The sequence below is a fragment of the Pseudoduganella sp. jia 9 genome, assembly GCF_055502615.1.
This window is the reverse complement of sequence record NZ_JBUPWE010000004.1, coordinates 286,269-371,348: the sequence shown is the minus strand read 5'-3', so window position 1 is coordinate 371,348 and position 85,080 is coordinate 286,269. Positions and strand designations below refer to the sequence as shown.

The window sequence follows — 85,080 nt, the reverse complement described above, 5'->3', positions numbered from 1 at the left end:
GACCGAATTTGGAGTCGAGGCACGGCGCGGCCTGACAATCCTGGCGATCGTCGCGGCCGTACCGTCGCACGCGCAAACCGTTACGTCGTACAGTGAGCAGAACAAGCTGATTCGCGCGCCGAACGCCGTCATCAGGCTCGGTGACGACCTGTTCGGCGACAAGGTCAATCTTTATACGGGGACGCTCGAGTTCTCCCAGACTGACGTCAGCCTCCCCGGAAACAGCACGATTCCGGTGTCCGTCGGACGTCGCTTGGTGGCAGGGCAGGAAGCGAAGACGGGCACCTTGTTTGGCGGTTGGGATCTCGAAATTCCGCATCTGCACGGCATATTTTCATCGGCAAAAGGCTGGACCAATCCCCACGGGACCGGCGCTCGCTGCTCGAGTTTCGGCGTTCCGCCAACGATTTCCACGCCCGCAAGCGGCGGCACCGCTTCCTGGATTGGCACCGAATACTGGCACGGCAGTTTCCTCTACATCCCCGGCCAGGGCGACCAGGAAATGCTGGTGCGTACGGCGTCCTACATTGCCGCACCCGCCGGTAATCCCACCGCCGCATATCCGCTCGTGACACGCAATAACTGGCAGATCCGCTGCCTGCCCTCGCTGGCCGCCAGCAATGGCGCCACGGGAGAGGGTTTCGTTGCCGTCTCCCCCGACGGCACGCAGTACCAGTTCGACTGGCTGGCGACGCGCTCGCTGCCCGCGATGCAGAAATCGTCACTGGCGCCGAGTATGGGCATGGCACCCGGCCCGCAAGGCGATGCCAGTGCCGGAATCGATACCAACCTGCCACAAGAAATAGTCGCAAGCCCGCAACTGAACCGCGTGGAAGTCTGGATCCTGCCAACGGTCATCACGGATCGTTTCGGCAACAAGGTCAGCTATACCTATGACACGGCGAACAAATGGCAGCTCAAGTCCATTGTGGGAACCGATGCAGCGGGCAGCCCAAGGACGCTGACATTGACGTACGTCAGTCCTGGCTCGACCAATCCTGCCGTGAAAAGCGTGTCCGACGGTACGCGAACCTGGACCTACAGCTACAGCGGCTCCGGCCTCGCAGCCCGGCTCAATACCGTTACGTTACCGGACGGCTCGGCATGGCAGCTTGCCGGAGCAAGCCCGCTCGCCGTCGGGCTTGCGTACCAGGGAGACGGCAACTGTGACGGCCCCGGGATCGTTTATGACACCGCCGCAAGCGGATCCATGCGGCACCCTTCCGGGGCAACCGGCACATTTACATTGACCCCGACCCGCCACGGCCGTGCCGGCGTACAAAACAATTGCCGATTCGATGTGATGGCGCAAACGTACACGGCCACGTACCCACGCTTGTTCGACACCTATGCGCTGACGAGCAAGCAACTGGGCGGACCCGGTCTCGATACGCTGACATGGACCACGCAGTATCCGGAGGCGAAGTCGAGCTGGGCACCATGCAGCGCCTGCCTAGCCGAGAAAACCGTCCGCGTCACCAACCCCGGCGGAGACATTACCGAGCACACGTTCGGCACCCTGTCCCGCGAAACCGAAGGCCAGCTGCAAAAAAAGGAAGTGGCCAGCGGTTCCGGCGACGTTCTCCGCTCGATCACGATGCACTATCGCGCCGCAGTCGCCCCTTTCGGGGTGAGCCTGCAGCCGCGCGGCGATGGCTACCTGTCGGCCCAGGTCATGGAGGTGGACCGGCGGGTCACCTCGCAGCAAGGCGAGGAGTTCACCTGGGAGGCGAGCACCTTCGATGCATTCGCTCATCCGACCGAAGTGACCAGATCGAGCAGCCTGGGTTTCTCGCGCAAGGAAAAGACCACCTACGACAACAACCTGTCGAAGTGGGTGATCGGGCAGGTCGGGGAGGTGACGGTGGAGGGCAAGCCGATGACCAGGCATACCTACGATCCCGCCACGGCCGCGCTCTCCAGCGTCAGCAGCTTCGGCAGCCTGCAACGGTCGATGACCTATCATGCCGACGGCACATTGCAAACGCTGTCGGATGGCGCCCGGCAGACAACCACGTTCAGCAACTACAAGCGCGGCATCGCCCAGAACATCGGCTATGCGGACGGCAGGAGCGAGAGTGCCGTGGTGAACAACCTGGGCCGGATAACGTCGCTGACCAACGAGGCCGGATCGACGACGGCCTTTGGCTACGATGCGATGGGGCGTATCGCATCGATTACCTATCCTGCGGGCGATACGGTAGCCTGGGCCGCCACGGGCATCTCGTTCACCCGCGCCACCAGCAGCCAGAACGGCTTGCCGGCCGGCCATTGGCAGCAGCTGGTCTCGACCGGCAACGGACATGCCAGGACCTACTTCGACGCACTATGGCGCCCTGTGTTCGTCGAGCGCTGGGACAGCGGCGACAAGGCAAATACCTTCCGCATCACGCGCCAGCGCCACGACCACGCGGGCCGCACCACGTTCGAATCGTATCCGCAGCGCAGCCATGAAACGCTGGGCGGCGGGATATCGACTTCCTACGATGGCCTGGGCCGCATTACCGGCACGACAGCCGACAGCGAGCTTGGCAGCCTGTACACCAGCAATTCCTACGATGCCGGTTTCAGGACCACGAAGATCGATGCCCGCGGCAACCAGACTACCCATGAATACCAGGCCTTCGACGATCCCGACGACGGCGCCCTGGCCAGGCTTGCCATGCCGGAGAACGTGACGGTCGCCATCGCGCGCGATCTGTTCGGCAAGGCGAAGACCATCGTTCGCAGCGGCGCCAATTCGAGCGTCACGCGCAGCTATGTGTACGACGCCAATGAGCGCCTGTGCAAGACCATCGAGCCGGAAGCCGGCGCAACGGTGCAGGCCTACGATGCCGCGAACAACATCGAGTGGCGCGTGACCGGCGCGGCCCTGGCTTCGGCGGGCAGTTGTGACACGGCCACGGCGAAAGCCATGACCGCATCGCGCACCACCTTCGGCTATGACAAGCGCAACCGCATGACGGCATCGACGTTCGGCGACGGCAGCCCGCCGGTCACGCGGACCTGGACGGCCGACGGCCTGCCGGAAACGATCACGTCGAACGGCGCGAAATGGACCTATACCTACAACAAGCGCCGCCTGCTCGAACGGGAGAGCCTGGCCTATGGCGCGCGCGTGTACGACATCGACCGCGGATACGACGCCAACGGCTCGGCCGCGAAACTGGCGTATCCCGCCAACAGCCTCACCATCGATACGCGCCCAATGCGCTCGGCGAACCGACCAGGGTGGGGAGCTACGCTACCAACGTCACGTATCACCCGAGCGGGGCGATCGCCGGTTTCGTCTACGGTAACAATATCGTCCGCAGGCTCACGCAAAACACGCGCGGCCTGCCGCTCGCGGCAAGCGATGGCGCGGTGTTGAAGGACACCTATTCATATGACGGGAACGGCAATGTCAGCGGCATTGCCGATGGGGCGGGAGCAAATACCAGCCGCACCATGCAGTATGACGGCCTGGACCGGCTGAAAAGCGTGACCGCGTCCAGCCTGTGGGGAACCGCCACCTACCGCTATGACGCGCAGGACAACCTGACCGCCGTATCGGTGTCGGCCGGCGCCAATGCGCGCAATACGCTGCTGGCCATCGATGCCGGCACCAACCGGCTCAAAGCCGTCAGCGGTGGGCCGGCGAAATTCACTTTCGCCTATGGCTACGATGCCCGCGGCAACATCACCGCGCGTGGCGCGCAGGTCTACACGTTCGACCTCGCCAACCGCATGACGGCTGCGAAGAATCTCGCCACGTACCAGTACGACGGCCTGGGACGACGCGTCAGCATTGTCGGCACGGACGGCCATAACCGCGTGCAGGTCTACAGCCAGGCCGGTCAATTGCTGTATTCGACGGTTGGCACGCAATCGGCCACCCGCTACGTCTATCTGCACAACCACGCGATCGCGGAGGTGAAATGATGCGCGCGCCCCAATCCCGCCGCGCCGACGCCGGCGCGGGCCACTCGACGTGGCTCGAATTCGTGCTTGGCCTGCTGATGGCACTCATGCTGTGCGTGGCGGTAGGGGGCGGCGCCACTGCCCAGGCGCAAACGCTGCCTGCGCCGAACGTGCAGGCGCCGCCGGGCGAAGGCGACGATCCCTACGACGATGCGGCGGTGACCAGTTACTCGGTCCCATCCAGCATGGAGGCCGGAAAGTGGTATGACGTGTCGGTCACGATGAAAAACACCGGCAACACGAGCTGGCGCCAGGCCGCCGTCCAGCCCTACCGGCTCGGCTACCTTGCTGCCGGCAACCAGTTCGGTGTCGGCCGGATCGACCTGGGCGGCCGCACGATCGCGCCGGGGGCCAGTTTCACCTTCGCCTTCAGCGTCAAGGCTCCCGCCACCCCCGGCAATTACGATTTCGTCTACCAGATGCTGGTGGAGCACGTACGCTGGTTTGGCCAGACGTTTCGACGAACCGTTGCCGTCGTGGTACCGGCCCCCATCCACAATGCGCAGATCACGGCGCTTTCCGTGCCCACCTCGATGGTGGCCGGGAAGAGCTACGGCACATCGGTCACGCTGAAGAATACCGGGAACATCACCTGGGTCAAGGCCGATGGCTACCGGCTGGGCACGTCGAGTCCCATCGACAACACCATCTGGGGTATGGGGCGGATCGAAATGGGCGCTGCCACGGTGGCTCCCGGCGCCAGCACCACCGTCAGCTTCAACGTCACCGCGCCGGCCACCACCGGTACCCATGCATACGACTGGGGCATGCTGTGGGAGCGTCACCTGCGCTTCGGGGCGACGACGAAGACGATGGTCACGGTCACCGCCCCGGCAGCGACACCGAAACCGAAACCGACGATTTCGGTGTCGCTGCCGGCAATGACCGCTGGCCAGGCGGTGACCCTGGCATGGTCGACGTCCAACGCGACATCGCTGTCGCGCGTGTGCACGGCGTCCGGCACCGGTTATGCGGTGAACGAAACGGTGGCGGTTAATGGCTCACGCACGGTGACGCCGCAGGCCGCCTGGGTCAATTACCCGTCGAACTGCACCTGGAAGGCGACAGGCGCCAGCGGCACGACGACCTACACCCACACGATGACGACGGCGGCGGCACCGACGCCGCCAACGACGCCAACGACACCGCTTCCCACCATCAGCGTTACCCGGCCGGCGCTCGTCGTCGGCCAGGCCGTGACCATGAAATGGTCCACGACCAATGCCACGTCGCTGTCACGCGTGTGCACGGCATCGGGGACCGGTTACCAGGTCAACGAAACGATGGCGCTCAGCGGCTCGCGCTCGATAACGCCGCTGGCGGCCTGGGTAGGCTATCCGTCGAACTGCACCTGGACGGCAAGCGGTGCCGGCGGGAAGACGGCCCATGCCGATCCCATGACGACCGCCGCGAATGTCAACGTCACGTATATCCACACCGATGCGCTGGGCAGTCCGGTGGCCCGGACGGACGGCACGGGCAATCTCATCAGCCGGACTGCCTACGAACCCTACGGCTATACCGCTGCGGGCGTGGTGCCGACGCTGGGGTTCACGGGGCATGTGAACGACTGGGACAGCGGGCTGGTTTACATGCAGCAGCGGTACTATGATCCGGTGGCGGGGAGGTTTTTGAGTATTGATCCGGTGGTGACGGATGCGAGTACTGGGGGCGGCTTCAATCGCTATGTCTATGCGAACAACAGCCCGTACAAATACATTGATGCTGATGGTCGAAATCCTACAATGGCAGCCTGTGCCGCAGGACCGGCTGGATGCGCTGTTGGCCTTGCTTTAACTGCCGCGACAGCATGGTATGGTACTAAGGCTATCAACAATACGCGCCGTGCTTTCCAGAGCCGCTCGGCTCCCTTGAAGAATGAGGGTGCCGACGCGGAAAAGTCTGGTGGGCAGAGTGGTACAAACAACGGAGACGCCAAGCCTGCGGACCCTGGAGACAAGGACCCAAGCACGCCTACAGGTCAGCGCGGTAGTCCGATTGATGTCACACCGGGAACGAACAAGCCAACAAAAATTGGTGATCGAGAATATACCGGACACGCATTAGACCAGGGCCAGGGGCGAGGTGTTCCTCCTTCTGCGATTGAGGATGCCATTCGGAACGGAAAAACGTCCCCAGGAAATCGGCCAGGCACCACTGTGCATATTGGCGATAACGGTGTGAAAGTCGTAACTGGTGAGCGTGGGCAGGTCATTACTGTTATTCCAAAATGAGGCTAGTGGTATGGACGAACTAATTCGCCGGCAGTTTTTAGTAATGCGGCAATCTATTGATGACTATAGAGCAGGCCACTTGAGCCTAAACTCGCTGATTCAGCGAATCGAGGGCGCTGGTGGCGTGATAGATAGTGATCGATGGGAAGATGCTGTTTCCATGGTTCTGCTGGAAATGGAACAGATAAACGCTGATGTGCTGAACGCGGGAACGAAGCTGTCAGAGAAGGATAAATCTGACTTGGAAAAGTTCTTGCTTGATATCGAAGAACTGATTGCTCGTTTCGAGAGGGAGTTACCAACAGGCGACGAGGTCTGACATTCGAGCGGCGACGGGGCCAGGTCTGACATTCGGACACGACCTCGTCTGTAGCGGCGGACAACCTGCCCCGTCACTGTGCGGTTCCGCCGTAATTTGTATCCTGTTCGTATCCCATCGGCTTATGCGCCGATCAATTCGTCATGGATGGCTATGGTTATTCAGTCTTGGATCAACCTTGTCATGATGAAAAATATGAACTTGCATCGTTTTGCGAAATTTTCCTTGATCCGGGGACTCAATGCCCGACGGGATCCGACCAAGGCTTCGCAGTGAAAGGTCGCCACTCCAACCGCTCCAACGATGCGCAACAGGAGCGCGATTCGTCACGTGGCGAAAAGACGCAACGGTCGAAGACTGACTTCATTGGCAGCAGCTCAGGCGATGCGCAACAGGAGGACCGTCGCTACTGGTTAAGCGCGGATGAATGTGGAAAGGCGATTCAATGATGACAGTATTGCTGGAGCACATACCTGAGCACTGAAAGGAAAAGCGTGCAGATCTCAACAGTCGAAGCAAATTCTCAAGGGCGCGTCGGCAGAAGCGGAATTCATGACGCGATTCTTAAGGAAACTGTGATCTGCTCCGGGATCGAACAAGCGCGGCCGGCAGCAGGTCGACGCCCGGTGCCCACGCCTGCGCTCAGGGCATGCCCCGCGGAGGTCTCCGGCAGCGCCTTCTGTTTCCACCAAAACTCCGGGATAATCCACCTTTTCCCACTGCATACTGCACAGCGCGCCATGACCATCCGCCTGATCGTCGGCCTCGGCAACCCCGGCCCCGAGTACGAGCAAACCCGCCACAATGCCGGCTTCTGGCTGGTCGACAACCTTGCCAACGGCCGCCTGCAGCGCGAAAGCCGCTTCAATGCGCTGGCCGCGAAGACGTCGATCGGCGGCAGCGAAGTGTGGCTGCTGGAGCCGCAAACATACATGAACCGTTCCGGCCAGTCGGTCGGCGGCCTGGCGCGCTTCTTCAAGATCAATCCCGACGAGATCCTCGTCGTGCACGACGAACTCGACCTGCCGCCCGGCATCGCCAAGCTGAAGAAGGGCGGTTCGTCCGGCGGCCACAACGGCCTGAAAGACATCACCGCGGCACTCGGCACGCAGGACTACTGGCGGCTGCGCATCGGCATCGGCCACCCGCGCACGCTGAACCTGGCGCAGAACGTGGCCGATTTCGTGCTGCACCGTCCACGCCGCGAAGAGCAGTTGCTGATCGACGAAGCGGTTCAGAAAAGCCTGAATGTCATTCCCCTTGCCGTCGCCGGCAAGATGGCGCAGGCCACGATGGAACTGCACAGCAGCTGACCTGGCGGCGCCAGCCGAATGCTGGCGCCACCTTTCCCTCCCAATATCCCCGCCGCACCAGCTGCCTCGACCGTGAGGCGCGCCCTTCCTGCCGGCCTCATCTAGCAAGCCCGGCACACGCTGTCGTCCCCACTTTATTACCTGTACACATTTTCGACAAATGAGGTACATGTCCGCGATGGATTGTGCTGCGCACCATGGATAACATGCCCTCACTCGATCGGAAGCGCGCATGGAAACATCTTCTTCGCGCAACATCGTGTCAGGCACACGATTATTATCTTTTTGTCATTCCGACGTCATATCGCCTCGCTACAGTCGCGAGCAGACCAGGCGGCCATCCCGGCCGTTGCCAGCCGTTAAAGACAGAACCGGGCAGTAAGCAGAGGTAACTTGAAGTAACAACTGCCGGCATTGATCGACACCCAGAGTTACAGCATCCGTAGCAGCCAGCATCGTCAGTAATCGGCATTCGCAGCACTTCGTCATCATCAGCACCCGCCAGCGATCGACGCAGCCCAACCGCTGCTCACTATCCGGCAACGCCACGCGCGTCGCCGCGGGCCCCGTTTTGCCTGATATTTCAAGGAGCATCCATTGAACATCATTGAACTGACCCATGTCGAAAAGGCGTATGGGAAAGACCAGGGCAGGGTTGTCGCACTGCACAAACTCAGCCTTCACGTGCAACCCGGCGAATTCACCTGCGTCTGGGGCGCTTCGGGCAGCGGCAAGTCCACGCTGCTCAACCTCGTCGGCCTGCTGGACCGTGCCGACCTGGGCACCGTGCGCGTCGACGGCACCGATTGCGCCACCCTCGGCGAAACCGACGCCGCGCAATTTCGCAACGCCACGATCGGCTTCGTGTTCCAGGGTTTTAACCTGGTGCCGGTGTTGAGCGCGCTGGAAAACGTGATGATGCCGCTGCAGATCGCCGGCGTGTCCGCCGCCGAGGGCAAGGCCCGGGCCTTGCGCATGCTGGCCGACGTGGGCCTCGAACAGCAGGCCCACAAGCGGCCGGACGAGATGAGCGGCGGCCAGCGCCAGCGCGTGGCGATCGCCCGCGCGCTCGTCAACGATCCGAAACTGGTGCTGGCCGACGAGCCCACCGCCAACCTCGATTCCGTCACTTCCGAATCCGTGATCGGCCTGATGCGCAGGCTGAACGACGAAAAAGGTGTCACCTTTGTGTTCTCCACCCACGATGCGCGGCTGCTCGGCTATGCCAGCCGGCGCCTGGAACTGTCCGACGGCCGCATCGTCACCGATACCCGCAACCCCAGCGAAAGGGCCGCATGATGGACCTGATCACCCGCTTCAAGCTGGCCGCCCGCAATGCGGTCCGCAACCGCCGGCGCAGCATGGCCACGCTGGCCTCGGTCGTCATCGGCTTCGTCGCCCTGTCGCTGTTCGAAGGCTACTTCGTGTCGGTCTACAGTTCGCTGGAAGACGAAGTCATCGTCGGCGAACGGCTCGGCCACCTCACCGTCGGCAAGCCCGGCCTGTATGACAAGGGCGCACAGGACCCGCGCCGCTATGCCTTCACCGAGAGCGAACTGGCGAAAGCCACCGTCAGGTTGGCGGCGATCCCCGGCGTGAAGCTGGTCAGCCCGCGCATCACGATGTCGGGCCTGGTCAGCAACGGCGACACGTCGCGCATCTATATCGGCGAAGGCATGCGCGCCGACGACATGGTTGCGCTGCGCGGCGAAAAGTATGCGAACCAGCCGGGCAAGCTCGATCCGCAGCGCACGCAGGGCGCCGTGTTCGGCAAGCGGCTGGCCGAATCGCTGGGCCTGAAGCCGGGCAGCGATGCCACGCTGCTGGGCGCGACGCTGGACGGCATGGTCAACGCGGTCGGCATCGAGGTGCTGGAAGCCTCGGCCACCGGCAGCCTGGGCACCGACGACAAGTTCGTGCTCACGTCGCTGGAGACGGCGCGCCGGCTGATGGCCTACGAAGGCGCCGAGCGCATCGTGCTGCTGCTCGACGACGGCACCGACCTGGCCGCAACCGCCGCCGCCGCGAAGGCCGCGCTGGCCGCCGAGGGCATTGCCGTCGACGTGCGCGACTGGCGCACGCTGTCGGTCTACTACAACCAGGTGAAAAGCCTGTTCGACATGATGTACCTGTTCATCAGCGTCGTCGTCGCCATCGTCGTGCTGGCCAGCGTGTTCAACACGATGGGCATGACGATCACCGAACGCACCCGCGAGATCGGCACGCTGCGCGCGCTGGGCATGCAGGTGCGCACGCTGGATGGCCTGTTCGTGCTGGAAGGCATGCTGATCGTGGCCATCGGCTGCGCCCTCGGCATCGCCGTCACGCTGGCTGCCGGGTTCCTGATCAACGGCGCCGGCATCACCTATATGCCGCCGGATGCGGCAGCCGAGGTGCCGCTCGTCGTCGAGCTCGTCGCCGGCAATCTCGTCGGTTCCCTGTTCACGCTGGTGGTCCTGGCCGCCCTGGCCTCGTACCTGCCCGCCCGGCGCGCGTCGCGCCGCAACATCACAGGAGCACTCTCCCATGTTTAACGCGAAACACCTGGTGCGGCTGTTGCTGGCAGCCACCGTCACATCGGCCGTTACCTTCCATGCGCAGGCCGGCACGGAAGCGGGCGCGCCCGATCCCAACAAGCTGCTCGAACAGAGCGACATGGCGCGCGGCGGCGGCCTGAAAGGCGTGCAGCTGAACAGCAGCGTCACCGAGATCCGCGACGGCCAGCCGGGTTCCGAGCTGAAGCTGCAGATCCAGGCCGCCGCCACCGACAGCCTGATCAGCTTCACGGAGCCGCCGCGCGTGCGCGGCAACCGCATGCTGATGCAGGGCCGGAACATGTGGTTCGCCTCGCCGGACGTGCGCAAGCCCGTCGCCATCTCGCCGCGCCAGCGCATGCTGGGCGAAGCATCGAACGGCGACATCGCCACCACCAGCTACAGCCGCGACTACGATGCCGCGCTGGCCGGCGAGGGCACCGTCGACGGCCGGCCCGTGTGGGTGCTGGACCTGAAGGCGAAATCGGGCTCGGTGGCGTACGACCGCATCCGCTATTTCATCGACAAGGAGAGCGCGCTCGGCATCAAGGCCGAGTACTTCGCCGTCTCCGGCAACGTGCTCAAGACGGCGCGCATCGAGTACGACAACCACGTGCGCCACAACGGCCAGACCGTGCGCTTCGTCAGCAGGATGGAAATCGCCGACGCGCTCGAACCTTCGCGGCGCACCGTCCTCAAATACTGGGACGTCAAGGTGAACGACATATCGTCGTCCACGCTCAGCCTGGCGAACCTGACGCGCAACTGATATCCGGTTGATCGACAACTGATACCCGACTGCGCCCAGGCTCAACCAACCACCAACGAGGTTTTCCATGCGATGTGCTCTGGTAGTGCTGGCCACCCTGGCGGCCGGCACGGGGGAAGTGTTTGCCCGCGATCCGGAATTCGGCGCCGACCTGGTGCTGTTCAGTTCCCTGTACGACGTGCGCGCCGACAGTGACTACAACCCCGGCAACCTGCTGGCAGGCCTGCCGCGCATGCAGCACGGCGCGCAGGCCCGGCTGCGCTGGCGCATGGAAGGCGAATACGGCGTGCTGGCCATCGGCCCGCGCGTCACGTTCAGCAAGGCCACCGGCAGCAACGCGGCCAGCGGCGATACGCGCGACAGCAAGGCCTATCTGCAGAACTGGTTGGTGGAAGGGCGCATCGGCAACGTCGACCTGTTCTACAGCCGCGAGCTGATGCTGTGGGGGCCGTCGCAGTTCGCCTCGCCGTCGAACCCGTTCTTCACCGAGACCAACCAGGTGAACCCGTTCACGGAACTGCCGTCGCGCGATTTCGCTGGTGCCCGCTGGCGCATCGACGGCCGCAACACCGTGGCGCTGGTGCGCAACGTCGACGAAGGCCGCGACCGCGAACTGCTGCGGCCGTTCAAGGCCGAGACGGCGCTGCGCGCCGACCACGTCGGCGACGCCTTCGCCGTCGGCGCGGTGGCCTCGCACCGCGCCGGCCGCAAGCAATACGGTGCGTACGGTCAGTGGACCGTCAACGATGCCGTGCTGGTGTACTTCGACGCCGCCACGTTCCGCGGCTCGCGCCGGCTGCTGGCACTGGCTCCGGGCGTGGCAGGCAACGGCGAAGACTGGCAGCTGGCAACCCGCGACGACGACCGCAAGCGCCACTACGACGTGCTGCTGGGCGGTTCGTACACCTTCGCCGGCGGTAGTACCGTGAACCTGGAATACCGCCGCAATACGGAGGGCTACACGGCGGCCGAGCGCGCGGCGATCGATGCCTTCGCCGCAGCGCAGGCCGGCCGCTTCCGCGGCAGCGATCCGTTCGCGGCTGGCGCTGCGGCCGGCCAGCTGGGCGCAGTGGTGGAACCCTATGCCCGCACGTTCGGCCGCGACACGGTGTATGCGCAATACGTGAACCGCAGCATCGCCCCGGCCACCAGCCTGGTGGCGCAGGTCAGCTACGGCCTGAACTCGAAGGACGGCAGCACCACGATCGTGATTTCCCACGACCTGAACGACCGCATCAAGCTGGCCGCCAACCTCACGGTGCCGTTCGGCAGCCGCCATGGCGACACCCGCCGCTACCTGGACAGCGTGCTGTTCTTCGGCATGACGGCAAGTTTCTGAACTCGACCAAAACAATCAGGGGTAGAACAGATGAACATGCATGACGACTTCAATCCGCGCAACCTGGTGGACCTGCTGCGACAGCAGGCCGCCCGGCTGCCGGATTTCCCGGTCCTGACTTACCTGCGGGACGGCGAGGAAGCTGCCGCCACCGCCACCTTCGCCCAGCTGGACAGGGAAGCGCGCGCCATCGCCCAGGCGCTGGCCGACACCACGCAGCCGGGCGACCGCGTGATGCTGCTGTACCTGCCGGGCATGGAATTCACCAGCGCCTACTTCGGCTGCCTGTATGCCGGCCGGATCGCGGTGCCGCTGCCGCCGCCGCGGCCGGCCCGCCTGCAGCAGACGCTGGAAAAACTGCTGGCCATCGCCGCATCGGCCGCGCCGCGCGCCGTGCTGACCACGCGCCTGCTGGCCGACAAGGCCGCCGAATCGTTCGACGCCATGCCGGCCCTGCGCGGCATGGCCTGGATCGCCAGCGAGGAAGTCGACATGGCACGCGCCGCCGAATGGCAGTGCCCGCACATCGACCCGCAAGGCGTGGCCTTCCTGCAGTACACGTCCGGTTCCACCGCGCTGCCGAAAGGCGTGATGCTGACGCACGCGAACCTGCTGGCCAACACCGATTACTTTGCCCGCGGCTGCGCGCACGGCCCCGGTTCGAGCCTGCTGAACTGGCTGCCGCCGTTCCACGACCTCGGCCTGATCTATGGCCTGCTGACGCCGGTCCGGCTGGCGATCCGCGGCTACATCATGCCGAACGCATCGTTCGTGCAGCAGCCGTCGCGCTGGGTGCGCGCCATCAGTCGCTATCGCATCACGCACACCATGGGCCCCAATTTCGCCTTCGATCTCGCGATGAAAAGCGTCACCGCCGGCGAACTGGCGGAGCTCGACCTGTCGTGCTGGCAGGGCGCGCTGAACGGCGCCGAACCGGTGCGCATGGAAACCATGCGCGCCTTCACCGAAAAATTCGCGCAGGCGGGCTTCAATGCCGGCGTGTTCAATCCCAGCTGGGGCCTGGCCGAAGCCAGCTGCATCGTCACCGGCAGCCACCTGAAGACGGCAAAACCGGAGCCCAGCGGCCTGTTCGTGGATGCCCGCGCGCTGGAACGCCACTGCGTCGCAGTGCGCACCGGGGGCGGGCCGGGCACCGCGTGGCTGGCGTGCAGCGGCTACCCGATCGGCGACACCGAACTGGCGATCGTCGATCCCGCCACCCGGCGGCATTGCGCGGCGGACCGCGTGGGCGAGATCTGGGTGCGCAACGCCGCCGTCGGCGCCGGCTACTGGGAAAACCCGGAGCGCACCGAAGAGACCTTCGGCGGCGTGCTGGCGGACGACGCATCCGGCGACGACATGGGCCGCCGCTGGATGCGCACGGGCGACCTGGGCTTCCTGCACGGCGGGCAGGTCGTCATCGCCGGGCGCATGAAGGATGTGATCATCATCCGCGGGCGCAACCACTACCCGCAGGATATCGAGCATACCGTCGACAGCGCGCACCCGCTGCTGCGGCCGGCCGGCGCGGCCGCGTTCGCGGTACCGGTCGACGGCGAGGAGCAGCTGTGCGTGGTGGCGGAAACCGACCGCCGTTTCAACCCCGGGCGGGATACCGAGGAAGTGCTGACGGCCATCCGCCGCGGCATCGCCGACAGCCACGAGCTGAAGGTGGCCGGTATCGCGCTCATCCGTCAGGGCACGATCCCGAAGACCACCAGCGGCAAGGTGCAGCGGCGTGCCACCAGCGCGATGTTCCTGGACGGCACGCTGGAAGAAAAAGCCGGCTGGCGCAGCCCGGCACTGCTGGCGGCGCGGCAGCACGGCGATACCGCGGCAGCGCCGGTGTCGGCGGACGCGGCCCGCATCGAGGCGTGGCTGCGCGGGCGTGTGGCCGAGCTGGCCGGCCTGCCGGTCGAGGCGATCCGTCCCGAGCGCGCGTTTGCCGACTGGGGCCTCGATTCGAACGACGCGGTACGGCTGTCCGGCGAGCTCGAACGCCAGTTCCAGCTGACGCTGCCGACCACGCTGCTGTTCGACCATCCCACGCCGGCGGCCTGTGCCCGCCACCTGGCCGCGCTGGCCATGCCGGCGGCACCGCAGCCGCCGGCGGCTCCGGCGCGGGACAGCATCGTCGTCGTCGGCATGCATGGCCGCTTCCCCGGCGCGCCGGACCTGCCGTCGTTCTGGCAATTGCTGCGGGAAGGCCGCCGCTCGGTGGGCGCGCCATCGGCGGCGCGCGGTGCGCTCGGTGCCGCCGGCCAGGCCGGCTGGCTGGACGACATTGACGGCTTCGATGCGCCATTCTTCCACCTCGCCGCGCACGAAGCGGCGCGCATGGACCCGCGCCAGCGCCTGCTGCTGATGAGCGCCTGGCATGCGCTGGAAGCGGCGCGTATTCCGCGCGAACAGCTGGCCGGCAGCCGCACCGGCGTATTCGTCGGCATCAGCGGCCAGGAATACGGCCAGCGCGTGCTGGAGGAAACGGAAGGCAGCCATGCCGCCACCGGCGGCGCCAACAGCATCGTCGCCAACCGGCTGTCGTATTTCCTCGACCTGCGCGGCCCCAGCGTGGCCATCGACACCGCGTGCTCGTCGTCGCTGGTGGCGCTGCACATGGCCTGGCGCAGCCTGCGGGATGGCGAGTGCGATACCGCCATCGTGGCCGGCGTCAACCTGCTGCTCGACGAGCGGCTGTCGGCCACGCTGCGCCGCGCCGGCATGCTGTCGCCGAGCGGCGCCTGCCACAGCTTCGACGCGGCGGCCGACGGCTATGTGCGCGGCGAGGGCGTGGCCACCGTCGTGCTGCGCCGCCGCGACGTGGCCGAGGCGTACGGCAATCCCATCCTGGCCCGCATCGCCGGCAGCGCCGTCAACCAGGATGGCCGCAGCTTCGGCCTGACGGCGCCGAACGGCAACGCCCAGCAGCAGCTGGTGCGCGCCGCGCTGGAGGCCGCCGGCATCGACGGCGCCGCCGTGCAGTACGTGGAAGCGCATGGCACCGGCACCGCGCTGGGCGATCCGATCGAGTGGAACGCGCTGAACGCGGTTGTCGGCGCGGATCGTGGCGGCAACGGTGCGCCGTGCCTGGTCGGTACCGTGAAGGCCAATATCGGCCACCTGGAAGCGGCGGCCGGCCTGGCCGGCTTCGTCAAGGCCGTGCTGTGCCTGCGGCACCAGCAGGTGCCGCCCGTCGCCGGGCTGGCACGGCCCAATCCAAGGCTGGACCGTGCCGACGGCCGCCTGCAACTGGCCGACGGCAAGCCGCTGGCCGCACCGCTGCGCCACGTCGGCGTTACGTCGATGGGCTTCGGCGGCAGCAATGCCCACGTGATCCTCGAGCGCCACGATGGCATGGCACCGGCCGCCGTGCCATTGCCGGCCAGCTCCCTGGCCGTTGCCGTGCTGCCGGTTGGCGCCGAATCGGGCACGGCACTGGGCGCGCTGTGCCGTGCCTATGCCCGGCAACTGCGCGAAGAACCGGCCGCATTGCAGCGCGTGGCCCGCGCCGCCGCAACCGGCCGCGCCGCGCTGTCGCACCGCGCGGTGGCGATCGGTACCGATGCGGCGGATCTTGCCGCCCAGCTGGAAGGCGGCGCCGGCCTGCTGCGCGGCGACGTGACGGGCCGCGCGGCGCCCCGCATCGCCTTCGTGTTCGGCGGCCAGGGCGGGCAGCAGGCCGCGATGGGCGCGGAACTGTACCGCGACGTGCCGGCCTATCGCGACGCGTTCGATGCCGCCGCCGCCGCGTTCGCCAAGCATGGCGTTCCGGTTACGGAACACCTGTACGGCAGCAAGCCGCTGGATGACGCAACGCTGGCGCAGACCGCGTTTGCCCAGCCGGCGCTGTTCGCCTGCGAGTACGCGCTGGCGTGGACGCTGATGGCCGCCGGCATCCAGCCGTCCGCTGCGTTCGGCCACAGCCTGGGCGAATACGTGGCGGCCTGCATCGCCGGCGCCATCGACCTGGACGACGCGGCGCTGCTGGTCGCCACGCGCGCCCGGCTGATGGCGCGCTGCACCGGCGGCGCGATGCAGGCCGTCACCGGCCGGGCCGACCTGCTCGACAGCTGGCTGGCACACCTGCCGGCCGGCGTCGAGCTGGCCGCAGTCAATGCGCCCGGCGTGGTCACGCTGACCGGCCCGGCCCCGGCGCTGGATGCCGCCCGCGCGGCGGCGCAGGCCGCCGGTTTCACGGTGCAGCCGCTGCACGTCGAAACGGCCTTCCATTCCGCGTTGATGGACCCGGTGCTGGAGGAATTCGGCCGCGTGGCCGCCGGCATCGCCTACCGCGCGCCCGTGATCCCGCTGTACGGCAACCAGCATGGCACGCGGCTGGGGCAGGTCGACGGCGGCTACTGGACCGGCCACCTGCGCCGCACCGTGCGCTTCGCCGACTGTGTTGCCGCCGCCCAGGAGGACGGTACCGACGTCCTGCTGGAAATCGCCCCGCAGGCGGTACTGGCCGGGCTGCTGCGGCGCGGTGCCTCGCCGGGTACCGACGTGGTGTCGTGCGTGCCCGGCGGCCTGGCCGCGGCGCTGGGCCGGCTGTACTGCATCGGCGCGCGGCCAGACTGGGCGGCGCTGGTCGGCACGGAAACCGACCCGGCCGTCGCGCTGCCCGCTTACCCGTTCGATCTCGCTTCCCACTGGATTTCCCGTCTCGAGGTTCCCGTCATGAATGCTCCCCACATGCCCGCGGCGATGCATGCCGCCGATCCGGCTGCAAGCCCGGCTGCAAACCAGGCTGCAAGCCCGGCCACCGGTTCCGATACCGCCGGCTGGCTCCGTACCACGCTGGCCGAACTGCTGCGCTGCCCGGCGGACGCGGTGGACAAGCGCCGCAGCTTCCTCGAAAGCGGCGCCGACTCGCTGGTGCTGACGGAATTCGGCGGCCGCATCGAAACGCACTTCGGCGTGCGGGTCGAACTGCCCGCGCTGTTCGAAGGGCTCGACACGATCGAACGGCTGGCAGCGCACCTGGCGCCGCATGCCCCGGTGGCGGCCGCCGAACCGGCTGCACCGGTCGCCGCCATAGCCGCCACAGCCACCGACACCGCAACCAGCGCCGCAACCAGCGCCGCAACCAGCGCCGCCACGGCGCTTCCGGCCGTCGGCGGTCTCGGCGACCTGTCCCGCCTGTTCGAGCAGCAACTGGCCACGCTGCGCGACGTGATGGCGCTGCAGCTGTCGCAAGCCGGCGGCCAGGCCCCTCCCGCCACGCCGTCTGCGGTGCCGGCGAATCGCGTCCAGCCGGCCGCCGTTCAGCCGATCACTCCGCAGCCGGCCGCCGCGCCGGCGCTCGACAGCCGCAAGCAGGCCCACATCGACGAGCTGGCGCGTGCCTATACCGCGAAAACGGCCGGCTCGCGTGCCTACGCCGAGCAGCACCGCGCCGTGTTCGCCGACTACCGCAGCTCGCTGGGCTTCAAGCGCGCCACCAAGGAAATGATCTACCCGCTGGTGGTCGACCGCGGCATGGGCAGCCACGTCACCGACATCGACGGCAACGACTATGTCGACCTGACGATGGCCTTCGGTTCCTGCCTGTTCGGCCACAACCCGCCGATGGTCGTCGATGCGCTGCGCCGGCAACTGGTGGACGGCATCCAGGTCGGACCCAAGTCGCCGCTCTCCGGCCGGGCCGCCGCCCTGGTGGCGCGGTTGACCGGCGCCGAGCGCGTGGCTTTCGCCAACTCCGGCACCGAAGCCGTGATGACGGCCATCCGGCTGGCACGCGCCGTGACGGGCCGTACCCGCATCATCCGCTTCACCGGCTCCTACCACGGCCATGCCGATGCCACGCTGGCCAGCGCCGGCCGCAACGGCCCGGAAGGCCAGCCCGGCGCGCCAGGCGTGCCGGCGTCGAGCGCGCGCGAAGTGGTGATGCTGGAGTGGGGCACCGAAGCATCGCTGCAAACGATCCGCGAACTGGCGCCGCACGTGGCCGCCATCATCGCCGAGCCGGTGCAGAGCCGCCGGCCCGGCCTGCAGCCGAAGGCGTTCCTGCAGGCGCTGCGCGGCATCGCCGACGAAGCCGGCTGCGCGCTGATGTTCGACGAGATCATCACCGGCTTCCGGCTGCACGCCGGCGGTGCCCAGGCCTGGTATGGCGTGCAGGCCGATATCGCCACGTACGGCAAGGTGGCCGGCGGCGGCATGCCGGTCGGGATCGTTGCGGGCCGCGCGCGCTTCATGGATGCGATCGACGGCGGCGCCTGGCGCTACGGCGACGATTCCGCGCCGCGCCAGCCGCACACCTTCTTTGCCGGCACGTTCTCGGCGCATCCGCTGACGATGGCGTCGTGCATCGCCGTGCTGGAACGCATCGAGGCCGAAGGCGAAGAGCTGTACCGCACGCTGAACGGCCGCACCGCTCAGCTGGCGGCACGCCTGAACGCGCACTACGCCGCCGCCGGGTTCCCGATCCATGTCGATCACGCCGGCTCGCTGCTGCGCTTCGTGTTCTTCAACAATTTCAGCGTCGAGTTCCAGCCGCTCGAAGCCAACCTGTTCTTCTATCACATGACCCTGCGCGGCGTGTACATCTGGGAAGGCCATACCTGCTTCCTGACCACCGCGCACGACGATGCCGACATCGAACGCATCGTCGCCGCCGCCATCGACAGCGCCAATGCGATGCGCGCCGGCGGCTTCTTCCCGGCGGAGGGAGGCGGCGGTGGCATCGTCGCGGCGAAAGCCGGGGCGGCACCGCAGGAGGCGGCGCTGGCGCTGGACGATTTCGCGCTGGCCGCCTTTGCCGATGCCCTCGCCAGGCTGGGCTGGCGCGAGGATGCGGCGGCCCCGGTGGCACCGGCCCATGCCAGGCTGCTGAACCGCATGCTGGAACACCTGGGTACGGCCCGCGGCGACGCGCTGCGCCGGCTGGCCGCCACGCTGCCGCAGCGCCGCGCCGTGCTGTCGGAACGGCTGCCGCATGCCATTGCCGCGCTGGCGGCCCGCTGCGCAGAGGCCTTGCCGGACGTGCTGGCCGGCCGCCGCGAGGCGGTCGACGTGCTGTTCCGCGGCGAAGGTTTCGAGTGGCTGGCGCGCCTGTATGCGGAAGCGCCGGGGGCCGCCGCCGCCAACGAGCGCCTGGTCCAGGCCGTACTGGAATGCGAACGTGCCGCCGGCCGTCCGCTGCGCATCCTGGAAGCCGGCGCCGGCACCGGTACCGTGGCGCGCCAGCTGCTGGCCGGCCTTGGCGGCGGCAGCGAATACTGGTTCACCGACGTCTCACCGGCCTTCCTGGCCCGCGCCGAACGCGAGCTGGCGGACCGCCGTGTCACGTACCGGCGCTTCGACGTCACCCGTTCCGCGGCGGAACAGAAGATCGGCGGCAGGTTCGACGTGGTCATTGCCGCCAACGTGGTTCACGCCACGCCCGACGTGGCCGCCACGCTGGCCAACCTGGATACGCTGCTGGACGATGGCGGCACGCTGCTGCTGCAGGAATGCACCCATCCGCATGCGTGGCTGGACCTCGTCTTCGGCATTACCGAAGGCTGGTGGCAGCGCCAGGACACCGACGTGCGGCCCGCGCACGCGCTGCTGGCGCCGGAGCGCTGGCACGAGCGCCTCGCCGCCGCCGGCTTCATGCAGCCGGAAACCCTGATCCTCTCGGCCGGGCAGGCCGTGCTGAGGGCCCTGCCAGCGCGTGACCTGCTGCTGCCCATGTCGGATGCGCAGCGCCAGATCCTCGTCCACCTGGAACTGGGCGAGCAGATCGCACCGGCCTACAACGAGGGCGCGCTGTTCTGTGTGACGGGCGAGCTCGATGCCGACGTACTGGCGCAGGCATGGGCCGCGGCCGCGGCGCGCCACCCGCTGCTGCGTGCCCAGGTGGCCGGGCAGGGCGACGGTTTCGTCATCCCTGCCGATGCGTCCGTGACCACGCAGCAGGACGCCCTTCAGCAAGTTGACTTTTCGATGTTGGGCGATGGCGCGAAGGGCCGTGCGCGCGACTGGATCGCCGTGCGCCAGCGCACGCCGCTCGATCCGCGCCGCGGCCCGCTGGCCGGCGCCTGGCTGCTGCGCCTGCCGGCCGGCGAGGCCTGGCTGTACCTGCTGGCGCACCACCTGGTCATCGACGGCATGTCGTTCGGCCGGCTGGCCGGCGAGCTGTGGGCGCTGTATGGCGCGCTGAAGGACGGCGGCACGGCCGCACTGAAGCCGGTGCTGCCGGTGGCGGCGGCCTGCCATCAACTGGACGAGATCGACCCGGCCGCCGCCGCATACTGGCGCGAACGGCTGGCGCAGGTTCCGCCGGCGCCGGAACTGCCGACGGATCGCCCGCTGCCCGCCGTGCAGCGCTTCGAGGCGGGCCGCGTCACGCTGCGGCTGCCGGCGGCGATGCTGGATGCCGTGCGCAAGCTGGGTGCCGCCGCCCAGGCCACGCCGTTCATGACGCTGAACGCCGCCTGGCGCCTGCTGCTGGCCCGGCTGAGCGGCGCGGCAAGCTTCGTCATCGGCGTGCCGGTGTCGGTGCATCCGGCCGGCGCGGCCGAGTCGTATGTCGGCTTCGCCGTCAATGTGCTGCCGTTGACTGCCGGCGTGGTGCCGGAACAGCCGTTCACCGATTTCCTGCGCACCGTGCGCACCGAGGTGGCCGATGCGCTGTCGCACCGCGCATTCCCGTTCGCCGACATGGTGCGTGCCGCCGGCCTGGAGCGAGATCCGGCCCGTCCCGCCCTGGTGCAGGTGCTGTTCAACTGCGAGGCGCACGATGCCTGGCAGGGCGCCGGCGTCAGGACGCAAACCATGGTGCCGCCCGCCACGCACACGAAGTACGAACTGACGCTGGATGCGCTGCTGGCCGCCGACGGCATCGAACTGGTGCTGACGTATTCGTCGGCGCTGTTCGACGACACCACCGCGCAGGCCATGCTGCGCCGCTATGCCGGCCTGCTGGAACGGATCGCCGCCGCGCCTCAACAGCCGCTGGCTGCCTTCGATGTGCTGCTGCCCGAGGAACGCGAAGCGATCGCAGCGCAACCGGCGGTGGCGGTAAACGAAGGCTGCCTGCACCGCCTGGTCGAAGCGCAGGCCGCGCGCGCACCCGAGGCGGTGGCGCTGCGCTGCGCAAGCGAAACCCTGACGTTCGGTGAACTGGATGCGCGCGCCAACCGGCTGGCCCATGCGCTGCTGGCGCGCGGCATCGGGGCGGAGGACCGCGTCGCCGTGTGCCTGCCGCGCACGGCGGACCTGCCGGTGGCGCTGCTGGCCGTGCTGAAGGCCGGCGCGGCCTGGGTGCCGGTCGACCCGGCTTACCCGGCGGCGTACATCGACACCGTGCTGCGCCTGTCCGGCGCGGCGCTGGTGATCACCGCGGACGGTACCGGCGGCGTGGCGCTGGGCGCATGCCCGCGCTTCATCCTCGACGATGCCGCGCTGGCGGGCTGCCCGGAAGAAGCGCCTGCGCTCGACGTGTCGCCGCACCAGCTGGCATACGTGATCTTCACGTCCGGCTCCACCGGTGAACCGAAAGGCGTGGCGATCGAGCACCGCACCGTGTGCACCTTCCTGGACTGGGCCGCCGCCGAATTCACGGCCGAGGAACGGGCCGGCATGCTGGCCTCGACGTCGGTGTGCTTCGACCTGTCCGTGTTCGAGCTGTTCCTGCCGCTGGCGCACGGCGGCAAGGTTGTCCTGGTCGACAACGTGCTGGCGCTGACGCAGGAAGGCGATTTCGCCGACGTGACGCTGGTGAATACCGTGCCCAGCGCCGCCGCCGAACTGGCCCGCCAGCAGTGCTTGCCGCCGGCCGTGCGCGTGATGAACCTGGCCGGCGAAGCGCTGCCGCAGGTGCTGGTCGACCAGCTGCGCGCGCTGTGGCCACAACTGACCGTCTGCAACCTGTATGGCCCGACCGAGGACACCACGTATTCCACGTGGCTGCGCCTGGCCCCGGGCGAGGGCGGCAACGTGACGATCGGCCGGCCGCTGCCGGGCACCCGGCTGTATTTGCTCGATCCTTTGCTCGATGGCGGGCTGCAACCGGTACCCGCCGGCGCCCAGGGCGAGATCTGCCTGGCCGGCAACGGCCTGGCGCGCGGCTATCTGGGCCGCCCCGGCATGACCGCCGAGCGCTTCATGCCCGATCCGCTGTCCGGCATCGCCGGCAGCCGCATGTACCGCACCGGCGACCTGGGCCGGCTGCTGCCCGACGGCACCGTGGAATACCTGGGCCGCCGCGACGACCAGCTGAAGATCCGCGGCCACCGCGTGGAACTGGGCGCCATCGATGCGGCGCTGCGTGCCGTGCCCGGCGTCGATGCGGGCGCCGTCGTGGCGTATGGCGAACCGGCCCGGCTGGCGGCGTTCTACAGCGCCGGGGCCAGCCCGGATGACCTTGGCGACACCATCCGCACCGCGCTGGCCGGCCGCCTGCCGCGCTGGATGGTGCCGGCGTCCTTCCACCGGCTGGCGCAACTGCCGCTGACGCCGAACGGCAAGACCGACCGGCGCGCGCTGGCCGGACTGGCCGCATCGGCTTCTGGCGAGGCGCCCGGCGAAAACCGCCAGGCACCGCGCAACGCCGTCGAAGACGACCTGGTACAGCGCTTTGCCCGCCACTTGGGCCTGGCCCCCGAAGCGGTCGGCATCGACGGCGACTTCTTCGCGCTGGGCGGCCACTCGCTGCTGGCCACGCGGCTGCTGTTCGACGTGAACGAGCACTGGCACGCGGCGCTGCGCCTGTCCGACCTGATGACGCGGCCGACCGTGGCCGAACTGTCGCAAACCCTGCTGGCCGCGTTGGCCGATGGCGTCGGCGACCTGCATGAACTGGTGGCCGAAGTGTCCACCCATTCCGCGCTGTAAGGAGAAGCACATGGATATCATCGACAAGATCGCCGGCCTGTCCCGGACGCAGACCGAAGCGCTGCTGGCCCGCGTGCGCGAGCGGCGCGAGGGGGTGTCGCGCGGGCACGGCGTGCCGCAACTGGCGCCGGATGCCAGCCGGCGCCGCAAGCCCTTCCCGCTGACGGAAATCCAGCAGGCCTACTGGGTCGGCCGGCAGGGCAGTTTCGCGATGGGCAACGTGTCCGCCCATGGCTACCTGGAGGTCGAGGCGCATGGCGCGGACCTGCAGCGGCTGGAATGCGCGTTCAACCGCGTCATCGCCCGGCACGACATGCTGCGCGCCGTGATGCAGTCGGACGGCAACCAGCGCATCCTGGCCGACGTGCCGTACTACCGCTTCAGGGTCGAAGACCTGGCGGCGCTGCCGGCGGCGGAACGCGGCGAACGGCTGGCCGCGCTGCGCGAAGAACTGTCGCACCAGGTACTGCCGGCCGACGTGTGGCCGCTGTTCGAGATCCGCGCCAGCCGGCTGCCGGATGGCGTGCTGCGGCTGCACCTGTCGCTCGACGTGCTGATCCTGGATGCGCACAGCTTCGACCTGATCAGCGCCGACTGGCAGTACTACCACGATCACCCGGACGGCGAACTGGCGCCGCTGGCGTTCTCGTTTGCCGACTACGAAGCGGGACTGCGCCAGATGGAAGGCACGCCCGCGTTCCAGGAATCGCTGCACTACTGGCGCAACCGGCTCGACGACCTGCCGCCGTCGCCGGAGTTCCCGCTGGCGCGCAGCCCGGAATCGATCGCCGCGCCGAAGTTCACGCACCGCAGCCTGCGCCTGCCGCGGGCCGACTGGGAATCGCTGAAGAAACGCGCCGGCGCGCTGCGCATCACGCCGGCCGCGCTGCTGCTGTCGATCTATGCCTGCGTGGTGCGGCGCTGGTCGCAGTCGCCGCGCTTCACCCTGAACCTCACCCTGTTCAACCGGCTGCCGTTCCACCCCGACGTCGACCGCCTGGTCGGCGATTTCACCACGGTCACGCTGCTGGCGCTCGACCTGTCGACGCCGCGCCCCTTTGCCGACATCGCGCTGGGCGTGCAGCGGCAACTGTGGCAGGACCTCGACCACCGTGCCGTCAGCGGCGTGCGCGTGCTGCGCGAGCTCACGGAACGCCGGCGCGGCGCCGGCTCGGTGATGATGCCGGTGGTGTTTACCGGGGCGCTCAATGGCAACGGCAATGGCAACGGCAACGGCCAGGGCGAGGCGGAAGAGGTGCCGCTGGACTGGCTGGGCCATACCGCCTACGCCGTCACGCAGACGCCGCAGGTGTGGCTCGATTGCCAGGCCGGCGAATACGGCGGCGAACTCGCCATCGACTGGGACAGTGTCGACGAACTGTTCCAGCACGGCTTCGTCGACGCGATGTTCGATGCGTTCACCGGCCTGCTGCAACGCCTGGCCCGCGACGGTACCGCGTGGCACGATGCGCGGCTCGACCTGGTGCCGGCCGCCCAGCACGCACTGATGGCGCGCAGCAACGCCACGGCGGCGCCAGTGCCGGCCGGGCTGCTGCACGAGCCGCTGCTGGCGCAGTGCCGTGCGCGGCCGGACAGCCTGGCCGTGGCCGATGGCGAACGCACGCTGACGTTCGGCGCGCTGTACCGCGAAGCCAATGCGCTGGCCCATGCGCTGTGCGCCCGCGAAGTGCCGACCGGCGCGCTGGTGGCGGTGATGCTGCCGAAATCGGCTGCCCAGGTGGTCGCCGTGCTGGGCATCCTGGAAGCGGGCACGGCCTACCTGCCGATCGAGCCGGGCCTGCCGCAGGAACGCATCGACGAGGTGCTGCGCCTGTCCGGCGCGGCGGCCGTCGTCACCGATGCGGCCACGCTGCGCCAGCGTTCCATTACCGGCTGCCCGGTCATCGAGCTGGACACGCTGGCACCCGTCACGCCGCGGCCGCTGCCGACGCTGCGCGCGCCGGCCGACCTGGCGTACGTGATCTACACGTCCGGCTCGACCGGTACGCCGAAGGGCGTGGCCATCGACCACCGCGGCGCGCTGAACACCTGCGCCGATGTCAACGAGCGGATGCAGGTGGGCGCGGACGACCGCGTGCTGGGCCTGTCGGCACTGAACTTCGACCTGTCGGTGTGGGACATCTTCGGCGTGCTGGGCGCCGGCGGCGCGCTGGTGCTGCCGGCCGCCGGCCATGCGCGCGAGCCGGCGCACTGGGCCGGGATCATGTCGCGCCACGGCGTCACGCTGTGGAACACGGTGCCGGCACTGCTCGACCTGTACGTCGGCTACCTGCGCGACGTGGCCGAGCGGCCCGACCTGCGCCTGCGCGTGGCGATGATGAGCGGCGACTGGATCTCGCTGGCGCTGCCCACGCAACTGCGCACCTGGTGCCCCAACGCGGCCATTTACAGCCTGGGCGGCGCGACGGAGGCGTCGATCTGGTCGATCCTTCATCCGGTCGAGGAAGTCGACCCGGCCTGGCGCAGCATTCCGTACGGCCGGCCGATGGTCAACCAGAGCTTCCATGTGCGCGATGCGAACCTGGACCACTGCCCGGTCGGCGTGCCCGGCGAACTGTGCATCGGAGGCATCGGCGTGGCCATCGGCTACTGGAAAGATGGCGAGCGCACCGCGCAGGCCTTCGTCCATTGCCCGCACAGCGGTGCGCGGCTGTACCGTACCGGCGACCTGGGACGCTGGCTGCCGGACGGCACGCTGGAAATCCTCGGCCGCATCGATTTCCAGGTGAAGGTCAACGGCTACCGGGTCGAGCTGGGCGAGATCGAAAGCGCGATGAACGCCTGCCCGGGCGTGCAGACGGCGGTCGCCAATGTGGGCGCCGGAAAGTCCGGGCAGCTGGTCGGCTATTACCTGCGCGATGACGCCGGCAGTACCGGCAAGCTGCATGGCGTGCTGTCGCAACCCGGCCTGCGCCGCCTGCACGGTGTCGAGACGGCGCTTGGCGGCCTGGCGCCGCAGCGCATCGCGCGGCGTTCCACGCGGGTGTTCGCGGCGGACGTGGTGCCGCCCGCCGCGCTGGCCCGCCTGCTCGAACCGCTGCGCCAGGGCGGCGCGGACGGCATGCCCCGCTACCGCTATGCGTCGGCCGGCGGCCTGTACCCGGTGCAGCTGTACCTGCACGTCAGCCGCGTCGAAGGGATCGAACCCGGCATGTACTACTACCACCCGGTGCGCAACGCGCTGCAACGGGTGGCGACCGGCGTTGCGCTGGACATGGGGCCGGGCCTGGATCTCTACCCGCGGCGCAACCAGCCGGTCGCCGCCGCCGCCGCATTCCGCCTGTTCCTGGTCGGCTCGCGGCAGGCGATCGAGCCGCAGTACGGCGCCGCGGCAGCCACCCTGTGCCTGCTGGAGGCGGGCGCCATCAGCCACCTGCTGGAAGACGCCGCCGCCGCGGCCGGCCTGGGCCTCGTGCAGCTGGGCGGCTTCGATGCCGAACGGGCCGGCGATCCGTTCGCGCTCGGCGCCGATGCAATGTACCTGCACATGCTGGCGGGCGGCCTGCCGGGCGAGGAAGCACCCGACACCGAGGCGCCGTTGTCGAAGGCCGCGTTCGAGGACGGCCTGCGCGCCCACCTGGCGCGCCGCCTGCCGGAATACATGGTGCCGCGCCACTTCGTGCGGCTCGAATCGCTGCCGCTGTCGGCCAACGGCAAGGTGGACCGCAAGGCCCTGCCCGAACCGGTGGCGAAACCGGCGCAGCGTGCCGGGCGCCCGGGGAATGCCACGCATGCCGGCCCGCTGGCCGCGGAGATCTGCGCGTTGTGGGCCGAGGTGCTCGGCGTGGCGCAGGTCGGCCCGGACGACAACTTCTTCGACCTCGGCGGCACCTCGGTGGACATGATCCGCATCCACACGCGGCTGCAGCCGCGCCTGCCGCGCGAAACGAGCCTGCTCGACATGTTCTTCGGCCACCCGACCATTGGCGACCTGGTACGGCACGTGGAAGGCGACGCCGCACCGGCCGCCAGCGCGGGAATCAACGCAAACGCCAACGCAAAAACCAACGACAGCGCTCCGCGCGGCCGCCGCCGCCGGGCTCAATGAACCACATTCAGGGGAATCACATGAAAGAGAATCGAGTCTCGTCGGGCAAGATCGCCATCATCGGCATCAGCGGCCGCTTTCCGGGCGCGCCCGACGTGGAAAGCTTCTGGAACATGCTGTGCGAGAGCCGCAGCGCGCTGCGCCACTTCACGCCGGAAGAAATCCGCGCCGGCATCGACGCGCACGACTACCTGACGGCACCGTTCGTCGAACGCCAGGTCGGCGCCGGCACATGGGTCGGTGCCGGCTACCACCTGCCCGACGTCGACAAGTTCGATGCCGGCTTCTTCGGCTACTCGCCCAGCGAGGCCGAGCTGATCGATCCGCAGCAACGGCTGTTCCTGGAAGCCTCGTGGGCGGCGATGGAAGATGCCGGCTACGCGCCGGACGGCTACCGCGGCGTGGCCGCCGTGTATGCCGGCACCGGCCTGTCGCGCTACTTCCTCAACAATGTGTATGCCAACCGCGAGATCGTCTGTGCCTCGGACCGCGACCTGATCGCCGGCATCGGCAACGAGCCCGATTACCTGAGCAACCGGGTCGCCTACAAACTGAACCTCACCGGCCCTTCGGTGACCGTGCAGACCGCGTGCTCGACGTCGCTGGTGGCGATTCACATGGCCTGCCAGGCGCTGCGCGCCGGCGAATGCGACCTGTCGCTGGCCGGCGGTTCGATGGCAACGGTGCCGGCCGGCCACGGCTACAACTACACCGAAGGCAGCCTCAATTCGGACGACGGCCGCATCCGCGCCTTCGACGCGGGCGCCAAGGGCACGGTGTTCTCGGAAGGCGGGGTCGGCGTCATCGTCCTGAAACGCCTGGAGGATGCCGAGGCCGACGACGACAATATCTATGCGGTGATCCGCGGCTCGGCCGTCACGAACGACGGCGCGCACAAGGCCGGCTATACCGCGCCCGGCATCGATGGCCAGGTGGATGCGATCACCCGCGCGCTGAAGGCGGCCGGCACCAGCCCGGCCGACATCGGCTACATCGAGGCGCACGGCACCGGTACGGCGCTGGGCGATCCGATCGAGATCACGGCATTGACGCGCGCGTTCCGGGCCCACACCGACCGCACCGGCTACTGCGCGATCGGCTCCGTGAAAACCAATGTGGGCCACCTGGCGCCGGCCGCCGGCGTGGCCGGCGTGATCAAGGCGGCGCTGGCGGCGCGCTCCGGCGTGCTGCCCCCGAGCCTGCATTTCGATACGCCGAACCCGCGCATCGATTTTCCGGCCACGCCGTTCTTCGTCAACGAGCGCCTGAACGAATGGCGCACGGCGCCCGGTGCCAAGCGGATCGCGGCGGTCAGTTCCTTCGGCATCGGCGGCACCAATGCCCACCTGATCCTGGAAGAGCCACCGATCACCAAGCCCACCGTGTCGGGCGACAAGCTGCGCATCTTCCCGCTGTCGGCGAAAACGCCTGGCGCGCTGGGCCGCGCCGCCGGCCAGCTGGCCCGCTTCCTCGAACGCCATCCGGAAACGGACCTGGACGATGTGGCATTCACGCTGCAGGAAGGCCGCCGCGCATTCGACCTGCGCGGCGCCGTGGTGGCGCGCGACAAGGCTGAGCTGATCGGCAGCCTCGACGCCTTGGCGCAGGAACCCGGCAAGACGCCGGCGCTGCCGGCGGCGAAAAAGCTGGCGCTGCTGTTCACGGGCCAGGGCTCGCAGTACGCCGGCATGGCGCGCGAGCTGCACGGGCAGTTCACGGTCTTCAGCGAAACCTTCGATGCCTGCTGCGCCACGCTGGCCCGCCACGTGGATACCGACCTGGCGCGGCTGCTGCTGGCGCAGGCACCCACCGAAGCGGACAGCGCGCAGCTGCGAGAAACGCGTTATGCACAACCGGCGCTGTTTACCGTCGAATATGCACTGGCAATGCAGCTGCGGGCATGGAAGATCGAACCGGCCGCGCTGCTGGGCCACAGCCTGGGCGAGTACGTGGCCGCGACCATGGCCGGCGTGTTCACGCTGGACGATGCACTGCGCCTGGTGGCGCTGCGCGGGCGCCTGATGCAGGCGATGCCGGCCGGCGGCATGCTGTCGATCGGCGGCGGCGAAGCCGAGGCGCGTGCCCATCTGGGCGAAGGCATCGAACTGGCCGCCGTCAACAGCTCGCGCGCCAGCGTCGTTTCCGGCCCGCTGGCGGCGATCGACGCGCTGGCGGCCGCACTGGAAGCGTCGGGCACCGGCTGCCGCAGGCTGCAGACGTCGCATGCCTTCCACTCGGCGATGATGCGTCCCCTGGCCGCCGAGTTCCGCGCCGCCGTTGCCGCCGCCGTGCCGCAGGCACCGGCGATTCCCGTCGTGTCGAACGTCACCGGCACCTGGCTGACGGCCGCCGAGGCCACCGATCCCGATTACTGGGTGCGCCACCTGCTGTCGCCGGTGCTGTTCCAGGCCGGCGTGGAAACGCTGCTGGCCGACGGCTGCGGCTTCTTCGTCGAAGCCGGCCCGGCGGGCGTGCTGAGCACCTTCGTGCGGCATATCGCCGGCACTGCCGGGGGCAAGAGCGCCGGCCGGCCGGCGGCGGTGGCCGTGCCGCTGCTGCGCCACCCGCAGGATGCGCTGGCGGGCGACCGCTTCCTGATGGCCGCGCTGGGCAACCTGTGGGCCGCCGGCCACGCGCTCGACTACGCCGGCGTGGATGCGTATAACCTGGGCCGCCGGATTCCGCTGCCCACCTATCCGTTCGCGCGCGAACGCCATTGGGTCGAGCCGCCGCCGGCACCGGACGGGCTGGCCGACGCGGGCCTGCGCCGCAGCGCCGACATGGGCGACTGGTTCCATGCGGCGTCGTGGCGCCGGCAGCCCTGGCTGGAAGCCGTACCAGCACTGGCCGGCCGCAAGGTTCTGCTGCTGGCGCACGACGACGGGCAGGGCGATGCGCTGGCGGCCGCCCTGCGCGGCGCCGGCGCCACCGTGGCCTGCGCCGAGCCGGGTCCTGCCTTCGGCGTGCTGGACGAACACGCGTACTGGGTACGCCCGGGCCAGGCGGCCGACTGGGAAGAACTGGCGCGGCATGCCGGCCGGCCGGACGCCATTGTCCATGCCTGGCTGCTGCCGGCCAGCGGCGGCGATACCGTCGCCAACAGCGGCGCCACGCTGGACCTGGGATTCCACACGCTGCTGGCGCTGACGCAGGCGTTTGCCGACGACGCCGGTACGCGGCTACCGCTGCTGTCGGTGGCCAGCGAAGTGTTCGACGTGCAGCCGGGCGAGGCGGTCGATGCCGTCAAGGCGGCCATGCTGGGCGCGCACCTGGCGATCGGTTACGAACACCGCGGCATGGCCAGCCGCGTGCTGGACGTGCCGGCGGGCCATAACGGCGTCGGGCGGCTGGTGCTCGACGAACTGGCGCGCCTGCAGGCGGAACCGCATGCGCCGGCCGGCCCGGCCGACCAGTTCGTGGCCGAACGGGCTGGCGCGCGCTGGCTGGCGCACGTCGAGGCGATGACGGTGCCGGAACCGGCGGTGCCGGCCGCGCTGCTGGCGGATGCGACATACCTCGTCAGCGGCGGCCTGGGCGGCCTGGGCCTGGAATTCGCCGACGTGCTGGTCGAGCGCGGCGCGCGCCACCTGGTGCTGGTGGGCCGCAACACGCTGCCGCCGCAGGCGGAGTGGAATGCGTGGCTGGCGGCGCACCCGGACGATGCGGCCGGCCGCGAGCGGATCCGCCGCTTGCAGCGCTTGGCGGCGCGCGGCGCCCGGGTCGCGACCGAGCGTTGCGACATCACCGAGCCGGCGGCCGTGCGGGCCATGGTCGAACGCGTGCAGGCAGTCATGCCGCCGGTGCGCGGCGTGGTCCACGCCGCCGGCATCGCCGGTGCCGGCGTGATGGCGCTGAAGACCCGCGCGCAGGCCGATGCCGTGCTGGCGCCGAAGGTGCTGGGCGCGCTGGCGCTGGAGCAGGCGCTGGCCGGCCAGCCGCTCGATTTCTTCGTGGCCGTGTCGTCGCTGTTCGGCACCATCGGCGGAGTGGGGCAGGCCGACTACGCGGCGGCCAACGCCTTCCTCGATGCGTTTGCCCGCAGCCGCAGCGCACGCGGCCGGCGCACGCTGTCGCTGGCCTACGGCGGCTGGCGCGAAGTGGGCATGGCGGTGGCGATGGGGCACACCGCATCCGCCCCGGCGCTGCCGGCCGGCCGTACGCTGGCCCACCCGTATCTGTTCAGCCGTGCCGAAGACGCTGGAACGTTGCGCTTCACCGCGCACCTGCGTGCCAAGGATCACTGGGTCTTGCAGGATCACCGCATCCACGGCGAACCCGTGATGCCGGGCACCGCGCTGATCGAGATGGTGCGCGCCGCATGGCAGGAAGCGGCCGGCACCGGCGATCCGTGCACCTTGTCCGACGTGTTCTTCTACCGCCCGCTGTTCGTACCGGCCGCCCGGCTGGTCACGGTCGAGGTATTGCTCCAGCCGCTTGCCGGCGGCTATGCGGTCGAGGTGAGGGAGGGCGACAGCCCGGTGCTGTCGGCCAGCGTGGCCGGCGGTGCTTGCGCCGCCCCGCGCGCCGACCTGGCGGCGATTGCCGAGGAGTGCCGCGGCGAAGTGCTGGACTTCCCCGGCGGCGCCGCGGCCATGGTGGGCGAGGACGGTTTCCTGGAGCTGGGACGCCACTGGCAGGTGGTGCGCCGCATCCGCCTCGGCGCCCGGCAACTGCTGGGCGAGCTGGCCCTGCCGGACGGCGTGGCGGACGATGGCCCGCTGGGCCTGCACCCGGCCTTGCTGGACATGGCCACCGGCCCGATCACCGGCCACCTGCTGGCGCGGCTGGACCTGGGGCTGGAAGACGAGTACCTGCCGTTCACCTACGGCGCGCTGAAGGTGCATGGCCGGCTCGGCACGCACCTGTACAGCCATGTGCGCTTCGGCGACATGTCCGAGGACCGCGACACGATCCGCTTCGACATCGCCCTGTACGCGCCGGACGGCACGGTACTGGCCGAGGTGGCGGACTTCCAGCTGCGCCGCGTTCCGGCTGGGGCGCTCGGCGGGCTTGCCGGCAAGCCTGCCGGCGCTGCGCCGGCGGTGGACGACGGTTCGATCTCGCCGCAGGAAGGGCGCGCGCTGTTCGCCCGTGCCCTGGCGCTGAAGCACGGCGGCCACTGGATCGTCAATCCGCACCCGGTCGATGCGCTGCTGCGCAAGCTGCGCGCCGAACGCATCGCGCCGCCCGCCGCGACGGAGAAAAAGAAGGTGGTGCGCGAGGATGTGATCGCGGCGCCGCCCACCAATCCGACCGAGGAAGTGCTGGTGGCGATCATCGAAGGGGCGCTGGGCATCACGCCGGTGGGCATCCACGACAACTTCTTCGACCTGGGCATCGATTCGGTAATCGGCATCCAGGTGGTATCGCACGCCCGCAAGCATGGCGTTCTGCTGAAGCCGAACCAGCTGTTCGAGCACCAGACGGTGGCCGAGCTGGCCGCCGTGGCCACGCTGGCCGATCCTGCGGCGGATGCCGCGCCGGTCCCCGCACGGGCGCCCGAACCCGACAGGGCGCCCGCCGACGACCTGGACGCCGTGCTCGATGCACTGGCCAACTGAAGCATTGGCCACCTGAACGCCTACAAGCATCTGAAAGAGACCCATGAACAAGCAGGATATACAGGAAGTACACCGGCTCACGCCGCTCCAGCAGGGCATGCTGTTCCACACGCTGGAGGCGCCGGGCAGCGGCGTCTACGTCGAGCAGTTCGCCTGCCCGACGGCGGGTCGGATCGATGGCGCGCGCTGGCAGCAGGCCTGGAACATTGCGCTGGATGCCTGCCCGATGCTGCGCGCCGCCATTGCCTGGGAGGGCCTGGAGCACCCGCTGCTGGTGGTGACCAAGGCCGCAACACTGGAAGTACGCGAGATCGATGCCAGCGGCGACGACGACGCGGCGTTCGCCCGCCGTCTCGATGCGCTGCGCCGCGACGAAGCGGCGCGCGGCTTCGACCTGCGCCGGCCGCCGCTGCTGCGGCAGGCGCTGCTGCACCGCGCCGGGCACAGCGTGGTGTTCTGGACCTATCACCACGTGCTGCTCGATGGCTGGTCGGCCTTCGTGGTGCTGGGCTCCCTGCTGTCCGCCTATGCCGCACTGGAGGAGGGGAGCGCATGGGCGCCACGTCCGGCGCCCGGCTGGGGCGATTACCTGGGCTGGCTGCGCGGGCGCGACAAGCCGGCGGCGCAGCAGTACTGGCGCGAAGCGCTGCGCGGCTTCCATGCGCCGACGCCGCTCGGCCTGGCCAGGCGCCCGCAGGCCGATGCCGGCCTGGATGCCGGCGCCACCGCCACGGCGGAACTGGGCGAGGCGCTCGGCAGCCGGTTGCGCGACACGGCGCGTGCCCTGCGCGTCACACCCGGCACGCTGCTGCAGGCCGCGTGGGGGCACCTGCTGGCTCTCTACAGCGGCGAGGACGACGTGGTCTTCGGCGCCACTGTCGCCGGCCGGCCGGCCGAGCTGGCGGGAGCCGATGCGATGGTCGGCCTGTTCATCAACACGGTGCCGGTGCGGGTGCGCATCGACCCCGCGGAAACCGTGCGCAGCTTCGCCGTCCGGCTGGGTGCCGCGCTGCTGGCCCAGCGCGAGCACGAACATGCGTCGCTGACGGACATCGCCGGCTGGAGCGAAGTGCCGCGCGGCCGGGTCCTGTTCGATTCCATGCTGGCCATCGAATCGTTCCCGTACGCGGAAGGCGTCAGCCTGGCGGACGTCAGCGTCTGGCAGCACACCAGTTTCCCGCTGGCCCTCGTCATCGACCCGGTCGGCCGGATGCGCGTCAAGGCGCTGTACGACGCGCGCCAGTTCGACGGTGGCGCGGTGGCCGGCCTGCTGGCCCATTACCGCGAACTGCTGGCGCGCATGGTGGACGGCGTGGATCTGCCGGTCGGCATGCTGTCGATCGCGCCGCCCGCGGACATGGCACGGCAGGCCGGCTGGAACCACCGGCCTGCCGCCGGCACGGAAACGGAACTGGGCGAGCTGCTCGCCCGGCAGGTGGCCGAACGGCCCGATGCGCTGGCCGTGGTGTCGGAAGGCGGCCACGCCACCTATGCGGAGCTCGACCTGCATGCGCGGCGGCTCGGCGCGCGGCTGCTGGCCGCCGGCGTGCGGCAGGGCGACACGGTGGCCTTCGCGTTCGAGCCGGGCGTGCCGATGGTCGCGGCGCTGGTGGCGATCACGCGGCTGGGCTGCGCCTATGCGCCGCTCGATACGCGCCTGCCTCCGGCGCGGCTGGCGCAGATGGTGGCCGACCTGGATATCCGCCATGTGGTGACGGACGATGCCCATGCGGCGCTGTTCGACATTGCCGGCACGCCGTTGCCATTGACCATCCTGCTGACCGGCCCCGATGAACCGGGTGCCGCGCTGGCGCAGTGGCCGCAGGTGGACGCGGGCCGCATCCTGTACGTGATCCACACCTCCGGCTCGACCGGCAAGCCGAAGGCGGCCGGCGTGTTCCACGACAGTTTTACCCGCTTCCTCCAGTGGTGGAACGGCGAATTCGCCTTCGGCGCGGGCGAGCGCTGCCTGCTCGTCAACAAGATCACGTTCGACCTGGCGCAGAAGTGCGTGTGGGGCGCCCTGACCACGGGCGGCACGCTGCACCTGGCGCCGACGCGCCACTTCGATCCGCTGCATGCGCGCGAGTTGGTGGAACGGCACGGCATCGGCTGGATCAACTGCACGCCGAGCATGGCGTATGCCATGGTGGAAGCGGATCCCGGCCGCCATGAAGCGCTTGCCTCGCTGCGGCTGCTGTTCGTCGGCGGCGAGCCGGTGGACAAGCGGCGGCTGGCGCCGTGGCTGCTGGCGCCGGGCGTCGACACGGCACTGGTCAATACCTATGGCCCCACCGAATGCACCGATCTGTGCACCACGCACCGCTTCACCCGCGACGAATTCGTCGACCTGGCGGCGCCGGTCACCGTGGGCAGCGTGCTGCCTGGCCTGGCCGTGCACGTGCTGGACCGTTTCGGCAACCGCCTGCCGGTCGGCGTGACGGGCGAAGTGGCGATCGCCGGCGGTTCGGTGGGCGCCGGCTACCTGAACAACGCGCGGATGAGCGCACAGAAGTTCTTGCCCGATCCGCTGCCGGCCGGTCCGGCAACGCCGGGCGCGCGGCTGTACCTCACCGGCGATCTCGGGTATTTCCGTGCCGACGGCACGCTGGTGGTGCATGGCCGCGTCGATTTCCAGGTGAAGCTGCGCGGCTACCGCATCGAGCTCGATGCGATCGGCCACGAACTGCGCGGCCACCCGGCCGTGCTGGATGCGGTGGCGGCCGTCACGCCGGACGGGCAACGGCTGGTCGCCTACGTGGTGCCGGCCGACGCTGCCGCATGGTCCGCCGCGCTGCACGACGAGTGCCGCGCATGGCTGGCGGCGCGCCTGCCGGAATACATGGTGCCGGCGCGCTATATGCCGCTGGCGGCGCTGCCGCTCAATGCCAACGGCAAGCTCGATCGCGGCGCGCTGCCGGTGCCCGACATGCCGGAACCCGGCATGGAGCGCATCGCGCCGCGCGACGCGATCGAGGAGAAGCTGGCCGGCATCTGGACCGCCGTGCTGGGTGTCGACAGCGTCGGAGTGACCGACAATTTCTTCGACCTGGGCGGCCATTCGCTGTCGATCACGCAGGCGTATGCGCGCTTGCAGAAGACCTTCGGCGTGCGCATTCCATTGTCGGTGCTGTTCGAGCAGCCGACTATCGAAGGGCAGGCGGCGGCATTGCGTTCGGCCGGAGCCGATGGCGGCGCGGCATCCGCGCGGCAGCCGGCGATCGTGCCGGGCCAGCGGCCGGAACGCCTGCCGCTGTCGTTCTCGCAATCGCGCCTGTGGTTCCTGCACCAGTACGAGCCGGCCAGCATGGCCTACCACGTGCCCAATGCACTGCCGCTGGCCGGTGAAGTCGACCGTGCCGCGCTGCAGCGGGCGCTGGACTGGCTGCATGCGCGCCACGAATCGCTGCGCACCCGCTTCCCCGAGGTGGATGGCATGCCGTGGCAGGAAGTGCAGGCCGCCGGCCCGGTGGCGCTCCGCTACGACGACCTGCGCGGGGTGGAGGACGCGGCCGCGCGCCTGTCCGCCATCGCCACCATGGAAGCGGCGCAGCCGTTCGACCTGCGCGCCGGCCCGGTGGCGCGCTACCGGCTGGTGCAGACGGACGGGCGGGGTATCCTGCTCGTGTCGCTGCACCATATCGCCACCGATGGCTGGTCGATGGACGTGATGATGCGCGAGCTGTCGGCCGCCTATGCCGCGTCTGCCGGCGGCGGTACGCCCCAGGCAGCGCCGCTGCCGATCCAGTATGCCGACTACGCGCTGTGGCAGCACGCCGACCTGGCCGGCGACAAGCGCGCTCGCCTGGTCGACTACTGGCGCGCCGAGCTCGATGGCAGCCAGCCGCAGATCTCGCTGCCGTACGATTTTCCTCGGCCGGCTACCCGCTCCTCCACCGGCGGCCTGCACGTGACGCACCTGTCGGCCGACGTGTGCGCCGCCCTGCGCGGTGTCGCATCGAAGTCGGGTGCGACGGCGTTCATGGCGTGGCTGGCCGTGTACGAGCTGCTGCTGCACCGCTGGAGCGGCCAGGCGGACTTCAATGTGGGCAGTCCGATCGCCAACCGCAACCTGGAAGAGACGGAAGGCGTGATCGGCTTCTTCGTCAATACGCTGGTGCTGCGCGCCCGCGTCGATGGCGCCCGGACTTTCGCCGGGCTGCTGGAGTCCGTGCAGCGCACCGCGCGCGGCGCCTACGACCATGCCGAGCTGCCGTTCGAGCTGCTGGTGGACGAGCTGAACCCGCCGCGCAGCGCCAATACACTGCCGTTCTTCCAGGTCGGCTTCGCGCTGCAGCGCGCCTATGAAGACACCTCGCTGATCGACAGCAGCGAGTGGATCTCCCGCTTCGACCTGCAACTGGTGCTGCATGAATGCGCGGACGGCGGCTTGCGTGCGCACTGGGAATATGCACGCGACCTGTTCCTGCCGGAGACCGTGGCACGCCTGGCCGACTCGTTCGCGCTGCTCGCGCGGCAGGTGGCCGCCGCGCCGGACGCAGCGCTGCGCGGCCATGCGCTGATCGACGGCGCGCAACGCGAGCGCATGCTGGCGCTGGCACGCGGTGCCAGGCCGGCGTTGCCTGCCGCCACGGTACATGGCCTGTTCGCCCGGCAGGCGCTGCAGGCGCCGGCGGCGGTGGCCCTGGTGCAGGGCGATGTACAACTGAGCTATGGCGAACTGAATCGCCGTGCCAACCAGCTGGCGCACCACCTCGCCGCGCAGGGCATTCCACCGGGCGGCATCGTCGGCGTGGCGCTGCCGCGCAGTCCGCAGCTGGTGGTTGCACTGCTGGCCGTGCTGAAGGCCGGCTGCGCGTACCTGCCGCTCGATACCGAATATCCGCGCGAGCGCACCGCCTACATGCTGGCGAACGCGGGTGCTCGCGCGGTGCTGACGGATGCGGACGGTGCGGCGCTGCTGCCGGAATTCGGCGGCAGCGTGCTGCCGGTCGATGCGCCGCAAGTGGCGGCGCAGCGCGATACCGAGCCGGACGTGCCGCACGACCCGCGCTCCCTGGCCTATGTGATGTACACGTCCGGCACCACCGGCAATCCGAAGGGCGTGATGATCGAGCACCGCAGTATCGTGCGGCTGGTGCGGGAAACCGACTATGCCGACTTTTCGGCCTCGCACACTTACCTGCAATATGCGCCGGTGGGCTTCGATGCCTCCACGTTCGAGATCTGGGGCAGCCTGCTGAACGGCGCCCGGCTGGTGCAGGCACCGGCCGGCGTGGTGGGACTGGACCGGCTGGCGGCGCTGATCGCCGGGCAGCGCATCGACACGGTATTCGTCACGGCCGCGCTGTTCAACCAGCTGGTCGACCAGCACCCGGAAGGGCTGGCCGGCGTGCGCCAGCTGTTCACCGGCGGCGAGGCGATGTCGTCGCCGCACGCGGCGCGGGCCATGCAGGCGATGCGGGGCGGTACGCTCGTTCACGTGTACGGCCCCACCGAGTGCACCACCTATGCCACCGCCTGGAAAGTGAGCATGGCCGATGCGCTGGGCGGCACGGTGCCGATCGGCCGGCCGATCGCCAATACCGACACCCATGTGCTGGACGAGGCGCTGGAACCGGTGCCGCCGGGCGTGCCGGGCGAACTGTACATCGGCGGTGCCGGCGTGGCGCGCGGCTACCTGAACGCGCCGCGGCAGAGTGCGGAGCGCTTCGTGGCCGATCCGTTCGCGGGCGATCCGTCAGCGGCCGACGGCGCGCGGCTGTACCGCACCGGCGACAAGGTGCGCTGGAAGGCCGACGGCACGCTGGAATTCCTGGGCCGGATGGACGACCAGGTCAAGATCCGCGGCTACCGGATCGAGCCGGCCGAGATCGAGGCGCAACTGGCGGCCTACCGGGACGACAACGGCGCGGGCGTCAACGCCGCGCTGGTGCTTGCGCTCGGCGACAGCGCCGATAAACGGCTGGTGGCCTACGCGACCGTGGACGATGCCGGCGTCACGCCTGCCGTGCTGCGCGAATACCTGGCGCAGCGCCTGCCGGCCTTCATGGTGCCGGCCGCCTACGTGATACTGGAGCGTTTCCCGGTCAGCGCGAACGGCAAGATCGACCGCCGCGCGCTGCCCGTGCCGGATGACGCCGCGCTGGGCGCCGGCGACTACGTGGCGCCGGAAACCGCGCTCGAACAGTCGCTCGCCGCTGTCTGGGCCGAGGTGCTGGGCCTGGAGCGGGTCAGCGCGACGGCCGATTTCTTCGCGCTGGGCGGCAATTCGCTGACGGCCACCCAGCTGCTGGCGCGGGTGCGCGCAGCGCTTGGCCGCACGGTCACGCTGCCCGAGTTCTTCAGCGAACCGACCGTGCGGGCAATGGCATTCCGCATCGACCATGCCGGCACCGCCCGCGCGCAGGATGCGGAGGAAAGCCGCCTCGATGGCGCGGCCGAATCGGCGCTCGCGCTGCCGGATCCGCTGCCGCCGCTGGCATCGAGCCTGGAGCACGTGCTGCTGACCGGCGCCACCGGCTTCGTGGGCGCCTACCTGGCGGCCGAGATGCTGGACCGCTGGCCGCGCGTGACGCTGCATTGCCACGTGCGCGCGGAACACGCGGCCGCCGGCCTGCGCCGCCTGCGCGACAACCTCGACCAGTACGGACTGTGGAAGGACGGCTATGCCGCCCGCATCCGCGTACTGACGGGCGACCTGGCCGACCCCCGGCTGGGCCTGGACGAGGAGCGGCACGCAACGCTGGCGCGCGACATCGACCTGGTCGTGCACAACGCTTCGCGCCTGAACCACGTGCTGCCGTACCACGCGCTGCGCCACGATAACGTGGAGCCGACCCGGCGCCTGCTGGAGCTGGCCGCCACGGCCAAGCGCAAGGGCTTCGTCCTCGTCTCGACGACCGGCGTGCTGCAGGGCGAGGGCGCCACCGGCAGTGTCGACGAAGACGTCGCGGTGGAATCCATCGGCCAGAGCGCGCGCGAAGGCTACAACGCCAGCAAGTGGGTGGCCGAGCTGATGGTACGCCGCGCCGCCCGGGCCGGCATCCCGGCGCAGATCGTGCGGCTGGGGCGGGTGGCGGTGGACAGCCGCAGCGGCGCCGGGCGGACGGACGATTTCGTGGCGCTGTTCGTGCGCACCTGCCTGAAGGTGGGTGCCTGGCCCGACCGGCCGTTCGTCGAGCAGATCGTGCCGGTCGATCACGTGGCGCGTGCCGTCACGGCGCTGGCCGCCGACTACACCAGCACCGGCGTGCACCACCTGGTGGGCGACGACAAGCGCGACTGGAGCCGGCTGCTGCCCGACTTCGTCGATTGCGCCGGCGCCGGCCTGAAGCGCGTGCCCATCCGTGACTGGGTGGATGCCGTCAAGGAACGCAGCACGGTGGAGCCGCTGCCGTTCGCGCCCTACCTGTTCTGGTGGGATACCGACGCGGCGGCGCCGGAAGACAAGTGCGTGAAGGTCAGGCAGGCGAAGACTTCGCGCCGGCTGGCCGGCAACGGCCTGCGCGAACCGCACATCGATGGCGACGCATGGCAACGCTATCTCGGCGCGATCTTCGCTACCGAAGGCCTGGCTGCGACACCCAGAAAGCGCGGCATCTTCGGTTGAACAAATTCCACAATCCATTACACATCCTGGAGAAAACCATGAATTCGACTGCCTACAATGTGGTTCGTAACGAAGAAGACCAGTACTCGGTCTGGCCCGCCTACCGCCCGGTTCCCGCGGGCTGGACCACCATCGGCGACGCCGCGGACCGCGAGACCTGCCTCGAACGCATCGAGCAATTGTGGACCGACATGCGGCCGCGCAGCCTGCGCGCCGCGAAGGAGCAGTAGTCATGCCTACCCTGCGTACCATCACTTTCGGCTGCCCGCTGGACGGCGCGGCGCCTGAAAACACCGCCGCCACCGCGCGCCGGTTCTTCGCCCATGCCGGGCGCCTGCTCGACGAAGGGGGCCTGGCGGCACGCTGCTTCCGCTACGTGGCGCCGCCGGTCGAGCAATGGCTGCCGGACGGCGATCCCGCCACCGCCGGCCGCGTCGCCGTCCAGCTGGAACAGGCGCTGGGCGAGAACATCTGGTGCTGCCTGCCGGGGCCCGCCTGCGACACGCGCTCCAGCGTGGGCCGGCGGGTGGACCTGATCGATGCGATCGTCGGCGAGACGCGCCACGTATTCACCAATATGCGCGTGGCCGGCGAGCAGGGCCTGCACAACGAAGCCGTGGCCGCCGCCGCCGAAACCATGGCGCGGCTTGGCAATACGGTGGCGCGGCAGCAGGACAATTTCCGCTTTGCCGCACTGGCCTGGATCAGGCCGGCCACGCCGTATTTCCCCGCCGCCTGGCACGATGGCGCGCCGGGCTTCTCGGTGGCGCTGGAACTGGCCGGGCCGTTCCTGGAGGCATGCGGCCGGCACGACAATTTCGCCGACCGGCTCGATGCCTGCCGCCAGGAACTGACCAGCCGCGTGGCGCAGACGCTGCCGCTGCTGGTGCGGCTGGCCCGCGAGCAGGGCGTGCGCTTCCTCGGTTTCGACCTGTCGCTGGCGCCATTCCCCGGCGACGAGACGAGTGCCGTGGCCGTCGTCGAAAGCCTGAACGGCAGCCGCATCGGCCAGCTCGATTTCATGTTCGCGCTGTATGCGGTCAACGACATGCTGCAGCATGCGCTGCCGAACCTGCCGATGGTGGGTTTCAACGGCACCATGCTGTCGGTGCTGGAAGACACGCGGCTGGCCGAAGCCACCGCCAGCGGCGACGTCGGCGTGAAGGATCTGCTGCTGTATTCGACCGTGTGCGGCTGCGGGCTGGACATGATTCCCGTTTCCGCCGACAGCGATCCGGCCCGGCTGGCCACGCTGGTAAGGGCCATTTCCACCATTGCGCAGAAGTGGCGCAAGCCGCTGATCGCGCGGCTGCTGCCGGCCACCACGAATGTACGCGGCATCACCCGCTTCGAGCACGATTTCATCGTCAATACCGCCGTGCTGCGCCTGGATGCGCCGACCTTCATGCCGACCGAGCGGGTCGGCGTCTTTGAACCGCTGCGCCGCGCAGCCTGAGGAGAACACCGTGAATCCCTGGTTTACCCATTTTTCCCGCCCGCTCCCGCAGGCCGGTGCGCGCCTGCTGTGCCTGCCCAGCTCGGGCGGCGGTTCCACGCTGTACCGTCCGTGGCTGGGCGGCCTGGACGACATCGAACCGGCTGTGGAGCTGCATGCCGCGCTGCTGCCAGGCCGCGAACGGCGCATGCTGGAGCCGCCGGTGCAGACGATGGCGGCGATGGTCGACGGCCTGGTGCCGGCCGTGGCCGCGCTGGCCGACAAGCCGTATTTCCTGTTCGGCCACAGCATGGGCGCGCTGATCGCCTTCGAGCTGACGCGCGCGCTGGTGGCGCGCGGCATCAAGCCGCCGCGCCGCCTGTTTGTTTCCGCCTTCCGCGCGCCGGATCTGCCGAATCCGAAGCGCGACCTGCATGCGCTGCCGGACGATGAATTCATCGACGCGCTGCGCGAATATGGCGGCACGCCGGACGCAGTGCTGCGCCACCGCGAGACGATGGATGTGCTGCTGCCGATGCTGCGCGCCGACTTCCGCATGCACGAGACGTATCTCTACCACGCCGCCCGCCCGCTGGAGGTGCCGATCACGGCGCTGGCCGGCCGCGCCGACGCTGCCGTGCCGGCCAGCCAGATGACGGGCTGGGCGAAACAGACCTCGGCCGGCTTTGCGCTGCGCCACTTCGACGGTGCCCATTTCTTCATCCACGACGACCGGGATGCGGTGCTGAAAACGCTGGGAGAGGCGATCCATGAAGAACTTGCATTTGCCTGGGGATGAGCCGCTGCTGGTGTGGCTGCGCACCGCCGACGTGGCGGCCGCGCTGCCGCAGGCCGAGGGCTGGCTCACCGCGGCCGAGCGGGAGCGGGCACGCCGCTTCGTGTTCGACGGCGACCGCGCCGACTTCCTGGCCAGCCGTTTCCTGCTGCGCCGCGTGCTGGCCGAGCTGGCGGGCACGGAACCGGACCGGCTGGCGTTCGAGACGAACCGCTGGGGCAAGCCCGCCCTGAGCGGCAGGCCGGGCCTGGCGTTCAACCTGTCGCACTGCCGCGGCGGCGCCGTGCTGCTGGCCGGGGCGGGAGCGGCGGCCGGCGTGGACATCGAGCCGGTTCAGCCCGGCCGTGCCGATCCGCTGGTGGCGCAGCGGCTGTTCCACCGTGCCGAGCAGATCCAGCTGCTGGCCTGCCCGCGGGGCGGCTACGACCGCCTGTTCCTGCGCTTCTGGACGCTGAAGGAAGCCGTGCTGAAGGCCGAAGGCAGCGGCCTGGCGTTGCCGCTGGATGCGTTTGCCGCGCTGTTCGACGGCGGCACGATCGTGCCACTGACGGTGCCGGCCACGCTGGCTGGCCGCCCGTTCGCGTTCGGCCAGGCGGAACTGGCACCCGACCTGCTGTGCGCGTGGGCGCGCGTGTCGGACGACCGGCAATTGCCGACCACGTGGCAGCTCGATGCCCACGGCGCCGTGCAGCCGGCACCGCAAGTGCGGCTGGGCACCGGTACTTACCGGCCGCTGCCGGCGGCGGGGCAGATGCGGGCGGGCAGGAAAGAGGCGCTGGCGGCACTGGCCGGGGAGTGATGAGGCTATATCGCAACTGAACGATAACCTGGCGCCAACTTATCGGCGGAAGTGGTGCCAGGCGATATGAATGGCAGAGGTGCTGGCATATACTCGCTCGCTGTTATTGCCTGTAAGTATCGCCGATGACCCTCTCCACCCCGTCCGCCGGCCCGGCGCAACGCCCGGTGCCTGCCCGGAACCTGCTTGCGCCACTGGTGCCGGTGCTCGCGCTGGCACTCGTGCTGGCGATAGCCCTGGCAGCCTTGCAGGCGTATTCGATGACCTGGCAGGGCCAGGTGGCGCGGCTGGAGCGGGTGGCCGTTCCGCGTCTGGAGCGCTTCGCGGTGCAGCTGTTCGCACCGCCCAGGCGCTATACCTACCTGCCGCACGTGCTGGCAAACGACCGGACGGTGCGCAACGCGCTCGCGCAGCCGCATCGGCCGGAGCTGGTACGCGAGGCCAACCTGCACCTGGCGCGGCTGCGCGCCAGCACCGGGGCCACCGCACTGTACGTGCTCGATCCTCGCGGCACGGGGATTGCCGCGTCGAACTGGCAGGACAAGATCAGCTTCGTCGGCGTCAACTATGCCTATCGGCCGTACTACACGCGTGCGCTGACCGAGGGCGGCGCGCATTTCTATGCGATGGGCACCACATCGCACTGGCCCGGCTACTTCCTGTCGCAGGTGGTGAAGGCGGCCGATGGCGGCGTGCTGGGCGTGGCGGTGGTCAAGGCCGACCTGGCGATGCCGGACGTGCAGGGCTATGGCGGCGAAGTACTGGTGACCGATGCCGGCGGTGTTGCCTTCCTCAGTTCTCGGGAGGATTGGCAATACCGGCCGCTGACGGCGCTGTCGGCGCGCGACGGCGCCAGCGTGGCCCGCACGCGCCAGTACGACGGCGTGCTGCGCGCGCCGCTCGACGTGCACACGGAACGCACGCTCGACAGCGGTGCCACCATCGTCGACATCGGCGGGCATGGCGGCTACCTGATGGTGCGCCGGCCGGTGCCGGATACGGACTGGCACGTCAACCTGCTGCTGCCACTGGAAGACATCGACAATGCGGCGCAGCGGGCGGCGCTGCTGACGGCCGGCGCGATCGCGCTGGCGGCGCTGTCGCTGCTGTACCTGTGGCAGTTCCGCCTGCGGCTGGCCGAGCGCGAGCGCTCGCGCTCGGCATTGGAAGAAGCACATGCCGCGCTGAAGGAGCTGTCCGAGGAGTTGCGCGTGCAATCGTCCACCGACGGCCTGACGGGCCTGTACAACCGGCGCCATTTCATGGACAGCCTGGAACGCCTGCTGGGCACCGCACAACGCCATGGCGAGCCGCTGGCCCTGCTGCTGGTGGATGCCGACCATTTCAAGTGCGTCAACGACGAGCACGGCCACCCGGCCGGCGACGAGGTATTGCGCCGCCTGGGCGCGATGCTGCTGCAGGAAACCCGCGACGGCGACGTGGCGGCGCGTTACGGCGGCGAGGAATTCATCATCGCGCTGCCGCGCACCGATGCGCCTGCCGCGCTGGCGGTCGCCGGCCGGGTGCTGGAGCGCATCCGTGCTAGCCGCGTGCCGGTCGATGGCGGCACGCTGGCGATCACGGTGTCGATCGGGCTTGCCACGGCCCGGCCGGGCGAGGCCGTGGCGGAAATCATCCGGCGCGCCGATGCCGCCCTGTACGACGCCAAGCGTGGCGGCCGCGATCGCGTCGTGGCCGCCCCCTGACAGGGCGCCGCCGGCGGCGGGCGGCGCTATAATGCGACTATTTTCCGCACCGCGCTCAGCACCAGCCCGGCGACGGCGTTACATATTTCACAAGGAATTCCATGAGTCTCAAATGCGGCATCGTCGGCCTGCCCAACGTCGGCAAGTCCACCCTCTTCAATGCGCTGACCAAGGCCGGCATCCCCGCCGAAAACTACCCGTTCTGCACGATCGAGCCGAACGTCGGCGTGGTCGAGGTGCCGGATCCGCGCCTGAAGCAGCTGGCCGAGATCGTCAAGCCGGAGCGCATCGTCAATGCGATCGTGGAATTCGTCGACATCGCCGGCCTGGTGGCCGGTGCGTCGCAGGGCGAAGGCCTGGGCAACCAGTTCCTGGCCCACATCCGCGAAACGGACGCCATCGTCAACGTGGTGCGCTGCTTCGAGGATGAGAACGTGATCCACGTGGCCGGCAAGGTCAGCCCGCTGGACGATATCGCCGTGATCCAGACCGAGCTGGCGCTGGCGGACATGAGCACGGTGGAAAAAACCATCCATCGTGAAAACAAGAAGGCCCGCTCCGGCGACAAGGAAGCCGCCAAGCTGGTCACGCTGCTGGAAAAAGTGCTGCCGGCGCTGAACGACGCCAAGCCGGTACGTGCGCTGGGCCTGTCCGACGAGGAAATGGCGCTGATCAAGCCGCTGTGCCTGATTACGGCGAAGCCGGCGATGTACGTGGCCAACGTGTCCGACACAGGCTTCACGAACAACCCGCTGCTGGACCAGCTGACCGACTACGCGGCTTCCCAGAATGCGCCGATCGTGGCGATCTGCGCCGCCATCGAAGCGGAAATCGCCGACCTGGAAGACGCCGACAAGACCGAGTTCCTGGCCGACATGGGCATGGACGAGCCGGGCCTGGATCGCCTGATCCGTGCCGGCTTCAAGCTGCTGGGCCTGCAGACCTACTTCACCGCCGGCGTCAAGGAAGTGCGCGCCTGGACGATCCACGTGGGCGACACCGCCCCGCAGGCGGCCGGCGTGATCCACACCGACTTCGAGCGCGGCTTCATCCGCGCGCAAACCATTGCATTCGACGACTTCATTGCCTTCAAGGGCGAGTCCGGTGCCAAGGAAGCGGGCAAGATGCGCGCCGAAGGCAAGGAATACGTCGTGAAGGATGGGGATGTGCTGAACTTCCTGTTCAACGTGTAACGACAAGGCTGGAATCCGCTGGATTCCGGCGAATGCCAGAAACCCCGGTTTTCCTTGCGGAGCCGGGGTTTTTTCATGGCCTGTCATTTCCGCAGAACGACGGATTATCTGCCTCACCGCCGATTCACATGGGTAAATAGCATCAAATACGCATTTGCCCCTGTCTATTCTCTGTTTTAAATTATGTTTTTATGTCATGCATTTAATGCATGACAATATATAAAGCGAAAACACGGCTGTGTCCACGTTGCCACAAGAGCCAAGTTAATACTTGGTAGCGTTTGACGTCGATACCCGTCCGTCCTAGTATCTCCTCAGTAATACATTCTCTAAAATATTTTTACGCCATTCCGCCAGGATACCGCCCTGCGGGAAACGTGCGTCTCATCACGTATGTATTGCCATTATTTTCTGGCAATCTTGACATCGTTTATTGTTTCTTCTGCACCGGATTAATAATGCCTACTTCCTCCTGTCAGCAATTCCCCTCCATCGCCCGGAATATCACGAAGTCTTCCCTGCAATGCATGCTGGCTGGCGGCATTGGCGCCGTCGAGCTAAGCGGTGGTCGAAAGGAAGTGGCGTTTATCGACGCCTGCCTGGACGATTATCGGATCCTTGTCGATAACATCCGCGAGGGAGTGGAAATCGTCATCCTCGATAGCGATGGCGAGGCGATTGCGCAGATGGCGGCCTGGGCTGCAGGCAGTGCCGGATATGATGCCATTCACATCGTGAGCCATGGCGACGAAGGGCGGGTGCAACTCGGCAACACGGTGCTCGATAGCGATACCGTCCATGCGAGAGCGGGTGAGCTGCTTGCGGTTGCGGCAGCGCTTGGCGGCAGCGGCCAGATGTTGTTTTACGGGTGCAATGTCGGCCGCGGCGCTGCCGGGGAAGCATTTATCGATCATCTCGCGGCGACCATGCAGGTGCCGGTCGCTGCGTCCAGGACGCCGACGGGGCCCCGTGAACTGGGCGGAGACTGGTCGCTGGACGCCGGTGCACCCATCGGGATCGCGCCGCTGTTTGCAGACGACTGGTCCGTCTATGGCCATCTGTTGCCGATCCCGATCATACGGGATGCCGCCGGTAATATCTGGGTCAGGCCCGGCGGTACCAGCTATAGCTGGACCTTCGGCGAGGGATTATCGCCCGCCGACATGAGGACCAATGCGGCGGTCACGCATATCAGCTTTGGCAACGCGGATTTTCCGGGCAATACGACTGACTGGATTCTTACGCGCGGAAAGTTCCAGTACAGCGCGGACGGCGGCGGCTCATGGACCGATTACGCCTATCCCGGCTTTAGCATCAATTTTGTTCCGGTCACCGGGACAATCTGGCGCTTCATCGACCAGTTGCCGAACGATACGACGACGACGAATAGCGTGTCCACTTCCTGGAATGTCGTGGGTTATCCCGGCCAGGCGGTAACGAGCGGCTCCACGATCGTGCCGGACCATGCGCCGACCGACATCAACACGAACAAGACTGTCTTCTTCAGCGATGCGGTGCAGGGAGAAACCGTTGCGACGTTGACGCCTGTCGATACCGGCATGACGAGGAACGGCTATTGGGAAATCGTCGGCCAATCCGTACCCGGCCTGTTTACCGTGACCTACGACAGTTCGATCGGCAATACCGCCACGCTCAAGGTGGACACGGGTGCCGTTCCGGCCATCGGCGATACCGCGACCGTCACGGCCCGCTATTACGATACCTACCAGACCGACAGTGCCGGCAATCCGCTCAATGGCGAGGGTTACACCAGGACATTCACGCTGACATCGGTCGACCCGGTATCCACCGACCTGAACTTCGGCAACGACCTGAATGTCAGCACCACGGCGCCGGAAAGCCAGACCAGTCCCGCGATCACCACGCTCAGCAACGGTAACTTCGTCGCGGTATGGCAGTCGGCGGGCCAGGATGGCGAGAGTTCAACCAAGAACGGCATCTACGCACAGCTTTACGGCAGCACCGGCAATGCTGTCGGCAGCGAGTTTGCCATCACGGCTGCCGGGAATGGTATCGATGAGACTGTGCCTGCCGTGACGGCGCTGGACAATGGCCGCTTCGTGGTGGCGTATGCCACTGCGTCCGCGAGCAATGGCCTGGAAATCGCCTACCGGATCGTCGAGGCAGACGGCACCGCCGGCACTGCGAGGATTGCCAACACCACTTCCGCTGGCGACCAGACGATGCCCGCCATCGCGGCGCTGGCGGATGGGTCGTTCGTCATGGCCTGGGCTGCCGCCGATGGCGTGGTTCGCGGGCAGGCATTCGACGCCACCGGTGCGAAATCCGGGGGGGAGAAGGTGTTTGCCAGCGGCGGTGGCGGCTTCACGAATCCGGCTGTCGCTGCCCTGGCTAACGGCGACTATGTCGTCACCTGGGGCGATGCCCAAACCGGCAATATCCAGGCGGCGCTCGGCACCGACCCGTCCACCATCCTGCAGATAACAAATGATGGCATGGCATATTCGTGGGACACGGGTGCTCCGCTGCCGCGGGTGGCAGGGTTGAAGGATGGCGGATTCGTCATTGCCTGGGACAGCTATGCAGGCGATGCTGTGAACTGGCTGCAGACCGATATCTTCTATCGCCAGTATGCAAGCAGCGGCAGTCCGCAGGATTCGATCAAACAGGTCAACACCGAATCGGCGACCGGAACCTACAAGTTCGAGGCCGCCGTGGCGGCTTTGTCGGAAGGCGGCTTTGTCATCACCTGGCACGCGGATACCGGCGACCATGACCAGAACGGCATTTTCGGCCGGCGCTATTCCTCGTCGGGAACCGCTCAGGACAACAGCGATTTCGAAATCAACCAGTACCGGCGCGGCGACCAGAACTCGGCGGTCACCACCGGGCTGGCTTCCGACATGTTTGCCACCGTCTGGGTCGACGAAGCGTCGGATACCTCGTCCCCGGGCATCGAGGGCAGGGTGCTCCTTCTCGCCAACGACAGCCCGACACTGACGGCGATGGCCGACCTGGCTGGCGGCGCGGAAGACACGCCACGGACGATTTCCTTCGCCGACCTGGCTGGCGCCGGCGACGACAGCGATACGGACGGCACGGTCGATGCTTTCGTCGTCAAGGCGCTCGTCTCCGGTACGCTGAAGATCGGCACCAGCGCACAGGCAGCCACCGCCTGGGCCGCGGGCAGCAACGACAGGATCGACGGCACCCACCATGCCTACTGGACTCCCGCGACCGATGCGAATGGCACGCTAAACGCCTTTACGGTCGTTGCCAGGGATAACAACGGTGGCGAGTCCGTCGCTGCGGTGCCGGTCCGGGTCGAGGTCGCGCCGATGCCCGATGCTCCTGTCATCATGGAGCTGGCGAACGACACTGGCGATTTCACGCTGGGTACGCCTCAATACATCGACAACCAGGACAATCAGGCAGTTGCGAGCATTACCGACAGCGATTCAACAGATTTCAACAATGGCTATCTGAACATCGCCAGGACGGGCGGCGCGGGCGCCAGCGACGGTACATTCTCCTTCGACGTGGAGGACAATACCGTCAAGGCCGGTGCCACGCTCAACGATGCGGACGGTATCATCTCGATCGGCGACACGATCTATGTCAATATCGTCAATGCTGGCGATACCTGGGTCGCCATCGGCCAGGTCCATGGCAGCGACGACGGACAGGGCGGCCATGCACTGCGCATCGACTTCGACAGCGCGGATGCCACGCCGGAAGCGGTTGCCGTGTTCCTGCAATACCTGCAATACACCGCGCCGACGGCCGGCGCGCGCGAATTCGGCGTGACGATCGATGACGGCGACGGCGGCACTTCGGCCCCCGTGACGTTCACCATGAATGGGCAGGACACCAGCGCGCCGCAGCTCGACGCCGCACAGCATGCGCCGCTGGACAATGCCACCGGTGTCGCGATCACCACCTCGCCACGGGTGGCGTTCGACGAAGACGTGCAATTCGGCACCGGCAAGATCACCCTGGTCAGGGTGTCGGATGGTGCGGTGGTCGAGGAGTTCGACGTTGCCACCGATAGCGGCACCGGCAACGGCAAGGTTGCCATTGCCGGCGGCACGCTGACGATCGATCCGACCGCGCCGCTTGATTACGGCACCCAGTATGCGATCCGCATCGACGCCACGGCGATCGAGGACATGGCCGGCAATCCGTTCGCGGGCATTGCCGACAGCACCACGTACAACTTCACGACGGGGCTGCCGGCGCCCACGGTGGCGATCACCAGCGACAAGGCAACGCTGAAGGCCGGCGAGACCGCGACGATCACGTTTACCTTCAGCGAGGTGCCGACCGGCTTCGATGCCGGCGACGTCATCGTCTCGGGCGGCAGCCTCGCCAGGCCAGTGGCGGATGCCAACAACAGCCTGGTCTACACTGCGACCTTCACGCCGGCTGCCGACACCCAGAACCTCAGCGCGGCCATTTCGGTGCGCGCGCAGGGATTCGTCAACGCGCAGGGTACGCTCAATGCAGCCAGCACCGTCAACGTGGCAATGACAGGCGACACGCGCGCGCCGGAAGTGGCGATCAGCAGCAGCGCGCCCGCGCTGAAAATCGGCGAAACCGCGACCATCACCTTCACCTTCAGCGAAGATCCGGGCAGCAGTTTTGCCTGGGATGGCAGCAGCGGCGATGTCGTCGTCAGCGGTGGCACGCTGGGCGCCGTCTCCGGCAGCGGCCTGACCCGCACCGCCACGTTCACCCCTGCGGCAAACACCAACAATGGCGTGGCCAGCATCACCGTCGCCAATGGCGCCTACACCGATGCGGCAGGCAACGGCGGCGGTGCCGCTGCAACGCCGTCGCTGACGTTCGACACCCTGGCACCCGCGGCGCCGTCCGTGCCGGACCTCGACGCCGCCAGCGACACCGGCAGCAGCAGCACGGACAACCTGACCGTCGATACGACGCCCACCTTCACGGGCACGGCGGAGATCGGCGCGACGGTCACACTGTACGATACCGATGGCACGACCGTTCTGGGCACCGACACGGCCGATGGTTCCGGCAACTGGACCATCACGTCGAGCAGCCTGGCGGCTGGCAGCCATCACATCACTGCCAGGGCGACCGATGCGGCAGGCAATGCCGGGACGGCGTCCGGCGCGCTGGCCGTCACGATTGCTGCCGCGGTCGCGCCGACACTGGCGATCAGCAGCAACGTGCCTGCGCTGAAGATTGGCGAAACCGCCACCATCACGTTCACCTTCAGCGCCGATCCGGGCAGCAGCTTTGCCTGGGATGGCAGCAATGGCGACGTCGTCGTCAGCGGCGGCACCCTGGGCGCCATCTCCGGCAGCGGCCTGACGCGGACTGCCACATTCACCCCCGCGGCCGCCGCCAATAACGGCGTGGCCAGTATCACCGTCGCCAATGGCGCCTACACCGATGGCGCAGGCAACAGCGGCAGCGCCGGCACCTCGCCGTCGCTGGTATTCGATACGCTGGCGCCGACCGTTGCCATTGCCTCCACCGCGACGAGTTTCAAGGCCGGCGAGACCGCCACCGTCACGTTCAGCTTCAGCGAAGTACCGTCCGGCTTCGCGGAAGGCGATATCGCCGTGACCGGCGGCACGCTCAGCGCCTTCGGCGTCACCGCCGATCCGAAAGTCTATACGGCGATCTTCACGCCGTCGGCGGACCTGAACACCCTGGCCGGCACCATTGCGATTGCCGGCGCGACCTTTACGGATGCCGCGGGCAACCAGAACACGGCCAGTACCGGCAATGTGAGCATCGCCGGCGATACGCTGCGGCCGCTCGTCTCCGACGCGCATCTCGCCATCGGCGGGGCCACCGGCACGGCAGGCGCGTTCAAGGCGGGCGATACCGTGACGGTGACCTGGAACAATACGGCGAGCGGCGACAACAACCCCGATGCGGGCAGTGTCGCCGTCGACTTCAGCCAGTTCGGCGGCGGCACGGCCGTGGCGGCAAGCAACGATGCCGGTACCTGGAGCGCCGCCTACACCATCGCATCCGGCGCTCTCGATGCCGCTGGCCGCAACGTCGCCGTGACCGTCACCGACCATGCCGGCAACAGCAGCACGGGGGCTGATTCGAGCGATGCAGCGGTCGACAACCAGGCACCCACCGTCACGGATGCCGCCATTGCCATCGGTGGCGCCGGAGGCGTCAACGGGATCTACCGGATCGGCGATACGGTCACCGCCACCTGGAACAATACGGCCGCAGGCGACAATAACGGCGATGCCGCGAGCGTCAAGTTCGACTTCAGCCAGTTTGGCGGCGGCATGGTTGCGGCCACGAATAACGCCGGCATCTGGAGCGCCACCTACACCCTGGCCGATGGCAGCATCAGTGCGGCCGGGCGCAATGTTTCCGTGACGGTGTCCGACGACGCCGGCAACGTCACAGGCCGGGCCGACAGCAGCAATGCCCACGTGGACCTGGTCCGCGCCGGCGTCGGCAGCATCGGCGTGGCCGGTACGCCGGCAGCCGATGCGGCGGAAGTCGACTTTACGGTCGTGTTCAACGAAGCGGTCACCGGCGTCGACGCGGCCGATTTTTCGCTCGGCAGGAGCGGCAATGCCGTTGGCACCATTGCCAGCGTCAGCGGTTCGGGCACCACATACACCGTCCGGGTCAATGGCATCAGCGGCGACGGCGGCCTGCGCCTGGACCTGAAGAATGCGGGAACCGGTATCGCGGACATGGCGGGCAATGCCATGTCCTCCGGCTATACGGCGGGCGGCACGCACGGCACGTCGTTCAATGCCGTGCCGGTCATCACCAGCAATGGCGGTGGCGCAACGGGCGTCGTCAGCCTGGCCGAACGCAATGCCGCGGTCACCACCGTGGCTGCCAGCGATGCCGACCAGGATGTGCTGACCTACAGCATCGTCGGTGGAGCGGACCAGGGCCGCTTCGACATCGACGCCGTGACGGGCGCGCTGCGGTTCAAGACCGCGCCGACGGTGGCGGCGGCGAGCGACAGCGACCACGACAACAGTTACCAGGTCGAGGTCAGGGCTGCCGACAGCAGGGGCGGCAGCGATACCCAGGCCCTGACGATCAATGTGCTGGCCGATCTCGACGGTGACGGCACGCCGGACGTGGCGGACGATGATATCGACAACGACGGGCGCAGCAATGCGGCCGAGGACCCGGTGCCGGGCGCCAACGGCGGCACGGGCGATGGCAACGGCGACGGCATTGCCGACAGCCGGCAGATCAACGTGGCGTCGCTGCCGACCGCGGTGGCCGGCAATCCGTTCGCGACGCTGGCCGTTGCGGAAGGGCTGACACTGACCAGTGTCGGCGCCACGGCTGCTCCCGGCGGCTTGCCGAGGAATGTCAAGCTGCCGCTGGGCCAGCTGGATTTCACCATCGGCAACGTGACGCCGGGTGCCACGGTGGAGATGAGCATCTATGTGGATGCCGCATTGAAGGTCAACGGCTATTTCAAGCAGGACAACAGCGGCAAATGGGTCAGCATCGCCAAGTCGGTGACGACCGTCGGTACCAAGACCAAGATTACCTTCGACCTGGCGGACGGCGGTCCGCTCGACAGTGACGGCATCGTCAACGGCAGCATCACCGATCCGGGTGGCGTGGCCTTGATCGCGCCACTGATATCGAGCAACGGCGGGGATGCCGTGGCGGCTGTCAGCATGCGGGAAAACACGACGTCCGTCACGACGGTGAGCGCCACGGCGCCGGGTGTCGTGACGTACGCGATCAGCGGCGGCGCCGACATGGCGAAGTTTGCCATCGATGCCAGTACCGGGGCACTGAGCTTCATCGTTGCACCGGACTTCGAATCGCCACAGGATGCCGGCGGCACGCCGCACGACAATACCTATGTGGTGGAGATCAGCGCCGCCGGCGATGGCGGGATCGACCGGCAGACGCTGAGCGTCAGCGTGGCCGACGCGGATGAAACGCCACCCGCGCCGCCGGTCGTGCCGCCGAAGACCGACACCGTCGACGGCGTGACAGTGGGCACCGGAACGGTGACCAACAGCGATGGTTCGGTCAGCCAGGTGGTGACGATCCCGGTCGTGGTGCCCGAGCGGCCTGAAGTCGTCGGCAACAACACGGTTGCCGACATCCCGCTCGTCAAGGCAGCCGATGGCAGCAGCCTGCTGACGGCTCAGGTGCCGGTCGGCTATGGCCTGACCGTGACCGGCACGGGAACGCCGCAGGCCGCCGGCAATTCGCTGGCCGGCCTGATCCGCGAGATCAGGGCCCATACCGAGGCGGGCTCGCTGGACCAGAACCAGCTCACCGGCGGTGGCTCCGGCTTCCTGGCGAGCCTGCCGACCGACGCGCCGCTGCTGGTGCAGACCATCGTGCCGACGACCGCGTCGAATGCGGCGGCACCGGCGCAGCCGCTGGTGATCAGCGCCGCGCCGCAGGCGGCGAACCAGCCGATGACGGCGCTGGTGATCGACACCCGCGGCCTGCCTGCGGGCATGGAAATCCAGTTGCAGAATGTCGAGTTTGCCGCCGTCATCGGGGCCGTCAAGGTCACTGGCGGGGCCGGCTCGCAGCATGTCTGGGGCGACGGCAGCAGCCAGCACATCATGCTGGGCGCCGATGACGACGAACTGCATGGCGGCGCGGGCGACGACATCGTCGGCAGCGCCGGCGGCAACGACAGGATCTTCGGCGACGAAGGCAACGACGTGGTCTTCGGCGGCCAGGGCAACGACACGATCGACGGCGGCACCGGCATCGACACGGTGCGCCTGGCCGGCACCGGACGCGCCGACTATACCTTCCGGGTGGAGAACGGCATGCTGACCGTGACACACCGTAACGGTGGGGCCGACGGCACCGACACGGTGGCGAATGTCGAGAAGCTCGACTTCGGCGGCGCCGCTGCCGATATGAGCGCAAGCGGCGTCATCTCGCGCATGTACGACGCGATGTTCGATCGCGTGCCCGATCCCGCAGGGCTGGACTATTGGGTAGCGATGAACGCCGGCGGCATGTCGCTGAGCGACATCGCGGCCCGGCTCGTCGCCTCGATGGAAACGGACGCGTTGCTTGGTGCGCAGGACAATGCGGCGTTCCTGGAAGGGCTGTACCAGCGCGCACTGGGGCGCCCGATCGACGGCGTGGGCCGCGAGTACTGGTCCGGGCTGCTGGAGCAGGGCAAGGTCGACAGGGCGGACGTCATGCTGGCGATCGCCAATTCCGCCGAGAAGCTGGATCGGGACGGGGCGTCCGGGCAGACGCTGGACTTCAATCTCACTGATGTGGCCACGCTCGTGCGCATGTATGACACGCTGTTCGACCGCAAGGCCGATGCGGGAGGCTTGAACTACTGGATTGCGGCGGGCGAGGACGGCATGGGCATGCGCGACATTGCCCGCAGCTTCGTCCACGATTCCGAGGCGGCACCGGTATTCGGCGCCATGAGCAACCTGCAGTTCGTCGAATACCTGTACGAGACGGGCCTGGCGCGGCAGGGCACTGCCGCCGAGGTGGCCGCATGGGCAGGGCAACTCGACAACGGCACGATCGACCGCGGCGACGCACTGCTGAGCTTTGCGGATTCGGCCGAGAAGATCGGGCTGGTCGGCGTAATCAGCACGTCGATCGAGACAGCCTGACGCGATAGCCGGCATGCGTGGGCGGCGACTGCTCAGCCGCCTTCGTCATGCCGGCACAACCGGCGCGTTTACGGTGCCTGCCGGATGAAGCCGGCAAGCGCCGGTACCACCTGTTCGGGTGCCTCGTCGATCAGCCAGTGCCCCGATCCCTTGATGATCACGCTCTGGACATTGTCCGCGTACATGCGCGCCTGCTTGCCGAGGAAATCGCCGGCCGATTTCTCACCGGCGATGGTCAGCACCGGCATTGTCAGCTTCGTCTGGCTCATCGGGCCGAAATCGGCCGCGTCCTGTTCGAAACCGCTGAAGTAGGAAAAGCCGGCGCGCATGCCGCCCGGCTGCGCATAGGCGGCGGTGTACAGCTTGCGGTCCGCTTCGGAGATCGATTTTTTCTTGTCGGCGGAGAAGTCGTTCCAGAAATGCTCGAAGTAGATGCGTTCGCGGCCCTTCACCAGTGCCAGCGGCGTCTCGCCATAAAAATGGAAATGCCAGACTGCCTGGGCAGGAAATGCATTGCGCCAGTCACCGACGCCGGGAACGAACGCATCCATCACGACCAAGCGGCTGGTATCGGCTGGAAACTGCGCCGCGTAGCCGTAGGCAACCATCATGCCGATATCATGGCCGACCACCGCGGCCGGTTCGCTGCTGACCGATTTCACCAGTTCATGGATATCGACCGCCATCGTCTTCTTGTCATAGCCACTCTCCGGCTTCTCCGAGCCGCCGGCACCGCGCAGGTCCGGCACGATCACGGTGTGGTTCTTGACCAGTTCACGCATGGCCGGTGCCCACATGTGGCCCGTCTGGGCATAACCATGGAGCAGCACCACCGGCGTGCCCTTTCCGCCGATCTTGTAGTGCAACCGCACGCCGTTGACCTGCGCATACTTGTCCGTGAATCCCTCGACTTTCTTGTCGATCGGCGGCGCGGCATGCGCAACAGGTACGCACAGCGCGAGCGCGAGTGCGGCAATTGTGCGAAGAACGGGAATAGACGTCGAAGTGCAGCGGGTATCCATGATGCTCTCCAGGGAATGTAGAAAGGCATGGCGAGTATTGGCGGTCGCACGAATCATCATGCGCCTGCCGCAATCAAATAAAAAGTCAAATTCCAACTCTTTTGGGGGAGGCGGACGCGCTCCTGCGCGATTTCCCGGCCAGCGGCATGATTCAGCCAGTCGAGCCGCACCGGGCGCTGGCGGAACAGTACTGAAGTAGAATGCAGCTCACTCGCGCAACAAGAGCCGCAAGCGTTCCAGGAAGCCCATGACCATCAAGCCGCCATCAGCAAGTTTCGACAATTTCGGCCAGCAGAACGCTGCGCAGCATCGCGAACTGGCGCATTACGTCGCCAATGATGTCACCTTTCCCACCGCCTACCTGAGAGCGGTGGCAGCCATCGCCAGCTCGGACGGCATCCTCAACGTGGCCGACTTCAATGCCCTGAACGATGTCGCGGCGCTGATGAACGATTCGGCGCTGGCACGGGTGGTATTGCTGGAATGTGTCGAACACCCGTTGAACTGGAAGGTGGCCTTCGATGACCTGCATGCGGCGTCCGACGGCATCGACCAGGCAACCGCCGCGGCGGCGTTCGAGGCGGCCCGTGCGCTGTTGTCGATCCAGGGAACGCGCAGCAGGGACATGGCGGGCCATTTCGCCGAAGCGCTGCGCTATCAGCTCCGCCCCGGGGAGCTCGAAGCTTTTCCGGCGAACGAACAAAGCCTCTGGAGCAAGGTGAGCCTGGGCTCGTCGCGCATGCTCAAGGGGCGCAAGTATGCGGACCTGGCCGACCTGTGCGTTCGCGCCACCGGCGACCTGGCACTGGCGGGCGCCGTGCTCGAATTCGAACAGGGAACGCTGGACAAGGCGGAACTTTCCCGGCGCATGACTGCGGCGTGCGCGCGCGTCAGCCAGGAAATTTCGGCATTCAACGACCGTATCGCGGATTTCGAAAGCTCCAGCGATACCGCCGCCGCCTTTCTCGCATCGGCCCACGGCTTGCAGAAGCAGGTCGGCCAGCGCCTGGCCATCGCCGATGCGCGCATCACCTTCGAGCGCGAGACGTTCGACGAAGACCTGGAGGAAGCGATCCACGACGCGGGCAATGCGTTCGAGCGCGAGGTCGTCGACCGCCTCAATACCGATCAGTGGAAACGCGCGGCGACATGGGAGAGCATCGCCAAATCCACGTTCGGCAAGGAACTCGAACGCAGGGTAAACCGGATCATCTCCCGGCGCGAACGATCGCTGCAGCTGATCCACGAAGACCTGCGGCTGTTCCAGGAAGAGATGGCCTTGTCGCGCAGTACGATCCTGAAGCGGCTGCATCACACCGAACTGGCCGGCGCGGCGCCGGCACTGCGCTGGGGAACGCGCCTCAGGAACGGCGCCGAGGATGCCACCAACATGACGCTGAAGGTGGGCGGCGCGGCCGCCATCGGCACAGGCGCGGCAGCCTACTTCCTGGGCGCCGCCGCGGTGATGCCGGTGATCGCGCCGGTCGCGCCCATCGTCGGCGGCGCGCTGCTTGTTGCGGGGGTGTTCAAGTGGATGATGAATCCCGCGGAGCGCAAGCTGGACGAAGTCGGCCACCAGCGCGAAGTGTTTGAAAAAGCGTTTCGCGAGCAGCTGGACGCAGCGCGCAGGGAGCTGGCGGCACAGCTCGATGCCACCGCGCAGCAGTTCCATCAGGCCGCCGAGCGGATGGTGCAGCCGGTGATCCTGGAAGCCCAGGCCGCGGACCGGCTGGCCACGCTGCACCTCACGATGGCGCGCAGGCTCAATGAGCATTCGCAGAAGGCGCTGGCAGAGATGCTCGCGGCGCTTCCCGACTGACGCGATGGCATCGGACTGCCGGATCGGAATCGGCGAGGTTCTTTCGCATGCGTCCGGCCGGTCGCTCACTCGGCTGCTCGGCCAGGGAAACGATGCCGTGGAGTACGATGTGATAATTGTTGAGTTTTGCCGGAAGCTGGCTGCTGTAGCATGACCGATGCAACCATCGATGCAGCCGCCCGAGCGGCTGTGCCGATGCCGTTGCAGGGATTCGGCAAGCCGCACCTGCCGACAACAGTAAACATGACCATTGCCCCGGCGCCGCGCCAACGCGGGGGCTTACACAAAGGAAGATTCATGCGTCTCATCATTGCTCTCATCTTGCCCTGGCTGACGTTCTTCACCATCGGGCGTCCGATCGCGGGCGTGATCTGCCTGATCCTGCAAGTCACCCTGATCGGCTGGCTCCCGGCAACGATCTGGGCTGTCTATGCGCTCAGCCAGTACAAGACCGACCAGAAGATCGAAAACGCTCTTCGGGAACGGCACTGACTTGCCTGGCCGGCCCGGCGGTCATCGCCATGGGCACCTTCACATCCGCGCAGCCGGCAGCATACGCACCGCTGGCCTGCGTCCCGATGCCGCAGTTGCCGGGCCTGCAACCGCCACTGCCGTGGCATCCAGCTTGAACACCCCCACCACCTGCGCCAGCGTGGCTGCCTGGTCCTGCATCGCCCCTGCCGCCGCGGCCGATTGCTCGACCAGCGCGGCATTCTGCTGGGTCGCTTCATCCATCAGGCCGATGGACTGGTTGACCTGCTCGATGCCGATGGCCTGTTCCTGCGTCGCGTGGGTGATGTCGGCCATGATCTCGGTGACGCGGCGGATCGATTCGACGACCTGCTCCATGGTCGCGCCGGCCTGATCGACCAGCCGGGTGCCGGCGTCGACCTTCTGGACCGAATCGCCGATCAGGCCCTTGATCTCCTTGGCCGCCGCGGCCGAACGCTGGGCCAGCGTGCGCACTTCGGAGGCCACCACCGCGAAACCGCGGCCCTGTTCGCCGGCGCGCGCCGCTTCCACGGCGGCATTCAGCGCCAGGATATTGGTCTGGAAGGCGATGCCGTCGATGACGCCGATGATGTCGACGATCTTGCGCGACGATTCGTTGATCGAACCCATCGTCGTGACGACCTGGCCGACCACCGCGCCGCCTTCGGTGGCAATCCTCGACGCCGCGATCGCCAGCTGGTTGGCCTGGCCCGCATTGCCGGCATTCTGCCGCACGGTGCCGGTGATCTGTTCCATCGAGGCCGCCGTTTCTTCCAGCGAAGCTGCCTGCTGTTCGGTGCGGCGCGACAGGTCCATGTTGCCGGCGGCGATTTCTCCCGAGGCGCCGGCAATGGTTTCGGTGCTGCCGCGCACTTCGGTGACGATATTGACCAGGCTGTCGTTCATGTGACGCAGCGCGCGCAGCAGGGCGCCGGTTTCGTCGTTCGTGGCGGCGTCGATCTTCCGCGTCAGGTCGCCGCTGGCCACCGTTTCGGCCAGCTCGACCGCTTCGCGGATCGGGCGCACGATGCCGCGCGTGAGGACCCAGGAACACAGCGCGCCAAGCGTCACCGCCGCGGCGGCCACGATGCCGATCATGCGCGCGCTGTTCCGGTTGTCGGCCTGGATGTCCGCGGCGATGGCGTCGATGTGGCGCTGCTGCATCTTGACCAGCTTGCCCAGGGTGCTCTCATAGATGTCGGCAGCCGGCAGGTACTCGGTGGTCAGGATGCGCGCCGATTCGTCGGCGTCGCCATCGGTACGCGCCTTGATCGCCTTGTCCTTGGCCTCGGTGTAGGCCTTGCGCAGTTCGCCGATGCGCTTGAACAATGCGCGCTCTTCCTCGCTTCCCAGCAGCGGCTCGATCTGCTGGATCAGTTCGGACGAGCGGCCGGAAGTCTTGGCGCCGTCCGCCTTGAAGAACTCCGCCAGGCTCTGATCGTTGCTCTTGACGATGGCGGCGGTGCGGCGTACCGCGGCGAACGTCTGGGTATGCCATTCGCTCATCAGGCGTTCCTTGACCAGTGGCGCGGCCATCATCGCGCTGGTCTCGTTGCCGATCGCGTTCAGGCGCCAGATGGCGGCAACGGCGATCACCACGGTGAGGGCAAGCACCAGCGTAAAGACTGCGCCAAGGCGCTTCCCGATATTCATGTCAGCAAATGCCTTCATTGCTCAAACCTTCCCGATATTTTTCAAAGGGCGGGATTGTAGCGTTCAGGATCACGATTTTTCGATGTCATGTGGTAACTACTTATTTCTAGAGGCAACACACCGGATGGGCCGCCGGGTAGTGTAGCCTTGCGTCATGGACTCCCTGATCTCCGCTTCCGCGCGCGCGCTGGCCGCTGGCGATCCGCTTGGCGCCTTGAACCGGATTGCGCTGCGCGACGATCCGGCGGCACTGGCGCTACGCGGCATCGCCATGGCCCAGCTGGGCGAGCACCCGCGTGCGCGCGAGCTGCTGCGGTCGGCCGCGCGCGGCTTCGGTGCGCACGAAGCACTGGCGCGGGCCCGCTGCGTGGTGGCGGAAGCCGAAGTGGCGCTGGCCATGCGCGACATCGGCGGATCGCCGCGCCCCCTGGCGCTGGCCGCCGCCACGCTCGATACCCATGGCGACCTTGCCAACGCGCTGCAGGCGCGCCTGATCGCGGCGCGGCGCCTGCTGCTGCTGGGCTGCCTCGACGAAGCGGAGGCGGCGCTGGCGCGGCTCGATGCACGCGGACTGCCGCCCGCGCTGGCGGCCGTCGCGGCATTGATCGCGGCCGAGCTGGCGCTGCGCTCGCTGCGCATCGATGCGGCGCGCAGTGCCCTGCAGCGGGCGCACGCGGCGGCTTCGCAGGCCGGCATACCGGTGCTGCTGGCCGAAGTGGACGATGCGCGCGCGGCGCTCGTTCGTCCGGCCGCCCGCCGTGTGGCCGCCGGCGGGGCGCAGGTGCTGCGGCTCGACGACGTGGCAGCGCTGCTGGCTTCCGACACGCTGGTGGTCGATGCCTGCCGCCGCGGTGTCGGTGCCGGCGCCACGTGGCGGCCGCTGGCGCGCCGGCCGGTGCTGTTCGCGCTGGCGCGCGCGCTTGCCGAGGTGTGGCCCGGCGGCGCCAGCCGCGAAGCGCTGATTGCGCGGGCTTTCCGAATCGGGCATCCCGACGACACGCACCGGGCGCGCCTGCGGGTCGAGATCGGCCGCCTGCGTGCGTTGGCCGCGCCGCTGGCCGACATCGTGGCGACCGCGCAGGGCTTCGCGTTCCAGCCTCGCGATGGCCGCGGCCTGGCCCTGCTGGAGCCGCCCATCGATGGCGACCAAGCCGCGCTGGTGGCACTGCTTTCCGATGGCGCACCGTGGTCCACCTCGGCACTGGCGCTGGCGGTGGGCGCGAGCCAGCGCACTGTCCAGCGCGCGCTTGCCGAGCTGGAAGCGGGCGGGCGGGTACGCGCCGCCGGCGGCGGGCGGGCGCGCCGCTGGCTGGCGCCGCCATTGACGGGATTCACGACGATCTTGTTACTCCCCACTGCGCTGCCGATTCGCTAGAGTGGTCTCGCGGCGCCCCTTTCGCGGCGCCATTCCAGGAGACCAGAACGATGAGCAAATCGATGAGCAAGGAGATGAGCAAGGCGAACGGCGGCAGCGCGGCACGCAGCGACAGCCAGCCTGCCGAGATCGTGCGCGAGTATGGCCCGTTCGCCGGCGCACCGCCGATCCATGGCGTGACGCACGACGGCACGCAAGTCTGGGCCGCCACCGGCGCCGGCCTGGTCGCCTTCGATCCGGCCAGTGGCGCGGTGACGCGCTCGCTCGACCGCTCCGGCGACGCCGGCACGGCGTTCGACGGCAGCCACCTGTACCAGATCGCCGAGGCTCGCATCGACAAGATCGATCCCGCCAGCGGCGCGGTCGTGGCGTCGATTCCGGCGCCGGGCAACGGCGGCGACTCCGGGCTGGCCTGGGCCGAGGGCAGCCTGTGGGTGGGGCAGTACCGCGAGCGCAAGATCCACCAGATCGATCCGGACAGTGGCGCGATCCGCCGCACCATCGAAACCAACCGCTTCGTCACCGGCGTGACCTGGGTCGACGGCGAGTTATGGCACGGCACCTGGGAAGGGGAGTCCAGCGACATCCGCCATATCGACCCGCGCAGCGGCGCCGTGCTGGAACGGCTGGAAATGCCGCCGGGCGCCGGCGTGAGCGGGCTGGAATCCGATGGCGCGGAGCTGTTCTATTGCGGCGGCGGGGCGAGCGGGAAGGTGCGCGCCGTGCGGCGTCCCAAAGCGGCTTCCGGGGGTGGCTGACGGTGCCGCGCAGCGTGCGGCACCCGTCTCACAACGTTCCATTCCATTGACACGGCTCGGCGAGCCAGGGAGCACACCATGAATACCGCGATTTCCGAAGTGAGCAACGCAGTCCGTACCGAAGCGCAGCCGAACGGCCATGCCGTGGTTGCCAGGAACCAGTGGCTGGCCGCGCGCAAGGCGCTGCTGGCGCGCGAGAAAGAACTGACACATTTGAAGGACGCGGTCGCCCGCGAGCGCCGCGCGCTGCCGTGGGTGCGCATCGACAGGGAGTATGTTTTCGACGCGCCGGCGGGGCGGCAGACGCTGGCCGGCCTGTTCGACGGACGCAGCCAGCTGCTGGTGCAGCATTTCATGTTCGGGCCCGGCTGGGAACAGGGGTGCGCCAGCTGCTCCTTCATGGCCGACCACATCGACGGCATGAACGTGCACCTGGCGCAGCGCGACGTCACGCTGGTCGTCGTGTCGCGTGCCCCGCTGGCCGAGATCGAGCGGTTCCGCCGGCGCATGGGCTGGCAATTCAGCTGGGTATCGTCGCACGGCAGCGGCTTCAACGAAGACTTCGGCGTCAGTTTCGCGCCCGAAGCGCTGGCACGTGGCGCGGTGCCCTACAACTATGTGATGCAGCCGTTCCCGAGCGAGGAGGCGCCCGGCATCAGCGTGTTCCACCGGCCCGGCGCGGACGAGGTGTACCACACCTATTCGACCTACGGGCGGGGCGTGGAAGCCATGATGGGAACCTACAGCCTGCTGGACCTGGTGCCGAAGGGGCGCGACGAGCACAACGCGGCTTACACGATGGACTGGGTACGCCACCATGACCGTTACGAGCCGACGCCCGGCGCAAAGGCGGCGGCTTCCTGCTGCCACGCGCAGGCTTGACGCGGCGTGCGGCGGGCGGCGGAAGTGGAAACTGGAAAGCGGAAAAGTGGAAAGCGGCATGGACAACTGGTTGCCCTGGCTGGCGGTGGCGGGTAGCGGCGCCCTGCACGGGCTGAATCCGGCAACCGGCTGGCTGCTCGCCGCGGCATGGGGCCTGCGCTCGGGCGACCGGTCCCGGGCGGTGCGCGCCCTGGTGCCGATCGCCGTGGGCCATGGGTGCGCTGTCGTACTGGTGGGCGCGACCGTCGCATTCGGTGCGTCGCTCGACCGGGCGCTGGTCCAGCTGCTCGCCGCCACGATGCTCGCCGCGGGGCTGGCCGCGCACTGGTCGGGCCGCCGGGCCTTGCTGGCGCGTCTTCCGGCCGGACATGCTGGCCTGGCGCTCTGGTCGTTCCTGGTCGCCATGGCGCATGGCGCCGGGATGATGCTGGTCCCGGCGCTGGTGCCCCTGTGCTTCGGCGCCGCGCTCCCTGCCGCGGGCGGGACACTCCCTTTCGCCTGGGCACCGTTGTCAATGGCGCTCGCGGCCGTGGCGCTGCACATGGCGGCCATGCTTGTCGTGACAGGAGCGATCGCCAGCGGAATATGTCGCGGCATCATGGCCGGCGCGCAACGTTGGCGCGCCGGCAGGCAAAGGTGAAAAAGCCGCGCTCGACGCGGCTTTTTCACGCGATGCAGAATGGTTCAGCCCGACAGATTGTTCCAGGCCATTATCGGTCTTTCGCCGCCCAGTACGCTCTGCATTCCCGAAACACAACCACGGCGTTGATGAAAGGAATGTGGACATGGCAACATTGAACGGCAGGGCGAAGATCCAGGAAATCCCCGACAGTCATTCGATTCGGGGAGGCGGCGCGACAGCGGGCACGCCCGTCATCACCGGCACCGTACATGACGACGTGCTGGACGGCACCAACGGCAGCGACACGCTCGATGGCATCGGTGGCAACGATACGATGGACGGCGGACTGGGCGATGACGAGTATTACGCCGATTCATCGGGCGACGTCATCCGGGAAGTGGCCGGTGGCGGGATCGACACGGTCCATGTCACGGCGAGCCGGTTCACGCTGGCGGCGAACGTGGAGGTATTGAAGTTTGCCGGCACCGGATCATTCACCGGCACCGGCAATGCGCTGGGCAATTCCCTCGTCAGCGGCGATGGCAACGACCGGCTGGAAGGCGGAGGCGGCGACGATCACCTGGCCGCCGGCGCCGGCGACGATGCGATGACCGGCGGCGCCGGCAACGATGGCATGACCGCCACGTCCGGCAACGACGTGTTCGACGGTGGCACGGGGATCGACACCGTGTACGCCATGGCGTCCCGGGACAGCTATACGATCCGCCGGGCCGGTGCCGACGGCCTGATGTTCACCAGCAGGCATGGCGGCGAAGGGCAGACGCTGACGGTGCACAATGTGGAGTTCTTCGGCATGGCCGGAAAATTTCATTCGCTGGCCGCGTTCCTGGCCGAGCTGCCGCCCGACGGCAGCGACAGCATACAGGGTACCGCAGGCAGCGACCGGCTGGACGGCTTCGACGGGAACGATACCCTGGCAGGCGGTGCCGGCAACGATACCTACGTGGTGCGCAATACCGGCACCGTGGTGGTCGAGCTGGCCGGTGGCGGCATCGACACCGCGGAGGTCGCCTATGCCGGCAAGGCATGGCAACTGGCCGATTTCGTCGAGAACGGCCGCGCCGTCGAGGGCAAGCTCGGCGTTTCCATCGACGGTAATGCGCTGGCCAATACGCTGACCGGCAATGCCGGCGCCAATGTGCTGGCGGGCGGTGCCGGCAACGATACGCTCGACGGCGGCAAGGGCAGCGATGTGCTGGCTGGCGGCGGCGGCAACGACACCTATTACGTCGACGCGACCGGCGACACGGTGACGGAGCAGGCGGGCGAAGGGACGGACACTATCTTCACGGCGCTGTCGAAGATCGTGCTTGCAGCGCATGTCGAGAACGCGGCCTACACCGGTACCTCGGCCTTCACGGCCACCGGAAACGCCCTCGACAACGTGATCGCCGGCGGCGGCGGCAACGACAGGATCGATGGCGGCACCGGCACCGATACCTACGTGGCCGACGGTGCCCTGGCCGACTACACCCGCCAGCGCCCCAACGCGACCGATGTCGTGCTCGTGAAAGGCGCACAGAAGATCACGCTGAAGAACATGGAGCAGGTGCAGTTCAGCGATGGCACGCGGACGATCGCCGAGATCTTCCTCAACATGGCGTCAAGCGCCGGCGACACGCTGGTCGGGACCGACGGCAACGATACGATGGACGGCCTGGCCGGCGCCGACCAGATGAGCGGCCGCAAAGGCAACGATACCTACCAGGTCGACAATGCCGGCGACATGGCCATCGAACTGGCCGGCGAAGGTTACGATACCATGAATATCGCGATCAAGGCCAAGGGCAGCTGGTACACCCTGGGGGCGAATATCGAGGACGCCACGGTCACGTCGACCGCGGCGGTGAACGTGGCCGGCAACGCCGCGAACAATACGCTGACCGGCAATGGCGCCGCGAACGTGCTGGCAGGCGGCGGCGGTAACGATATCCTGGTCGGCGGCAAGGGCAGCGACACGCTCGATGGCGGCGCCGGCAACGATTTCTACCGTGTCGACGCGGCCGGCGACACGGTCGTGGAAGCGGCGAACGGCGGCTACGACATCGTGGAATCGACCGCCACGAAACATGCGCTGTCGGCCAATGTCGAGGAACTGCGCTACGCCGGGAAGAGCGCCTTCACGGGTACCGGCAATGCGCTGGACAACGTCATCAGCGGCGGTGCGGGCAACGACAAGCTGACCGGTGGCGCGGGCAGGGATACTTTTGTCATCGGCACGGGCAAGGACACCATCGCCGACTTCGCCACAGGCATCGACAGGCTGCTGATCGATCTCGCGGTCGGCAACGGCAATGCCGTGATCGATGGCGCCGTCGTGGCCGGCGCGCCGGGTGGCTTCTCGGCCGGTGCCGAGCTGGTGATCTTCACGCAGAACGCCGGCAGCCTGACGGCGACGGGTGCCGCCAAGGCGATCGGCAGCGCCAGCGCGGCCTACGCGAATGGCGACACGGCGCTGTTCGCGCTGCATACCGCGACCACCACGGCCGTGTACCTGTTCACCAGTAACGGCGGCGATGCGGTGGTCAGTGCCGCGGAACTGGCGCAGATCGCCACGCTGACCGGGGTGGCCGCGACCAGTACGGGCGACTTCCTGCTCGCCTGATGGCCGTGCTGGTTCAGCCCAGTACGAAGCGCTTCTGCGCCGGCAGGCAATGCCGGCGCAGGTCGTAGCCGTCGACGATGGTCTGGCGTGCCGCCGTGCGCAGGTGTGCCAGGCTGTCGCGCCGTTCCAGCGCGTCGGCAACGGTGGCGGCCAGCGCCTGGTGGTCGAAGAAGTCGGTCAGCAGGCCGTTGCGGCCATGCTCGATCATCTCTTCCAGCGGCGCGGTGCGCGAACCGACGACCAGGCAGCCGGCGCTCATCGCTTCCATCAGCGACCACGACAGCACGAACGGATAGGTGAGGTAGGTGTAGACGGCCGATACCTGCATCAGCTGCGTCAGCAGCGCATGCGGCAGGCGGCCGACGAAATGGACGCGGCGCATGTCCAGCCGCGACATCACCTCGTCGCGGAAGATGGCCTTCCAGGTCTTGCCCGCCGGCGCGGCGGCACCGTAGCTGGCGCCGTCGCCGCCGACGATGATCACCCGCGCATCGGGCCGCAGCCGCTGCAGTTCGGGCAGCGCGCGCATGAACACATGGTAGCCGCGGTAGGGTTCCAGCTGGCGCGAGACGAACGTGACCACTTCGTCGCCCGGCTTGAGCGCCACGCCGGCGCCGCTCAGCGACACGCGCGCCTGCGCATCGGGGCGGAAACGGTCGGTGTCGATACCGTCGTGGATCACGCTGATGCGGTCGCGGAACCACGGCGGATGGCGGCCGGCCTGGAATGCCGTCGGCGACAGGCCGGCATCGGCCACCGCCATGGCGTGCAACAGGTGCGTGTTGCGCAGCCGCAGCCGCTGCAGGCTGGCCAGGTCGGGCGGGCCGGAGAACTCCGGGTCGAAATGCGAATCGCCGCCTTCGGCACCGTAATAGTATTCGGCATAGACCAGCAGGCGCGCGCGCGGGAAGACATCCTTCGCATACATCGCCTCGCCCCAGCCCGGGTGGGCGAACACGATATCGGGCGTAAAGCCGTCCGTCTTCATGCGATGGAGCGCCGCGGCGGCCGATTCGCCGCGCAGCACCTTGCTGTACAGGTCTTTCAATTGTGGCGCCTGCTGCTGCGCGTGCGCCGGCAGGCGCGCCTGGTGCACGACATGGCGCACGCCGGGCAGGCGGTCCGCATGTTCGGCCATGCCCAGCGCCACCACTTCATGGCCTTCGGCCGCCAGCGCGGGCGCCAGGTGGCGGAACTGGCCCGGGAAGTTCTGGTGGATGAAGAGGATGCGCGCCACTTATCTGGCCTTGTCCTTGCCCGGGGCGTTGCCTTTCGCGTCGAATTCCGCGATCGCTTTCGCGAAACCGTCGACCAGCGCGTTCGGCACCGCCAGCGACAGCTGGTAGTGCTCGATCAGGAAGCCCTTGCCGGTATTGCGCAGTACGCCGCTGGCCTGGCAGATGCCCATCTGCGTATCCAGCTGCTCGTCGAACCACACGTAGCGGCGGTCGGACGAAAAATACACATTGCGCTTGCGCGCCGTGAAGGCCCAGGCCTTCTTCGCGTCGAAGTACGGCCTGGCCCAGGCCTTGAACTGGTCGCGAGTCCATACTTCGGTCTTGTCGGTGCCGATGTACACGCCGTTCGGGGCAATCTTGTCGAAGTATGCCGGCCGGGTGTGGGCGGCATCGTCGTGCCAGCCGTCGACGAAGGCATTGACCTGCCGCGTGAACTCGGCGGCATCCGGGAGCTGCGCGTGCGCGGGCGCGGCGACCAGTGCCACGGTGGCTGCCGCGGCGGCGAAAGTGGTGGCCAGTGACCTCATCGAATCCTCCTGTCGGGCGAAACGGGGAGGATACCTCAGCGGCACGGCGCTGGCGAATTCCCGCCCGGATCCGGCCACGGATTCCGTTGCATGAAAGGGGCGCGGCCGGGCGCAACGCTGCCTGTATAATCAGCGGCTTCACTGCTACCCAAGAGAGTCATGGCTTCATCCAACGATAATGTCAGCATGGCGCTGTTCTGCGACTTCGAGAACGTCGCACTCGGCGTGCGCGACGCGAACTACGAAAAATTCGACATCAAGCCCGTGCTGGAACGCCTGCTGCTCAAGGGTAGCATCGTGGTCAAGAAGGCTTACTGCGACTGGGATCGCTACAAGGGCTTCAAGGGCCCGATGCATGAGGCAAATTTCGAGCTGATCGAGATTCCCCACGTGCGCATCTCCGGCAAGAACTCGGCCGACATCCGCATGGTCGTCGACGCGCTGGACCTGTGCTACACGAAGGCGCACGTCAACACCTTCGTCATCATTTCCGGCGATTCCGACTTTTCGCCGCTGGTGTCCAAGCTGCGCGAGAACAACAAGAAGGTCATCGGCGTGGGCGTCAAGGATTCCACCTCCGACCTGCTGGTGGCCAACTGCGACGAATTCATCTTCTACGACGACCTGGTGCGCGAGAGCCGCCGCCAGCGCAAGGACGTGCGCGACCAGCAGCAGCCGAAGCGCTCGCCGGAAGAGGAGAAGAAAAAGCGCGAAGAGTCGGAGCGGCGCCGTGTCGAGGCACTGGATATCGCCTACGAAACCTTCGATGCGCTGATCGCCGAACGCGGCGACAGCGGCAAGATCTGGGCGTCGGTGCTGAAGGAGGCGATCAAGCGACGCAAGCCCGACTTCAACGAGGCTTACTACGGCTTCCGCACGTTCGGCAACCTGCTGGAAGAGATGAAGGCGCGCGGCCTGCTCGAATTCGGCCGCGACGAGAAATCCGGCGCATACGTCTATCGCAGCAGCCTGGCGGCGGCACCGTCACTGGCTGCCGAGGCAGCCGACCCGGAAACGGCCACCGAAGCGGTGGTGGCGGCAGCGGATGCGGCCGAGGCGCAGGACAAGCGCGAGGGCCGGCGTGGCCGGGGCAACCGCGGCGGCCGTAATCGCCGCGGCGGCGCGCCCGATGTGGCGGAAACCACGACCCATGCCGGGCCGTGGGGCGCGGCTGCCGAAGCACATGGCGGGGCGGCCGACGAGCAGGATGATGAGTCAACCAGCCGTGCAGCCGATGAGGTAGCCGATGGGGTGGCAGGTGCGGTGGCCGATGAGGTAGCCGATGAGGTAGCCGATGAGGTAGCCGATGAGGTAGCCGATGAGCTGGGCGAGGACATCGCCGCTGGCGCCGATCTGGATGCGGACGAGCTGGCCGTAGCGCTCGAATCGGCCGCTGCCGATTACGCGACCGAACTGGCGTCGGCGGAGCAGGCGCTGGAGGAAATGGCCCGCGAAGTCAGGGAAACCCGCCGTGCCCGGGCTGCCGGGCAACTGAGTGCTGCCGAGCAGGCGGCCAAGGCGTTTGCCGAGCTGCATGCGGAAACCGAACCGGCGCCGGAAGCCGAAGCCGAGGCCGAAACGACGGCTGAAGCGCCCGTGGAAGCTGCACCGCCCAAGCGCAGCCGTACCAGCGCTCGCAAGCAGGCGGCGGCGAAGAAGCCTGCGCGTTCCAGCAAGGCCGCCAAGGCCGCTGCCGCCAGCGTCGAGCCGGCACCTGCGGCGGAGCCGGTGCCGGAAGCAGCTGCACCGCAAGCGCCAGAGCCGGTATCGGCACCCGAGGCAGGCGCCGCACCGCTCGAGCCGGCCGAGCCGGCTCCGGACGAAGCACCGCAGCCCGCGAAAAAGCCGCGCACGCCGTCGCGCAGCAGGCTGCCGCGCAAGCCGAAGAGCAAGCCCGAAGGCGATGCCGAAGGCTGATCGCGCGTCGTGACAGCGCCGGCGATCCGCCGGCTCACCAGTCATCCTCCCGAACTGCCGGCAGCCGCCGGCAGTTTGCTTTTGGGCTTCATCCCCGCATCCGCGGCAATTTACTGCCGCCCCCTTTGCTGCCATACTGCGCGTCACGAGAACTCATGGCGGCTGTCGATGGCGATCCTGTCCGAAATCACCCTGTATCCGATCAAGTCCTGCGGCGGCATCGCGCTGCAGGCCGCAACGCTGACGCGTGCCGGCCTGATGTCCGAGCAGATCTATGACCGAGAATGGATGGTCGTGGATGCCGCCGGCGCCTGCCTGACCCAGCGTGAGCATCCGAAGATGGCGCTGATCGCGCCGCGCCTCAAGCTCGATACGCTGGAGCTGCGCGCACCCGGCATGCTGCGGCTGGAAATCCCGCTCGGCCTGGCCGATCCCGATACGGCGCCGACGCTGACCGTGCAGGTATGGGACGACACGCTGCAAGCCTACGACTGCGATGCGCTGACCGCCGCCTGGTTCAGCAATTACCTCGGCGTGGCATGCCGGCTGGTGCGCTTCCACCCGAATGCACTGCGCCTGGCCAATCCGAAATGGACGGGCGGCATCGAGGCGCCCACGCTGTTTTCGGACGGCTACCCGATCCTCGTCATCGGCGCCGGATCGCTGCGCGACCTGAACGTCCGGCTGGAACGGGCCGGGCGCGCGCCGCTGCCGATGAACCGCTTCCGTCCGAACCTCGTCATCGACGGCATCGACGCCTACGAGGAAGACTATGTCGACACCTTCCGTGCCGGCGCCGTGGTGCTGAAGCCCGTCAAGCCGTGCCCGCGCTGCCCGATCCCGTCGATCGACCAGGCCACCGGCGAGTTCGGCCCGGATCCGCTCGATATCCTGCAAGGCTACCGCGCCAGGCCGGAAGTCGACGGTGGCATCTGCTTCGGCATGAACAACATCCTGCTCGAAGGCGATGGGGAAACCGTGCGCGTCGGCCAGGAAGTGGACGTGGAGCTGGCCTTCTGAGCACGCCGCCGATGACCGATTCCGCCGAAGTCCTGGCCGCGGAAAACCGCGCCCTGCGCGAGCGCATGGCCTGGATGCTGGAGCAGGCCGAACGCAACCATGACATCATGATGCGGCACCAGGCGTTCGACCTGGAGATCGTGGGCGCCACCAGCTTTCCCGAGCTGATCGGCAGCATCTTCCGCACGCTGCCCGTCATTTCGGAGCTGGACAGCGTGACGCTGTCGCTGGTCGACGAAGGCGCCGACATCCGCACCGTGATGGAAAGACTGGGCGTGGATTTCGCCGCCTTCCCGGACCTGCAGTTCGTCGCCGGCACGGGCCAGCTCGAGCTGGGTGCCGAGCCGAGGCCCCTGCTCGGCGCCTACGATGCGCGGCGCGATGCGCACCGCTTCCCGCAGGCCGCGCCGTCGCTGCAGAGCGTGGCCGTCGTGCCGCTGCTGCGCAACCGGCGCGTGATCGGCACGCTGAACCTGGGCAGCCGCGATCCCTCCCGCTTCACGCCCAGCCTGGGGACCGACTTCGTCGAGCACATGGCGTCGATCATCGCGATCTGCCTGGAAAACGTGATCAGCAACGAGATGCTGAAGTACATCGGGCTGACCGATTCGCTGACCGGCGTCTACAACCGCCGCTACCTGGACCGGCGCCTGCTGGAAGAAATCGCACGGGCGCGCCGCCAGCGCTACGACCTGTCGTTCATGTACATCGATATCGATCACTTCAAGCGCATCAACGATACGCTGGGCCACCAGGGCGGCGACGAGGTACTGCGCGAGGTGGCCAGCCGCATCAAGGGCGAGCTGCGCCTGTCGGATGCGCTGGCCCGCTTCGGCGGCGAGGAATTCGTGGTGCTGCTGATCGACGCGGACCTGGACAGCGCCGCCTTCGTGGCCGAGCGTATCCGCGCCGGCATCTCGGCGGCGATGATCGACCTGGAGGGCGGCGTGAAGGTGTCGATCACCGGCTCGATCGGCGTGGCCTGCCTGTCCGCCGCCGACGGCGACGGGGCCGCGGGGGCCGCGGCCGAGATCGCGGCCAGGGAATTGATCGCCCATGCCGACGAGGCGCTGTACCAGGCCAAGGCGGGCGGGCGCGACCGGGTGATACGGTACGTCGGGCACTGAGGCGCGGCGCCCGTTCGCGGCTCCCGCATGGTGCTGCAAGCTATTGTTTTGCAAGTGAAAAACGGCGAGGCTACCCGCGCGGCTGCAGGGCAATGACGGCCATGCCGCCCAGCGCCAGCGCGGCGCCCAGGGCATCCCAGCGGGTCAGGGCGATACCGTCGACAAAGCGCAGCCACAGCAGCGCCACCGCGATGTACATCCCCCCATACGCGGCGTAGGTGCGGCCGGCGGCGGTGGGGTGCAAGGTGAGCAGCCAGGCAAACAGGACCAGCGACGCGGCCGCCGGGACCAGCAGCCAGGCGGTGCGGCCATCCTTCAGCACCAGCCAGGGCAGGTAGCAGCCGACGATTTCGGCCAGCGCCGTGACGGCGAACAGCAGCGACAGGCGCAGCATTTCCATGGCTTATCGCGTCCTCATCCCAGCAGTATGTGTTCGGCGCGCGCCACCGCCTGCGCATTGCCGCGCAGGACGACGACGTCGCCCGCTTCCAGCACCATGTCCGCGCCCGCATCCAGCCTCTCCCGGCCGCGCCGGATCGCCATTACCTCGGCGCCGTCGACATCGAGTTCGCCCACGGTGCGGCCGACGCAGTTCGCCGCATCGGTCAGCGTCACCGTGTGCAGCCGTGCCGCTTCGGTGTCGTCGCCCACGTCGCTGATGCCGTGGAAGTAGCCGCGCAGCGAGGCGTAGCGTTCCTCCCGCGCGGCCTGCACGCGATGCACGACCTTGCGCAGCGGCACGCCCAGCATGACCAGGGCGTGCGAGGCCAGCATCAGGCTGCCTTCCATCAGTTCCGGCACCACCTCGGCGGCGCCGGCCGCCTTCAGGCGATCCAGGTCGGTATCGTCGTGGCTGCGCACGATCACCGGCAGCGTGGGCGCCAGTTCGTGTACCAGGTGCAGCACCTTCAGCGCTGATGGCGTGCTGGCATACGTGATCACCAGCGCGCTGGCGCGGTAGATGCCGGCCGCCACCAGGCTTTCGCGCCGCGCCGCATCGCCATACGACACGCTGGCGCCGGCCGACCGGGCTTCCTGCACACGGGTGGGGTCGAGGTCCAGCGCCTGGTAGGCGATGCCTTCTTCCTGCAGCAGCGTGGCCAGGCTCTGGCCGCTGCGGCCGAAGCCGGCGATGATCACGTGCTGCTGCGCGGACATCGTGCGCGCCGCGAGCTGCGTCAGGTTCAGGGACTGCATCATCCATTCGTTGCTGGAGAATTTCAGTACCAGCCTGTCCGACTGCTCGATCAGGAACGGCGCGGCCAGCATCGACAGCACCATCGACGCCAGCACCACCTGGATCACGAACGGATCGACCAGTTCCATGCCGCCGGCCACGTTCAGCAGCACGAAGCCGAATTCGCCGGCCTGCGCCAGCGCCAGGCCAGTGCGCATCGACACGCCGTCCGAGGAGCCGAACAGCTTCGCCAGGCCGGCGATCAGCGCGAACTTCATCAGCACCGGGAACACCAGGAGCGCCAGCACGAGCCACCAGTTGTCCAGCACCACGCGCACGTTCAGCAGCATGCCGATGGTGATGAAGAACAGGCCGAGCAGCACGTCGCGGAAGGGCTTGATGTCTTCTTCCACCTGGTGCCGGTACTCGGTCTCGGAAATCAGCATGCCGGCCACGAAGGCGCCCAGTGCCAGCGACAGGCCGGCGCGCTCGGTGATCCAGGCCGCGCCCAGCGTCACCAGCAGCAGGTTCAGCATGAACAGTTCCTGGGAGCGGCGCTTGACCACCACCGTGAACCAGCCGCGCATCAGCTTCTGGCCGAAGAACAGCAGCAGCGCCAGCACCAGCACGGCTTTCAGGGCGGCCCAGCCCAGCGTGACGAGCAGGTTGTCGGGGTTTTTCGCCAGTGCCGGAATCAGGATCAGCAGCGGCACCACGGCGATATCCTGGAACAGCAGGATGCCGATGATCTTGCGGCCGTGCTCCGATTCCAGTTCGAGCCGCTCGGTGAGCATCTTGACGACGATCGCCGTCGACGACATGGCCAGTGCGCCACCCAGCGCGAACGCGGCCTGCCAGGAGATCTGGATGGCCGGCGGCAGGGTGCGGGCGATCACCCAGCCGAAGACGAGGGTCGCCACGATCGTGAGCACAACCTGGGCCATCCCCAGGCCGAACACGTCGCTGCGCATCGACTTCAGTTTCGGCAGCGAGAATTCGAGGCCGATCGAGAACATCAGGAAGACCACGCCGAATTCGGCCAGCGCATGGGTGGCATGGCTATCGTCGGCCAGCCCCAGCGCGTTGGGACCGATCAGGATGCCGACAGCCAGGTAGCCGAGCATGGGCGGCAAATGCAGCATGCGGAAGGCCACCACGCCCAGCACGGCGCTACCCAGCAGCAGGAGAGTCAGTTCAAGGGGGGAGAACACGAAGGTATCCGTGGGTGGGCCGGCGACACAATGGGCATCTGCAGCACTGGTGGGGAGTTTGTAACGTCTGGCAAGTTTTTTGCTTTCCCAATTCGGCTATACTTTCGGGCATGAGTGTAACCCATGAAAAAACAATGCTGAAAGCTTTTGATGCAACAACCGCAAGCCGTGCACTGGTGCTGGCGCGTGAAGCCCTGCAAATCGAGGCCGATGCCCTGGTCGCGCTGCATGACCGCCTGGCAACGGATGAGAGCGTAGGGAAAGCTGTCTCGCTGCTGCTGAACTGCAAAGGGCGCGTTGTCGTTTCCGGCATCGGCAAGTCCGGCCACATCGGGCGCAAGATCGCCGCGACGCTGGCTTCCACCGGCACCCCGGCGCTGTTCGTGCACCCGGCCGAAGCGGCGCACGGCGACCTGGGCATGGTCACGCCGGACGACGCGTTCATCGCCATTTCCTATTCCGGCGAAAGCACGGAACTGATGGCGATCCTGCCCGTGGTCAAGCGCATGGGCGGCGCGGTGATCTCGATGACGGGCAAGCCCGAATCGAGCCTGGCCCGGCTGGCCGACGTGCACCTGGACGTTTCGGTCGCCAAGGAAGCCTGCCCGATGAACCTGGCGCCGACGGCGTCGACGACCGTGACGCTGGCGCTGGGCGATGCGATCGCCGTCGCGCTGCTGGACCTGCGCGGGTTCAAGGAAGAAGACTTCGCCCGCTCCCATCCGGGCGGCGCACTGGGCCGCCGCCTGCTCACGCATGTGCGCGACGTCATGCGCCAGGGCGACGCCATCCCCGCCGTGGCAACCGATACCCGGCTGCCGGATGCACTGATGCAGATCACGCAGAAAGGCATGGGCATGACCGCCGTGGTCGATGCACAATACCGGCCTGTGGGCGTGTTCACCGACGGCGACCTGCGCCGCCTGATCGACAAGGTGCAGGACTTCGGCAAGGTCGTCATCGGCGACGTGATGCATGCGAATCCGCGTACCATCGGCCCTGAAAAACTGGCAGTCGATGCCGTGGCCATCATGGAAGAGCACCGCATCAACCAGATGCTGGTGGTCGACGAACACGGCAAGCTGGTCGGTGCGCTGCACATCCATGACCTGACCCGTGCAAAGGTGATCTGATGACTATTACTTACGACGCGGCTGTCGTCGAACGGGCCGCGCAGGTCAAGCTGTTCATCTTCGACGTGGACGGCGTGCTGACCGACGGCGGTCTGCACTACGGTGCCGAGGGCGAAGCGTTCAAGACATTCAACGTGCAGGATGGCCTGGGCATCAAGCTGCTGCAGGAATCGGGCGTGCTGACCGGGATCATCAGCGCGCGGCGTTCGCCGCAGGTGGTGGCCCGTGCCAGGGACCTGGCGATCGAATTCGTGCACCAGGGCGGCCACGACAAGCTGACGCCGTTCAAGGCGTTGCTGGAGCAGCTCAACCTGTCCGCGGAGCAGGTGGCCTTCATCGGTGACGACGTGGTCGATATCCCGATCCTGTCGCGTGTCGGCTTTGCCGTGGCGGTGCCGAATGCACGGCCGGAAGTGCTGGCGCGCGTGCATCACGTCACGCAGCATCGCGGTGGCCACGGCGCGGTGCGCGAAGTCTGCGAGTTCGTGCTGCGGGCGCAGAACAACTATGAGCGAGTCATGGCCCAGTTCCTGGCCTGAGAAACGGAGAAGCCATGCGCAACCAGCGAACCGCACACCGCTACCGCCTGTCGATCGGCATGATCCTTGCGCTGTTCGGCGCCCTGGGATCGTTCTGGCTGCTCGAGCTGATGAACCGGGCCGGCGAGGAAATGGAAGCCGGCATCAAGGTCGATGAACCGGACCACATCGTGGAGCGCTTCTCGTTCGTGCGCATGACGGAAACGGGGCAGCCCGGCTACATCATCTCGGGCGACAGGCTGACACACCGTCCGTCCGACGATTCGGCGGACATCGACAAGCCGGTGGTGCGCAGTCTTTCCGGCGACAGGCCGCCGATGGATATCCGCGCCGAACATGCCAGGGTCGACCAGGACAACACGCGCATCACGCTGACGAAGAACGTGAACATCCACCGGGTCGCGTCGCCCGCCGCGCGGGACATGCACCTGGCCACCGAGAAGCTGACGATCTACCCCGACGAAGACCGTATGGAAACCGACCTGCCGGTGCGCATGCAGAGCGGCGGCGCCACCGCCACCGGCATCGGCATGCGGGCCAACAATGCCACGCGCCAGCTGCAGCTCGGCCAGGGCACCATCGTGTATCCACCCCGGCCGCGCCAATGAGGCGGATCACAATCGCATAGGAATCGAAGATGAAGAAACTCATGTTGGCGGCGCTGATGCTGCTGGGCGTTGCGGGTCATGCCGCCGCCGAGAAGGCCGATTCGTACAAGCCTACCGAGATCAATTACGGACGCCTCGATGCGGACGACGTCAAGCAGGTCTATACATTCACCGGCGACGTGACGCTCACGCGCGGCACGCTGCGGATGAAGGCCGACAAGGCGGTGGTTACCTACACGCCGGACGGTTACCAGCTGGCCACGCTGACCGGCGGCGGCAAGAAGGTCACGTTCCGCCAGAAGCGCGACGGCGAAGGCGACCAGTGGATGGAAGGCGAAGCCGACCGCATCGAGTACGACGAGAAGGCCGAGCTGGTGAAGATGTACTCGAAGGCGAAGATCCGCCGCCTGGAAGGCAGCAAGCCGAGCGATGAGGTCGAGGGCGAATTCATCTCGTACGACAGCCGCCGCGAGTTCTTCAGCGTGCGCAATACCAGCAGCGGCGCCGACAAGCCGGGCGCCGGGCGCGGCACCATGGTGATCCAGCCGAAGCGCACCGCACCGGCGGCGCCGTCCGCAACGCAACCGCCGGCCGCGCCGGCAGCGGGGAATTAAATGGCGCAAGTGCAGGAAAACTGCAGCAGCACGCTGATCGTGCGCGGCCTGCAAAAGAGCTACGGCAAGCGCCAGGTGGTGCATGACGTGTCGTTGCAGGTGGCGTGCGGCGAAGTGGTCGGCCTGCTGGGGCCGAACGGTGCCGGCAAGACCACGTCGTTCTACATGATCGTGGGCCTGGTCGCGTCGGACGCCGGCACCATCGACCTCGACGGCACCGACATCTCCAGCCTGCCGATCCACAAGCGCGCCACCCTCGGCCTGTCGTACCTGCCGCAGGAAGCGTCGGTGTTCCGCAAGCTGACCGTGGAAGAGAACATCCGCGCCGTGCTGGAGATCCAGAAGGTCGACGGCAAGCCGCTGGGCAAGGCGGCGATCGACGAACGCCTGAACGCGCTGCTGGCCGACCTGCAGATCGAGAAGCTGCGCGAGAACACGGCGCTGTCGCTGTCCGGCGGCGAACGGCGCCGCGTGGAGATCGCCCGTGCGCTGGCGACCAACCCCCGCTTCGTGCTGCTGGACGAACCGTTTGCCGGTGTCGACCCGATCGCCGTGATCGAGATCCAGCGCATCGTGCGCTTCCTGAAGGAGCGCAGCATCGGCGTGTTGATCACGGATCATAACGTGCGCGAAACGCTGGGCATCTGCGACCGGGCGTATATCATCAATCAGGGCAGCGTACTGGCCTCCGGCCGACCCGACGATATCATTGCCGACGAGTCCGTACGCCGGGTATATCTGGGTGAACATTTCCGCATGTGACCGGGCATTAATCAGCTATGAAACAGTCTTTGCAACTGCGCACTTCCCAGCACCTCGCGCTGACGCCGCAATTGCAGCAGTCGATCCGGCTGCTGCAATTGTCCACGTTGGAGCTGCACCAGGAACTGGAACAGCTGCTGACCGATAATCCGCTGCTCGAGCGGCTCGACGACCCGCTCGACCGCTCGGTGCGCCTGCTGGGTGACGGTGCCATCAACACCGCGCAGGCCCCCGGCGAAGCGCCACCGGAAGGCGGGCCACCGCAGGATGCGCCGGCGACGCCCGAACCCGAGCCGTTCGATGGCGGTGGCGAGGGGCTCGATGCCGGCACCGGCGATACCGACTGGAGCAGTGCGGGCAGCGGCAAGGGCCCGGACGACGACGATGCCCGCCCCCAGCTCGAAGCGAGCCACCGCAGCCTGCGCGAGCACCTGATGGAGCAGATGCGCGTGACCGTGCTCGAATCGCGCGACCGGGCACTGGTGGAGCTGATCATCGATGCGCTCGACGACAACGGCTACCTCGAGGAGAGCCTGGAGGAGATCCACGCGCGGCTGCCGGAAGAACTGGAAATCGAGACCGACGAATTGCGTACCGCGCTGAAGATGTTGCAGAGCTTCGACCCGGCGGGCATCGGCGCGCGCAGTGCATCCGAATGCCTGGCCCTGCAGATCCGGCGCATGCCGAATGTGCCGCTGGTGACGCGGCGCATGGCCCTGTGCATCGTTGAAAACCACCTGCAATGGTTCGCCCAGCGCGACTTCAACAAGCTGAAGAAGGCACTCGATTGCGACGACGAAGACTTGCGCGAGGCGCAGGCGGTGATCCGCCAGTGCAACCCGCATCCGGGCGCCGCGTTCGCGGCCGACGTGTCAGACTACGTGGTACCGGATGTGGTGGTGAAGCGGGGGCGCAATGGCTGGATCGTCACATTGAACAACGATGTGATGCCCCGCCTGCGCGTCAACGCGCTGTACGCCAGCCTGCTCAAGCAGGGCAAGGGTGAAACCCAGATGAATGCCCAGCTGCAGGAAGCCAAGTGGCTGATCAAGAATATGCGCCAGCGCTTCGACACGATCCTGCGCGTGGCCCAGGCCATCGTCGAGCGCCAGAAGAACTTTTTCTCGCATGGCGCGGTGGCAATGAGACCCCTTGTGTTGCGTGAAATAGCTGATACACTGGGCCTACACGAGAGCACTATCTCTCGGGTAACAACTCAAAAATATATGCTGACTCCGCATGGCATGTTTGAGTTGAAGTATTTTTTTGGCAGCCACGTGGCAACCGAAGCTGGCGGGGAAGCATCCTCGACTGCGATCCGGGCGCTGATCGTGCAATTCACAGGAGCCGAAGACCCTAAGAACCCTTTATCCGACAGTAAGATTGCGGACATGCTGGGTGAACAAGGCATGGTGATTGCGCGACGCACTGTTGCCAAATATCGCGAAGCATTGAAAATTCCCCCGGTCAGCCTCCGCAAATCCCTGTAAGCAAAACCCTGGCAGCAAATCCTGGTAGTGCTTGGGTTCCTCTGCGCCGCCTTACTTGCTTGGTGGAGAACGCACGAACCTGTAATATCTTCTTTAGGAGTGTGTGTATGAATCTGACCATCAGTGGACACCATATCGACGTTACCCCTGCCATTCGCGAATATGTGCAGAACAAGCTGGAACGCGTCAGACGCCATTTCGATCAGTTGATCGATGTCAGTGTGATCCTGAGTGTAGATAATCTCACCGAGAAAGAGAAAAGACAGAAAGCGGAGATCAACCTGCGGATGTCGGGCAAGACCGTGTTCGTCGAAAGCGTCGCGCAGGATCTTTATGCGGCCATCGACACGCTGATCGACAAGCTGGACCGCCAGGTCATGAAGCACAAGGATAAAGTGCAGAACCACAATCATGAAACCATCAAGTACCTGAGCGAGACCGAAAATCCCGCGTCGACCGCATAACGACGGTCGCAGGTCGCAGTCCCTCGACTGCTGCAACACAAGGGCGCACGATGCGCCCTTTGTTATATGTGGCGCCTGCATGCGCGCCCTGCACACAGGTCTTGCGTACATCCCACGTTTATCCCACATGGTTCGCATCCATGGCTAGAATGAGGCCAATAACGACAACGATGCGAGACACCATGACCGACCACGTCCATATCAAGGTGCGTAACGGCACCGGCTTCATCACACTCGACCGGCCGAAGGCGTTGAACGCGCTGTCGCTCGAGATGATCCGGGCGATCACGGGCGCGTTGCTGGCCTGGCGCGACGACGAGGACGTTGCCGCCGTTGTCATCCGCAGCAGCTCCGACAGGGCGCTGTGCGCGGGCGGCGACGTCCGCTTCTTCCATGCCGCCGGCAGCGCCACGCCGCAGCGCGGCAGTGCCCTGATCGAAGATTTCTTTACCGAGGAATATGCGCTGAATTACCTCGTGCATTGCTTTCCGAAACCCTACGTGGCCGTGATGGACGGCGTGGTGATGGGCGGCGGCATGGGCATCGCGCAGGGCGGACCGCAATGCGGCGTGCGCGTGGCAACCGACCGCACCCGGCTGGCGATGCCCGAGGTGAACATCGGGCTGTTTCCCGACGTGGGTGGCAGCTATTTCCTGGCGCGTGCGCCCGGCAAGCTGGGCGTTTACCTGGCGCTCACGGCGCTGATGATCGGTCCTGCCGATGCGCTGTACTGCGGCCTGGCCGATCATTACGTTCCCGCCCCCGAGCTGCCGCTGCTGGCCGACCTGGTGGGGTCCACCGCCGGTGCCGGACTGCGCGAAGCGGTCGCCATGTTCGCCCGGCCGCTCCGCGGGGAGGCGGGCGCATCGGAACTGCAGGCGCACCGTGCACTGATCGACGACCATTTCGCGCACCGTTCGGTGACCGACATCGTCGCCTCGCTGCGCCGCGACGATCACCCGTTCGCGCAGAACGCGCTGGCCGCGATGGCGCGGCGTTCGCCGCTGATGATGCGCGTGACAGCCGAGATGATACGGCGCGGCGCAACAATGGGCATCGCCGACTGCCTGCGGATGGAGCGCAACCTGGTACGCCGCACGTTCGAGCACGGCGAGGTGATCGAGGGCGTGCGTGCGCTGGCAATCGACAAGGACAATACGCCGCGCTGGAATCCGCCGTCGCTGGACGAAGTGAGCGACGCGATGGTGGACCGCTTCTTCGAACCGGCATGGCCTGCCTGGGCCCATCCGCTGCGCCACCTGTGAGCCTGCCGTCAATTCTCACCGTCCTGGAGGACGGTGTCTCCCGGAGCAATATTTGATGAACCGCCGTGATTTCCTGACATTCGCCGCCGCTTCGCTGGCACTTCCCGCCTGGGCCCACGATGCGCCGGCCAACACCATGCAGGCGGCGGTGCCGCCGGCCGACGCACCCCTGGTGGACCACCACCAGCACCTGTTCAGTCCGGCGATGGCGCGGCTGCTCGACACCGGGGCCGGCGGGCCCTCCGTGATTACGGCGAAGGACATGATCGCGCTGCTCGACGCCGCCGGCATCCGCCGTGCCGTGCTGCTGTCCGTCGCCTACGTGTGGGGCAGTCCGGCGCGCAAGATCGAGGACGAGTATATGAAAGTGCGCGCCGAGAACGACTTCAACGGCGCGCAGGCCGCGCTATACCCTGACCGGCTGCTGGCCTTCTGCAGCGTCAATCCGCTGAAGGAATATGCGCTCGAAGAACTGGAACGCTGCGCCGCGCTGCCCGGCCTGAAGCATGGCCTGAAACTGCATTTCGGGAATTCGGACGTGCAGCTGGAGTTGCCCGAACACGCCGCGCGGCTACGGCAGGTATTCGCCGCGGCCAATGCGAAGAAGATGGCGATCGCGGTGCACATGCGGGCATCCGTATCGAAGCACCGGCCGTATGGCGCCGCCCAGGCCCGCATCCTCCTCGAACAGCTGTTGCCCGCCGCGCCGGACGTGACAGTGCAGGTCGCACACCTGGCAGGCACCGGCCCCGGCTATGGAGATGCACCGTCGGACGAAGCGCTGGGTGTGCTGGCCGACGCCATGGCCGCCCGCGATCCGCGCACGAAACGGCTCTGGTTCGACGCCGCCACGATGGCCAATCCGGACATCACGCCGCAACAGCGGGAAAAGCTGGCACAGCGCATCCGCCAGATCGGTGCCGAACGCATCCTGTTCGGCTCGGATGCCGCGGCGGGCAAGAACCTGCGGCCGCGCGAGAGCTGGGCCGCGTTCCGGCAACTGCCCCTGACCGAGGCGGAGTTCAAGCGGATTGCCGGGAATGTCGCGCCGTACTGGAGGTAAGCGCAGCGATGTGCGCCTGCAAGCGCACACTCCTTACATCGGCTGACTTAGTTTTGCTCGCGATGGCGCAGCACCACGCGTTCCGCCGCATTGAAATGCCGCGCGAGCCGCTCGGCCATGTACACGGAGCGGTGCTGGCCGCCGGTGCAGCCGATGGCGACCGTCAAATAGCTGCGGTTATCGGTCTTGAACGCTGGCAGCCATTTTTCGATGAAGCCACGGATATCGCCGAACATTTCTTCGGCACTGGGCTGCGCATCGAGAAATGCGATCACGGGCGCATCGCGGCCGTTCAACGGGCGCAGCGCCAGGTCGTAATACGGATTCGGGATCGCGCGCACGTCGAACACGAAGTCCGCATCCTGCGGCACGCCTACCTTGAACGCGAACGACTCGAAGAACAGCGTCAGCGGCGCGTTCTCGCTTTCAACCAGTTCCTTGATCCAGGCACGCAGCTTGTTGGCGGAAATTTCCGACGTGTCGATCACGTGGCCCAGCTGCTCGATCGCGGACAGGCGCTCGCGCTCCTCGCCGATGCATTCGATCAGCGTGCGGCGCGCCGACGGGTTCTTGCCGGGATGCAGCTCGTGCGACAGCGGATGGCTGCGGCGTGTTTCCGAGAAGCGCGCGACCAGGGAATGTGTATTCGCGGTCAGGAACATGATCTTCACGTCATGCCCCAGTTCGCGCAGCTTGCGGACGTCGCCCGGCAGGCTGGCCAGCGAAGCCGCGCTGCGGGCGTCGACCGCCACGGCCAGCGCCGGGGTGCCCTCCTCGGCCAGGGTGGCAACAAGATTGGCCAGCAAGGCTGGCGGCAAGTTATCTACACAGTAATAGCCGGTGTCTTCGAGAACGTTCAGGGCCACCGATTTGCCCGAGCCGGAAATACCGGTAATGAGGACGATGCGCATGCGCGGGATGATACCTTAAAACGGCAGGAAAAGATCGCGCTCAGCGCCGCCAGAAACGGTCGAGCAGCGGTGTGACACTGGTGCCATGCGTGACGATCGACAGCATGATCACGGCGACCGTCATGCCGATCATGCTGCGGGCCAGCGGCTCCGGCAATCCATGGTTGATCGCATACGCCAGGTAATACAGCGACCCGATGCCGCGCACGCCGAACCACGCGATGATGCCGCGCGAGCGCATGGTGCCGCCACCGAGCGCGATGAACACGCTGACGGGACGCGCCACCACGAACAGGAACAGCGCCGTGGCCCAGCCGCGCCAGTCGTCGATCCAGTACACCGCGGCGCCGCCCAGCAGCAGTACCAGCGTCAGTTCCGACAGCCGTTCCAGGTGCTCCTTGAACAGCAGCGAGTTGGCGGAAATGGTCTCCTGCACCGGCTCGACGCCTTTCTCGGTCAGGATCGCCTTGCCGGAGCGCGCCGCCAGAGTCAGTTCGGTCTGGCGCAGGGCGACGCCGGCGGCGAATACGGCGAGGAATCCCCACGCCTCCACCGACACGGTCAGCCCGTACGAGACCGCGATGAGGCCCAGGCCCATCAAGTCGTCCAGTACTTCGTGCTGCGGCCGGCAGCGGCGCAAGGCGTGGCTTATCCGTGCCAGGCCAGCCCCGCAGGCACTGCCGATCGCGATGCCGCCGATAGTGCCCCACAGCAGCTCCTTGCCGAGCCAGTGCAGGCCATGCGG

Annotated in this window: 48 protein-coding genes (1 of these 48 cut by a window edge); 40 read left to right on the top strand and 8 right to left on the bottom strand. The window is 67.5% G+C overall.

The genetic code is table 11. The features are described 5' to 3' along the window. The 21 genes from ACY34H_RS06415 to ACY34H_RS06315 form a co-directional block, all read left to right on the top strand. Positions 1-3,370, top strand: a 3,370-nt coding sequence (locus tag ACY34H_RS06415) for an RHS repeat domain-containing protein (RefSeq protein ID WP_464976650.1), incomplete at its 5' end; no start/stop codon positions are given. Further along, positions 3,367-3,921 carry a hypothetical protein gene (locus ACY34H_RS06410; protein ID WP_464976649.1) on the top strand — a complete coding sequence of 185 codons (555 nt, stop codon included), beginning with the start codon at positions 3,367-3,369 and terminating at the stop codon, positions 3,919-3,921. The genes ACY34H_RS06415 and ACY34H_RS06410, both read left to right, overlap by 4 nt. After that, positions 3,918-6,194, top strand: a complete 2,277-nt coding sequence (locus ACY34H_RS06405; protein ID WP_464976648.1) for an RHS repeat-associated core domain-containing protein — start codon at positions 3,918-3,920, stop codon at positions 6,192-6,194. The genes ACY34H_RS06410 and ACY34H_RS06405 overlap by 4 nt, the downstream gene beginning before the upstream one ends. A 10-nt stretch (positions 6,195-6,204) precedes the next feature. After that, entirely contained in the window at positions 6,205-6,513 is a 309-nt protein-coding gene (locus ACY34H_RS06400) for a hypothetical protein (protein WP_464976647.1), read from the top strand. Between the two features lie 143 nt (positions 6,514-6,656). Further along, on the top strand, positions 6,657-6,962 hold the full coding sequence (locus ACY34H_RS06395) for a hypothetical protein (protein ID WP_464976646.1): 306 nt from the start codon (positions 6,657-6,659) through the stop codon (positions 6,960-6,962). Positions 6,963-7,253: 291 nt separating this feature from the next. Then, entirely contained in the window at positions 7,254-7,826 is a 573-nt protein-coding gene (pth, locus tag ACY34H_RS06390; protein ID WP_464976645.1) for an aminoacyl-tRNA hydrolase, read from the top strand. A gap of 597 nt (positions 7,827-8,423) precedes the next feature. After that, complete coding sequence (locus ACY34H_RS06385; protein ID WP_464976644.1) at positions 8,424-9,125, top strand: ABC transporter ATP-binding protein; 702 nt, start codon at positions 8,424-8,426, stop codon at positions 9,123-9,125. Then, positions 9,122-10,360, top strand: coding sequence for an ABC transporter permease (locus ACY34H_RS06380; RefSeq protein ID WP_464976643.1), 1,239 nt, complete (start codon positions 9,122-9,124; stop codon positions 10,358-10,360). Before ACY34H_RS06385 ends, ACY34H_RS06380 begins: the two co-directional genes overlap by 4 nt. Next, positions 10,353-11,129 carry an outer membrane lipoprotein-sorting protein gene (locus ACY34H_RS06375; protein ID WP_464976642.1) on the top strand — a complete coding sequence of 259 codons (777 nt, stop codon included), beginning with the start codon at positions 10,353-10,355 and terminating at the stop codon, positions 11,127-11,129. Before ACY34H_RS06380 ends, ACY34H_RS06375 begins: the two co-directional genes overlap by 8 nt. A 67-nt stretch (positions 11,130-11,196) precedes the next feature. Next, positions 11,197-12,468, top strand: coding sequence for a hypothetical protein (locus tag ACY34H_RS06370; RefSeq protein WP_464976641.1), 1,272 nt, complete (start codon positions 11,197-11,199; stop codon positions 12,466-12,468). 36 nt (positions 12,469-12,504) lie between these two features. Beyond that, positions 12,505-23,289 (top strand): amino acid adenylation domain-containing protein, encoded by a 10,785-nt coding sequence (locus ACY34H_RS06365; RefSeq protein ID WP_464976640.1) that lies wholly within the window; start codon positions 12,505-12,507, stop codon positions 23,287-23,289. 10 nt (positions 23,290-23,299) lie between these two features. Next, positions 23,300-27,358 (top strand): amino acid adenylation domain-containing protein, encoded by a 4,059-nt coding sequence (locus tag ACY34H_RS06360; protein ID WP_464976639.1) that lies wholly within the window; start codon positions 23,300-23,302, stop codon positions 27,356-27,358. Between the two features lie 20 nt (positions 27,359-27,378). Beyond that, entirely contained in the window at positions 27,379-32,919 is a 5,541-nt protein-coding gene (locus tag ACY34H_RS06355; RefSeq protein ID WP_464976638.1) for a type I polyketide synthase, read from the top strand. A 43-nt stretch (positions 32,920-32,962) separates the two neighbouring features. Further along, positions 32,963-40,492: a non-ribosomal peptide synthetase gene (locus ACY34H_RS06350; RefSeq protein WP_464976637.1), complete on the top strand. Its 7,530-nt coding sequence runs from the start codon at positions 32,963-32,965 to the stop codon at positions 40,490-40,492. 38 nt (positions 40,493-40,530) lie between these two features. Then, positions 40,531-40,722 carry an MbtH family protein gene (locus ACY34H_RS06345; protein WP_130186497.1) on the top strand — a complete coding sequence of 64 codons (192 nt, stop codon included), beginning with the start codon at positions 40,531-40,533 and terminating at the stop codon, positions 40,720-40,722. A gap of 2 nt (positions 40,723-40,724) precedes the next feature. Next, entirely contained in the window at positions 40,725-41,948 is a 1,224-nt protein-coding gene (locus ACY34H_RS06340; RefSeq protein WP_464976636.1) for a DUF711 family protein, read from the top strand. Positions 41,949-41,958: 10 nt separating this feature from the next. Continuing rightward, positions 41,959-42,726, top strand: coding sequence for a thioesterase II family protein (locus ACY34H_RS06335; RefSeq protein ID WP_464976635.1), 768 nt, complete (start codon positions 41,959-41,961; stop codon positions 42,724-42,726). After that, the gene (locus ACY34H_RS06330) at positions 42,698-43,522 is read left to right on the top strand and encodes a 4'-phosphopantetheinyl transferase family protein (RefSeq protein WP_464976634.1); all 825 of its coding nucleotides are present in this window, start codon (positions 42,698-42,700) and stop codon (positions 43,520-43,522) included. Before ACY34H_RS06335 ends, ACY34H_RS06330 begins: the two co-directional genes overlap by 29 nt. Before the next feature lie 125 nt (positions 43,523-43,647). Beyond that, positions 43,648-45,228: a sensor domain-containing diguanylate cyclase gene (locus tag ACY34H_RS06325; protein ID WP_464976633.1), complete on the top strand. Its 1,581-nt coding sequence runs from the start codon at positions 43,648-43,650 to the stop codon at positions 45,226-45,228. 101 nt (positions 45,229-45,329) lie between these two features. After that, a complete protein-coding gene (ychF, locus tag ACY34H_RS06320; protein WP_464976632.1) occupies positions 45,330-46,421 on the top strand; it encodes a redox-regulated ATPase YchF in 1,092 nt (363 codons plus the stop codon). A gap of 578 nt (positions 46,422-46,999) precedes the next feature. Beyond that, positions 47,000-56,020, top strand: coding sequence for an Ig-like domain-containing protein (locus ACY34H_RS06315; protein ID WP_464976631.1), 9,021 nt, complete (start codon positions 47,000-47,002; stop codon positions 56,018-56,020). 68 nt (positions 56,021-56,088) lie between these two features. On the opposite strand, the gene ACY34H_RS06310 is transcribed toward ACY34H_RS06315, so the two are convergent. Next, entirely contained in the window at positions 56,089-57,042 is a 954-nt protein-coding gene (locus ACY34H_RS06310) for an alpha/beta fold hydrolase (protein ID WP_464976630.1), read from the bottom strand. A gap of 247 nt (positions 57,043-57,289) precedes the next feature. Here ACY34H_RS06310 and ACY34H_RS06305 point away from each other — a divergent pair, with 247 nt between their 5' ends. Together ACY34H_RS06305 and ACY34H_RS06300 are read left to right on the top strand one after the other, a co-directional pair. Continuing rightward, the gene (locus ACY34H_RS06305; protein WP_464976629.1) at positions 57,290-58,861 is read left to right on the top strand and encodes a hypothetical protein; all 1,572 of its coding nucleotides are present in this window, start codon (positions 57,290-57,292) and stop codon (positions 58,859-58,861) included. 297 nt (positions 58,862-59,158) lie between these two features. Further along, positions 59,159-59,353 carry a YqaE/Pmp3 family membrane protein gene (locus tag ACY34H_RS06300; protein WP_464976661.1) on the top strand — a complete coding sequence of 65 codons (195 nt, stop codon included), beginning with the start codon at positions 59,159-59,161 and terminating at the stop codon, positions 59,351-59,353. A gap of 39 nt (positions 59,354-59,392) precedes the next feature. Here the strand turns inward: ACY34H_RS06300 and ACY34H_RS06295 are convergent, their stop codons facing one another. Further along, positions 59,393-61,006 (bottom strand): methyl-accepting chemotaxis protein, encoded by a 1,614-nt coding sequence (locus ACY34H_RS06295; RefSeq protein ID WP_464976628.1) that lies wholly within the window; start codon positions 61,004-61,006, stop codon positions 59,393-59,395. 154 nt (positions 61,007-61,160) lie between these two features. Between ACY34H_RS06295 and ACY34H_RS06290 the strand changes: the two genes are divergently transcribed. The 5 genes from ACY34H_RS06290 to ACY34H_RS06270 all read left to right on the top strand — a co-directional run bounded on the left by ACY34H_RS06290 (position 61,161) and on the right by ACY34H_RS06270 (position 67,269). Then, on the top strand, positions 61,161-62,381 hold the full coding sequence (locus ACY34H_RS06290) for a helix-turn-helix domain-containing protein (RefSeq protein ID WP_464976627.1): 1,221 nt from the start codon (positions 61,161-61,163) through the stop codon (positions 62,379-62,381). A gap of 74 nt (positions 62,382-62,455) precedes the next feature. Then, positions 62,456-63,139, top strand: coding sequence for a Vgb family protein (locus ACY34H_RS06285; RefSeq protein ID WP_464976660.1), 684 nt, complete (start codon positions 62,456-62,458; stop codon positions 63,137-63,139). Positions 63,140-63,217: 78 nt separating this feature from the next. After that, a complete protein-coding gene (locus ACY34H_RS06280) occupies positions 63,218-64,021 on the top strand; it encodes a DUF899 domain-containing protein (RefSeq protein WP_464976626.1) in 804 nt (267 codons plus the stop codon). A gap of 58 nt (positions 64,022-64,079) precedes the next feature. Then, positions 64,080-64,661 (top strand): hypothetical protein, encoded by a 582-nt coding sequence (locus ACY34H_RS06275; RefSeq protein ID WP_464976625.1) that lies wholly within the window; start codon positions 64,080-64,082, stop codon positions 64,659-64,661. Between the two features lie 145 nt (positions 64,662-64,806). After that, positions 64,807-67,269, top strand: coding sequence for a beta strand repeat-containing protein (locus tag ACY34H_RS06270; protein ID WP_464976624.1), 2,463 nt, complete (start codon positions 64,807-64,809; stop codon positions 67,267-67,269). Positions 67,270-67,282: 13 nt separating this feature from the next. Here ACY34H_RS06270 and ACY34H_RS06265 read toward each other — a convergent pair whose 3' ends face one another. Both ACY34H_RS06265 and ACY34H_RS06260 read right to left on the bottom strand, forming a co-directional pair. Next, entirely contained in the window at positions 67,283-68,506 is a 1,224-nt protein-coding gene (locus tag ACY34H_RS06265) for a glycosyltransferase (RefSeq protein WP_464976623.1), read from the bottom strand. Beyond that, entirely contained in the window at positions 68,507-69,034 is a 528-nt protein-coding gene (locus tag ACY34H_RS06260) for a nuclear transport factor 2 family protein (protein ID WP_464976622.1), read from the bottom strand. It abuts the gene before it with no gap. A gap of 159 nt (positions 69,035-69,193) precedes the next feature. On the opposite strand from ACY34H_RS06260, the gene ACY34H_RS06255 reads away from it, so the two are divergent. The 3 genes from ACY34H_RS06255 (at position 69,194) to ACY34H_RS06245 (ending at position 73,098) form a co-directional block, all read left to right on the top strand. Beyond that, positions 69,194-70,951, top strand: a complete 1,758-nt coding sequence (locus tag ACY34H_RS06255; protein ID WP_464976621.1) for an NYN domain-containing protein — start codon at positions 69,194-69,196, stop codon at positions 70,949-70,951. A 168-nt stretch (positions 70,952-71,119) separates the two neighbouring features. Then, positions 71,120-71,971 carry an MOSC domain-containing protein gene (locus ACY34H_RS06250; RefSeq protein WP_464976620.1) on the top strand — a complete coding sequence of 284 codons (852 nt, stop codon included), beginning with the start codon at positions 71,120-71,122 and terminating at the stop codon, positions 71,969-71,971. A gap of 11 nt (positions 71,972-71,982) precedes the next feature. Next, positions 71,983-73,098 (top strand): GGDEF domain-containing protein, encoded by a 1,116-nt coding sequence (locus ACY34H_RS06245; protein WP_464976619.1) that lies wholly within the window; start codon positions 71,983-71,985, stop codon positions 73,096-73,098. A gap of 70 nt (positions 73,099-73,168) precedes the next feature. Here the strand turns inward: ACY34H_RS06245 and ACY34H_RS06240 are convergent, their stop codons facing one another. Continuing rightward, the gene (locus ACY34H_RS06240) at positions 73,169-73,498 is read right to left on the bottom strand and encodes a YnfA family protein (RefSeq protein WP_464976618.1); all 330 of its coding nucleotides are present in this window, start codon (positions 73,496-73,498) and stop codon (positions 73,169-73,171) included. A 14-nt stretch (positions 73,499-73,512) separates the two neighbouring features. Then, complete coding sequence (locus ACY34H_RS06235) at positions 73,513-75,486, bottom strand: monovalent cation:proton antiporter family protein (protein ID WP_464976617.1); 1,974 nt, start codon at positions 75,484-75,486, stop codon at positions 73,513-73,515. Between the two features lie 134 nt (positions 75,487-75,620). Here ACY34H_RS06235 and ACY34H_RS06230 point away from each other — a divergent pair, with 134 nt between their 5' ends. From ACY34H_RS06230 to ACY34H_RS06190, 9 genes are all read left to right on the top strand, one after another. Then, entirely contained in the window at positions 75,621-76,619 is a 999-nt protein-coding gene (locus ACY34H_RS06230; RefSeq protein WP_464976616.1) for a KpsF/GutQ family sugar-phosphate isomerase, read from the top strand. Continuing rightward, a complete protein-coding gene (locus ACY34H_RS06225) occupies positions 76,619-77,158 on the top strand; it encodes a KdsC family phosphatase (RefSeq protein WP_464976615.1) in 540 nt (179 codons plus the stop codon). The genes ACY34H_RS06230 and ACY34H_RS06225 overlap by 1 nt, the downstream gene beginning before the upstream one ends. A gap of 14 nt (positions 77,159-77,172) precedes the next feature. Continuing rightward, on the top strand, positions 77,173-77,766 hold the full coding sequence (gene lptC, locus ACY34H_RS06220; protein ID WP_464976614.1) for an LPS export ABC transporter periplasmic protein LptC: 594 nt from the start codon (positions 77,173-77,175) through the stop codon (positions 77,764-77,766). A gap of 29 nt (positions 77,767-77,795) precedes the next feature. Next, positions 77,796-78,380: a lipopolysaccharide transport periplasmic protein LptA gene (lptA, locus tag ACY34H_RS06215; protein WP_464976613.1), complete on the top strand. Its 585-nt coding sequence runs from the start codon at positions 77,796-77,798 to the stop codon at positions 78,378-78,380. Further along, entirely contained in the window at positions 78,381-79,142 is a 762-nt protein-coding gene (gene lptB, locus ACY34H_RS06210) for an LPS export ABC transporter ATP-binding protein (protein ID WP_464976612.1), read from the top strand. It begins immediately after the preceding gene. Positions 79,143-79,159: 17 nt separating this feature from the next. Then, positions 79,160-80,632, top strand: coding sequence for an RNA polymerase factor sigma-54 (locus tag ACY34H_RS06205; RefSeq protein ID WP_464976611.1), 1,473 nt, complete (start codon positions 79,160-79,162; stop codon positions 80,630-80,632). Positions 80,633-80,739: 107 nt separating this feature from the next. Further along, a complete protein-coding gene (gene hpf, locus ACY34H_RS06200) occupies positions 80,740-81,096 on the top strand; it encodes a ribosome hibernation-promoting factor, HPF/YfiA family (protein WP_464976610.1) in 357 nt (118 codons plus the stop codon). A gap of 182 nt (positions 81,097-81,278) precedes the next feature. Beyond that, entirely contained in the window at positions 81,279-82,361 is a 1,083-nt protein-coding gene (locus ACY34H_RS06195; protein ID WP_464976609.1) for an enoyl-CoA hydratase/isomerase family protein, read from the top strand. A 55-nt stretch (positions 82,362-82,416) separates the two neighbouring features. After that, complete coding sequence (locus tag ACY34H_RS06190) at positions 82,417-83,424, top strand: amidohydrolase family protein (protein WP_464976608.1); 1,008 nt, start codon at positions 82,417-82,419, stop codon at positions 83,422-83,424. A gap of 47 nt (positions 83,425-83,471) precedes the next feature. Here ACY34H_RS06190 and rapZ read toward each other — a convergent pair whose 3' ends face one another. After that, complete coding sequence (gene rapZ / locus ACY34H_RS06185; RefSeq protein ID WP_464976607.1) at positions 83,472-84,335, bottom strand: RNase adapter RapZ; 864 nt, start codon at positions 84,333-84,335, stop codon at positions 83,472-83,474. Between the two features lie 40 nt (positions 84,336-84,375). Beyond that, on the bottom strand, positions 84,376-85,080 hold the 3' portion of the coding sequence (locus tag ACY34H_RS06180; protein ID WP_464976606.1) for a cation:proton antiporter. 549 nt of this gene lie beyond the right edge of the window; only the last 705 of its 1,254 coding nucleotides appear in the window; the start codon falls outside the window, past its right edge — the gene reads right to left on this strand; it ends in the stop codon at positions 84,376-84,378.

Coding starts and splice junctions, on each gene's coding strand:
- ACY34H_RS06405 (WP_464976648.1), top strand. CDS start 3,918: ATGATGCGCGCGCCCCAATCCCGCCGCGCCGACGCCGGCGCGGGCCAC.
- ACY34H_RS06400 (WP_464976647.1), top strand. CDS start 6,205: ATGGACGAACTAATTCGCCGGCAGTTTTTAGTAATGCGGCAATCTATT.
- ACY34H_RS06395 (WP_464976646.1), top strand. CDS start 6,657: ATGGATGGCTATGGTTATTCAGTCTTGGATCAACCTTGTCATGATGAA.
- pth (WP_464976645.1), top strand. CDS start 7,254: ATGACCATCCGCCTGATCGTCGGCCTCGGCAACCCCGGCCCCGAGTAC.
- ACY34H_RS06380 (WP_464976643.1), top strand. CDS start 9,122: ATGATGGACCTGATCACCCGCTTCAAGCTGGCCGCCCGCAATGCGGTC.
- ACY34H_RS06375 (WP_464976642.1), top strand. CDS start 10,353: ATGTTTAACGCGAAACACCTGGTGCGGCTGTTGCTGGCAGCCACCGTC.
- ACY34H_RS06370 (WP_464976641.1), top strand. CDS start 11,197: ATGCGATGTGCTCTGGTAGTGCTGGCCACCCTGGCGGCCGGCACGGGG.
- ACY34H_RS06365 (WP_464976640.1), top strand. CDS start 12,505: ATGCATGACGACTTCAATCCGCGCAACCTGGTGGACCTGCTGCGACAG.
- ACY34H_RS06360 (WP_464976639.1), top strand. CDS start 23,300: ATGGATATCATCGACAAGATCGCCGGCCTGTCCCGGACGCAGACCGAA.
- ACY34H_RS06355 (WP_464976638.1), top strand. CDS start 27,379: ATGAAAGAGAATCGAGTCTCGTCGGGCAAGATCGCCATCATCGGCATC.
- ACY34H_RS06350 (WP_464976637.1), top strand. CDS start 32,963: ATGAACAAGCAGGATATACAGGAAGTACACCGGCTCACGCCGCTCCAG.
- ACY34H_RS06345 (WP_130186497.1), top strand. CDS start 40,531: ATGAATTCGACTGCCTACAATGTGGTTCGTAACGAAGAAGACCAGTAC.
- ACY34H_RS06340 (WP_464976636.1), top strand. CDS start 40,725: ATGCCTACCCTGCGTACCATCACTTTCGGCTGCCCGCTGGACGGCGCG.
- ACY34H_RS06330 (WP_464976634.1), top strand. CDS start 42,698: ATGAAGAACTTGCATTTGCCTGGGGATGAGCCGCTGCTGGTGTGGCTG.
- ACY34H_RS06325 (WP_464976633.1), top strand. CDS start 43,648: ATGACCCTCTCCACCCCGTCCGCCGGCCCGGCGCAACGCCCGGTGCCT.
- ychF (WP_464976632.1), top strand. CDS start 45,330: ATGAGTCTCAAATGCGGCATCGTCGGCCTGCCCAACGTCGGCAAGTCC.
- ACY34H_RS06310 (WP_464976630.1), bottom strand. CDS start 57,042: ATGGATACCCGCTGCACTTCGACGTCTATTCCCGTTCTTCGCACAATT.
- ACY34H_RS06305 (WP_464976629.1), top strand. CDS start 57,290: ATGACCATCAAGCCGCCATCAGCAAGTTTCGACAATTTCGGCCAGCAG.
- ACY34H_RS06300 (WP_464976661.1), top strand. CDS start 59,159: ATGCGTCTCATCATTGCTCTCATCTTGCCCTGGCTGACGTTCTTCACC.
- ACY34H_RS06295 (WP_464976628.1), bottom strand. CDS start 61,006: ATGAATATCGGGAAGCGCCTTGGCGCAGTCTTTACGCTGGTGCTTGCC.
- ACY34H_RS06290 (WP_464976627.1), top strand. CDS start 61,161: ATGGACTCCCTGATCTCCGCTTCCGCGCGCGCGCTGGCCGCTGGCGAT.
- ACY34H_RS06285 (WP_464976660.1), top strand. CDS start 62,456: ATGAGCAAGGCGAACGGCGGCAGCGCGGCACGCAGCGACAGCCAGCCT.
- ACY34H_RS06280 (WP_464976626.1), top strand. CDS start 63,218: ATGAATACCGCGATTTCCGAAGTGAGCAACGCAGTCCGTACCGAAGCG.
- ACY34H_RS06275 (WP_464976625.1), top strand. CDS start 64,080: ATGGACAACTGGTTGCCCTGGCTGGCGGTGGCGGGTAGCGGCGCCCTG.
- ACY34H_RS06270 (WP_464976624.1), top strand. CDS start 64,807: ATGGCAACATTGAACGGCAGGGCGAAGATCCAGGAAATCCCCGACAGT.
- ACY34H_RS06260 (WP_464976622.1), bottom strand. CDS start 69,034: ATGAGGTCACTGGCCACCACTTTCGCCGCCGCGGCAGCCACCGTGGCA.
- ACY34H_RS06255 (WP_464976621.1), top strand. CDS start 69,194: ATGGCTTCATCCAACGATAATGTCAGCATGGCGCTGTTCTGCGACTTC.
- ACY34H_RS06250 (WP_464976620.1), top strand. CDS start 71,120: ATGGCGATCCTGTCCGAAATCACCCTGTATCCGATCAAGTCCTGCGGC.
- ACY34H_RS06245 (WP_464976619.1), top strand. CDS start 71,983: ATGACCGATTCCGCCGAAGTCCTGGCCGCGGAAAACCGCGCCCTGCGC.
- ACY34H_RS06240 (WP_464976618.1), bottom strand. CDS start 73,498: ATGGAAATGCTGCGCCTGTCGCTGCTGTTCGCCGTCACGGCGCTGGCC.
- ACY34H_RS06230 (WP_464976616.1), top strand. CDS start 75,621: ATGCTGAAAGCTTTTGATGCAACAACCGCAAGCCGTGCACTGGTGCTG.
- ACY34H_RS06225 (WP_464976615.1), top strand. CDS start 76,619: ATGACTATTACTTACGACGCGGCTGTCGTCGAACGGGCCGCGCAGGTC.
- lptC (WP_464976614.1), top strand. CDS start 77,173: ATGCGCAACCAGCGAACCGCACACCGCTACCGCCTGTCGATCGGCATG.
- lptA (WP_464976613.1), top strand. CDS start 77,796: ATGAAGAAACTCATGTTGGCGGCGCTGATGCTGCTGGGCGTTGCGGGT.
- lptB (WP_464976612.1), top strand. CDS start 78,381: ATGGCGCAAGTGCAGGAAAACTGCAGCAGCACGCTGATCGTGCGCGGC.
- ACY34H_RS06205 (WP_464976611.1), top strand. CDS start 79,160: ATGAAACAGTCTTTGCAACTGCGCACTTCCCAGCACCTCGCGCTGACG.
- hpf (WP_464976610.1), top strand. CDS start 80,740: ATGAATCTGACCATCAGTGGACACCATATCGACGTTACCCCTGCCATT.
- ACY34H_RS06195 (WP_464976609.1), top strand. CDS start 81,279: ATGACCGACCACGTCCATATCAAGGTGCGTAACGGCACCGGCTTCATC.
- ACY34H_RS06190 (WP_464976608.1), top strand. CDS start 82,417: ATGAACCGCCGTGATTTCCTGACATTCGCCGCCGCTTCGCTGGCACTT.
- rapZ (WP_464976607.1), bottom strand. CDS start 84,335: ATGCGCATCGTCCTCATTACCGGTATTTCCGGCTCGGGCAAATCGGTG.